Source organism: Glaciecola nitratireducens FR1064, from assembly GCF_000226565.1.
GTDB classification, from domain to species: domain Bacteria; phylum Pseudomonadota; class Gammaproteobacteria; order Enterobacterales; family Alteromonadaceae; genus Glaciecola; species Glaciecola nitratireducens.
In genome coordinates this window covers 2,537,548-2,652,890 of sequence record NC_016041.1, presented here as the reverse complement: position 1 = coordinate 2,652,890, position 115,343 = coordinate 2,537,548, and the positions used below count along the sequence as shown (strand labels likewise).

Annotated in this window: 100 protein-coding genes, 3 tRNA genes, 1 other RNA gene and 1 riboswitch (2 of these 105 only partly in view); of the genes, 93 read left to right on the top strand and 11 right to left on the bottom strand. The window is 42.6% G+C overall.

The genetic code is table 11. The annotated features are described in order from the left end of the window. The 65 genes from GNIT_RS11445 to GNIT_RS11120 all read left to right on the top strand — a co-directional run. Positions 1-676, top strand: the 3' portion of a protein-coding gene (locus GNIT_RS11445; protein ID WP_014109371.1) for a flagellin N-terminal helical domain-containing protein. 155 nt of this gene lie to the left of the window's left edge; 676 of the gene's 831 nt are visible here — the last part of the coding sequence; its start codon lies beyond the left edge, outside the window; it ends in the stop codon at positions 674-676. Positions 677-2,023: 1,347 nt separating this feature from the next. Then, positions 2,024-2,863, top strand: coding sequence for a flagellin N-terminal helical domain-containing protein (locus GNIT_RS11435; RefSeq protein WP_014109369.1), 840 nt, complete (start codon positions 2,024-2,026; stop codon positions 2,861-2,863). A gap of 99 nt (positions 2,864-2,962) precedes the next feature. After that, positions 2,963-3,433, top strand: coding sequence for a flagellar protein FlaG (locus GNIT_RS11430; RefSeq protein ID WP_014109368.1), 471 nt, complete (start codon positions 2,963-2,965; stop codon positions 3,431-3,433). Between the two features lie 15 nt (positions 3,434-3,448). After that, complete coding sequence (fliD, locus tag GNIT_RS11425) at positions 3,449-4,894, top strand: flagellar filament capping protein FliD (RefSeq protein WP_014109367.1); 1,446 nt, start codon at positions 3,449-3,451, stop codon at positions 4,892-4,894. A 95-nt stretch (positions 4,895-4,989) separates the two neighbouring features. After that, complete coding sequence (gene fliS / locus GNIT_RS11420; protein ID WP_014109366.1) at positions 4,990-5,418, top strand: flagellar export chaperone FliS; 429 nt, start codon at positions 4,990-4,992, stop codon at positions 5,416-5,418. Then, positions 5,415-5,726, top strand: a complete 312-nt coding sequence (locus GNIT_RS11415; protein ID WP_014109365.1) for a hypothetical protein — start codon at positions 5,415-5,417, stop codon at positions 5,724-5,726. Before fliS ends, GNIT_RS11415 begins: the two co-directional genes overlap by 4 nt. Positions 5,727-5,738: 12 nt before the next feature. Next, the gene (locus tag GNIT_RS11410; RefSeq protein WP_014109364.1) at positions 5,739-9,476 is read left to right on the top strand and encodes a 6-hydroxymethylpterin diphosphokinase MptE-like protein; all 3,738 of its coding nucleotides are present in this window, start codon (positions 5,739-5,741) and stop codon (positions 9,474-9,476) included. 2 nt (positions 9,477-9,478) lie between these two features. After that, complete coding sequence (gene pseB / locus GNIT_RS11405; protein WP_014109363.1) at positions 9,479-10,477, top strand: UDP-N-acetylglucosamine 4,6-dehydratase (inverting); 999 nt, start codon at positions 9,479-9,481, stop codon at positions 10,475-10,477. Continuing rightward, positions 10,474-11,673: a UDP-4-amino-4,6-dideoxy-N-acetyl-beta-L-altrosamine transaminase gene (pseC, locus tag GNIT_RS11400; RefSeq protein ID WP_014109362.1), complete on the top strand. Its 1,200-nt coding sequence runs from the start codon at positions 10,474-10,476 to the stop codon at positions 11,671-11,673. The genes pseB and pseC overlap by 4 nt, the downstream gene beginning before the upstream one ends. Further along, positions 11,670-12,374: a pseudaminic acid cytidylyltransferase gene (gene pseF / locus GNIT_RS11395; RefSeq protein ID WP_014109361.1), complete on the top strand. Its 705-nt coding sequence runs from the start codon at positions 11,670-11,672 to the stop codon at positions 12,372-12,374. Before pseC ends, pseF begins: the two co-directional genes overlap by 4 nt. Next, positions 12,371-13,402 carry a glycosyltransferase family 9 protein gene (locus tag GNIT_RS11390; protein WP_238526890.1) on the top strand — a complete coding sequence of 344 codons (1,032 nt, stop codon included), beginning with the start codon at positions 12,371-12,373 and terminating at the stop codon, positions 13,400-13,402. The genes pseF and GNIT_RS11390 overlap by 4 nt, the downstream gene beginning before the upstream one ends. Before the next feature lie 56 nt (positions 13,403-13,458). Continuing rightward, positions 13,459-14,538: a pseudaminic acid synthase gene (pseI, locus tag GNIT_RS11385; protein ID WP_014109359.1), complete on the top strand. Its 1,080-nt coding sequence runs from the start codon at positions 13,459-13,461 to the stop codon at positions 14,536-14,538. A gap of 71 nt (positions 14,539-14,609) precedes the next feature. After that, complete coding sequence (pseG, locus tag GNIT_RS11380) at positions 14,610-15,680, top strand: UDP-2,4-diacetamido-2,4,6-trideoxy-beta-L-altropyranose hydrolase (protein WP_014109358.1); 1,071 nt, start codon at positions 14,610-14,612, stop codon at positions 15,678-15,680. Positions 15,681-15,730: 50 nt separating this feature from the next. Next, positions 15,731-16,351, top strand: coding sequence for a GNAT family N-acetyltransferase (locus tag GNIT_RS11375; protein WP_014109357.1), 621 nt, complete (start codon positions 15,731-15,733; stop codon positions 16,349-16,351). Positions 16,352-16,412: 61 nt separating this feature from the next. After that, on the top strand, positions 16,413-16,658 hold the full coding sequence (locus GNIT_RS11370) for an acyl carrier protein (protein WP_014109356.1): 246 nt from the start codon (positions 16,413-16,415) through the stop codon (positions 16,656-16,658). Continuing rightward, positions 16,642-17,415: an SDR family NAD(P)-dependent oxidoreductase gene (locus GNIT_RS11365; protein ID WP_014109355.1), complete on the top strand. Its 774-nt coding sequence runs from the start codon at positions 16,642-16,644 to the stop codon at positions 17,413-17,415. The genes GNIT_RS11370 and GNIT_RS11365 overlap by 17 nt, the downstream gene beginning before the upstream one ends. A 5-nt stretch (positions 17,416-17,420) precedes the next feature. After that, positions 17,421-20,054 (top strand): LuxE/PaaK family acyltransferase, encoded by a 2,634-nt coding sequence (locus GNIT_RS17920; RefSeq protein ID WP_014109354.1) that lies wholly within the window; start codon positions 17,421-17,423, stop codon positions 20,052-20,054. Then, complete coding sequence (locus GNIT_RS11355; RefSeq protein ID WP_014109353.1) at positions 20,047-21,372, top strand: acyl-CoA reductase; 1,326 nt, start codon at positions 20,047-20,049, stop codon at positions 21,370-21,372. Before GNIT_RS17920 ends, GNIT_RS11355 begins: the two co-directional genes overlap by 8 nt. A gap of 24 nt (positions 21,373-21,396) precedes the next feature. Beyond that, positions 21,397-22,278 carry a glycosyltransferase family 2 protein gene (locus GNIT_RS11350; RefSeq protein ID WP_014109352.1) on the top strand — a complete coding sequence of 294 codons (882 nt, stop codon included), beginning with the start codon at positions 21,397-21,399 and terminating at the stop codon, positions 22,276-22,278. Further along, positions 22,268-23,173 (top strand): nucleoside-diphosphate sugar epimerase/dehydratase, encoded by a 906-nt coding sequence (locus GNIT_RS11345; protein WP_014109351.1) that lies wholly within the window; start codon positions 22,268-22,270, stop codon positions 23,171-23,173. The genes GNIT_RS11350 and GNIT_RS11345 overlap by 11 nt, the downstream gene beginning before the upstream one ends. 215 nt (positions 23,174-23,388) lie before the next feature. Further along, positions 23,389-25,305 (top strand): methyltransferase domain-containing protein, encoded by a 1,917-nt coding sequence (locus GNIT_RS11340; protein WP_014109350.1) that lies wholly within the window; start codon positions 23,389-23,391, stop codon positions 25,303-25,305. A 162-nt stretch (positions 25,306-25,467) separates the two neighbouring features. After that, positions 25,468-26,058, top strand: a complete 591-nt coding sequence (locus tag GNIT_RS11335) for an SIS domain-containing protein (RefSeq protein WP_014109349.1) — start codon at positions 25,468-25,470, stop codon at positions 26,056-26,058. 3 nt (positions 26,059-26,061) lie between these two features. After that, positions 26,062-27,078 carry a Gfo/Idh/MocA family protein gene (locus tag GNIT_RS11330; RefSeq protein WP_014109348.1) on the top strand — a complete coding sequence of 339 codons (1,017 nt, stop codon included), beginning with the start codon at positions 26,062-26,064 and terminating at the stop codon, positions 27,076-27,078. Between the two features lie 3 nt (positions 27,079-27,081). Next, on the top strand, positions 27,082-27,732 hold the full coding sequence (locus GNIT_RS11325; protein WP_014109347.1) for an SDR family NAD(P)-dependent oxidoreductase: 651 nt from the start codon (positions 27,082-27,084) through the stop codon (positions 27,730-27,732). Continuing rightward, entirely contained in the window at positions 27,732-28,799 is a 1,068-nt protein-coding gene (locus GNIT_RS11320; protein WP_014109346.1) for an AroB-related putative sugar phosphate phospholyase (cyclizing), read from the top strand. Before GNIT_RS11325 ends, GNIT_RS11320 begins: the two co-directional genes overlap by 1 nt. Next, positions 28,796-29,731, top strand: coding sequence for a phosphoglycerate dehydrogenase (locus GNIT_RS11315; protein ID WP_014109345.1), 936 nt, complete (start codon positions 28,796-28,798; stop codon positions 29,729-29,731). Before GNIT_RS11320 ends, GNIT_RS11315 begins: the two co-directional genes overlap by 4 nt. Then, positions 29,721-30,443 (top strand): SDR family NAD(P)-dependent oxidoreductase, encoded by a 723-nt coding sequence (locus GNIT_RS11310; RefSeq protein ID WP_014109344.1) that lies wholly within the window; start codon positions 29,721-29,723, stop codon positions 30,441-30,443. The genes GNIT_RS11315 and GNIT_RS11310 overlap by 11 nt, the downstream gene beginning before the upstream one ends. A gap of 11 nt (positions 30,444-30,454) precedes the next feature. Next, positions 30,455-31,606: a cytidylyltransferase domain-containing protein gene (locus GNIT_RS11305; RefSeq protein ID WP_014109343.1), complete on the top strand. Its 1,152-nt coding sequence runs from the start codon at positions 30,455-30,457 to the stop codon at positions 31,604-31,606. Positions 31,607-32,177: 571 nt separating this feature from the next. Next, the gene (locus GNIT_RS11300) at positions 32,178-33,350 is read left to right on the top strand and encodes a tetratricopeptide repeat protein (protein WP_014109341.1); all 1,173 of its coding nucleotides are present in this window, start codon (positions 32,178-32,180) and stop codon (positions 33,348-33,350) included. Between the two features lie 236 nt (positions 33,351-33,586). Further along, the gene (locus tag GNIT_RS11295; protein ID WP_014109340.1) at positions 33,587-34,387 is read left to right on the top strand and encodes a flagellin; all 801 of its coding nucleotides are present in this window, start codon (positions 33,587-33,589) and stop codon (positions 34,385-34,387) included. 206 nt (positions 34,388-34,593) lie between these two features. After that, positions 34,594-36,030 carry a sigma-54 dependent transcriptional regulator gene (locus tag GNIT_RS11290; RefSeq protein WP_014109339.1) on the top strand — a complete coding sequence of 479 codons (1,437 nt, stop codon included), beginning with the start codon at positions 34,594-34,596 and terminating at the stop codon, positions 36,028-36,030. Positions 36,031-36,178: 148 nt separating this feature from the next. Further along, positions 36,179-37,411, top strand: coding sequence for a sensor histidine kinase (locus GNIT_RS11285; protein ID WP_014109338.1), 1,233 nt, complete (start codon positions 36,179-36,181; stop codon positions 37,409-37,411). After that, positions 37,408-38,799, top strand: coding sequence for a sigma-54-dependent transcriptional regulator (locus tag GNIT_RS11280; RefSeq protein WP_014109337.1), 1,392 nt, complete (start codon positions 37,408-37,410; stop codon positions 38,797-38,799). The genes GNIT_RS11285 and GNIT_RS11280 overlap by 4 nt, the downstream gene beginning before the upstream one ends. A 219-nt stretch (positions 38,800-39,018) precedes the next feature. Then, positions 39,019-39,345, top strand: coding sequence for a flagellar hook-basal body complex protein FliE (gene fliE, locus GNIT_RS11275; RefSeq protein ID WP_014109336.1), 327 nt, complete (start codon positions 39,019-39,021; stop codon positions 39,343-39,345). A gap of 11 nt (positions 39,346-39,356) precedes the next feature. Further along, complete coding sequence (gene fliF, locus GNIT_RS11270; protein ID WP_014109335.1) at positions 39,357-41,051, top strand: flagellar basal-body MS-ring/collar protein FliF; 1,695 nt, start codon at positions 39,357-39,359, stop codon at positions 41,049-41,051. A gap of 12 nt (positions 41,052-41,063) precedes the next feature. Beyond that, the gene (fliG, locus tag GNIT_RS11265; protein WP_014109334.1) at positions 41,064-42,107 is read left to right on the top strand and encodes a flagellar motor switch protein FliG; all 1,044 of its coding nucleotides are present in this window, start codon (positions 41,064-41,066) and stop codon (positions 42,105-42,107) included. After that, positions 42,107-42,919, top strand: a complete 813-nt coding sequence (fliH, locus tag GNIT_RS11260; protein WP_014109333.1) for a flagellar assembly protein FliH — start codon at positions 42,107-42,109, stop codon at positions 42,917-42,919. Before fliG ends, fliH begins: the two co-directional genes overlap by 1 nt. Next, complete coding sequence (gene fliI / locus GNIT_RS11255; protein ID WP_014109332.1) at positions 42,900-44,267, top strand: flagellar protein export ATPase FliI; 1,368 nt, start codon at positions 42,900-42,902, stop codon at positions 44,265-44,267. Before fliH ends, fliI begins: the two co-directional genes overlap by 20 nt. Positions 44,268-44,330: 63 nt before the next feature. Further along, complete coding sequence (fliJ, locus tag GNIT_RS11250) at positions 44,331-44,783, top strand: flagellar export protein FliJ (RefSeq protein ID WP_014109331.1); 453 nt, start codon at positions 44,331-44,333, stop codon at positions 44,781-44,783. Between the two features lie 117 nt (positions 44,784-44,900). Continuing rightward, positions 44,901-47,183 (top strand): flagellar hook-length control protein FliK, encoded by a 2,283-nt coding sequence (locus GNIT_RS11245; RefSeq protein ID WP_014109330.1) that lies wholly within the window; start codon positions 44,901-44,903, stop codon positions 47,181-47,183. A 185-nt stretch (positions 47,184-47,368) separates the two neighbouring features. Further along, entirely contained in the window at positions 47,369-47,887 is a 519-nt protein-coding gene (gene fliL / locus GNIT_RS11240; RefSeq protein WP_014109329.1) for a flagellar basal body-associated protein FliL, read from the top strand. A gap of 87 nt (positions 47,888-47,974) precedes the next feature. Then, positions 47,975-49,033, top strand: a complete 1,059-nt coding sequence (gene fliM, locus GNIT_RS11235) for a flagellar motor switch protein FliM (protein ID WP_014109328.1) — start codon at positions 47,975-47,977, stop codon at positions 49,031-49,033. 71 nt (positions 49,034-49,104) lie between these two features. Next, positions 49,105-49,563: a flagellar motor switch protein FliN gene (fliN, locus tag GNIT_RS11230; protein ID WP_014109327.1), complete on the top strand. Its 459-nt coding sequence runs from the start codon at positions 49,105-49,107 to the stop codon at positions 49,561-49,563. Then, positions 49,523-50,026: a flagellar biosynthetic protein FliO gene (fliO, locus tag GNIT_RS11225; protein WP_083822442.1), complete on the top strand. Its 504-nt coding sequence runs from the start codon at positions 49,523-49,525 to the stop codon at positions 50,024-50,026. The genes fliN and fliO overlap by 41 nt, the downstream gene beginning before the upstream one ends. Next, positions 50,019-50,798, top strand: coding sequence for a flagellar type III secretion system pore protein FliP (fliP, locus tag GNIT_RS11220; protein WP_014109325.1), 780 nt, complete (start codon positions 50,019-50,021; stop codon positions 50,796-50,798). Before fliO ends, fliP begins: the two co-directional genes overlap by 8 nt. A 4-nt stretch (positions 50,799-50,802) precedes the next feature. After that, positions 50,803-51,072: a flagellar biosynthesis protein FliQ gene (gene fliQ / locus GNIT_RS11215; RefSeq protein ID WP_014109324.1), complete on the top strand. Its 270-nt coding sequence runs from the start codon at positions 50,803-50,805 to the stop codon at positions 51,070-51,072. A 4-nt stretch (positions 51,073-51,076) separates the two neighbouring features. Continuing rightward, complete coding sequence (gene fliR, locus GNIT_RS11210; RefSeq protein ID WP_014109323.1) at positions 51,077-51,853, top strand: flagellar biosynthetic protein FliR; 777 nt, start codon at positions 51,077-51,079, stop codon at positions 51,851-51,853. Positions 51,854-51,874: 21 nt separating this feature from the next. Then, entirely contained in the window at positions 51,875-53,002 is a 1,128-nt protein-coding gene (flhB, locus tag GNIT_RS11205; RefSeq protein WP_014109322.1) for a flagellar biosynthesis protein FlhB, read from the top strand. 266 nt (positions 53,003-53,268) lie between these two features. Next, positions 53,269-56,262 carry a ligand-binding sensor domain-containing protein gene (locus GNIT_RS11200; protein WP_238526889.1) on the top strand — a complete coding sequence of 998 codons (2,994 nt, stop codon included), beginning with the start codon at positions 53,269-53,271 and terminating at the stop codon, positions 56,260-56,262. An 81-nt stretch (positions 56,263-56,343) separates the two neighbouring features. After that, positions 56,344-58,443, top strand: a complete 2,100-nt coding sequence (flhA, locus tag GNIT_RS11195) for a flagellar biosynthesis protein FlhA (protein ID WP_014109320.1) — start codon at positions 56,344-56,346, stop codon at positions 58,441-58,443. Positions 58,444-58,475: 32 nt separating this feature from the next. Beyond that, a complete protein-coding gene (gene flhF / locus GNIT_RS11190) occupies positions 58,476-60,023 on the top strand; it encodes a flagellar biosynthesis GTPase FlhF (RefSeq protein WP_014109319.1) in 1,548 nt (515 codons plus the stop codon). Beyond that, positions 60,020-60,871, top strand: a complete 852-nt coding sequence (locus GNIT_RS11185) for a MinD/ParA family ATP-binding protein (RefSeq protein ID WP_014109318.1) — start codon at positions 60,020-60,022, stop codon at positions 60,869-60,871. The genes flhF and GNIT_RS11185 overlap by 4 nt, the downstream gene beginning before the upstream one ends. A gap of 11 nt (positions 60,872-60,882) precedes the next feature. Continuing rightward, on the top strand, positions 60,883-61,611 hold the full coding sequence (locus GNIT_RS11180) for an RNA polymerase sigma factor FliA (RefSeq protein WP_014109317.1): 729 nt from the start codon (positions 60,883-60,885) through the stop codon (positions 61,609-61,611). Positions 61,612-61,662: 51 nt separating this feature from the next. After that, positions 61,663-62,046 carry a chemotaxis response regulator CheY gene (gene cheY / locus GNIT_RS11175; RefSeq protein WP_014109316.1) on the top strand — a complete coding sequence of 128 codons (384 nt, stop codon included), beginning with the start codon at positions 61,663-61,665 and terminating at the stop codon, positions 62,044-62,046. Positions 62,047-62,076: 30 nt separating this feature from the next. Further along, complete coding sequence (locus GNIT_RS11170) at positions 62,077-62,835, top strand: protein phosphatase CheZ (protein ID WP_014109315.1); 759 nt, start codon at positions 62,077-62,079, stop codon at positions 62,833-62,835. A 12-nt stretch (positions 62,836-62,847) separates the two neighbouring features. Further along, positions 62,848-65,052, top strand: a complete 2,205-nt coding sequence (locus GNIT_RS11165) for a chemotaxis protein CheA (protein ID WP_014109314.1) — start codon at positions 62,848-62,850, stop codon at positions 65,050-65,052. A 60-nt stretch (positions 65,053-65,112) separates the two neighbouring features. Beyond that, entirely contained in the window at positions 65,113-66,237 is a 1,125-nt protein-coding gene (locus tag GNIT_RS11160) for a protein-glutamate methylesterase/protein-glutamine glutaminase (RefSeq protein ID WP_014109313.1), read from the top strand. A gap of 31 nt (positions 66,238-66,268) precedes the next feature. Then, entirely contained in the window at positions 66,269-67,039 is a 771-nt protein-coding gene (locus tag GNIT_RS11155; protein WP_014109312.1) for a ParA family protein, read from the top strand. Next, complete coding sequence (locus GNIT_RS11150) at positions 67,029-67,823, top strand: chemotaxis protein CheW (RefSeq protein ID WP_014109311.1); 795 nt, start codon at positions 67,029-67,031, stop codon at positions 67,821-67,823. Before GNIT_RS11155 ends, GNIT_RS11150 begins: the two co-directional genes overlap by 11 nt. A gap of 44 nt (positions 67,824-67,867) precedes the next feature. Beyond that, a complete protein-coding gene (locus tag GNIT_RS11145) occupies positions 67,868-68,359 on the top strand; it encodes a chemotaxis protein CheW (protein ID WP_014109310.1) in 492 nt (163 codons plus the stop codon). Between the two features lie 147 nt (positions 68,360-68,506). Continuing rightward, the gene (locus GNIT_RS11140) at positions 68,507-69,001 is read left to right on the top strand and encodes a DUF2802 domain-containing protein (RefSeq protein WP_014109309.1); all 495 of its coding nucleotides are present in this window, start codon (positions 68,507-68,509) and stop codon (positions 68,999-69,001) included. 233 nt (positions 69,002-69,234) lie between these two features. Beyond that, complete coding sequence (locus GNIT_RS11135) at positions 69,235-70,164, top strand: homoserine O-succinyltransferase (protein WP_014109308.1); 930 nt, start codon at positions 69,235-69,237, stop codon at positions 70,162-70,164. A gap of 118 nt (positions 70,165-70,282) precedes the next feature. Then, entirely contained in the window at positions 70,283-71,344 is a 1,062-nt protein-coding gene (locus GNIT_RS11130; RefSeq protein ID WP_014109306.1) for a homocysteine S-methyltransferase family protein, read from the top strand. Positions 71,345-71,352: 8 nt separating this feature from the next. After that, positions 71,353-74,034, top strand: coding sequence for a methionine synthase (gene metH / locus GNIT_RS11125; protein WP_014109305.1), 2,682 nt, complete (start codon positions 71,353-71,355; stop codon positions 74,032-74,034). A gap of 42 nt (positions 74,035-74,076) precedes the next feature. Further along, a complete protein-coding gene (locus GNIT_RS11120) occupies positions 74,077-74,682 on the top strand; it encodes a DUF938 domain-containing protein (RefSeq protein WP_014109304.1) in 606 nt (201 codons plus the stop codon). A 137-nt stretch (positions 74,683-74,819) separates the two neighbouring features. Here GNIT_RS11120 and GNIT_RS11115 read toward each other — a convergent pair whose 3' ends face one another. Both GNIT_RS11115 and GNIT_RS11110 read right to left on the bottom strand, forming a co-directional pair. Next, a complete protein-coding gene (locus tag GNIT_RS11115) occupies positions 74,820-76,904 on the bottom strand; it encodes a M13 family metallopeptidase (protein WP_014109303.1) in 2,085 nt (694 codons plus the stop codon). Positions 76,905-77,124: 220 nt separating this feature from the next. After that, positions 77,125-78,321 (bottom strand): GNAT family N-acetyltransferase, encoded by a 1,197-nt coding sequence (locus tag GNIT_RS11110; protein ID WP_014109302.1) that lies wholly within the window; start codon positions 78,319-78,321, stop codon positions 77,125-77,127. Between the two features lie 37 nt (positions 78,322-78,358). On the opposite strand from GNIT_RS11110, the gene GNIT_RS11105 reads away from it, so the two are divergent. The 9 genes from GNIT_RS11105 to GNIT_RS11065 all read left to right on the top strand — a co-directional run bounded on the left by GNIT_RS11105 (position 78,359) and on the right by GNIT_RS11065 (position 86,037). Next, positions 78,359-78,802: a regulatory protein RecX gene (locus GNIT_RS11105; RefSeq protein ID WP_041246404.1), complete on the top strand. Its 444-nt coding sequence runs from the start codon at positions 78,359-78,361 to the stop codon at positions 78,800-78,802. Positions 78,803-78,920: 118 nt separating this feature from the next. Continuing rightward, positions 78,921-81,512: an alanine--tRNA ligase gene (gene alaS / locus GNIT_RS11100; RefSeq protein WP_014109300.1), complete on the top strand. Its 2,592-nt coding sequence runs from the start codon at positions 78,921-78,923 to the stop codon at positions 81,510-81,512. A 214-nt stretch (positions 81,513-81,726) separates the two neighbouring features. Continuing rightward, positions 81,727-81,924: a carbon storage regulator CsrA gene (csrA, locus tag GNIT_RS11095; RefSeq protein ID WP_041246403.1), complete on the top strand. Its 198-nt coding sequence runs from the start codon at positions 81,727-81,729 to the stop codon at positions 81,922-81,924. Between the two features lie 193 nt (positions 81,925-82,117). Further along, a tRNA-Ser gene (locus tag GNIT_RS11090) sits at positions 82,118-82,210 on the top strand. 34 nt (positions 82,211-82,244) lie between these two features. After that, positions 82,245-82,321, top strand: a tRNA-Arg gene (locus tag GNIT_RS11085). 23 nt (positions 82,322-82,344) lie between these two features. After that, a tRNA-Arg gene (locus tag GNIT_RS11080) sits at positions 82,345-82,421 on the top strand. 404 nt (positions 82,422-82,825) lie between these two features. Further along, a complete protein-coding gene (locus GNIT_RS11075; protein ID WP_014109298.1) occupies positions 82,826-83,110 on the top strand; it encodes an OadG family protein in 285 nt (94 codons plus the stop codon). 10 nt (positions 83,111-83,120) lie between these two features. Then, positions 83,121-84,902 (top strand): sodium-extruding oxaloacetate decarboxylase subunit alpha, encoded by a 1,782-nt coding sequence (gene oadA, locus GNIT_RS11070; protein WP_014109297.1) that lies wholly within the window; start codon positions 83,121-83,123, stop codon positions 84,900-84,902. Positions 84,903-84,906: 4 nt separating this feature from the next. Continuing rightward, positions 84,907-86,037 (top strand): sodium ion-translocating decarboxylase subunit beta, encoded by a 1,131-nt coding sequence (locus GNIT_RS11065; RefSeq protein WP_014109296.1) that lies wholly within the window; start codon positions 84,907-84,909, stop codon positions 86,035-86,037. A gap of 234 nt (positions 86,038-86,271) precedes the next feature. On the opposite strand, the gene GNIT_RS11060 is transcribed toward GNIT_RS11065, so the two are convergent. From GNIT_RS11060 to pspF, 6 genes are read right to left on the bottom strand one after another with little or no spacing between them, the layout of a single operon-like run. Further along, positions 86,272-87,066 carry an ATP-binding cassette domain-containing protein gene (locus GNIT_RS11060; protein ID WP_014109295.1) on the bottom strand — a complete coding sequence of 265 codons (795 nt, stop codon included), beginning with the start codon at positions 87,064-87,066 and terminating at the stop codon, positions 86,272-86,274. After that, complete coding sequence (locus tag GNIT_RS11055; protein WP_014109294.1) at positions 87,063-88,079, bottom strand: oligopeptide/dipeptide ABC transporter ATP-binding protein; 1,017 nt, start codon at positions 88,077-88,079, stop codon at positions 87,063-87,065. The genes GNIT_RS11060 and GNIT_RS11055 overlap by 4 nt, the downstream gene beginning before the upstream one ends. Then, a complete protein-coding gene (locus GNIT_RS11050; protein WP_014109293.1) occupies positions 88,079-88,972 on the bottom strand; it encodes an ABC transporter permease subunit in 894 nt (297 codons plus the stop codon). The genes GNIT_RS11055 and GNIT_RS11050 overlap by 1 nt, the downstream gene beginning before the upstream one ends. Then, a complete protein-coding gene (locus GNIT_RS11045) occupies positions 88,959-89,990 on the bottom strand; it encodes an ABC transporter permease (protein ID WP_014109292.1) in 1,032 nt (343 codons plus the stop codon). Before GNIT_RS11045 ends, GNIT_RS11050 begins: the two co-directional genes overlap by 14 nt. After that, entirely contained in the window at positions 89,987-91,618 is a 1,632-nt protein-coding gene (locus tag GNIT_RS11040; protein ID WP_014109291.1) for an ABC transporter substrate-binding protein, read from the bottom strand. The genes GNIT_RS11045 and GNIT_RS11040 overlap by 4 nt, the downstream gene beginning before the upstream one ends. Further along, the gene (gene pspF, locus GNIT_RS11035) at positions 91,618-92,736 is read right to left on the bottom strand and encodes a phage shock protein operon transcriptional activator (RefSeq protein WP_014109290.1); all 1,119 of its coding nucleotides are present in this window, start codon (positions 92,734-92,736) and stop codon (positions 91,618-91,620) included. Before pspF ends, GNIT_RS11040 begins: the two co-directional genes overlap by 1 nt. A gap of 204 nt (positions 92,737-92,940) precedes the next feature. Here pspF and pspA point away from each other — a divergent pair, with 204 nt between their 5' ends. The 7 genes from pspA (at position 92,941) to maiA (ending at position 99,173) form a co-directional block, all read left to right on the top strand. After that, positions 92,941-93,633: a phage shock protein PspA gene (pspA, locus tag GNIT_RS11030; RefSeq protein ID WP_014109289.1), complete on the top strand. Its 693-nt coding sequence runs from the start codon at positions 92,941-92,943 to the stop codon at positions 93,631-93,633. Positions 93,634-93,767: 134 nt separating this feature from the next. Further along, the gene (pspB, locus tag GNIT_RS11025; RefSeq protein ID WP_014109288.1) at positions 93,768-94,007 is read left to right on the top strand and encodes an envelope stress response membrane protein PspB; all 240 of its coding nucleotides are present in this window, start codon (positions 93,768-93,770) and stop codon (positions 94,005-94,007) included. After that, positions 94,004-94,495 carry an envelope stress response membrane protein PspC gene (pspC, locus tag GNIT_RS11020; RefSeq protein WP_014109287.1) on the top strand — a complete coding sequence of 164 codons (492 nt, stop codon included), beginning with the start codon at positions 94,004-94,006 and terminating at the stop codon, positions 94,493-94,495. Before pspB ends, pspC begins: the two co-directional genes overlap by 4 nt. 230 nt (positions 94,496-94,725) lie before the next feature. Further along, on the top strand, positions 94,726-95,538 hold the full coding sequence (gene phhA, locus GNIT_RS11015) for a phenylalanine 4-monooxygenase (protein WP_014109286.1): 813 nt from the start codon (positions 94,726-94,728) through the stop codon (positions 95,536-95,538). 158 nt (positions 95,539-95,696) lie between these two features. Continuing rightward, on the top strand, positions 95,697-97,250 hold the full coding sequence (gene tyrR / locus GNIT_RS11010) for a transcriptional regulator TyrR (protein WP_014109285.1): 1,554 nt from the start codon (positions 95,697-95,699) through the stop codon (positions 97,248-97,250). Between the two features lie 217 nt (positions 97,251-97,467). Further along, complete coding sequence (locus tag GNIT_RS11005) at positions 97,468-98,481, top strand: fumarylacetoacetate hydrolase family protein (protein ID WP_014109284.1); 1,014 nt, start codon at positions 97,468-97,470, stop codon at positions 98,479-98,481. A gap of 38 nt (positions 98,482-98,519) precedes the next feature. Next, positions 98,520-99,173, top strand: coding sequence for a maleylacetoacetate isomerase (gene maiA / locus GNIT_RS11000; protein ID WP_014109283.1), 654 nt, complete (start codon positions 98,520-98,522; stop codon positions 99,171-99,173). Positions 99,174-99,190: 17 nt separating this feature from the next. Here the strand turns inward: maiA and GNIT_RS10995 are convergent, their stop codons facing one another. After that, positions 99,191-99,658, bottom strand: a complete 468-nt coding sequence (locus GNIT_RS10995; protein WP_014109282.1) for an Lrp/AsnC family transcriptional regulator — start codon at positions 99,656-99,658, stop codon at positions 99,191-99,193. A gap of 250 nt (positions 99,659-99,908) precedes the next feature. Here GNIT_RS10995 and GNIT_RS10990 point away from each other — a divergent pair, with 250 nt between their 5' ends. Together GNIT_RS10990 and ffs are read left to right on the top strand one after the other, a co-directional pair. Then, positions 99,909-100,955: a Glu/Leu/Phe/Val family dehydrogenase gene (locus GNIT_RS10990; protein WP_041246402.1), complete on the top strand. Its 1,047-nt coding sequence runs from the start codon at positions 99,909-99,911 to the stop codon at positions 100,953-100,955. Positions 100,956-101,037: 82 nt separating this feature from the next. Further along, positions 101,038-101,134, top strand: an RNA gene (gene ffs / locus GNIT_RS17915) — signal recognition particle sRNA small type. Between the two features lie 29 nt (positions 101,135-101,163). Here ffs and GNIT_RS10985 read toward each other — a convergent pair. Further along, the gene (locus tag GNIT_RS10985) at positions 101,164-101,442 is read right to left on the bottom strand and encodes a late competence development ComFB family protein (protein ID WP_014109280.1); all 279 of its coding nucleotides are present in this window, start codon (positions 101,440-101,442) and stop codon (positions 101,164-101,166) included. 457 nt (positions 101,443-101,899) lie between these two features. Between GNIT_RS10985 and GNIT_RS10980 the strand changes: the two genes are divergently transcribed. From GNIT_RS10980 to GNIT_RS10945, 8 genes are all read left to right on the top strand, one after another. Then, positions 101,900-104,746 carry a TonB-dependent receptor domain-containing protein gene (locus tag GNIT_RS10980; protein WP_014109279.1) on the top strand — a complete coding sequence of 949 codons (2,847 nt, stop codon included), beginning with the start codon at positions 101,900-101,902 and terminating at the stop codon, positions 104,744-104,746. 106 nt (positions 104,747-104,852) lie between these two features. Beyond that, complete coding sequence (locus GNIT_RS10975) at positions 104,853-106,472, top strand: tetratricopeptide repeat-containing sulfotransferase family protein (protein ID WP_014109278.1); 1,620 nt, start codon at positions 104,853-104,855, stop codon at positions 106,470-106,472. Between the two features lie 360 nt (positions 106,473-106,832). Beyond that, a complete protein-coding gene (locus GNIT_RS10970) occupies positions 106,833-107,597 on the top strand; it encodes a DUF3450 domain-containing protein (RefSeq protein WP_014109276.1) in 765 nt (254 codons plus the stop codon). Positions 107,598-107,602: 5 nt separating this feature from the next. Beyond that, positions 107,603-108,967 (top strand): MotA/TolQ/ExbB proton channel family protein, encoded by a 1,365-nt coding sequence (locus tag GNIT_RS10965; RefSeq protein WP_014109275.1) that lies wholly within the window; start codon positions 107,603-107,605, stop codon positions 108,965-108,967. Position 108,968: 1 nt separating this feature from the next. After that, complete coding sequence (locus GNIT_RS10960; RefSeq protein WP_014109274.1) at positions 108,969-109,493, top strand: MotA/TolQ/ExbB proton channel family protein; 525 nt, start codon at positions 108,969-108,971, stop codon at positions 109,491-109,493. 11 nt (positions 109,494-109,504) lie between these two features. Further along, positions 109,505-109,903, top strand: coding sequence for an ExbD/TolR family protein (locus GNIT_RS10955; RefSeq protein WP_014109273.1), 399 nt, complete (start codon positions 109,505-109,507; stop codon positions 109,901-109,903). A 1-nt stretch (position 109,904) separates the two neighbouring features. Beyond that, the gene (locus GNIT_RS10950) at positions 109,905-110,501 is read left to right on the top strand and encodes an energy transducer TonB (protein WP_014109272.1); all 597 of its coding nucleotides are present in this window, start codon (positions 109,905-109,907) and stop codon (positions 110,499-110,501) included. A gap of 3 nt (positions 110,502-110,504) precedes the next feature. Continuing rightward, on the top strand, positions 110,505-111,770 hold the full coding sequence (locus tag GNIT_RS10945; protein ID WP_014109271.1) for a tetratricopeptide repeat protein: 1,266 nt from the start codon (positions 110,505-110,507) through the stop codon (positions 111,768-111,770). Between the two features lie 147 nt (positions 111,771-111,917). Here the strand turns inward: GNIT_RS10945 and GNIT_RS10940 are convergent, their stop codons facing one another. Then, on the bottom strand, positions 111,918-114,179 hold the full coding sequence (locus GNIT_RS10940; protein WP_014109270.1) for a tRNA(Met) cytidine acetyltransferase TmcA domain-containing protein: 2,262 nt from the start codon (positions 114,177-114,179) through the stop codon (positions 111,918-111,920). Positions 114,180-114,244: 65 nt separating this feature from the next. Between GNIT_RS10940 and GNIT_RS10935 the strand changes: the two genes are divergently transcribed. Further along, positions 114,245-114,673: an acyl-CoA thioesterase gene (locus GNIT_RS10935; RefSeq protein WP_014109269.1), complete on the top strand. Its 429-nt coding sequence runs from the start codon at positions 114,245-114,247 to the stop codon at positions 114,671-114,673. 136 nt (positions 114,674-114,809) lie between these two features. Further along, positions 114,810-114,912, top strand: a riboswitch (TPP riboswitch). 50 nt (positions 114,913-114,962) lie between these two features. Further along, positions 114,963-115,343, top strand: partial view of a TonB-dependent receptor gene (locus tag GNIT_RS10930; protein WP_014109268.1) — the 5' portion only. The gene runs 1,788 nt beyond the window's last position; 381 of the gene's 2,169 nt are visible here — the first part of the coding sequence; it begins with the start codon at positions 114,963-114,965; its stop codon lies beyond the right edge, outside the window.

Below are 115,343 nucleotides of genomic sequence, written 5' to 3'. Positions count from 1 at the left end.
TCGAATGACATCGCAAATTCAAGGTCTCGACCAGGCTGTTAGAAATGCCAATGACGGTATTTCATTAGCGCAAACCGTTGAGGGCGCGCTGCAAGAAACAACGAACGCATTGCAACGTATTCGAGTGCTGGCTATCCAGTCTCAAAATGGTATTAACGATACATCTGACCGTCTAGCGCTGCAAAAAGAAGTTTCTGCGTTGAAATTAGAAATGAGTCGAGTTACAACTACAACGCAGTTTGCTGGTGTTAACGTGCTATCAGGGAATTTTTCATCTGCTTTCCTTGTGGGTGCAAACGCCGGTCAGACGATCAACGTTAATATATCTCGTGCTGGCGGATTCGGTACTTTGGGGTTATTTGGCAGTTCTACTCTCAGTGTAGCTACACCGGCCGACGCATCCAGAGCGCTAGCGCAAATAGACTTAGCGATAGAAGTTATTGATGACAAGCGAGCAGACTTGGGTGCGATTCAAAACCGCTTTCAGTCAACAATTCGAAACTTAGCTAATATTTCTGAAAACGTATCAGCAGCTAGATCGCAAATACGAGATACAGATTTTGCTAAAGAAACATCCGAATTGACTCGTGCACAGATTATTCAGCAGGCAAGCACAACGATATTATCTCAGGCTAACCAGCGCCCACAAGCGGCATTGAGCCTTCTTCAGGGCTAATTAGCAGCGAAGACTAAGAGGTGATATTGATGTTTGAATTACTTTGTTTACTGATGGTAAGTCGATTCTTAGTCAGATTCGCAGTGCGAGCAGCGGTAATATAATGCACGGCGGCAATGATTTTCCGAAACGGCAATTTATTGTCACTGAAAAGTAACTAATATAGTAATACCGTCAAATTAAATTGCTCGCTGCGCCCTTAACGTAAAGCACAACGTTGAGGCTATCGAACAAAAAAATTGAATAGCGGATAAACATTGATAAGCCAATATATTAAAAAGATTTAGTTAATTGGAAAGCGTTGAGAGGCTTATATTGCCAAGGATGGCAGCCGAAAGGCAAGCTAGGAATAAAATAATATAACGCACGTGTACGCCAAAAGGGCTATACTACACGACTGAATCGGACTCAAAATTGCGACATGTACCAAGTAAAATGTCGACTTACAAGACTGAGAGTATAGAAGTTTAGGTTGAGAGGCCAGTAACTTGTTCTACAATCCTGCAAGCCGACGAAACTGCTTTGCTCCAACTCCTAACGTGAGCAAGTTGGTCGGGCCGCCCTATGGCTCGACCTTTTTTCCTTCCCAATACGTTGTCTTAACAACATATTAGTTTTCACTTCGACACCCGTTACTAAGCATGGACCGTGCCAACTAAATGATAGATGATTTTTTCATTTGCATTAATGACTACGTTGTTATGCACTCTCTTTGTATCGTTTCTTATATTTTTTGAATATATAAAATGAGATATAAGTACCTAGAAATACGGGAATTTTTGTCAGCAAAAAGCCGCTATCCCATTCCTTCGTAATCATGCTAAATAAAGCCACCATTATAAATATAGCGCTGAATATTCCGAACAGCGTTAATACTACTCCCCAAGTAACAGCCATGCGAAAGTGCTTTTGGTGTGTGGCCGTCTCACTTTTCAGCACGTAATAAGAATACAAACACAGACAAAAATAACCAAAGATACTGAGTGAAATGAGGTATTCCAAAGAATTTTTATTCCTTAATGCAGCGGTTTATGTCAATAAATCCAGGGTTTTTTTATTCAAAAAAAACTTATTTTTCAACAACTAATCATTTAATTTAATTTTTTTAAAATAATGACTAAAGGTTCTATAGTTTTCGCCGATACAGTTAGTCGAGGGGTAATTTAACGTTTTTTTGGTTTGATGTCGAACCAGCTAGACGATGAGGTTGCTAACTTGGCCTAGTGAACCAAGTTAGCATAAAAATAGATTTAAAAAATGAGTTTGATTAAGCGCTTTGAAGATGAATTTTGAATAGAAATTTTAATAAAGAGCTTTGCACATACGATTTTTTTGATTGGAGGTAGTATGTCATTATTTGTAAACACCAATTCATCTGCGTTAAATGCGCAAAGACAACTTTCGGAATCAAGCCAGGCACTGAATAAGTCATTTGAGCGCTTGTCTTCGGGTTTCAGAATTAACAGTGCGTCGGACGATGCCGCTGGCCTGCAAATTTCAGATCGCCTTACGAGTCAACTGCAAGGGTTGAATCAAGCTGTACGAAACTCTAATGATGCAATTTCGATAACCCAAACTGCAGAGGGCGCATTGGCAGAAACGACTAACTCTCTGCAGCGTATCCGCCAACTGGCGGTGCAATCACAAAACGGTATAAATTCATCAGCCGATCGTGTTGCCCTGCAAAAAGAAGTGGCTGCGTTAAAAACTGAGATTTCTCGAATTGCAACGGACACTAAATTCAACAACCTGAATATCTTAGACGCATCGTATTCTGCAGCGTTCTTGGTTGGTGCAAACAGTGGTCAAACGATCAGTGTGAATTTATCAGCATCGAAAATAGTTGGGGGTACAGGATTTAGTGCCACTGGATTGGGGATTGGTTCGCTATCTGTTGAAACTTTTGGCGAGGCATCTGCAGCCTTGGCAAGTATCGACACCGCTATTTCTGCTGTAGGTAACGTAAGAGCTGACTTGGGCGCTTTGCAAAACCGCTTTCAGTCGACTATTCGAAACTTAACTAATATTGCTGAGAATTTAGCCGGTGCAAGAAGCCAAATTCGTGACACTGATTTTGCAGCTGAAACCGCAGACCTAACGCGAAATCAGATTATTCAGCAGGCTTCAATTTCGGTATTGAGTCAGGCCAATCAAAGACCGCAAGCTGCACTGTCGTTATTGGCTTAACGCTGAAACCGATAATGTTTTTATAGTATAACGCTGGACGGCGGATTTGCCCCCAATACGGGCGCAACCGCTACACTTTTTTGGTAGGAGGAATTGAAAATGGACACAATAATCCCGCAAGCTGGCAACAATGTTGCAAGTGAGTTCTTAAAACCGTCAAGATTGCCGGTATTTGAACGGATTGATAAGGTCGAATCGTCTGACAGCGCAAAGGCTCAGAATGCGTTTGCTAATACCAATACTGCTGAGCAAAACTCTGCTGTAAAAAATACGCAAAGTCCTCAAGCAATTGCAACTGAGGCCGATACTCTTAAACGAGAGGAGAGCGCGGCTGAACTTACGTCAGCGCTTGTAGACATTAGCGAGTTTTTGCAAAATAGAAATACCAAACTTGCATTCTCAGTGGATGAAGCAACGGATAGATCAGTAGTGACGGTCAAAGATGCGGCATCCGGAGATGTAATACGGCAAATTCCTTCCGAGGAAGTGCTTAAATTTGCAGAGCGAATAAACGAATTACAGTCTGAATTTGGCAGTAGCGCAGGTATTCTACTGAGAGGGCAGGCTTAATTAATGAGGTAATATATGGGCATTTCATCGTTAGGGGTCGGATCAGGTTTAGACCTTGAAGGGCTAGTATCGCAATTACTAGAGGCAGAGCGCGCACCAAAAGCGGCTCGTCTAGATGCTCAAGACGAAAGAATTGAATCCGAGATATCAAGTCTCGGACAACTCAAATCAAAACTCTCCGAATTTAAAGACTCCGTTGACGAGCTTCGCAAAGATCAATCATTAACCGGTCGCGAACCGACGATACGCAATCCATCTGAAGAATCCGAACCATTCACTGCTGAGGCATCGAACAGCGCCTTAACCGGCGAGTACGCGATAACTGTTGAGCGTTTGGCAAGCGGAAGTCGCATTGAATCAGCGACAGCCGCCAACGGCGGTTTTACTTCATCTAGCGACCAAGTAACGGATACAGCGGGTTCACTCACATTTAAAATTGGTGGCACTGGCGACACGTTTTCAATCAACGTTGCTGCTGGAGCGACACTAGCTCAACTGCGTGAACAAATTAACAAAGCCGAGGGCAATTTTGGTATTACGGCCAACATTATTAATACTGGTACTGCTGATGGTGGTGCCAAGCTTGTAATTAGTTCCAAAGTCACCGGCGAAGGAAACGATCTTTCGATCGTAAATGATAATAACCTTGCTGGGCTAAATCGCATAGCTACCACAGATTCTGCGGAAACGGCCTCTTATCTAGTACCAACAAAAACAGCACAAAATGCTCAAGCTATTATTGACGGAATTACGGTACAAAGCGATACCAATGAATTCGAAAATACAATTCAAAACGTCACGTTTACAGCAAAAGCCGTGTCTGAGAAAAATTCTCTTGATGAATTTCAATCCTCTACGTTGGTTATCGGTTTCGATCAGGAAGCTCTCGATGAGAAAATTAAAGGCTTTGTAGAGAGCTATAATGCGCTCAATGAAGAAATTAGATCCTTAACCAAGTACGGAGAGTCGGACTTAGAAGAGGATGGGGCACTGGCCGGTGACTTCACCATTCGAGGCATTCAAGCTGGGCTTGGCAATATTCTAAGCGGCACAGTATCAGCATCGGCGTTAGGTGGTTTATTCCAAATTGGTATCGAGCTGACTAGCGAAGGTAAACTCGAAATTGGCAGCAGTGACTTTGGTCTCGGAACAGGTGCAAGTAGATTAAGCGATGCCTTAGAAGATAATTTTGACGAAGTGTCAAAGTTGTTTACGGCCGATGATGGTATTGCTACAAAATTGTATGACTTTATCGACCAATATACTAAATCTAGTGGGATCTTAGCCGATAGAGAGACAGCAGCGAAAGACCAACGAGACCGCCTATTAGACGATCGTGCCGCCTTTGAATTACGTTTGGTTAGCTTTGAACAGACATTGCGTGGACGTTATCTAAACCTGGACCAGACGGTAGCCAGACTACAACAATCAAGCTCGGCGCTGCTAGCAAGCTTATTTTAGCGTTAACATTAACGCTTATAGCGAAATAAACATATTTTTCTTAGCTGAGTTATCACAAAAAGCAGCTATTCTATTTTCTTCGGAGGCAACACCATATGGCGCTTAAAGGTATAAACGCATATAAAAAGGGTAATCTAAAACAAGATATTGCAACTGCCGATCCTCACCGTTTAACATTGATGTTAATGCAGGGTGCTCTCGACCGTATGGCTTACGCTAAGGGCTGTATGGAACGAAAAGATTTTGCCGGGAAGTCTGAACATTTGTCTAGGGTGAGCGCTATTTTACTTAATCTTCGAGACACACTGGATTTAGATATTGGCGGCGAAGTTGCACAAAATCTTTATGCACTATATGAGTTTATGGTTCAGCGCTTATTGGATGCTAACATGCAAAACAGCTTGCAGATAATGGACGAAGTGATTAATCTGCTATTACCAATAAAGACGGCTTGGGCAAGTATTCCTGAAGATGCAAAACAAGAGGCATACGAAATTCAACGTCAAAAACGCCAATCTGTGTGAGTAAAGAAGACTATTTATCCCATGCGCTGACTCCTGACGAGCTTGGCGCAATCAATCAATCAATTTACGCAGTGCTTGAGGCCAGTACGGTCGACGACGAGGCACTCCGTAGGCTTGTGACTCAGCGAGATGAATTTATTCAATCTCATCTCGCTACCTTATCTGCAAATGATCGAAAGCTATTCGCAGAATCTGAAATACCTATAAATAATCGACTTCAAAGTGCTGTAAAAGCGCTTTTCACTGAATCGCTCTCTGAATTAAGTGGGCTGGTACGTGGACTTAAAGCAGTAAAAAAATATAAGTGATTACGCCCAATTATGTTGAATGATATCCGTGTTCATATTCACTCAAACGAAGCTGTGCAGGAAGCAATTGAAGCCCGCTCTGCTCCACATATAGAAAAAACCTATAAGCAAAATAGAGCAATCTTTGCCTCTCAAATTCCTAATTTAGTCGACGAGCTAAATAATATTAAAAGCAGCAATATTTCAATATTTTTGAATAAAGATGAACATTACAATATTGTTGATTTTGGCCTAGGTCGGACCTTATACGGAGAGCAGCCGCTACAGGAAGTTGCTGAGCAATGTGAGCAAATGCACCAGTTTTCGGCGTGTATTAACTTTGAGGCTAGCGAACAAGCTGCTCCATGTAAGATGCATTCAGAAATGAAAGAAGCCGATAAACTTCTGTCTGAGTTTCAACAAAGCGCGATGCAAGTCAAACAAGATATGAGTAAATCAGATGTTCTGGTGGTATTAGGACTTGGTTTAGGTAACCATATTGACTGGTTGCTGGACAACAGCTCAGCAAAACACATTATTATTTATGAGCCAGAAAAACAGTATTTCAAAAGTGCTTGTATGGTTAAAGACTGGAGTAATGTATTAGCAAAAGTTGGCCAGCGTGGTATTGGTTTATATTTTCAAATAGGTAAAGATGCATCTAGTTTAGTAAAAGACTTAGCGGAACTCGCAACGCACTTTGAAATAAACCAAGCGACTTTATTTCAACACTACTATCATCCATCATTCGATGCTGTCATGCATGCGGTGCGCACTTCCACTTGGGAGCAATTACTAGCAACCAACACTTCGTTTTCGATACAAAACAAATTTACAGAATATACACCGCCTTGGCTTGGCTGTCAGAAAGTTGAGCAACTCGAGGCTGTTAATGCTGAATACCCGATGTTTCAATCTAACCTGCAGGCGTTTAAAAAGTATTATCCAAATATATACGCGGAATTTGTCGACTATCAGCCTCAAACTTGGTTTATAGTCAAAAATAAAAATGATGAGATTAACTTATTTAATCGTAACAATGGGGCCTGCTGGTATGGGGCAAATCCTTCACAGGATGGTCACGATAGCTACAAAAATTTTGAGCAATATCCGAATAAAGATGGCTTGATATTGGGCTACAATGGCGAAAAACTAAAACACTATTTGCATTACCGATTGGTTAAGAAAACTGAGTTTTTATTGAAGCAAGCAGAGGAAGAAATTGGTTTTCTGCCGGATACCGTGAAGTCATTAATCATGTTTGGTTTAGGTGCTGGATATCAGTTAGAAAGCTTGTTAGCTAATCGTAACGTTGAAAAATTATTTGTTTGTGAGCCCAATAGAGACTTTTTCTATGCATCACTGTTCGCGATTGATTGGTCTGCAATCTTAACTAAAATTGATGAAGAAGGCGCTAATTTATACATTAACATTGGCGATGATGGTACACACTTATTTCGCGATTTGCTCGGGCAGTTTTATAACATTGGGCCTTATGTACTCAGCCAAACCTTCTTCTATCAAGGCTACTACAACAGTGCATTGAACGCTGCCACGGTGCAACTTCGTGAGCAATTGCAAATTGTTGTTTCGATGGGTGAATACTTCGACCATGCTTGTTACGCGATAGAGCATACAAAAGAAGCCTTGCGAAGAGGTATCCCGTTTTTACGCGCGGATCCCAGTCAATTTTTAAATCAAGAACAAAAAGAACTTCCTATTTTATTTATTGGTAATGGCCCATCGCTTGATTATAGTTTAGATACCATTCGCGAACTGCAGTCTCAAGCGATACTGATATCTTGTGGCACCTCACTTCAAGTATTACAGCGCAATAATATTGTGCCTGATTTTCATGCAGAAATAGAACTTAACAGAGCGACCTATGATTGGGCTTGCCGCGTAAATGATCCCGATTATTTAAAGCAAATAACATTATTGAGTTGTAATGGGATCCACCCTGATACATGTGATTTGTACAAAAACGTGATGTTTGCGTTCAAGGAAGGAGAATCAGCGACTGTCTCTGCGCTAAATGTCATCGGAACAAACAAAGCCGAAGCCCTTTCGTTTTCGTTTCCTACCGTCAGTAATTTCGCTATCAACTTATTCTTGAAATTAGGCTTTCATCAATTCTACTTGTTTGGCATTGATATGGGCTTTGTTGACAGTTCACAGCATCATTCATCGCAATCTGGCTATTATGATGCACAAGGTAAAGAACTTTATAAGTACAGTGAGGCAAACAATACAGGTTTAGTCGTGCCTGGAAACTTTCGCTCGTTAGTGAACACCAAACACGAATTTAAATTGGCAAAGACCATTATTGAGGATGCATTAGCTGCGACTAAAGTGGATTGTTATAATACCAGTGATGGTGCCAAAATTGAGGGAACAACAGCCTTACCAATAGATCACATCTTGCTAATGAGTTCTCCAGAGCAAAAGAAAGATACGATAGATGCCATGAAAACTTGTTTTCAATATTTACCCGAAAATCAATTTATTCATGATTTTTCTGAAAAATATGACCAAAAAATATTGCTGGGTGAAATCACTAAGCTGCAAAAAATACTGAAAACCGAAATTACGGATCAAGACGATGTATTTGCTATTATTGAGAAACAAAAGCAGTTTTTGTTCTTGTCGTACAAACGAGGTAACTCTCTGTTTTTCTATTATTTATACGGTTCAATGAACTATATAAACTCAGTGCTCAGCAAGGCTGCAATGCATCAACAAATTAGTGTTTCTGTTGAAATTGCAAATAAGGCAATTGAGCTATGGTCGGCTACGTTAACTGATATTAAGTTGCTGCTAGGGACCTCAGAACAACTATTTGATACATCAAGCAGCTTCACTGGTTCTCGTGAAAGATTAATATTGGCTAGGAAGGGTGAACACCGCTTTAACCTTATTAGTTTTGACTCAAACCTGTCGATGTTAGCTGAGAAAGTTGTAACGTCATTGTCTGAATATCATGAAATCCAAGCGACTAATATAACAATTCAGGGAAGCAGCCCTTCCTTTTTACTGGAATGTCAGAGCCACGCTGCACTGGTGTTAATTCAGAACGGAGATGAATGGCGACAATTATTAGTCCAATTAGATAAGTGCAATCAAGAGGCTGTTGCAAACAATGTTAAGGGGAGAGTATTAATTTGTATTATGGGTGTTTACGAAGCAACTTGGTTTACTATTAGTTCACACTATTCGAATCTGTGCATTGCCTTCCAAATTTTGCCGCAACTTTTAGAAACAAGTGAAATAGCAGATTATAAACAAGGATTGATTCCATATTCTCCATTAGCTATTCATATCGAGTGGGCGCTTAAGCACTTGAGAGACATTCACAAATATCATATTTTTATAGAAAAGTTGCTTTTTTCGGATATTGGCTTAAAAAATGCATCTTCCGTTTTGATTGGTCAAAGTTTGCAAAAGAATCGTCAAAATAAAGGCGTTGAAATGAATACTGATATCGACGAGAGCTCAGACGCATTTGTATCTGAAACTGATTCATGTTCGTTCAATTATATTGAAAAAAATATCGTTTCTAAAATAAAAGCGTCGAATTTCGTCGATTACAAAACTTACATTGCAATACCGCGAAATCCATTGCTAGCTGATGTTTCAGCAACCAGCCTCGACTCTGCAGGTTCTCGAGGTTTGCGAGTTAATAGACAGTTTACTGCTGTTGAGTTACTTCTGCGTTGGCAAGGTCAACGTGATGTAGAGAAAATTATGAATGTCTATATGAAGGCAAGATAACTATGTTTGATAATAAAACCATTTTAATCACCGGCGGCACAGGCTCTTTCGGCAAGCGCTATGTAGCTCATATATTGGCGAACTACAAACCGAAAAAAGTGATTATTTACAGCCGCGATGAGCTCAAACAGTTTGAAATGCAACAGCAATTCTCAGACCCTTGCATGCGTTACTTTATCGGCGACGTGCGCGATGGAAGTCGCCTTATTACGGCAATGCGGGGCGTTGACTATGTCATCCATGCAGCCGCACTTAAACAAGTTCCAGCAGCAGAATACAATCCGAACGAATGCATAAAGACCAACATCTATGGTGCACAAAACGTCATTGAAGCCTGTATTGAAGCCAAAGTGCATCGCGTAATCGCATTGTCGACAGACAAAGCGGCGAACCCAGTTAATCTATATGGTGCGACAAAGCTTGCCTCCGATAAACTGTTTGTAGCCGCAAACAATATTGCTGGTGCGGATGGTCCTCGATTTGCTGTCGTTCGATATGGCAATGTTGTTGGTTCACGCGGTTCTGTTGTGCCATTTTATCGACAACTATTAGCGCAGGGTAAAACTGTTTTACCAGTAACTCATGCTGAAATGACACGTTTTTGGATTACGCTAGATGAGGGCGTTCACTTTGTGTTGACCAATTTCGAGCGGATGCAAGGCGGTGAAATATTTATTCCTAAAATCCCCTCAATCAGGATTTTGGACCTCGTTGAAGCAATGAGTGGACATCGAGAGCATGAATTGGTTGGTATACGTCCAGGTGAGAAATTACACGAAATAATGGTGCCTGAAGAAATGGCCCATCACTCGCTAGAGTTTGACGATCACTTTGTGATCACCCCAGCCATTAAGTTTTTCGATAAAACAATTGATTATTCGAAAAATAAACTGGGTGAAGTCGGCAAAAATGTAGATGAAAAATTTGAGTATCATTCAGGGACTAACCATCATTTTCTTAGCGTTGAGGAACTAAAAGAGTTGGACAAAAATACGCTATGATTCCATATGGGAAACATCATATAGACAGTCAGGATATTGAAGCTGTTGTAGACGTTCTGGAAAATCACTTTCTCACACAAGGGAGCAAGGTTCCAGAGTTTGAACAAGCGCTTTGCGACTACACTGGAGCACAATATTGCACGGCGGTTAACAGCGCAACCTCTGGCTTGCATGTGGCATGCTTAGCTGCAGGTGTCGGTCAGGGCGATATCGTTTGGACTACCCCAAATTCATTTGTAGCCTCAGCAAATTGTGCATTATATTGTAATGCGACGGTCGATTTTGTTGACATGGATCCGCAGACGCGAAATCTTGATGTTTCACTGTTAGCGCAAAAACTAGCGCATGCACAAAAGCGAGATAGTTTGCCAAAGGCGATCGTTGTTGTTCATTTTGCCGGTTTCAGCTGCGATATGCGCAAAATAGCTAAATTGATTGAAGGGCTCGATATTGTCCTAATCGAAGATGCTGCACATGCCTTAGGCGGCAGTTATGACGGGCACAAAGTAGGTTCTTGTCAATTTTCTGATATGGCTGTTCTGAGCTTTCATCCAGTCAAGTCAATCACCACCGCCGAAGGTGGCGCAGTGATGACGAATTCAGCCCTTCTAAACGAAAAAATCATGCAGTTTGCCAAGCATGGCATTACCCGAGACAGCAGATTATTTGACTCAAACGCCGTTGATTTATCTCAACAAGGGCCTTGGTATTACCAACAATTATCGTTGGGATATAATTATCGCCTGAGTGATCTTCAAGCTGCTCTAGGCATATCTCAATTGAAAAAATTAGATGGTTTTATTGCCGCTCGCCAAACAAAGGCGGATTTTTATCTGACTGCTCTTGCATCCTTGCCGCTGGTTCTGCCGCAGCAGTCCGAGAGTAACAATCAAAGCGGCTGGCATTTATTCATGATTGAGCTAAATCCGCAGGTGCTGACTGCTCAGGTAAAGCATCCTCAGTCAAAGAATAGAAAAAAGGTGTTCGAAGCGCTTCAGGAAAAAGGCATCGGAGTTAATGTGCACTACATACCAATCCATTTGCAGCCATACTACCAGCAAATTGGATTTAAACAGGGTGACTTTCCGCACGCGGAACATTTCTATGAAAACGCCATTACATTGCCTATATACCCAGGACTGACAGAGGACGACCAACAAGCTGTTGTTGATGCTTTATTCGAGGTGCTCAATTGAACATCGCAATAATACCCGCTAGAGGCGGCAGTAAACGCATACCAAAAAAAAATATTCGACGCTTTTTTGGTAAGCCATTGATAGGCTATTCTATTGATGTAGCCAAACAATCGGGTGTTTTTGATGAAATCATAGTCTCAACCGATGATGCCGAAATTGCTGCTTATGCAAAAGAATGCGGGGCACTTGTGCCGTTTGTGCGCCCAGAGTCGCTGTCAGATGATATGACAGGTACCAGACCAGTAACAAATCATGCTATCGAATGGGCGCAACTGAATTTGGGCTCACTTGATTTTGCCTGCTGTATATACGCGACAGCACCGTTTTTACAAACTCAATATCTGCAACAGGGTTTACAAGCCTTGAAAGACAGCCCAGATAAAGGATTTGCTTATTCGGTCACTAGTTTTGCATTTCCAATTCAACGAGCTTTGCTTCTAAAAGAAAATTACGCTTATCCTGCATTTGAGAAAGATATTTACAAGCGCTCGCAGGATCTACCCGAGGCATTCCATGATGCGGGCCAATTTTATTGGGGAACAGTTGATGCTTACTTATCATCAAAGCCCATATTTTCAGAGCATGGGATACCAGTTATATTACCTAGGCACCTAGTTCAAGATATCGACACTCAAGAGGACTGGGATAGGGCTGAGTTGATGTATAAAGCATATTCACTGCAGCAGAGAGGCTCACATTGAGCAAGTTGGCCAAAACCAACAAGTCGCCTGAGTCCTCGGATAAGATATTAGTCATTCGAATGTTAGGTTTGGGAGACGTCACTTGCATTGGCGTTCCCGCTGTGCGCCATATAAAGAAAAAATATCCACACGCAGAAGTCCACATGTTGACCTACGCAGCAGGATTAGAGGTCATGGCACTTGCCCAGCCTGATGTGAAAACATATGGTTTACGACAGGGAGAATGGCCGCAGGATATCCTTCAAGCCATGGAGACTTTTATTGGTCTGGCGGAAACTATTATTGGTGAGGCTTACACAAAAATCATTAATTTAGATACTTGGTTTATGCCATGTTTTTTGACACGATTTTTGCGCGATGCAGGCGAACCTGTGGAAGGCAATTATATCGGAATGTCAATTGCAGATCTTATCGACCAGTTTCAAAATCAAACATTGCAGCCCAGTTTTGTGAATGACGCTAGTCACTACATGCAAAGCACTTGGTTTTCCATGATGCGCTGGCACACCACTTGGTGGGAGTCTGAATATCTGCCTGAAAAAGGCTATCCCGAGTTTTACTTACGAACTTGTTGTGGCTGGCAAAATATTGAATTCGACATGCATATTGACGTAAAACAAAATACGAAATTGGCAAAAATAAGAAAGCATAAAAAAGTGATTGCGCTGGCGACAGAAGCAAGAACGGTAGAGCGTAATTATCCTTATGCTGATGAGCTCAAGGAGGCTTTACAAAAAGCGGGCTTTGAAGTGTGGTCAAAATTTGATGGCAGTCAGTCGCTGCGTGAAACCTTGAGTATGCTGAAAACGAGCGACTTGCTTATTTCGGTGCCCTCGGCACCGCAATGGATGGCGACAGCAGTAGCTTGTCCCACACTCATTATTAGTGGGATGGTAGACCCAAGAACATTGATGCCAGATTATGCGACGGATATGTCTGCTCAACCGGCTACTGTAGAGTCTTTACTTGAAGGTGTTGTAGGAATATTTGACGGCAGTGCGGATCAACTTGAAGACAATGTTTACTAAGTATGTTTCAGGAACGTATATACATTATTTTAATAAACACCTAATTCGGAATAACAATGAGTAATAAAACAATTAGGATCGGATGTGATAATCTTTTCTTCGATATTGGTGAAGCATCGCCTCCATTTATTATTGCCGAGTTAAGTGGTAATCACAGCCAAGATTATGCGTTAGCGGAACAAATGGTGCGTGAAGCGGCTAAAGCGGGTGCGCATGCCATCAAACTGCAAACCTATACGGCTGAAAGTATGACACTCGATGTTGATTCGGGTGATTTCGTTATTAACGAAGCTGACAGTTTGTGGGCAGGAGAGCAATTATTTACGCTGTATAAGAAAGCGGCAACGCCCTATGAATGGCACGCAAAGCTTTTTTCACTGGCCAATAGTCTAGGAATGCTCGCGTTTAGTTCGCCATTTGATGAGGATGCGGTAGATTTTTTAGCAAATTTAGATGTGCCTTGCTACAAAATTGCCTCGTTTGAACTCACCGATTTGCCGCTCATTAAAAAAGTCGCTGAACAAAATAAACCGATGATTATGTCAACGGGCATGGCGACTATTTCTGAAATAGAAGAGGCCGTTAATACAGCCAAGAACGCGGGCTGTGAGGATATTATTTTACTTAAGTGCACGAGTACTTATCCGGCACAGCCGATTAACACAAATTTGCTGACCATTAATCACATGCGCGAGGCCTTTAATTGTCAGGTTGGTTTGTCAGATCATACATCTGGTATTGGGGTGTCGGTGGCTAGTGTCGCGTTTAAGGCTAGCGTGATTGAAAAACATTTTGTATTGTCTCGTGCTGCTGGCGGCGTCGATGCGGCATTTTCATTAGAACCGCATGAATTGTCTAGTTTGGTCGTAGAAACTGAACGCGCCTGGCAATCGCTGGGATGCGTAACCTATGGTGGCAGCGCGGCGGAAGAAAAATCTAAGCAATATCGTCGTTCAATTTATATTTGCCAAGATATTAAAGCAGGCGAGATAGTGTCTCGCTCTCATGTCAAAGTGGTGCGGCCAGCCTTTGGCTTGGCGCCTAAACATCTTGAGACCGTCCTTGGCTCAACCGCTAAAGTTGATATGCCTAAAGGTACCGCTCTAAATTGGTCTAAACTGGTTCTTAAGGATTAGCTTCCAACAAGCACACAGTGGATAAACACTGAGTATTGAACGCGTTTTGCAAGGTAACTATATTCGTCATTATGCAATTATTTATACGAGCTGAAGGTAATCCAAGTATTGGACTTGGGCATGTTATGCGTTGCTATGCCTTAGCCGAAGCGTGTCAGCTCTTAAATATTCCAGTCAGCTTTTTGTGTTCACAACAAACGAGTGATTTCCTGAAGTCGCGAAGGGGCTTCAATAGTGGCATTATTATGCTTGAAAATACTCTGCAAACTGATAGTGATAAGACGACGAATTCAGAGTTAAATGAACTTATTTCAGTGCTAACGTATGATGCTGTGCTGATATTAGACGGCTATCAATTTGACCATATTTATCAGCAAGCGATTAAGCATGCCGGCATTAAGTTTGCCTATTTCGATGATATCAACTCGTTCTACCAAAGTGGTTTAAAACATTGTGCAAATATTATTATCAATGGCGCTGACTCAGCGCTGAGCTTGAAATATGAGCTTAACGCTACACATTCTAAACTGTGTTTAGGAAGCGAATATTTATTGCTTCGCCAAGAATTTCATAATCTTCATCCTACTGCGATAAGCGAACGTGACTCTTTACTTATCAATTTTGGTGGCGCTGATATTCATAACTATTCAACGCAATTGTTAATTGAGCTTGAGAAACAGGGTTTCACAGCACCAGTGAAAGTGGTGACAGGCGCCGCGTTTCAGCATCAGGAAACTTTAAACAGGCGTTTGCAGGATAATTTGAGCACATCGCCTATGCAGATTGAGCACATCCACGATGCGCAACAAATGGCGATACTCATGCAAAATGCCCGTCTTGCTATTTGCGCCGCAGGTGGCACTCAGTTTGAGTTGTTGGCTTGTGCCACGCCCAGTATATTAGTGGTTGTTGCTGATAATCAGCTGCCCGCTAGTCAGCATGCTGCACAGCAAGGTTGGTGTGACATTATCGAATGGCAAAAACAGGTCGATATTAGCGCGCTGGCTGCCAAAATTGTTGCTGATTGGCAAAATCAGCCAGAAATTCAGTTGAAATTTAATAAAGCGCGGCAGCAACACAGAAAACTGACATTCAATGGTGGCAAAAATATCCTTAATGCACTCAATGAGTTGGCGCAATAGGAAGAATATGTTTAAGCTTACCAATAAGTTAAACGTGATTGGGTTTTTCTATGCAATATAAACTTTCAGGATATGGTGTTGAATTGCGTTCGGTTGTTGAAAGCGACATCGAAACGCTCAGGCAATGGCGTAACAAAGATGATATTCGCAGTATGATGAAATCAACGAGTTATATTACTAAGGAACAACAGAAAGCCTGGTTTGACAGTCTAGAAGATGCAACCCATGTGCGTCATTTTCTTGTTAGTTATAAGGGACAAGCGGTGGGCAGCGCTACGTTAACAGGGACTAGCTTTGTATCCGGTTTTACCGACGATTTAGAAAATGCGAAGGAAATCGAAACCGGTTTATACATAGGACATGAAAGCTATCGCAATAATATCTTGGCTTTTGCGCCAAGTTTACTAACTTGCGATTACTGTTTTGACGAATTACAAGTTGAGCAACTTGTTGCCACGGTCAATAGCAGCAACAAACAAGCGTTATCGTATAACGAAAAACTAGGTTATAAAGAAGTATCCCGATTTTTTACCGAAGTTGCTGAACAAACATCAAGTAGCGACATCAAGACGAGAAGACAAGAGTGGATAAGTTTTACTTTGCAGCGCAAAGACTACATTGAAGCGACAAAACAAGTTCGGAATCTATTGTCCCGTCGCAAAAGTAGATAAACAAAATGGCATTGTGTTAACAATAAAGTGAATGTAATTAGTTAAGCCAAGAAGGTTGGAAGTGACATTGAATAATACAGAAAAGCTAGTGCAGTCCTTCGTTACTGCACTGAATATCGAAGCGGATCAAGTAACTGATTCGTTAACTTATAACGAAATCTCTGAATGGGATTCAACGGCACATATGATCCTTATTGCAGAACTTGAAGACCAGTTTGACCTTATGTTAGACACTGACGATATCATTGATATGAGTTCTGTCGCGCAAGCGAAAAAAATCATGAGCAAATATGACCTCTCATTCTAATTTGAATGCAAGAAGCAAAGCTGTCCTTATCACCGGTGCAGCCGGTGGAATAGGGCTCGCTTTGGTTTCGGCGTGTTTGCAACATGGATGGTATGTGTTCGCCAACGTTCGTAATCAAGCGAGCTGGAGAAGCTTACAATCGACATTAGAAAAACAATGCTCTGACAGTAGTCAATATTGTCAGCCACTTGTTTACGATGTAACCGAACCAGAAAAAGTCAAAGGCGCGTTCAATGAAATCCGAAAATCAGGAAAGCAACTGCAGGGATTAGTCAACAATGCGGGCGTGATGCAAGACTCAGCCCTTGGGATGACATCATTGAGCGACTTTACCCAGCAAATGACGGTGAATGTCACCGCCTCTTTTCAGCACATGCAGCTTGCAGCGCGTTTAATGACTCGCCAAAAAAGCGGCAGCATTGTTAATGTTAGTTCAATTGTGGCGCTCGATGGTTCGGCAGGGCAAGTTGCCTACGCTACAAGTAAAGCAGCACTTCTTGGGATGACGAAATCGGCAGCAAAAGAGTTAGCCCCCTCAGGTATTAGCGTAAATGCAGTTGCGCCAGGTTTTATTGACACCAAGATGACAGCCACTTATCAAGATCAAAAACGTGAAAAGGTGTTAGCCCAAATTGCACTTGGTCATGAAGGTAAGCCGAGTGATGTTTCGGCATTAGTTTTGCATTTGTTAAGCACTGAAGCGGCCTATATTACGGGGCAAACAATTAAAGTTGACGGTATGATGAAGCTTAACTAACAATAATGACTATTTTCTTCGAACAGCTTGAACGATTTAAAGATAATGTTGCTTGTATTGAAGGCGACACGGTTCTCACTTACGCGCAGCTCGGTTCGAAGGTCGAAGAAAAGAAAATTCAGTTAAGGAATATTCTTGTTGCGGCCAAAGATGGTGAAAATACAGGTAAAAATTTGCTTGCTATTGTAGCCAAAAATAACATCAGCACGATGATTAACTATCTCGCTGCGCTGCAACTAAAGCAAGCTATTATCTTTCTTACAAATACCGATGATAAAGCTACTGAAAAAAGCGATTTGTTAACTCAGTTTAAGCCTGAATTAATTCTACAAAATGAACAGATAATACCGTCTTTTGTTAACAGCGAACTTGAGCAGCCAAGTATTCGAGATGATGTCGCCGTATTGTTAAGCACATCCGGCTCAACCGGCGAAAGCAAACAAGTGGTTTTGTCATATGATAATTTAATCGCCAACTGCCAGTCTATTTGTGCCTATTTGCCGGTACAAGCCTCAGATGTCACCATCACCACATTGCCTTTCCTGTACTCCTATGGACTGTCGGTTATCAATACCCACCTAGCCTGTGGTGCATCCATTGTGCTGACCGAGCTTAGTATCATGCAACGAGAGTTTTGGGATTGTTTTGAACGGCATCAGGTAACCAGTTTTGCGGGTGTTCCGCATAGTTATGACATGCTCATTAGGCTAAAGTTTACACACAAGAATATGCCTCATTTGCGCTATTTTACGCAGGCTGGAGGCAAGCTTAGTGAGAGCAATATAGTTACATTGGCCGAGTTTGCTAAACGCAACAATATCGAATTTTATGTGATGTATGGGCAAACGGAGGCGACAGCAAGAATGAGCTTTGTGAGCCCTAATAAGTTGCTGCAAAAGCCAAATACGATCGGTCAAGCTATTCCTGACTGTCATTTGATGCTCATAGATGAGTTGGGCAATGAAATTACGCATAGTCAGCAACAAGGTCAACTCGTTTTCCAAGGTCGAAACGTGATGTTAGCTTACGCTGAGCAGCGCTCGGAACTTGTCAATTTTGAGCCAATCGTTGCGCTTGCAACGGGAGATATCGGTTATAAAGACGATGACGGTGACTTTTTTATCACCGGCAGAATAAAGCGCATAGTTAAACTATTTGGTGAACGCGTTAGTCTTGATCAACTTGAGGAGCTAGTGCAACGAAGTATACAAAAAGTCACCTCGGTAACACAAACCACCTTGCTTGAAAATATTTCGTCAGATCAGGAAAAACCAGTTAACAACGATGGCAAACTTTATCCTGCAGTGAGTAAGGTTGCAGTAATCGGGAATGATAAGAAAATCATCATCGTCCTTGAACTTGATGCTATTGCGGATAGCAGCGAAAACCTCAATGTTCAGAGCGCGATTACTAAATTACAGCAGGATTTAAAGAAATCGTTACAAAGTACTACGGGTATCCATCCAAGTGCGTTAAAGGTGATAAGTATTGGGTCGATACCTTTATCAATTAATGGTAAAACCGACTATCGGAGCTTGAAAGCAAAGTTTATGGGCGTAACTTTAGATGAGTACAAGCAAAACTTTGAATTGCTGATGCAAGCGGATGCTTTTGCTCTTGATAAAAAACAGAAACAAAATCTGCTCGTTCCCGTGCTTAATAGCCTGCATGAGTTGCATGTAGCAAACTGCCCTGAATACAAGCGCATTACCGCGCAGGCCGGTTATTCGTTTTCCACGATAGAAGCCCTTCCTTTTATCGCGGTTCGATTATTTAAGCAGCATGAGTTGTCGAGTATCTCAGCGCAGGAAATATTCAAAGTGTTAAGTTCTTCGGGTACGACAGGGCAAGCGCCAGCGCGAATTTTATTGGACAAAGAGACCAGTGCTCGACAGTCCAAAACCTTGGTGACTATATTGCAGTCAGTCATCGGGAAACAGCGCTTGCCGATGCTAATTATTGACTCTGAAGCTGTTGCAAAAGGGCGAAGTGGTTTTAGTGCGCGCACAGCCGGTATTCAAGGGTTATCATTCTTTGGGCGTAAACATGTGTATGCATTGCGGGATGATATGTCACCTAATTGGGAAGCAATAGACGCGTTCTTTGATGAGCATGGCAGCGGTCCTATATTGATTTTCGGTTTTACCTTTATGCTATGGGAGTATTTAATCAGCCCTGCTCGAGATTCGGCGAAAAGCTTTAAAGCACAAAAAGCGTTTGTTATTCATAGCGGTGGCTGGAAAAAGCTAGAATCAAAACGAGTAGACAATGCCACTTTTAAGATGGCCTGCGATGAAGTTGTTCAAGGCAGTCAGGTACATAACTTTTATGGCATGGCTGAGCAGGTTGGCAGTATTTTTATTGAATGCGAACATGGGCATTTGCACGCACCTAATATGGCCGATGTCATTATTCGACGCCCACACGATTTGGCAGTGGCAAGCATAGGCGATATTGGCTTAATTCAAGTATTATCAGCATTGCCTACCAGCTATCCGGGGCACACTATTTTAACTGAAGACTTAGGTCGTATTTTAGGTGAAGATAATTGCCCGTGCTTGCGTAAAGGAAAGTATTTTGAGGTTATCGGTCGGCTCCCAAAAGTTGAAGTTAGGGGGTGCAGCGATACTCATGGATAACACTACTTTTTTAACGTATTTTGACAAGTCCTCGATTACTAGTTTGGCTAATGGCAAACATGAAAATGTGGCACCATTGCTCTGGTTAGAGGAGTTTGCTGCACAAACTAATGAAGAATTATTCGCCCCCATAACGCTGAGCTTCATCCAAGCCTTGTCTTCACGATTATTAAAGGGCACAGAGTTTAGAAATTCATCTGAACTCGTTGCTTTAGGGTTTTGGCTGCGGCGCTCCAATTTGCAACAAAAAATCGCAAGTAGTGCGCCTATTTTCGAATCATTTCACACTGTTCAAAGTGCTCAACAATATCACGATGATTACCAGCCTTTGGGCTGCGTTGTGCATTTTACTCCAGCGAATGTCGACACCATGTTTGTGTATAGTTGGGTGGCGTCATTATTAATGGGTAACAAAAATATTGTGAGAGTTGCTAGTCAAGACTCTGATAGCAAAATAGTATTGTTGCGCTTACTTGATGAGCTCTTTCAACAAGCTGAATTTGCGGAAATTGCGCGGCGGAATATTTTCATAAGCTACGACAAAACGTCAGCGATGACCGCACATCTTTGCCAGATAGCGGATGCCAGAATGATGTGGGGCGGTGACGCTAGCGTTGAGCAAATTAAGGCTTACCCTAGTAAACCACAATGTCGAGATTTTGCATTTGCCGATAAATATTCTGTGGCAATGTTAGCAGCATCCGAACTGTGCTCTGAACCCTTACTGGTCGCTCAAAAGTTATGGCGGGACACTGAAGCGTTTCAACAGCAAGCATGTTCGTCACCACGTGTACTGTTCGTTATTGATGAGAACAAGACCGAGAGGACACTGATTCAGGCAAAGTTAAAAATATTGTTTGCTCATATCAATGAGCTTGCACAACAATCATCCGAGCCTTGGGATCAAATCAGCAGAGTGAATGAACACCTCGTGGCACTTCAGAACTTGGCGATAGCGCAAGAATGCGAGGCTGAAAATGCACTTATACAACTGAGAAGTATCAGTGCAGTCAATTTACCTAAGTTAACAGCAAGCTCCATTGAACGGCATGCAGGTAACGGTTTTTTTTACGTTCGGCACTGCGACTCAGTGCAGCAGGTGCTAATGGAATTAGCTAATTGTGTGCCTGAGAAATTGCAAACAATCGCCATTCAAGGGCTCGCTGCCGACGATGTAGCGAAGTGTGCATCTGATTCACTATACCATCAAAATTATCGAATCCAGCCACTAGGGCAAGCGCTTGACTTCAGCTTTACATGGGATGGCTATCAACTTTTACTCGAGCTTTGCCAAATGAGGCAAATGACGGTCAATTGATATCAAATACGTTGGGAGTTTTTAATGTCCATTCAAGCCATACAGATACTAATGCCTGTATATAACGCAGAAAAATATATTGATGAAGCTATCGCATCACTGCAGGCTCAAACTTATGCTGATTGGGAGCTATTGGCTATTGATGATGGCTCTACTGATCAATCGTTGGATAAACTAAGAGAATGGCAAGTTAAAGACAATAGAATATGCATTAGAACTCGGCAAAACCAAGGTTTGGTAGCAACATTGAACGAACTAACCGAGTGGTCTACATCACCCATTATTGCGAGAATGGATGCGGATGACATAAGCCACCCTGAAAGGTTAGAGAAGCAACTAGCGGCATTAGAGCGCTTGGATAGGCCGGGTGTGGTCGCCAGCTGGGTATCACTTTTTGGTGCAAAGCAAGCAAATTGGCATTATCGAGAGTTGGACTCTGACATCCGAATGCTAATGCTTTTTGGTAGAGCGCCCCAAGCAATTGCTTCTTTGTTAGCAGATCGTCTTGTTTTTGAAAAACATTCTTTTATTCCGAGTCACACACATCTGGAGGAATTAGATTTCTTTCTGCGCTTAACACAAGACCCAACCTTCTCTCTTTACAGTGTGCAGCAATTTCTATACTGCTATCGTCAGCATGCTAATTCAATCTGTTATCAACATGCTAATTATCGTATTGCTCATTATAAAAAACGATTTGCAGTATTCTTAAGGCAGCATGCCAAAGAATTGACAGAAGCTCAAATTCAAGCATATATGGCTTTTGTTTACGATGAACCCATGCAATCAGCATCAGATAAAACAATTTTGGAAGAAGCGTTTAAGGTGATGTTGCAACGATACTCAGAGCAATATCCAAACTTTGAAACAGAGTTAATGCGCCGATGGGAACGCTATGAAAAATAACGTCAACACACAGCAAGAAGATGCATTTATATTTGGAGCAGGCACTGCGGGTCAAAATGCGTACGAAAACCTCAAATTGAATTACCGCATACTGGGTTTTATTGACAATGACAAAGCAAAATATCAATCCAATATAGACGGTATCTCGATATTCCCTGCATCGATATTAAGTCAACATTCCCATGCTACCTTATTTATTGCCAGTGAGTTTTTCGAACAAATTAGGGATCAGTTGTTATCACTTCGATTCTTATCAGCGGGCAAAATAAAACCTTTACCTTCTCGTCTATTGGCTGCAAATCGATTCGAACATGAACACAAGTCTACGGCTAGAGCCCTTGACGTTCTTGCTTGTTGTTGTGAATTTTTAAAAGCACTTTCGGTCAAGCATCATATTGATGCGGGCACACTGCTGGGCTTATATCGGGATAAACAATTAATCCCTTGGGACGATGATTTAGACATCGCCATTGACGCAAGTTTCGCTCCAGTTGTGCAAAAAGCACTGCCACAACTGGAGCAACAGCTTTGGTTAAAAACGCACGCTAAGTGGCATGCTCAAACGTTATTTACTGTCGGTTCTTTCGGTAATGTGCCTGAGAATGCTATTCGTGCGTTTAAAATTGTGTGCGAGAATGCATCCGAATTACCTGCCGTTGATTTCTTCGTTAAGTATGTTGATGATAAATATAGTGACTACAGCCTTGCTTCTCGAGGCATTCGAATGCCGGCCGAATTAAACGCAACAATCCAATCTTATCTATGCTGCAACTACAGTTGGCCTATTCCTGCAAGGACAGCTGATTACCTGCAACAGCACTACGGGGATTGGGAAACACCGAATCCCGATTGGAGTTTACAAGATCTTACTAATACGCAGGTGTTTGATGAATGAATATAAAGAGTAAATAAAAATATTGGTTTACATATTGCATTGAAATCTACTAGTGAACCGCTGACGGCTTCCTCATTTTGTTTTGTACAAGCTAATGCGAGGCTAACATATTGTAATAAACTGAAGTTATTAAAAAAAATCGTCATTATCAATGGCTTTGTCAGCAAAATTTTATTAAAGCAGATGTTGAAGAATAGTTAAGTTAGGGGAAAAAGATGAGTGATCAGTTCAAAGCAATTGACGCCTTTGTTGGAAAGTCAATTGTGTTGGCGCCAGATAATGACCTTACAAGGCGGATGCAAAAAGAACTAAGCGCAATCGGTGCAAATGTTGTCGGATTTTACGACAGCTATAAAAAGCCCTCCGATTTTGTGAAGGCTGCTGAAGCATCAAAGTATGACTGCATCATTATAAATAGCCCCAATTATTGGAGAGAAATTGGTGCAAATTTGAGCGGCTTAAAATATGTTTTTGATACTGCGTCATTAAGTTTTATTGAGCTTGAAAATTTTGAATCGTTGCTTAGAAACTCTGATGAATTTGATGTTCTTCTGCTACCGTTCAATCGTTCGAACGTTTCCGATATGTCCTTGATCAGTCGGTCCTTAAACAAATTTGGCATAAGCTCTGCGATTATAGATATTGGCGGAGGACCGGATTCAGATATCACTAAAGGATACACTGAGAATGCAGACATACCGCGAATTAGACGAGATGGACTGCATAATATAAAGCGTCAGTGTATTGTCGCATCAATTGATTGGGAACCAAGCTTTGGTCGCTCATTTATCCAGGCGGAAAAGGATAAGGGCATGTTAACAATTGGAGTGGTTGATGGCATCGAAGATTTCAACGATACCGATTATTCCTATGATCGCAAGGCTTATGAGACCGTTGAATATGTGTTAACAATGGGCACGGATGATTTAACTGCGTTATCGCATAAATCAGAGAAATGTACGGTAGTGGGTCTTCCTAAATTACACTCATTGTATAATGAAACGGTGCAATATCCCGCCAAGACGACGGTAATGATTAACGTAAACTTTACCTATGGTTCGTTTGAAGAGGTTCGCGAAGAGTGGGTTGAACAAGTCTTGAACGCTTGTCAGAAAGCAGAGGTGGATTATATTATTTCTCAGCATCCGGCTGATAATGGTGATTTCAGTAATAAGGTCGTCAGTTCAAAAACTGTCTATCAGACCATTCGTGAGTCATCGCTTGTTATTACTCGTTACAGTACGGTCTTACTTGAAGCCTTAGTGTTGGGTAAACCCGTCATTTACTTTAATCCCCATGGCGAAAAAGTACCTTTATATAATGAACCTGAAGGTGCTTTTGAAACTGTTACAAACGTAACAGAATTAGCGTCAGCAATATCAAAAATCACGCAAACATATAGTGATGTTAGATCTGGCGCACAAGAGTTTTTACTTCGAAAATGTAATTTGCCGTCTACCGTGCCGCCCTCAGATTTAGCTGCCTACAGAATCAAAAACTTATTGGAAGAGAGGGAGCATATTGCATTTTCACCGGATAAGCATTTCTCTCTTCCTGCACAATATATTTCAAGAAATAAGTACCATCACTACGACGATAGTGACTGCGAAGATGAATGGCAATTGGAAGTTTACCTGCATGCGCTTGGATTAATGACCACCAATAGTTTCTCAAATATCGTGGATGTAGGCACCGGTTCGGGCTACAAATTCATGAAATATTTTAGTCAATACAACACGCTTGGCTTGGAGTTGCCTGTTAACGTTGATTTGTTGATGCAAAAGTACCCAGATAAACGCTGGAAAGTCTCGGATTTTACTTCAGAACGAGTATTCAGTGCAGATGTAGTGATTTGTTCTGATATTATCGAGCATCTGGTTGACCCTGATGATTTATTGATATTTTTGAATGCCCAAGACTTTAAATATTTAGTGTTATCTACTCCAGACCGAGACTTGGTATACCCGAAAACATCAGTATTCCAAGCTGGGCCGCCGCGTAATTTTGCGCATCAAAGGGAATGGTCATTTTCTGAATTTGCTGACTACGTCAGTACTTTCTTTAAGGTCATTGATCATCGCGTGACAAATTACCATCAAGCAACTCAAATGATGATTTGCGTGAAAAAGTAACTTATTTAGTATCAATTTGGTGGCAGGTACTTACAGTAGTATGTGATTAAAAGCAGGAGGTTTGTGTTTTAAAACGCACTGACTTTTTATAGAAAAATTGGGCATGAACAACGATAAGGTAATATTCGTTTTCTGTGTCGTAGGGTAATTGAGGAACTAGTTATGTTGAGCTTTGTGCAAAGTTACATTGAAAACATTAAGCAGGTATTGTCACGCATTAATCCGCAGGAAATTGTAGACATTATTGGCGCATTAGAAAAGTGCCATGAGAGAGGAGGTCGTATCTTTGTTATGGGTAACGGCGGCAGTGCAGCAACGGCTTCGCATATGGCAAACGACTTGGCTGTTGGTCTTAAATTAAGAGGAATTCGGCAGTTTGATGTTGAGAGTTTAGGCGATAACGTCGCGGTTTGCACTGCCATCGCAAATGACACCGGCTACGAAAATATTTTCAGTCTCCAACTAGAAGGACGCTTAAAAAAGAAAGACCTACTGATTGGCATATCTTGCAGCGGCAACTCGCCTAACATAGTTAAGGCGGTAGATTATGCAAATTCATTGGGTGTCACGGTTGTCGGTCTGACTGGTTTTGATGGTGGTCAATTAAAACAAAAAGCAGATCACACGTTCCACGTCGCGACGGAAAAGGGTGATTATGGCGTCGTCGAAGATTTACATATGATGGTCGATCACGTGATCTTTTCATACTATCAACAATTAAAGTCAAGTTCTGAACTTGCGGATGCAGGCTAGGGCATGAAGGTAATACGTTGTGGGATTGCCGGTTTTGGTAAGATGGGACAAATTCGTGCTCGCGAAATATTGCGAAATCCACATACTCAATTGTGTTCAGTGTTTGAGACTAACTCAGATTTAACTGCTGAAATACCGAGTGGAATGACACTCAGCAAATCTATTGACGAACTGCTGAGCTCAGGCATTGATGCAGTATTTATATGTGCCTTTAATAATGTTGCCGCGGAATACGCCATAAAAGCATTATCGCAAGGGATGCATGTTTTCTGTGAGAAACCGCCTGCGAAAACCTGCGCTGAACTGTCTTTCGTTATCGCAGCCGAAAAAGCCTCAACAGGCGTCTTGAAATATGGTTTTAACCATCGCTTACATTACAGTGTAATCAAAGCGAGAGAACTCATTCAAAGCAAAGAGCTTGGTAATTTACTCTGGATGCGGGGAGTATATGGAAAGGCAGGCAGCATCGACTACCATACTAATTGGCGTAACTTTCGAAATTATTCTGGTGGTGGAATATTGATGGATCAAGGCATTCACATGTTAGATCTTTTTCATCATCTTAGTGGTCTTTCATTCAACGTCGTTGCAAGCCAGTTATCGAATAGCTTTTGGGATATTGAAGTTGAAGACAATGCATTTGTGACTTTACAATCAGGTGGCGTCATTGCTTCACTGCATTCGAGTGCGACTCAATGGAAGCATAAATTTCTACTTGAAATGTGTTTTGAAAACGGTTTTATAAATTTAGACGGTATTTTGTCTGAATCACGCAGTTACGCACCTGAAAAACTCGTTACAGGCAAAAGGGAGTTCGAAGACATCACTTTTGCAATGGGAAAACCTGCCGAGCAGACTATTTGGTTTGAAAATGATGACAGCTGGAAACTCGAGCTAGAGGAATTTGTTAAGGCGATCACAGAAAAGCAAAAAGTGTCAAACGGAAGCAGTGACGATGCGATGGAAGTCCTCTCCTTAATTGAAGAAATATATTCGGTGAGTGGCTTCTATGGAAAATAATTTATGATTGTTTTATTAACTGGCGCTAGCCGTGGTATTGGCGCTGCTATTAAAACAAAACTCGAGACAGAGCACACGGTGCTCTCGCCATCTCGTTCTGAACTCGATTTGAGCTCACCGGAGAGTATCGTTGAGTACTGTTCGAAGCTGGGGAGAGTTGATGCCTTAATAAACAATGCTGGTATCAATATTATTAAGCCACTAGCAGAAGTCTCAGTCGACGATATGAATCTCATCAATCAAGTAAACTATGCCGCGCCTCTTCAATTAATGCAGTTATTACTGCCTAAAATGGCGCAGCGCAAATTTGGTAGAGTAGTGAATATAAGCTCAATTTGGGGAGTTCGCTCAAAAGCAAAGAGAGCACTTTATAGTGGGACTAAGTTCGGCTTGATAGGTCTTACCAAGGGCTTTGCAAGAGAATTCGCTGCGGATAATGTGATGATAAATACGGTTTGTCCTGGATTTACCGAAACTGAATTAACTAAACAATCGCTATCAAGCGAAGAACTTGCCGCTATTCTTATGGATATTCCCTGTCAGCGTTTAGCTAAGCCCGAAGAAATAGCACGCACGGTGGCTTTCCTTATCGACCCATCAAATTCTTATCTTACAGGTCAATCTATAGTAATAGATGGAGGGTTCACAAGTTAATGATTATCAAATCAAACATACACGACTATCAGGTTAAATTTGTTGAAAGTCTGGATTTTTTTCAGGAACTCAAAAGCAAAAGTAACGCCGTATTTGTCTGCGATAGCAACATCAACAGACTCTATCCGGACATATTGCGTGATGTCGATAAACAACGGGTCTTTCTAATTGATGCGCTTGAAAGTAATAAAACCTTGGACTATGTTCAAGACGTTTACCGATTTTTGACGCCTATTCCAGAAAAGAAAAAAATGCAGCTAATTTCAATCGGTGGTGGCATTGTTCAAGACGTCACCGGGTTTGTTGCCCAGACTCTATATAGAGGCATTCCTTGGACCTTTGTCCCAACCACATTTTTGGCGCAAGCAGATAGCTGTGTTGGCAGTAAAACCTCGTTAAATTTTGAGTCATTCAAGAATATATTGGGTGGCTTTTATCCACCCAATATCATTTATCTTTGTCCCGACTTTCTGGATACCTTAAACGACCGCGACTATTACAGCGGGATTGGCGAAGTCATCAAATTTCTATTGTTAGATGATAGGAGGGAACCCGATTTTGAGCAAATAGCGGCATTGGTCGCTGACTTATATAAACGGGAAAGCCGAATGCAGGCAATTAGAGCCTCACTTTCGGTAAAACAAAGTTTTATCGCAGAAGACGAATTCGACCAAGGTAAACGAAATCTGTTCAATTACGGGCATTGCTTTGGGCATGCGCTGGAAGCGACGAGTCAATATGAAGTCCCTCATGGTCTTGCGGTGATAGTTGGTATGATGGTCGCGAATGCGGTAGCACTTGGTCGAGGCTTAATGTCCAGAGCATGTTATTCGCGATTAAATGCCTTGTTATTTGTGCCGACCTTGCCTATTGAATTTAAACCCGCCTATTTTGACGAAAGTGAAATAATCAAAGGCTTGATGAACGATAAAAAGCGAGTTGGTAAAGACTTAACGATGATCATACCCAGTAGCGACAAGATTGAAGCGATAAAAGCCGACGATATCAAGCCGCAGGAAGTGTCAGTTGCTATGTTGTTAATTATTGATGAGTTAAGGTTTGTATGAAAATAGCTGTTACGTCAAAGGCATTTGCTAAAAATGAAACACTCAAATCCGAATTACAATCGTTCTTCCCAGATTGTCGATTTAATACCAGTGGTCGTCTATTAAACGAATCGGAGCTGATTGAATTTTTGGGCGATTGCGATGGTGCTATAGTCGCGATGGAACAGATTCAAGCTCCTGTGCTGGACGATGTAAACTTGCTAAAAGTGATCGCAAAATTTGGCGTTGGCTTGAATAATATAGATCTAAGCTACTGCCAGAAAAATGGCATTCCGGTAAAATGGACTGCCGGCATAAACAGACAATCGGTTGCTGAAATGGCCTTAGGATTTATGCTAATGCTGATTAGGAATTTATATACGACGTCTAATCAACTAAAAAAAGGTGAGTGGAATAAGTCAGGCGGGCAGAGTCTTTACGGGAAAACAATTGGTATCATTGGTATGGGCCATATAGGGCAGGAGCTTACTCACTTACTAAAGCCCTTTGCTTGTAGAGTACTGGCAAATGATGTTGTTGATATAAATGAGTTTTGTGAAAAAAATGGTGTCGTTTCAGTAGGCAAGGAAACGATTTATGCAGAAGCTGATATTATCAGTCTGCACACTCCGTTGAATACCTCTACGGTTCAGTTTATCGATGCTACTGCCTTTCATAAAATGACAAAAAAACCGATATTTATTAACACTGCACGTGGCGAGCTAGTCAATTTGCAAGACCTGCATGACGCTTTACTCAACGGCCAGCTATATGGCGCAGCAATAGATGTCTATGATGTGGAACCACCAACGCACAAAGAACTAATAAGCATGCCTAACTTAGTTTGTACGCCGCACATTGGCGGTAACTCAGCGGAAGCAACATTAGCGATGGGCCGCTCTGCAATATCTCATTTAGTCGATAGCCTACTGGGTGCTGCAAATGAGCGCTGATATTCGCTTGGATTTTTCAAATAAACGCGCTTTGGTTATTGGCAGTGAGAAAGGTATTGGTGCCGCTGTAAAACATCAACTATTGAATGCAGGCTGCGATGTAGTTGGCACGTCGAGAACGACCACAGATGACCCATCGGTTTTGCCTCTGGATTTGAGCAATGCAGAGAGCGTTGACGCTTTCATCCAGTGCATTGAGCAAGACTTTACTTTTGATTACCTTATTCACAATGCGGGAATAATCTTACCTGAACCCGCAGACATGCTCAGCGCTGATGCGATAAAAACTGTCTGCGACGTCAATTTAGTTTCACCGCTAAAGATTCTTTCAGCGGTAGCCGGTCAGATGAAAAGTCGAAAACACGGAAAAATTGTCGGCATAGCTTCTATAGCTTCTGTTGTATCAAAACCTAATTCCGTGGTCTACAGTTCAAGCAAAAGCGGATTTGTTGGGGCTTTGCGATCACTTGCTGTAGAACTTGCAGAGTATGGCATCTTGGTTAACTCTGTTTCTCCAGGGCCAACGAGCACCGAGATGATTGAAAGATGGGTAAGTGATGAGAAACAAAAAGAAATAGCGCGCACTATTCCATTAAAGCGATTAGCTTGTGTTGACGATATAGCCAATGTAGTGCTTTTTTTATGTTCAGATCTCAATACGTATATTACCGCTCAAAACATTATTGTTGATGGCGGATTCACGAGTACATAGGTAATTAATTGATGAAAGTTGTAGCAATGATCCCCGCGAGAATGGGCAGTAAGCGTATTCCAAAAAAGAATTTACGTTTACTAGGTGAAAGACCTTTGATTTCATACGTGGTTGAAACTGCCGTTAATTCTGGTGTGTTTGACGCTGTTTATATTAACTCAGAAGATGACATATTTTCTGAGATTGCGAGTGAATACGGCGCGAGTTTTTATCAGCGTCCAGTTGAATTTGCAACAGATGAAACTAATAACGATGCTTTTTTACTCGATTTTTGTAAAAACGTTAGCGCCGACATTGTTATACAAATTTTACCAACTTCGCCCTTTATTACTGAGAATGAAATTGTAAGTTTTGTAAGCACCATGATAGAGCAAAAGTATAATACCCTTGTCTCAACGGTTGACCATCAGATAGCCTGCATGTTCGGCGGGAAAGGAGTGAATTTCAGTCCAAAAGAGCCGCATATTTCTTCCCAAGATATGCAGCCAGTCTCTTCCTATGCAACAGTGCTGATGGGGTGGAATAAAGATAGCTTTTTGCAAAATATGCAAAGCAATGGTTTCGGTTATCATGGTCCTGATGGCAACACAGGCTATTTCACCTTGAAGGGCTTTTCCACCATTGATATTGATAATGAAGAAGACTTTAAATTAGCTGAGATTGCGTTACAGTACATCAAATCTCAGGCATCAACACAGCAACCAAAATATTATCAGCGACAATCGGGAGCAAAAAATCACCATAGTGAAGCCGATGTACCCTCGATTCTGAAAATAGACGGTATCGAACAATCGGATTTTGCTCATGAAAACTTGTCTCTAGTCCACATTCCCGATCTGATAGCGAACAAAAATAGTGAATTGTCATGGTGTCACCGTTTGGTGAATACCGAAAGTAATAGTGCAACCCTAATATCTCAACTTCCTGGGCAAGGCAATCGTAAACATTATCATCCTGATTGGAATGAGTGGTGGTATATCATATCTGGCGAATGGATATGGGAAATTGAAGGTAAAGAAACTGTGGTTAAACAAGGGGATTTTGTATTTATGCCCAAGAACAAAGTACATAGGATAACGGCGACAGGCACTAAGCCTGCGATAAGATTAGCGGTAAGTCGTGCTGACGTAGCGCATGTTTATCCTGAAATCTTTGAGCACTAAGTAAAATGTAAAGTGATTAAAAACCAAAGCGTGATTTGCTTTTTCATTAAGGGCGTCGACAATGTTGACAGCCATTAATGCTGCATAACCTCTACCAACCTACACCTAAAAAAGTTGTGATTTGAATTTAGTTTACGTTTCAAATAATTTTAGTGAGGGTAGACAGCGATGTTAATCCTGGTGAGTACTAGTTGTTTGATGCCGATACTAAAAAAGCGCAGTTTTTATGGGCGAACCGTGCTTGGTCAGATCCGCGCCAGATGGCTCAACACTGCGCCCTTTTTATTTACAATAAAGGACGCCATAGAGCGTAATAGTTATGTGACGCTTCCCAATATAGCCTTGATAAAGATGAAGAAGCCTATAGCCGCATAATAGCAATAGGCATTTACTTGAATCGTTGCTTATACGGCAGGCGTTGATTTCCAAACGACCTGCCTTTTTTATCTTAGAAATTATCTACTTTTTCTTAATTTGTGAGTGATTATCTTTGAGTAAACGGCGTGAATGACTTTACTCTTTCAGCACATTTGACTACTCTTTCATTAGCAGCTCGCTTGGAGAGTATTTCATGAAAATTTTTCGCATCATTTTCCTTATATCACTAATGAGCGCTTTAACGAGTGCCTGTGTGAGCAATGACTATCACAAGCTCAGTGAGAGAGAACAAGCGCCAGATTCAGCGGAGTTGCCAAGTCCACCCGAAATTCAACACGCTTTATTTAAAGAAGAAGTCATCAATACCGATGATATTTTTGTCTTGACGCCGTCGCAACGCACACGTTTCTTAAGCTACTTCAACGCTCATCAAAATCAATCAGTTAGGCCTCATGTGAGAGTGGCTAACTACATACAAGAATTCAGCACAGGGTTCAATTTTCAGGGTGACACACTGACTGCGAAAGAGGCATTTGAACAACGGACTGGTAACTGTTTGTCATTGGCTATTTTATCAACGGCATTTGTAAAAGAAGCCGGTTTACGGTTCCAATACAATAGAATCAATAGCGCGCCTACGTATCAAGAGTATGAGAACGTTCAACTGGTGTCTACACATGTCAATTTAACGATAATAGACGTTCAGCAAACAAGCGGCGACATTTGGTTAAGCAATGCTATTACTATTGACTACTTTAGAACCAAAGACTCCTATATTTCGAAAGTTGTCTCGCCAGAAGAGTTGATGGTCATGTATTGGAATAACCTAGCAAGTGAGGCTATTATTAGCGGTAAGCTAGATATTGCCTTTGCATATGCTTTGCAGGCAAATGCGATTGATCCACTTTATCCTGAAACCCTAAATTTGCTGGCCATTTTATACAATCGAAAAGGGCATGCAGAATACGCCTATACCGTTTACGATTTCATGGATAAAAATAACCTAGTGTCATTTTCCGCCATTGATAATTTTGCCACAATGTTAGTCAATTCAGGAGACACAAAACGGGCCGCGTTACTAAGAAGTAAAATTCAGCACATTATTGATGACAACCCATACACTTGGCTATCTCGTGGCATCGCCCAGTTTGAAATAGGTGAGTACAAACTGGCCGAAAGCTATCTATTAAAAAGCAGTAGCTATGGCCCATATTTACATGAGCCTCTTTATAATTTAGCTAAAATCTATGTAAAACAAAATCGCTTTAGAGCCGCTAGAAACGCATTGGAAAAAGCAAAAGAACTTGCATATGTAGCCGATGATGAAAGACGCTATCAAGCTAAGATTTACAGCCTCAATGAGTGAAATCAGCTTCCATTAATCTTTGAGTGTTTGCCGTTAATTAATAATTAATGCAATTAAATTGAAAAAAAATTAAAGATCCTTAATTTACTGCCGATACCATGATACGGAGTGCTGTATTTTGGATATACATTGTAGTCTTCGATAAAGTTGATGGCCATATGTCGTTTTTGTCTCTCAATGAGAGGAAGAGCTAAAAACGATCCAAATGCTCTTAATAAGCAGCAATGGAGGTAGTGATGATAAAGTTTGATAACAACAATGCGGGTAGCTTGTTACAGCAAGTTCAACAAAAACAATCCAGTTTGATGGAAAAGCTAGCCTCGGGTAAACAAGTGAACAGCGCAGCAGATGGTCCAGCCGCGCAGCTTATAATTGATCGTTTAACGTCGCAAACAGAAGGTAGTCGTCAAGCCATCTCTAACGCTTATGATGGTATATCGCTTGCTCAAGTTGCAGAATCGGGCTTAGCGAATATTACTGATGACGCCAATCGCATACGAGAACTCACAGTGCAGGCTGGTAACGGCGCGCTAAACGATTCGGATCGGCAAGCGCTTCAGAGTGAAATAAGTGCGCTACAAGAAAACATCAGCTTAACGGTGGAGCAAACCAACTTTGCCGGCAAGCCACTGCTGTCGGGTGGACAAGACATTAGTTTTCTCGTTGGCAGTTCTTCAGGTAATAACATCGACGTTGAAACGAATAATGTTACCGACTCTATCAGTGATTTACTCAGTATTGATGTTACAAATGCAGAATCACGCCAACAAGCACTTGATATCGCTGACGCGTCTTTAGCGTCTATTGGTGGCTTTCGTGGCGACCTCGGCGCGACGCAAAATCAGTTTGCGAGTGCAGCACGAGTATTAACGGAATCGAGCATTAATTCTGAATCGGCTAGAAGTCGTATTCAGGACTTAGACTATGCGCAAGCAACCAGCGACATGGCTGCCGCTCAAGTGCAAGGGCAAGCGTCCTTAAGCGTTCAGGCTCAAGCCAATCAGCAGCAGGGGCAAGTTTTGGCGTTGTTGAGTTAACTATCTTGAAAGTTGATCGGTAGCTTCACATTTGATTAGGTCTAAGATTTAGTTTTCAGCGATATATCACCATAAAAAAGCGGCTTAGCCGCTTTTTTTGATGGCATTCCTTTAGTTATCAGATAACATGTACAAAAAAGAGTAGAAGTTCAAAATTAATCTACTGCCCGTACACCGACTAAGAAAGAAACTCAACTGAGGTAGCAATGAAGGAAATTCTGATTATCAGCGACAATGAAGTTCGTAAAAATAATCTGAATGTAATACTGACTTTTATGGGTGAGGCTTGTAGCCATAGCGATTATAGTCACTGCATTAAGACTATTGAGAGTAAAAACGACTTGGTTGCTATTCTCATCGATGGTGAAGTCCCTGAGTTGACAGAAGACGTCATTGAAAAATTTCCAGCAATCCCTTTTGTGAATATTGGCTTTCAATTAAGCGCTGAAGTTAATTATAAAAATATGATGGGGTCGCTTTTTGAGCCTATAACACAGCCTATCATGGTCGAGTTGCTAAACAAGTGCCAAGACTTTCATCGTCTGAATACGCCATCTCTTGGCACAACTACCGGCAAAACACGATTATTTAGAAGCTTAGTCGGCAATAGTAACGGTATTAAAGAGGTACGCTCTCTCATAGAACAAGTTGCGCCATCTGAAGCAAACGTGCTTATTCTTGGTGAATCAGGCACGGGTAAAGAAGTTATTGCACGTAATATTCACTATATGTCGAATCGCCAAAAAGGCCCGTTTATCCCGGTTAACTGTGGCGCTATTCCGGGTGAGCTATTGGAAAGTGAGTTGTTTGGTCATGAGAAAGGCGCGTTTACTGGCGCTATCGGCTCCCGTAAAGGGCGTTTCGAATTAGCAGAAGGCGGCACACTCTTTTTGGACGAAATTGGTGATATGCCGCTGCAAATGCAAGTAAAACTGCTTCGCGTGCTGCAAGAGCGTATTTTTGAAAGAGTGGGTGGTACTAAAACCATTAACTGCGATGTGCGCATTGTTGCAGCAACGCATCGTAATTTAGAAGAGATGATCAGCGAAAATACGTTTAGAGAAGATCTTTACTATCGCATCAATGTTTTTCCTATTGAAAGTCCTGCACTGCGTGAACGAGCTGCAGACATTCCTCTGTTATTGCAAGAACTTGCCCATCGCTTGGAAAACAACAATGAAAATATCGTTAAGTTTAACGATGACGCAATGCGTTCTTTAATGTCGCACCCTTGGCCAGGTAATGTGAGAGAACTATCAAATTTAGTTGAGCGTTTAGCTATCCTTTACCCCAAAAAATTAGTTGGTATCACCGAGCTTCCGATAAAGTATCAATACGGCGATACACCTCTTGCTCCTTTAAGCACCTTATCTGAAGAACAGCAAGAGCGAGAAGCGCTGAATGAGCTTTTCTTGAGCGACGCTGAGGATACATCAGAAACTAGTCAGGTGGGGGTGCTAAATACTGCGCTACCATCTGATGGCGTAAATTTAAAAGAATACTTGTCTGATCTCGAAATTAATTTGATTTCACAAGCATTGGAACAGCAGGATTGGATTGTCGCAAGAGCAGCCGATCAGCTGGGTATGCGCAGAACCACCTTGGTTGAAAAAATGCGTAAATATGAAATAAGTCGTCAATAACACTTCAGTATTTATCACCTTAGTCATTTTATTGACAGTGACTAAGGTGCTATAAATCGTTAAAACTCCATATAAATCATACAGATATTTTTTGGCATGTCTCATGCATTATCTCAGCACATCCAGTCGTTGAGGTAGTAATAGGATTATGTCGCAGTTAACCAATAATTTTTTCGTCATTGATTCAAAAGATCAATTTTCATTCGGCGCTCGCCAAAGTACGGTTTTTAAACCTGTCAGTTTAGAAAAGCCGGTATCGATTGTTAGCGTCAGTGCTGAAGCGATTGCAAAACCTCAAATGGCGCAAAGCGACGATACGGTCGAAGAACTTAACAACAAAGCGAAGCGACTTAATCATTTGTTAGAGGTTATGCCAGCCGGAGTTATCGTTTTAGATCAAAAAGGCCGCATAAAACAAGCAAATCAGCAAGCGGCTGAATTACTGGGCGAGCCTTTGGAAAAAGAGCTTTGGCGAGAGATTATCTTACGCTCATTCAAGCCTCAAGCAGACGATGGACATGAAGTTTCTTTACGCGATGGCCGCAAAGTAAAAATATCGATCACGCCTTTAGTTGAAGAAAAGGGTCAGCTTATTGTATTAACCGACCTTACTGAAACTCGCGAACTGCAGAGTCGTATAAGCCATTTACAGCGTTTATCTTCTTTAGGAAAAATGGTTGCATCTTTGGCGCACCAAGTCAGAACACCACTATCCTCTGCAATGCTTTATGCCGCCAATCTGCGTTCACTGAATTTAAAAAACCCGATGGCTGACCGCTTTACAACTAATCTGCAGAATCGCTTGAAAGATCTGGAGAGCCAAGTGAATGACATGCTGCTGTTTGCTAAAAGTGGTGAGCAGCAAATTGTGGCACCACTGACCGTATCGCAAGTGATGGCTAACGGTGCTGAGGCGGTTGACGCTTTATTGGCGACCAAGTCTATTCAATTAAAACTAGACAAAAAGCCAATACTGCACCAGTTAATGGGCAATGAAACGGCGTTGACGGGTGCCATTAGTAATTTACTTCACAACGCAATTGAAGTGTCGCAAGAAGGCGATGTTATTGAAATAATTACCGACATCGTAGAAGAAAATGGTGCGCCCTTTATTAGTATCCAAATAAAAGATCAAGGCTGTGGCTTATCAGAGCATCAAATTGACAGTATTTTTGAACCCTTTTTTACAACAAAAACACAGGGTACAGGCTTAGGATTGGCTGTTGTTAAGTCGGTAGCAAAATCACATCACGGCTTAGTAAAAGCCGCTAATAATATTGAAGGTAAAGGCGCTTGCTTTACCTTACTGCTGCCCTGCATTCAGCCAAAAAATGAATTCCAAACATACTCAAAAGACGTACACCAAGGAGTCGCAATATGAGTAAAACCAAAATATTAATAGTCGAAGACGATCACGGCCTTAGAGAAGCTTTAGTCGACACACTGCTATTGGGTGGCTATCAAGTCACTCCGGTTGATTGCGCTGAGAACGCGATGCTCAAACTTGCAGACAACAATCAGTTTGATTTGGTCGTCAGCGACATTCAAATGGGCGCAATGAGCGGATTATCACTTCTTAAAAGTGTGAAAGCTAAATATCCAAAGCTCCCTGTATTGTTGATGACAGCATTTGCTAATATCGATGATGCCATTCAAGCAATGCGCGACGGTGCAACCGACTATTTATCTAAACCCTTTGCTCCAGAGGTGTTGCTCAACTTAGTCGGACGCTATGCGCCGGCGCAAAAAGTGGAGTCAAAAACACCGATTGTTGCTGATCCTTCTAGTATTCGGATGCTTGAGCTAGCCAGAAAAGTGGCGAAATCAGAAGCAACCGTCATGGTCTTGGGGCCCAGTGGTTCTGGTAAAGAAGTCTTGTCTCGTTATATTCACGACCAGAGTCCTCGTAGTCAGTCTACCTTTGTTGCGATTAACTGTGCTGCCATTCCTGAAAACATGTTGGAAGCCACCTTATTTGGTTATGAAAAAGGTGCGTTCACAGGCGCAGTTCAAGCGTGTCCTGGTAAATTTGAACAAGCGCAGGGCGGCACTTTATTACTTGATGAAATTACTGAAATGGATCTGGCGCTACAAGCTAAAATTTTGCGTGTATTGCAAGAAAGAGAAGTTGAGCGATTGGGTGGTCGCAAAACCATTTCCTTGAACGTACGGGTAATTGCGACAAGCAACCGTGATTTAAAGTTAGCCGTGGATGATGGCAAATTTAGAGAAGATTTATACTATAGACTCAACGTGTTTCCAATTACCTGGCAACCACTGGCGCATCGCATTGGCGATATTATCCCGTTGGCCAAGCACATGGTTCAACGTCATGCGATTGCTCAAGGTATTCCGGTTCCAGATATCACAATGTCTGCGCAGCATAAGCTGATGCAACACACGTGGCCTGGCAACGTCAGAGAGTTAGAGAATGTGATCCAGCGGGCACTGATTTTAACCGACAATGGCAAAATTGATAATGAAGACTTAATGATAGAGGCTGCGCATAATGTTGAAAGAACGACATCCACTATGTTTACTTCTGCATCCCCAGATATAGCAAATAATACTTTAGACTCCGACGATGCAGTCGATAAAAATTTATTAGGATCGGAACTTCGATTTCAGGAACATCAGATTATTTTGGACGCGCTGCAGGCCTATAATGGCAAACGCAAAGATGTAGCTGAAAAACTTGGAATAAGCCCAAGAACGCTGCGTTACAAACTTGCTCGTATGCGTGATTCAGGTATTGAAGTTCCTAACTAAGCCCTTTCCCAACATGCTTTTTTGTGAGCACTACAGACAGGATGTCAATCCCTATTTGCCGCTAACCTTTAGCGGCATTTTTTTGTCACCTAAAAATCCTTCTTAAAAATAAAAACCCAACTCATTGAATTAATTGAATTAAATAAATTGGCACTGTAATTGCAAAATCGACCTTAGACGAAGTGATTTCTTCAAAATTATGACACTAGGGGTTGTGTGATGGACATTAAAGCAAATGCTATCTACCAAGAAATGCAAGCGATGGTTGGCGATATCAAGCCGCTTAAGATGGATGTGCCAGCAATTCAAGGCAATGGGTCTGCAAGCGAATTTTCTGACATGCTCAGCCAAGCGCTAAACAACGTTAACGGTCTGCAAAAAGAGTCGCGAGATATGCAAAAATCTTTCGATATGGGCGACCCAAATTTAAGCCTAGCTGACGTGATGATTGCTAAAGAGAAGTCAGGCATTGCTTTTGAAGCAACGATGCAAGTGCGCAATAAAGTACTTGAAGCCTACAAAACTATAATGAACATGCCAGTTTAAGGAAGTAACTCGTGGCTGAAGCAACAAGCACAGAATTAACACTCTCCAACAGTCTTGACGGCATGGATGATTCGGTTGAAAGCAAACCGACTCTTATGGACCAGTTAGGTACGACTGAAATGGTGCGTCAAATTACCTTAGTAGTCACCTTGGTTATTTGTATCGTTATTGCCATTTTTGTCTTTCTTTGGTCAAAGGAGCCGACGTATCGTCCATTGGCACAAATGCCTACTCAAGAGCTCATTGAAACTTTAGACTTTCTTGATCAAAGCGAAATCCAATACAAGCTTGAAGGAAATACGGTTTACGTCGTTGAAGAACAATTTAATGACGCAAAATTTGGCATGGCGCGCCAAGGGATTAGCAATGAAGCCTCGCAAGGCACCGATATTATTATGCAAGATATGGGTTTTGGAGTCAGCCAACGGGTTGAGATGGAGCGATTGAAACATGCTCGAGAACAACAAATTGCGCGCACAATAGAAGATATGAACGGTATTGGGAAAGCACGCGTTTTGCTAGCTTTACCTAAAGAGAATGTGTTTGCTCGCAGAGAGAAAAAAGGCAGTGCAACTGTAGTAGTAACGGCGAGTCGTGGTAATGTTGTTAGCGCTCAAGAAGTAGATTCTATTGTAGATATCGTCGCTTCAGCGGTGCAGGGCATGGAACCGAGCAAAGTAACGGTAACAGACAACAATGGTCGCTTACTTAATTCAGGATCTCAAGATGCCGGCGCATCAGCTGCTCGCAAAGAATACGAGTTAGAAAAAAGACGTGAAGCGGAATATATGGAAAAAATTGATTCCATCTTAATTCCTGTTTTAGGGCTAGGAAACTACACAGCACAAGCTGATGTAACCATGGATTTTACAGCAACGGAGCAGACCCAGCGTCGCTACAACCCAGATTTGCCTGCTGTTCGAAGCGAAATGATTTCCGAACAAAGTAATGTAGGTAACGTTATTGCTGGTATTCCTGGCGCCTTATCAAATCAACCGCCAATGGACGCTACTATCCCTGAAAATGCAGTCGGGGCCGGCAATGGAGCGCCACTACCAGGCAGTAATAGCAAAGAACAAACTCGCAATTACGAATTAGATACAACAATTAGTCACACTAAACAGCAAACCGGTGTTATTCGACGCTTGAGTGTATCCGTAGCAGTTGACCATTCATCTGTCACAGCAGCTGATGGCACCGTTACAAGTGCGCCAATGAGTCAAGAGCAAGTACTCAACATTCGTCGCTTGCTGCAGGGAGGCATTGGTTTTGATGTGACTCGAGGAGATTCACTTGAAGTGGTGAGCATTCCGTTTAACAGAATTGATATGGGCGAAATAAAAGAAACACCTTTCTGGGAACAAGACCGTTTTATGCCTATACTCAAGTTAGTGTTGGGCGCACTGGTCATTATTATTCTGATTTTCTTTGTGGTTAGACCAATGCTCATGAAACTTATCTTCCCTGAGAACAACATTGCAGATAATGAGTTCGATGAATCTGATCTAGATTTAGGTGAAGATCCGTTAGCCATCCTAAACGATGAATTTGATGAGTCACAGGTAGGTTTTGCCGCTGATGGTTCATTAATGTTACCTAATTTACGCAAAGACGAAGATGTGTTAAAAGCCGTACGTGCTCTCGTTGCCAATGAGCCTGAATTATCAGCACAAGTGGTTCGTGGCTGGCTATTACAGGACGAATAAGGAGTAAAATTTATGGCTGAAGCAGTTGTTGAAAAAGAAAAAACACCAAAGTATGACGTCAATAAACTAGAGGGCGTAGAAAAAGCCTCCATTTTATTATTGAGCCTAACAGAAGATGATGCAGCACAAATTTTAAAATTCTTGGAGCCTAAACAAGTGCAAGCTTTAGGCTCTGCGATGGCGGCTATGGATGACATGACGCAGGACAAAATTACGGCTGTGCATACGCATTTTATAGACGAAATTCAAAATTACTCGACCATTGGCTTCAAGAGTCAAGACTTTGTGCGCAGAGCATTGACTTCCGCGCTAGGCGAAGACAAGGCTGCCCATCTACTTGACCAAATACTCACTGGCAGCGGTGCTAAAGGTCTGGAGTCACTGAAATGGATGGATTCCAAGCAAGTAGCCACCATTATTCGTAACGAACACCCGCAAATACAAACGATTGTTATGTCTTATCTTGAGCCAGAGCAATCTGCCGAAATTTTGGCGCAGTTTCCTGAAAAAGTACGCTTAGACTTATTGATGCGTGTTGCCAATCTTGAAGAAGTGCAGCCAGCAGCATTGCAGGAGCTCAACGAAATCATGGAGAAACAGTTTGCTGGTCAAGCCGGCGCGCAAGCTGCGAAGATGGGCGGACTGAAATCTGCCGCGAACATAATGAATTACCTTGATACAAATATCGAAGGCCAGTTAATGGATGCAATCCGTGAAACTGATGAAGAGATGAGCCAGCAGATTCAGGATCTAATGTTTGTATTCGATAATTTGATTGACGTTGACGACAGAGGTATTCAAGCGATACTGCGTGAAACTCAACAAGAAAGCTTAATGAAAGCCATTAAAGGCGCTGATGAAGAGCTGCGTAACAAAATTACTGGCAATATGTCCAAACGGGCCGCTGAAATGTTGCTCGATGATTTGGAGGCCATGGGGCCTGTACGCTTGAGTGAAGTTGAAGCGGCACAAAAAGAAATTCTGTCTATTGCTCGACGATTAGCTGATGCCGGTGAAGTCATGCTAGGCGGTGGCGGCGGTGAAGAATTCGTCTAATGAGTACTTCAAGCAGCAAGCCACAAGCACAATCAATTAAAGTGAGCTCAAATGAGTCTTTTAATGACGCCAAAACGTGGGATTTGCCAAGCGTAAATTCTGATGTGCAAAGTAATACAACAAATGCCTTGAACAAAGCGCGCACGTGGAAGTACGAACCGCCAGAAGTGGAAGAAGAAATTAAGCCGCTTACAGCCAAAGACATTGAAGCAATCAGAGCTGCCGCTTATGACGAGGGTTTTGCTTTGGGTAAGCAGCAAGGCTTCGACACCGGTTTTGCAGAAGGCAATCAAGAAGGACTTGAAAAAGGCAGCATTGAGGGTAAGGAGCAAGGTCTAGCCGACGGCATGTTGGCGGGTCAAGAGCAAATGGACGAGTTAGCAAGAAGTTGGCAATCTATTATAGAACAAGCTGCTAATCCATTGGCGCAAGTGAACCAAGAGCTGGAAAAAGAACTCGTTATCCTTGCTGTAAAATTAGCAAAAGCGGTTATTAATGTTGAAGTTACCACGCAAAATGACGTGCTATTAAGCGCCATAAGCGAAGGCATTAAAGTGCTTCCGATCCAAGAAAGTCAGTATCAATTTCAAATGCACCCCGTTGATGTCGCCATGGTCAAGGGACATTTTGGCGACGAAGCAATTGCCGAAAACAATTGGAAGCTGATTGAGAATCCAATTATTGAGCGCGGTGGTTGTGAGCTTAGTACGCAAAACAACGCCGTTGACATGTCAATTGAACGCAGAACAACCGATGTATTTACCCAATTTCTAAACGCCCAAGGATTGCATCATGACCCTCGCAATAGCTGATAAAATAAAGCAATTGCAAGAACAGGTTCCGAAAGCTGTGGCTATTTCTTCTGGTAAGTTGATTAGAGGCGTAGGGTTGACCCTAGAAGCCGTAGGTTGCCAAGTGCCCGTGGGTGGACGTTGTTTAGTGCAAACAAGTCGAGGCCAAATTGAAGCTGAAGTTGTTGGCTTTTCTGGCGATGTTACCTATTTAATGCCAACAGAATCAGTTAAGGGTATTGTTCCTGGTTCACGTGTTCAGCCTTTATCGCATGATAACGGACTCGCTGTAGGTGATGAGCTATTAGGTCGGGTGATTGATGCCAATGGTGAACCCCTCGATGGCAAAGGGCCGATAAAATGCAAACAAACAGCTTCATTAACGCCTCCTCCGATTAATCCTTTAACTCGTAAACCTGTTAATCAACCGCTTGATGTTGGTGTGCGTGCTATTAATACCGTGTTAACCGTGGGCAAAGGCCAGCGAATGGGATTATTTGCAGGCAGTGGTGTAGGTAAAAGTGTATTGATGGGCATGATGACGCGCGGAACTACCGCTGATGTTGTTGTGGTTGGCCTCATTGGCGAACGCGGCCGAGAAGTAAAAGAATTTATCCAAGATATTTTGACTGCCGAAGAGCGAGAAAAGGCTGTTGTTGTTGCGGCTCCTGCAGATACCTCGCCATTGATGCGCTTAAAAGGCTGTGAAGCTGCTGTGACCATTGCTGAGTACTTCAGAGATCAAGGTAAAGATGTATTGTTGCTAGTTGATTCTTTAACAAGATACGCAATGGCGCAGAGAGAAATAGCCCTAGCCATTGGGGAACCGCCTGCTACCAAAGGATATCCACCGTCAGTATTTGCAAAACTACCTGCCTTGGTCGAACGAGCAGGTAACGGTACAGAGCTGCAGGGGTCTATTACCGCTTTTTATACGGTATTGACCGAGGGTGATGATTTACAAGATCCTATCGCTGATTCAGCACGCGCAATTTTAGATGGTCATATTGTTCTTTCGCGCCGTTTAGCCGAGTCGGGACACTATCCGGCCATTGATATCGAATCATCAATCAGCCGCGTTATGCCGCAGGTAGTGAATGAAGAGCACGTGCTTCAAGCGCGCAATATTAAACAAGTCTATTCAACCTACCAGCAAAATAAAGATCTCATTAGCATTGGTGCCTATGCACGCGGCACTGACAATAGAATTGATTTATCGATTGCAGCTGAGCCCGCGATCAATGCATTTTTACAACAAACGATGGGACAAGTGATTTCGTTTGAGAAATGTGTTGAGTCAATGGGCACATTAAACGGTGGACTCAATGCAGCGTCAGCACATGGGCAGAAAGCCCAACAGCCTAGGTAGTAAAGCAAATGAATACTTTAGTGGATAGCACCAGCCAATGAAAAATCAACATAAGCAATCACAATGAGTAATTTAAAACAGTTACAAATGGTTGCTGAACTTGAAATCAAAAAAGAACAGAAGCTGGCGCAAAATTACCAATTTGCTGCAAAGAACCTGCAGGATAACCAGCAGAAACTAAGCGGCCTTGAGCAATATCGTCTCGATTACCTTAAGCTCATTCAACAAAAAGGCAAACTTGGCGTTGAAGCAAAGCAGCTGCATCAGCACCTATCATTTGTCGCAAAACTCGACCGAGCCTGTGAACAACAAATTCAGTTTGTCAGTCAAGCCGTTTTAGTTGCTGATCAGCGCAAACGTCAGTGGCTCGACCAGCAAAAGCGCCGTAAAGCCATTGAAATGTTGATTGCATCCAAAACAAAAGACGCGATTGCCGTCGAATCTCGCGCAGAACAACAGATGTTTGACGAAATTGCCATTCAAAAATTCGTTCGCAGAGGTCCGGTTCTGCGCTAGTTGGTACAGCCCTTGCAAAACATCCTATAAGCATTTGTTTAAAATATTTCAAGTTGTTGTAATTATTGATTAAATTTAAACAAACCCGAATTAAACGGTCAGGATGAAATTAGTATTATGCAACAATTTGCCACTACTCAAACAAGTATTGCCGCTAACAAACTACCATTTGAAGACGTTAAGTTGTCTTCAGCGGTATCTCGCGACGCAAGCAGTTCATCATTCGAAAACAGCGCTCAGAAAAGTGCCTTTGAAGAAGCGCTCGCTAAACAAGAGCAATCCAGTCGATCTTCAGGTAATAATGCGCGACAGGATGCAGACCGAGCATCCGCGAAATCTGATCGCAGCAAGCAAAGCGACGCGCAGGATAACGCCAACGAAGTTCGCCAAAACAGCATAGATGAAGCGAATGAAGAACAACGTACTATTCAGCGTAACAAAGAAATGGCAGAAACGAAGGCTGAAGATAAAGCGCGTCAGCAAACCGACATTACTGAGAAAAACCAATATATTGCGACTGCAAAAACTGAACTGAATACCGCGGACGCAGAAGAGCATGGCGAAGCTGCCCTCATTAATCATAATGAGCTTAGCGCCAACGCAAAGAAAGAATCAACAGACCCAAGCCTAAAAGCTGAGAATATTACAGATGACTTTGATTGGGTTTCCTATGTGAATCAAGTTAAAGATTTATCAGAATCCAAAGATGTCATTCCTAATGATTTGTATGTTGAGGATAAAGAATCAAAGCTTGATATCTTTGCACAAACAATCGCATCGTTAACGTCGGAAAATAAAACGCAAGATAGCGGAAATACAGCTGCAGTTGACGCAATAAATACCGGAGCCGATCCTGAGTTTTTAGAGATAAGGCTAACAGAAGAAGAGTTAGCCACTTTAATTAACGCGGCAGGCGGCAATGCAGACGAATCGTTAGGCTTAAACAGCGAAGCCATGGCAGAACTCGATACCGCAATTGCAAAACTTTTGAACCAGTTAATGGTGAAAGAAGAGAAAGATACTAGCCCTATGGTCCAGGATGAATCCGCAGCGTCGCTCAAAGACGCCGATTTACTCAAGGATTTCTTGCAAGCATCAACAAAGATACCAAACGATGAATATGTTGTTCCAATACCTCATGAAACAGCGAGCGACGAGTTAAGTATTGAGAGTGAGAGTGAGAGTGAGAGTGTGCTTGGTCAATCTATCGAACTGACAGATGCTCTTGTTGATGCACAAATGAGTACGCAGGAAACGTCCGCTCTTGATTTAAGCAACATAAAAACGGATGAAAATTTAGTCCCCAAGCCACTAGGATCAGCAGAGACTAAAGCTGCTGATTTGACCGATCTCGAAACTGAGCAGCTTAACGCCACTTTGTCTCAACAGGCAAAGGTAATACCAGAGAAAACTGAAAAAACCAATGAATCTCCTCTGTTTGTGCCAGTCGATAAAGCATCAACTAAAAAGCAAACTGAACTGCTAGCAAAATTACCGCCTGAAGCTGAAAGCAGCGCGATTGATAATATCGCGAAGCGCGTAGAATCAGTCATATCTGAATTAAAAACAGAAGGTAAATCGACTGAATTCATTGCCGCACTGCAGGCTGGTGTTAAAGAAATGAAAGAGCAATTAAAACTAGGCAGAGAGCCTGGTATCGATTTAAAAAGTTTAGTTACTGATGCGCTCGCTGCCGCTGATGTGAAAGTAACGGGTAATACTGACACTGCTCTGGAAAAGCAGCTGAATCAAGTCAGCAATATTTTGGCGGCTGCAACGTCATTAAATCAGAGCAATCAACAACAGAATTACTTAAATACGGGCCTGAATGAAGTTCAGGGGATAAAAGAAGTCGCACAACAGCAAATTGAAAGTACGAGATTAGCTCAGCAAACGACGGCGAGTGATAAAGGAGTCAATATTTTTAAGCCTGAAGGCCAGCAACAGCTAACTGAAAAAGTTCGCTGGATGGTGAATAGTCGAAATATCAGTGCTGAAATTAGGTTAGATCCACCTGATCTTGGCGGTATGAACATTAAAGTTAACTTGTCGGGTGATTCCGCCTCAGTAAGTTTTGTTGTGCAGTCGCAGCAAGCTCGTGAAGCGCTTGATCAAGCGACTCCAAGATTGCGTGAAATGCTTGAAGAGCAAGGCATTGAACTAGGCCAATCCTCCGTTGAGCAAGAGAGTCGCGGACGTGATGGACAAGCCGAACAAGGCAGTCTTGCAAATAATTCAAACGCTTCGAGCAATTTGGCACAACAATCGCAAGATGGTTTACAAAACGATGGGCAACATGCAGATCAACAGATAGGCGATGACGGCTTAAATGATAATGGTGCGGTTATTGAGCAACGTATCAACGGTGGCAGAATAGGCGGGATTGATTACTACGCTTGATGACGAATGTGAAAATGACGTAAAAACGGCGCAAAAAAGACAAAAACACTGTCAAAGAAAAGGCGTATAATTAGCCGTAAGTTTATTGACGGCGCGTTGACACAATTCTGACAGCAGCGCTTACCAAGTTGTAGAAGCGCCTTCTATGTATAGGCACCCAAATACCAATATGAGAGAAAAGTCACATGGCAGATGAAGAGTTAAAAATTGAAGAAGGCGGTAAAAAGAAAAGCAAGTTAATGCTTATTATTATTGTTGTCGTCTTATTAGCCGGTGGTGCTGGTGCATATTTCTTCTTGTTCATGGGTGACGAAGTTACGGTAGTGGAAGGCGAAGCGGGTGCAGTGCAAAATGACGCTGTTGAAAGTGCTGCGCCAGCAGAGGGGCAAGCTTTGTATGTTGCTATGCCCAGACCCTTCACGTTTAATGCGCCCGGCGTGGCTCGTGAACGGATTGTCCAAATTGAAGTGCAGTTGATGGTGCGTGGTATAGCCAATGAAGAGTTGGCAAAGCGGCATATTCCTATGATCGAAGGTACTCTGCTGCAAGTGTTTAGTGCGTCGAATGCTGATGATCTAGTGACCGACGTTGGCAAAGTTGAATTAAAAGAACGAGCGACCTCTCAGGTGCGTCAAGTAATGAGAGAGCTCGAAAAATCGACGGTTGTTGAGCAAGTGCTGTTTACAGGTTTTGTTATTCAGTAAGAATAGACCAATCTGCGAAAGCCGCTATATTTACGGTTAGTTAATTAAGTTACTCATAATATTGAGTAAGCAAAAACGAGAATTAATGTGAGCGATTTATTATCACAAGACGAAATTGACGCGCTACTCCACGGCGTTGACGATGTTGAAGAAGAAGAAATCGAGGAGGTCGAGAATGACGGCTCGGCTATGGAGTACGATTTTTCTTCTCAAGATCGGATTGTTCGCGGACGTATGCCAACGCTGGAAATCGTGAATGAACGGTTTGCTCGGCATATGCGAGTGAGTCTCTTTAATATGATGCGCCGTTCGGCGGAAGTATCTATTAATGGCATTCAAATGATTAAGTTCGGTGAATATATCCACACATTATTTGTCCCTACCAGCTTAAACATGGTGCGTTTCCGTCCACTGAAAGGAACGGGACTGATTACTATGGAAGCCAGACTGGTCTTCATCATGGTAGATAACTTCTTTGGCGGTGACGGCCGTTACCATGCAAAAATTGAAGGGCGTGAGTTCACGCCAACCGAGCGCCGAATCATACAGATGTTGCTAAAGCTCATCTTTGAGGATTATAAAGAAGCTTGGGGACCTGTCATGGACGTGTCTTTTGAGTATTTAGATTCTGAAGTAAACCCTGCAATGGCGAATATTGTCAGCCCTACAGAGGTTGTCGTGATCAGTTCTTTTCATATTGAGCTTGACGGCGGCGGCGGTGACTTCCATATTTCGTTACCTTATTCGATGTTGGAGCCAATTCGCGAGTTACTTGACGCCGGTGTGCAAAACGACAAAGAAGATACTGATTTCAGGTGGAGCAAAGCACTGCGTGATGAAATTATGGATGTGAAGGTGGGTTTGACCACTCACTTGCTCGATATTACCGTGACGCTAGAACGGCTCATGAATTTTGAAAAAGGTGACATTATTCCGATTGATATGCCCGATACAGTGACGGTGTTGATTGAGGACTTACCCACGTTCAGAGCTAAGTTAGGTAAATCGCGTGAGAATATAGCACTGAAAATTACAGAAAAAATTCCTAGGCCAACATCGGTGAAATCCGAACTGCAGTTATTAACCCGAAATGGCAAAGTAATAGATAACGACGCTGAACTACAGGTTCTAGAAGAAGATTTATAAAGTACTGATGACGCATTGACACAGTATTTATATCATACAAAGTAAAACGGTTTATAAGACAGGAAAAAATTATGAGTGAAGATGGCGAAGGCTTAGATGATTGGGAAGCAGCAATGGCTGAGCAAGCAGAGGCAGAAGCGGGCGAAGGTAAGGGCGGTGATCCACAGGATGACATTGATGCCATTATGAATGAGCAAGCGGCTGGTGGCGGCGCAAAGCCTGCAGAATTTGACGAACTGCAAGAAGATGCACCTATCACGGTAGCGGAAAAGAAGAAGCTCGACACTATATTAGACATCCCTGTGACGATCTCGATGGAAGTCGGTCGAAGTGAAATAAGTATCCGAAATTTACTGCAATTGAACCAAGGTTCAGTGGTCGAATTAGACAGAGTTGCAGGCGAACCTCTAGATGTTTTAGTAAATGGCACGTTGATTGCTCATGGAGAGGTAGTAGTCATCAACGATAAATTTGGGATTCGGTTAACCGATGTTATTAGTCAAGTCGAGAGAATCAAAAAACTCAGGTAAAAGCCTTTATAAAATAGGGGCTTACCTTCTATTCTTATTTCTATTTTGTAGCGTGGTCAGCGCGGAGGCTTCGGCCTCCACCCCCCAGACCCTACAGAACCCCTCATCAATACTGTCAATTTTTCTTAGCCTTTTACTCGTAGTCGCCATTATTTTTGCGCTCGCTTTCATTGCGCGCCGGTTTAATGTCACTCAAGCAGGAAACGGTCAATTAAAAGTGGTTGCATCGATGGCTGCGGGCGCCAAAGAAAAAATCATGGTTATCGATGTTGGCGGTGAACAATTTCTAATCGGTATTACAGCGCACAACATCAACCAGTTGGGCAAGCTTGAGAATCCGATAGAAACTAGCATTACTAATAAAAGTGGCGCACAACCCGCTAATCTTGCATTCAAGGATAAGTTGGTAAAAGCGATGGCTGAAACGATGATTGGCGCGAAAAAGGGGAAAGCCCATGAATAGTCACATGTTGACCCGTGGCTTTATTGCCAAACTTGCGTTGTTAATCGCACTGACCATTCTGTTTAGTGGAAGCGCCATCGCAGAGCAGGGAATTCAAGCGATTACGGTCACAACAACCGATGACGGTAATCAAGAATATTCGATGACGCTGCAAGCGCTCTTCATTATGACGGCGCTCAGTTTAATTCCTGCGTTTATCATGATGATGACGTCATTCACGCGAATTATTGTTGTATTGTCAATTTTACGTCAGGCGATTGGCCTACAACAATCGCCATCAAATCAAATTCTCATTGGCGTCAGTTTATTTTTATCCATGTTTATTATGGCGCCTGTGTTTGAAGAGATTAATGAAAAAGCATTGCAGCCTTATTTAAGCGAAGAGATGACGTCAATAGAAGCGTTCAATATCGCAAAGGAGCCGATGCGTGCCTTTATGCTGTCGCAAACTCGAGTCAAAGATTTAGAAACGTTTGTGCAAATTGGTGGATATGAGGATTTATATGACGATCCTGCTGATGTGCCTTTGACCGTATTGATTCCAGCATTTGTTACCAGTGAACTAAAAACCGCTTTCCAAATTGGCTTTATGTTGTTTATTCCGTTTTTGATATTGGACTTAGTGGTGGCATCGATACTGATGGCGATGGGGATGATGATGCTATCGCCCATGATTGTGTCATTGCCTTTTAAGCTCATGTTGTTTGTTCTGGTTGATGGTTGGAACCTTATATTTGGTACCTTAGCCACTAGTTTCGGTATGGGAGTCTGACCCTATGAGTCCTGAGGTATTCGTCGAAATATTGCGCGAAGCGATGTTGGTGGTCATTGTGCTAGTGTCTGCGGTGATTGTACCCAGCTTAATTATTGGTTTGATAGTGGCAGTTTTCCAAGCCGCGACTTCAATTAACGAACAAACCATGAGTTTTCTTCCACGCTTAATTGTTACTTTATTGGCATTGAGTTGGGGGGGCAGTTGGTTGGTGCAAAAGATGATGGATTTCACTTTTGAAATGGTTTACCGCATTCCGTCGGTGGTTGGTTAAATAGATGGAAATACTAGAATCAACAATTATTAATTTTCTCTCAGACTACCTGTTGCCGTTTATGCGCATTTCGGGTTTGTTTGCGGCAATGGTCGGTATTAGCGCCAAAACTATACCAACGCCGATTAGGACATTATTAGCCGTATTGTTGACCTTTATGATCGTACCTAATGTTCCCCCCGTCCCCGTTGATGACTTGGTGAATCTAGGAACCTTTTTACTGGGTATTAAGCAATTAATTATCGGTATTGTCATTGGTTTTATTTCGATGATGGTATTGAACACCTTTGTGCTCGCTGGCCAAATTATTGCAATGCAAACAGGTTTAGGCTTCGCTTCTATTGTTGACCCTGTGAATGGCATTAGCGTGCCTGCTGTAGGCCAGTTTTATCTTATTTTGGCAACACTGTTGTTTTGGACTTTTGACGGCCACCTAGCCATGATCCAGATGATAGTGATGAGTTTTAAAGCTTTTCCCATCGACTCACCATGGTGGACTGGCGAACAGTTTCGCTTAGTTGCACATTGGGGGGGGTGGATGTTTATTTCAGCCGTCACTATGTCTCTAGCGCCAATTGTTTCTCTATTAATCGTAAACCTAGCATTTGGTGTTATGACTAAAGCAGCACCGCAGTTGAATATTTTTAGTTTGGGCTTTTCAATCGCGCAAATCACCGGGTTGGTTATTATCTATATTACTTTAAGTAACCAGGTCTATCACTTTGAGCAACAATGGCAGCGAGCACAAGAATTTATGTGCAAGCTATTGTTGACCTGTTAACGCTATTTAGGACGATAAAAAATGGCTGATGACTCGTACGAAAAGACCGAGGAACCCACACCCAAAAAACTCGAAGACGCCCGAAAAAAAGGGCAGATTGCGCGATCTCGCGAATTGTCCACCGCGTTGGTACTGGTTTTCAGCGCAATCGCGTTCTTTTTCGTCGGTAGTATCATAGCGAAAGCAATGTTTGAAGTTATGAAGCGCTCCTTTACGCTGTCGCGTGATGAAACCTATGACAAAATCCACATGTTTCAAATATTGGAAATGGCAGTTACTGAATCTAGCTTACCGGTGATGATGTTTATGATTATTTCATTAATTGGAGGTGTTTACGGCAGCATTGCTCTTGGTGGTTATAATTTCACATGGAAATCAGCAGCACCCAAAGGCAATCGTTTGAGTCCGCTTGAAGGCTTCAAAAGAATGTTTGGTATGAATGCCTTAGTTGAGTTAATCAAAGGCATTGCTAAAGTTTTGGTGATTGGCTTCATGGCTTATTTAGCGTTGTATATTTTTAGAGATGAAGCGTTGCATTTAGACATGGAGCTTTATCCATTGAACCTATTTCATGCCTTAAATATGGTTGAATGGGCATTTTTACTCTTATGCTGTGGGATGATACCAATTGCTTTGATTGACGTGCCTTATCAGAGCTTCAAGCACAATAAAGAAATGAAAATGACGCTACAAGAGGTAAAAGACGAACGTAAAAATGCCGAGGGTGATCCACAAGTCAAAGGCAGGATCCGAAGGTTACAATATCAAGCCTCCGCTAATCGTATGATGCAAGCCGTGCCAGAGGCTGACGTTATTGTTACCAACCCGACACATTATTCGGTCGCTATTAAGTATGAACAAGACGGCGACCGAGCACCGATAATGGTTGCGAAAGGTGCAGATGAACTAGCAATGCATATTCGTAAAATAGCTAACGCACATGACGTACCTATAATTCAATCTCCAATGCTAGCGCGTGCTATCTACTATAGTACAGAGCCCGACCAGGAAATTCCTTCCAAACTATTTATGGCTGTGGCGCAAGTTCTGGCTTACGTCTATCAATTGAAAGCCTATAAAAAAGGCAAAGCAAGCCGTCCGAAAGCACTCAAAAAGAATCTACCGATACCGCCAGAGCTGAGACGTTAACCTTGATATATAGTGTCTCTTTTTGCTAAACGTAACAGGCTGCCAGCTTATTTAGTGGCTCCCAAAAGCGCAAGCATGTTAATTTGCAACTAGATGCTTTCAGTAGACTAAATCGACAACTTGCTTAAAAAGTGAAAGACAATATAATCAAGATAATAAAAGCATAGTTTAACTAAGTAATCACGTTTAGGACTGCTATCTCAAACGACTTTTGATATGAGCTTACTATCGACATATTAAATTTATTACGTGAAACAGGTAAGCATTTGAAGCCACTAATAGATAAGTTCTTGTATTGTTGCCTGCTGGGCTTGGCTGCCTTATCGCTGGGTTATAGCTCTCTTGTTATGTGCTCGGACGCATCTCAATACCAAACTTCCCGCATTAAAAATTACGGTGTCAGTGACGGACTCAAGCAAACGTCTGTGTATGATATTGCTTTAGACAAAAACGGTTATATATGGCTTGCTACCCAATCGGGAATCGACAAGTTTGACGGCTACAACTTCACTAATTACGGTCAAAGCGATGTCCCAGGAAAAGGACCTTCAGGTTCATTGATATACAATTTAGAAATTCATCCTATCTCAGGGGATATTTGGATTGCGACGGTGAACGGTTTGAACGTTTTGCGTTCAGAATCCCAGTTGTTTGAATCGTTTGAGCTCTATGATCATCAAGGTAAGTCTGACAAATCGATTAAGATAATTTTTATCGATTCAGACCAGAACATCTATGTCGGCACAGACAAAGGCTTATATAGACAAAGAGCGGATGAAGACGGATTTAAAATCGTTTCAATGCCAAATCAGGCGACCGTTATTATTGATGTTATCTCGTTAAACAAAGATAAATTGTTGGTTGCTACCAGCAATGGTGTAATGAGCTATAACAAAAAAACAGAGGTCTGGCGTGATGAAATTCTGCCAATGCTCGAAGTTACTGCACTGGAAATAGATAACCAAGGCTACTTGTGGGCTGGCACCAAAGCTCAAGGTCTATTTAGAGCGAAAATTGGCGAGGACACTTTTTCTGCTGTAACAAGCGTTGTCTCTACAGTGGGTTTCTCCGACAGCATCATAAACGATATTCAACAAATGAATGATGATTCTATTTGGGTTGCAACGACCAGAGGAATTTTCATCTTTCCCGATCCAACTGATACTTCGTTTGTTAACTTAGTTAACCGCGCGAATGGCGGTGAAACGAAAGTAGAGGAGCACGTCAGTAAGCTCTTTAAAACTGATAGTGGGTTAATATTCTTTGGCACCTACAGTTCTGGCTTCAACGTATTGGATTTGAATTCAACTATGTTCAGTCGCTTTTTCTTATACCCAAATCAAGTCAGCTATTTCGTTGCTAAGGAAGCTGACGATAGCTTGTGGGTGGCTACCAAAGAAGGCGTTTACAAAGTTAACGCTGACAATAGCGTTGAGGGCCCTTGGATAGGAAAGTCTGAAAAAGAGTCGATTAATCAAGTGAAAACCTTAGCCTTTCAAGACAAGACAAATACGCTTTGGATTGGTTCGCGCTTAGGCTTAGGTAAACTTGTCTCAGGTGACACATATATACGAGACATGGGCATTAAAAATGCCTCTGTCTATTCGATAACGGTTGGCTTGGACGAAAACATATGGGTCGGCACATGGACAGAAGGTTTATATGTTTTTGATCCCGTTGCTAACCGCATTGTAAAAAACTTTGATTTGCCGATGGCAACAAGAATATTGCCAATATCGGATGACTTAGTTTTAGTTTCGACAGCCAACGGGCTGATACTAATTAATCCTCAAACGGATGAAATTAGAAAGTTAAATAATGATCCAGAAGATAAAAATAGCTTAGTTCATGATGTAGTAACTTGGGTTTCAGCGCGTGATGAAACTAGTTACTATGTTGGCACTCAAGGACATGGACTATTGTTGTTAGAGCTAAGCGACTTTAACGGTGAAGCAAAATTTAGTCGATTATTTTTGAATACGATATTGTCTGCTTCTTCAATTGCCGCAGTAGTTGGTGATGACAATGGAAATCTGTGGATCGCAACAGAAAGTAAAATTTTTCGTGCCAGTTTAGAATCGGGGAGAGTCGATGCATTTGATGATAATGATGGCGTAAATACGACAGGATATTACATTGGTTCTTACGCTAAAAAGAATGACGGAACTATCGTTTTTGTTGGTGATCAGGGCGTTACTTACTTTTCCCCAGAGCTCGTTGAAAAGCCCGATGACTTGCTAGGTCTTCATTTTACGCGAATTGCTATTTTAAATGGAAACGACAGCCGCGGTATTAATGAGAAATTCAATATTGTGCCAAATGAAGAAGCCGCGGTTACGAGGATATTATTATCACCAGACGACATTTTGGTTAGCATCGAGTTTGCCGCAATTGAGTTCGGTAGCCCTGAAAGCATTGAGTATGCATATCGCTTAATTGGCTTCGACGATCGCTGGCAGTATGTCGATAGTAAAAACCGTACGGCTACTTACACAAATTTGAGTCCTAGCACTTATATTCTCGAGGTCAAATCAACCAATCGATACGGCGTTTGGAATGACAAGCCACAGAGAATGACTATTCAGGTATTGCCTCCATGGTGGCAGACCGTTTGGGCTACTATCACTTTTGGTATCCTAGCAATCGTTTTAGTATTTGTTATATTCAGATGGCGCACTTACGCATTGCACAAGCGCTCAGTGACGCTCTATCAAAACGTGCAAGAAAAAACCATTGAGCTGCAAATGGCCAATGAAAAACTGACCTTGCTAACGACCCTAGACCCTCTTACTCAAGTCTATAATCGACGAGGCTTTACCGACGCTGTTGGAAAAGCGTTCTCAAAGTATAAAAGAAGTAATGAGTTGTTCTCTATTATTCTGATAGATATTGATTTTTTTAAACGTATTAACGATGAATATGGTCATGAAGCAGGCGACCAAGTGTTGATCAAATTTGCTAACGTTCTTGCGCAATGTATGCGCGATTACGATATTTTGGCGCGCTGGGGCGGAGAGGAGTTTATCGTCTTATTGCCTAACACAGAACTCAAAGACGCCATTAATATCGCGAATAAATATCGCGAAAGGATCCGCAATGAAGTCTTTACTGTGGCTGACACCTCACTTCAAATATCATTAACTGCAGGAGCCGCGGACATTGAAGGATATACCTCTGTTGATCAATGCATCAAGCGCGCAGACGACCTCTTATATGAAGGTAAAAACTTAGGTAGAGACCAAGTATTACCCATGCTCTAATTTTTTTCATAAACTCCAGCGTGTTGGCACGGTAGTTGTAATACAAGCAGTATTATTACTTAGATGTCAAAATTCTGTTGTATGCAATTAACTTCCGCTTTTCAACGTGTAGATAGAACGCAATTAAAAGGTATCGCTGCTGGTATGGGCGCGCCAATTGTCGTTTTAGCCATTATGGGCATGGTCATTTTGCCGATGCCAGCTATTCTTTTAGATGTGCTTTTTAGCTTCAATATTGCTCTATCGCTCGTCATTATTTTGGTTTCTGTATTAACTAAACGTCCTGTCGATTTTGGCATATTCCCCCTTGTTCTATTGGTTGCTACCGTTTTGCGTTTGGCCCTAAACGTTGCCTCTACGCGAATTGTGTTATTGGAAGGGCATGAGGGTGGAGACGCGGCTGGGAAGGTCATACAAGCGTTTGGTGAAGTAGTTATCGGCGGCAATTATGTGGTGGGTGTCGTCGTCTTTGCAATCTTGTTGATTATCAATTTTAAAGTAGTAACGGCGGGTGCTGGACGTATTTCTGAAGTTAGCGCTCGATTTACCTTGGACGCTATGCCGGGCAAACAAATGGCGATTGATGCCGACTTGAACGCTGGTTACATCGATCAAGATCAAGCGAGAAAGAGACGAGAAGAAATCACCTCTGAAGCTGACTTTTATGGTTCGATGGACGGTGCGTCTAAATTTGTAAAAGGGGACGCAATCGCTGGCCTCTTCATTATGTTAATCAATATTGTCGGCGGTTTATTCGTGGGCATGTTTCAACATGATCTAAATTTTTCCACGGCGATGGAAGTTTATACCATCCTGACGATTGGTGACGGACTCGTCGCACAAATCCCGTCTTTGCTACTTTCTGTTGCAACCGCAATTATCGTTACCCGAGAAAATGACTCGCAGGAAATGGGGCATGAAATTAGAGAGCAGTTAGCCAACCGCAAAGCTCTTTACATTACCTCGGGCATTCTATTTGTTATGGGCATCGTTCCGGGCATGCCGCATGTTGCTTTCCTTGGCTTCTCTGCTGCCGTGTTTGCTTATGCTTTCTTTAGAGACAAGATGAAAGCGAAGGAAGCAAAAGATAGAGCGCTAGTAGAAACAATGCCGGATTCAAACAAAGGCCCTAGTGAAATCAAAGAACTTGGTTGGGACGATGTTCAACACGTCGATACTATTGGACTCGAGGTGGGATACCGTCTTATTCCGCTTGTAGATAAATCTCAAGGCGGTGAATTATTGACGCGAATCAAAGGCGTACGTAAAAAACTGTCGCAAGAGCTGGGTTTCCTTATTCCGCCTGTGCACATTCGTGATAATTTGGACTTTTCACCTAATGCTTACTCCATTTCGATGATGGGAGTGTCAATAGGTGATGCGGAAATCAGTCATGACAACGAGCTAGCGATTAATCCTGGTCAGGTATTCGGTGAGCTATCGGGAACCAAAACCAAGGATCCTGCATTTGGCTTAGATGCTGTCTGGATCAAAGCTAACCAACGTGAACATGCACAAACCCTCGGTTATACAGTTGTTGATTCTGCCACAGTGGTCGCCACACACCTAAGTCAGTTGCTAACAACGAATGCATATCAATTATTGGGACACGAAGAAGTTCAGCAGTTACTTGATATGCTTGAGAAAACCAATCCGAAACTAGTGGAAGGACTAGTACCTGATATTTTGTCGCTGAGCACCATTGTTAAAGTACTGCAAACGCTGTTGTATGAAGGCGTGCCAATTAGAGATATGCGTACAATTTGTCAAACACTGTGTGAGTACGGCCCTAAAAGTCAAGATCCAGACGTATTGGTGTCTGCCCTGCGAATTGCACTGAAGCGTTTGATTGTGCAAGACATTACGGCAGGGGGTAATGAAATACCGGTTATCACTTTAGCGCCAGACTTGGAACAGATGTTGCATCAGTCATTACAAGCAGGTGGTGAAGATGGTGCTGGTATTGAGCCAGGCCTTGCAGAGAAAATTCAGCAATCGTTAACTGAGGCCAGTCAGCAACAAGAACTCGCTGGCGAGCCTTCGGTACTATTGACATCAGGCATGCTACGTCCGGTGCTATCAAGGTTTTTGAAACACGCTGTTGTAGGATTACATGTGTTGTCGTATCAAGAGATACCCGACGACAAACAAATAAAAATAGTGTCATCAGTCGGTCAATAAACTGACGCATTACAAACACTAACGAGGACATCATGAAAATTAGACGTTTTTTTGGCAAAGATATGCGTGAAGCGCTCAAGCAAGTGAAAGACGAACTTGGCGGCGACGCAGTTATTATGTCTAATAAAAAGGTAGCAGATGGCGTAGAGCTTGTTGCTGCAGTGGATAAAGAGACTGAAATGACAAAACCGGCTCCCACAATAAGCTTAGGCAGAAGGTCAAAAAATACGCCAACCCTGAGCGAAATAATTGGTGATGATGGACCTGATAGCCTCAAAGCACTACTGGAAAAACAGCATGCAGGTAAGTTAGTTGACGAAAATAGCGATGGATTTGAAAGTGTAGCGCTTTCCAATGCGGCTTATGGTCGCAAAAATGAGCAATACACTGATAAAGAAAACAGCAAACAGTATTCACAACAGCGTAGCGCTCAATCACCGCAGCCGACACAAGCTGTGAATCAAAATCAACCTCGCGTTAGTCAAGCCTATGCCGATTCACAGCAGGCAGAAAAGCGTCGTCGCGAGGCAGAACTAACCCATGAATACGCAAGAACTCCAGTAACCAAACCGATGGATGATTTTTCAATGGAACATGACTTTGCCGACAGCCAAGCGTCAGATTTATTCAGCCAAGACAAAAGTTTCTCTTCAAATGATGGGCTTGATTTTATCAAATCAGAACTGGCTTCTATTCGTAATGTTTTACAATATCAAGTGAATGGCTTGAGTGATGAAAAGAGCAAACGTAAAAACCCAACACACTATTTTCTCGGTAATAAGTTATTAGGCATGGGGATCAGTGAAAGACTCGTCGAGCAATTAGTGAGTTTTCTGCCACCCCAAGCGACTGAAACAGAAGGCTGGGATTACTTATTGAATCTAATTTCCAATCGTCTACACATAGGCGGCAACGACATTTTGCAACAGTCAGGTATTGTTGCTTTGGTCGGACCAACAGGCACAGGTAAAACGACAACAGTTGCAAAATTAGCCGCAAAATTTGCACAGAAGTATGGTGCTAATGAAGTCGCCATGATTACTGTAGATACATATCGAATTGCGGCTTTTGAGCAATTAGCGACATACGGTAAAATTATTGGCTGTACCGTGAAAAAAGCACAGACATCTGAAGAGTTAGCCCATATACTTTATCAATTAAGGCACAAAAAATTAGTCCTTATTGATACCGCCGGTTTTAGTCAACGTGACGCTCGTTTAGTGACACAGTTAAATGATTATGAAAAAGAAACGACGGCAAACATTAAAAAATACTTAGTATTGCCTGCAGGCGCGCAGTATCAGGTGTTACATCAAACCATACAAGCGTATAAGAACATAAACCTTACAGGCTGCATTTTCAGTAAATTAGACGAGTGCTATAGTCTTGGAGAGGCCCTAAGTGTGGTCATCGAAAACGACCTTAGACTAAGCTACGTAACGGATGGACAGAGAGTGCCAGAAGATATAAAACTTGCCGATGCAAAAAATTTAATAATGGTAGCGTCAAAACTTTATAAAAAGTATGCTTTGGCGCATACTAGCCCATTGAATTCTGATGAGGGTGTCAGAGCAGGATGATAGAAGATCAAGCGAGTAGCTTAAGAAAAATGAATAAGTCCAAATTAATTAAAGTCATGGCGGTCACAGGTGGAAAAGGTGGTGTGGGTAAAACCAACGTGTCTTTGAATTTAGCCATCTCTTTAGCCAAGCAAGGCAAGCGTGTTCTTGTGCTTGATGCCGATTTAGGTCTGGCTAACGTTGACGTTTTACTTGGACTGCGTGTAGATAAAAATTTATCACATGTACTCAGAGGCGAATGCACCTTAGATGACATTTTAGTAACGGGTCCTCACGGCGTTAAAATCGCGCCTGCCACTTCAGGCTCAAAGTCAATGGCTGAGTTGGGTCCTACAGAGCACGCTGGTCTTATTAGAGCCTTCAGCGAGTTGCGCACCGAAATAGATGTGTTGATAATCGATACTGCAGCCGGCATTTCTGACATGGTCATGAGCTTTTCTCGGGCGGCACAAGATGTTCTTGTCGTTGTGTGTGACGAGCCTACCTCACTGACCGATGCCTATGCATTGATAAAAATACTGAACCGTGAGCACGGCGTTTTTAAATTTAAAATCGTTGCGAACATGGTTCGAAGTGAAAGGGAAGGGAAAGAACTGTTTAGTAAGCTTTCCAAGGTGACAGGGCGATTTTTGGATGTTGCATTAGAGTTGGTGGGAGTGATTCCATTCGACGAGAATATTCGTAAATCAGTACGTAAACAAGCTGCTATTGTTGATGCATATCCATCATCGCCTGCGGCATTGGCGATAACTAACCTAGCTCAAAAGTCCATGACTTGGCCCATACCGGCGCAACCCGGCGGGCATTTGGAATTTTTTATTGAGCAGTTAGTATCGAGAAACGAGTAGGTAACTAATCAGTGAGTAACAAAGTGGCAGTCTATCAACAACAAATTGATAAAAACCAACTGGTCGAGCGGCATGCGCCTTTGGTGAAAAGAATTGCTCATCATCTAATGGCAAGGTTGCCAGCAAGTGTTCTCGTGGACGACTTGATTCAAGCAGGGATGATTGGCTTGCTGGAAGCAGCAAGAAACTTTGATGGCTCCAAGGGTGCAAGTTTTGAGACCTTTGCCGGTATTCGCATTCGCGGTTCGATGCTTGACGAAATTCGAAAAGGTGACTGGACTCCGCGTTCGGTTCATAAGAATAGTCGAGCAATAACGCAAGCTATTTCTGATGTGGAAAAAGCGACCGGCCGCGACGCACGCGACATTGACGTAGCTGAAAGGCTGCAAGTGTCGGTGCAGGAATATCATCAAATGTTGAATGAAGTTAACGCGGGTAAACTTGTTGGAATCGAAGATCTGGGCGTAAGTGAAGACGTTCTTACCACCGACGCAACGAAAGGAGCAGACAGTCCTTTTGAAGATATGGTGCAAGGATCATTTCAGAAAGCGCTGGCTCGGGCGATAACAACATTACCAGAGCGAGAAGCGATCGTGCTCTCACTTTATTACGACGAAGAGTTAAACTTGCGTGAAATTGGCGAAGTGCTCGAGGTGAGTGAATCACGAGTGAGTCAAATTCATAGTCAAGCAATGTTAAAGTTAAAGTCGAAAATGCAGTCATGGCGTACAGCCGACTAAGTTTTCTCCGTTTTATTTTTGTAGTTAATTTGTACCTCAGCGGAGGCAGTTTTGAATAAGAATATGAAAATCTTAGTTGTTGATGATTTCTCAACGATGAGGCGTATCATTAAAAATTTGTTAAAAGATCTTGGCTTTACTAGCATTCAAGAAGCAGATGACGGAAATACGGCATTGCCTATGCTTGTGCAAGGTGATTTCGATTTCGTTGTAACGGATTGGAATATGCCAGGTATGCAAGGGATCGATCTTCTTCGCGCAATCCGCGCTGACGATAATTTAAAGCATTTACCTGTTTTAATGGTCACTGCAGAAGCGAAGAAAGAACAGATAGTTGCCGCGGCGCAAGCGGGGGTAAATGGTTACGTTGTAAAACCGTTCACAGCTGCAACGCTAAAAGAAAAGCTAGAAAAGATTTTTGAACGTCTAGGTTAACAGCGATATTTCTTAATGGGGTAACGTTGAATGACAACGACCGAAAGAGACTTAGTTTCGCTAGAAGAAGCGAAACTACTAGTTGAGTATCTTGAAAAAGGCGATCGCGATAAGGCGAACGCACTGGTAGATGTAATCACCATGCGAGAGTCAACCGAGCTTTTTTCTGAAGTAGGAAAATTGACTCGCCAACTGCATGACTCACTGAATAACTTCCAAATAGATGAACGCATCGCTAATTTGATGCAGGACGAAATTCCCGACGCACGCTCTCGTTTAATTTATGTTATTGAAGAGACGGAAAAAGCGGCAAACACCACGATGGATGCTGTTGAAAAGTGCATGCCACTTGCGGAAGGTTTGAACCAGCGTTTAAATAACATCATGCCTGAATGGCAAAAACTAATGAGTCGCCAAATTGAGTTAGGCGAATTTAAGCACCTGTGCTTAGAACTTGATACGTTAATAACAGATGCAAGCCGAGACTCTGCAACGTTAAATTCATTGCTTACCGAAGTATTGATGGCTCAAGGCTATCAAGATCTCACTGGGCAAGTTATTCGTCGCGTTATAGAACTGGTTAAAGAAGTCGAAGATAGCCTTGTTTCAATGCTCACGGCATTTGGTGATGTCGGAGAATTGCAGCTAGAGGAAGATAATCCTCAAACTTCTAAGAAACAGACCGATACAGTAAAAGCCGAAGGGCCAATTATCGATGCAGATACACGAGACGACGTAGTAAGTGGACAAGACGACGTTGACGATTTGCTGTCAAGTTTAGGGTTTTAGGGGAGCCGACGAATGTCGTTTGAAGTTGACGAGGAAATAATGCAAGATTTCTTGGTGGAAGCCGGAGAAATACTTGAACAACTCCAAGAACAGCTTGTTGATCTTGAGAATAAGCCAGAAGATGCAGATTTACTTAATGCAATTTTCCGGGGTTATCACACGGTCAAAGGCGGTGCTGGGTTTTTAGCGTTAACAGAACTCGTTAATATCTGCCATGGCGCAGAAAACGTGTTTGACGTTATGCGCAATGGTCAACGAACACTGACCCCAGAGTTAATGGATGTCATTCTTCAAGCAACTGACGTTGTTGTTGAAATGTTCGAAAAAGTTAAGCAGCGGGAAGCTCTCGAAGCGGCTCCTGACGAACTTATCGCCGTTTTACACAAACTAAGTAAGCCAGAAACTGCCGATGAAAATATCTTTGCCACTGACGTTGCTGAACTCGCGGCTGATGACACTGAAGATGAAATCAATGAAATCAATGAAATAAATAATGAGTCAATTGATAATAGCGAAGCGCCTGCTGACGCTAATATTGATGAGATTACTGACGACGAGTTTGAAGCTTTATTAGACGAGCTCCACGGTAGCTCAGGGCCTTCCAAATCTGACAGTGTTGAAACCCCAATACCAGCTCCGGCAGCAACGAACTCAGGCGCTGACGACATCACAGACGACGAATTTGAAGCCCTATTGGACGATTTACATGGTAAGGGACAATTCAAGGCTGAAGAGAAGAATGAAGCCCAGAGCGTCGCCAGTAGCACTGACAAAAACGCGAACGAAAGCGCTAGTAGTAACCCTGATGAAATAACGGACGATGAGTTCGAGGCCTTACTTGACCAGCTGCATGGCGAAGGTAAGTCGCCGATTGCATCTGTGGCTAATGAGACGGCAGCGAAAGCACCTGAAGCGCCAAAAACTGAAGCGCCGAGCGCGCCAAAAGATGATGCAAAGCCTGTTGCTAAAGCTCCTGCTAAGGCGCAGCCAGCGCCAGCAGCAAAAGCGCCAACTCCGCCAGCGAAAAAAGAAGATAAGAAAGCGAGTGCTGCACCTCAAGCCGAAACCACAGTTCGAGTTGATACTAAGAGACTCGACCAAATAATGAATATGGTAGGTGAGCTTGTATTAGTGCGCAATCGCTTATTAAGCTTGAGCATTAATAATGCTGATGAGAGCATGGCGAAGGCCATCGCTAACCTTGACGTAGTTACGGGTGATTTGCAGGGTGCTGTGATGAAAACCCGCATGCAGCCTATTAAGAAAGTGTTTGGTCGTTTTCCTCGCGTCGTTCGTGACTTGGCGAGAACATTGAAGAAAGAAATTACGCTTGAACTCGTTGGTGAAGAAACCGATTTAGATAAAAACTTAGTTGAAGCACTTGCTGATCCCTTAGTGCATTTGGTGAGAAACTCGGTTGACCATGGTATTGAAATGCCAGATGAGCGAGAGGCTCAAGGCAAACCAAGAATGGGCACGGTGAAACTGTCTGCCTCCCAAGAAGGTGATCATATCCTCCTTACGATCGACGATGATGGTAAGGGAATGGATCCAGAAAAGTTGAAAGAGATTGCGATTAATCGTGGCGTATTAGATGCTGATGCAGCAGCTAGAATGTCAGACGTTGAGGCATTTAATCTTATTTTTGCTCCAGGTTTTTCTACTAAAGTGGAAATTAGTGATATTTCTGGCCGTGGTGTTGGTATGGATGTGGTGAAAACTAAAATCAACCAACTTAACGGTTCAGTTAACATTGATTCGGAGCTTGGAAAGGGCACCAGACTTGCAATCAAAGTTCCGCTTACCCTAGCAATACTGCCAACCCTAATGATTGTGGTGGGCGCGCAAACGTTTGCCTTACCGCTAGGTGCTGTTAGTGAGATTATCAATATGGATATTGGTAAGACACACAAAGTAGATGGCCAATTAACGATGATTGTTAGGTCGAAAGCCATCCCTTTATTTTACCTTGGTGACTGGTTGAATCGCATACCACAGAACGTTGATCGTTCGAAAGGTCATGTGGTTGTAATGCAAATAGGTACTAAGCAAGTCGGTTTCGTAGTTGATTCACTGATTGGTCAAGAAGAAGTTGTTATTAAGCCACTAGATGCTTTATTGCAAGGTACTCCTGGCATGGCAGGCGCAACGATTACCTCGGACGGTGGCATTGCCCTAATTTTAGACATTGCAAATTTATTGAAGAGATACGCTTAGTTGCGCCATTTGGCAAACTAGGCCTCCATTTCGAATTAGGGAAAAGGGCCTCAAAAAACGATGCCATATCGAGTGTTGATAGTTGATGATTCTGCGTTTTATCGAAGTCGCTTAACATCAGTTTTAGAGCAAGACCCCAGTATTCAAGTTGTCGGGCATGCCGTTAATGGTGCAGAAGCAGTTCAAAAAGCCATAGAACTCAAGCCTGACGTGATTACAATGGACGTCGAAATGCCGGTGATGAATGGTATCACCGCTGTTGCCAAAATAATGCAGGCGGCGCCTACCGCAATTTTAATGTTTTCTTCACTCACACACGCAGGTGCACAGGTCACTCTTGATGCTTTGCAAGCCGGTGCCGCTGACTTTATTCCTAAAAAATTTGACGACATCAGCAGTGAAAGGCCAGAAGCTATTCTAGTTATTCAACGACGGGTAAAAGCGTTAGCACGCAGTCGTCGGCTTGGCCCCAATAGTGATATAAAAGCTAGGATTACACCCGATCCAGCTCAAACAAACAAACCAGATTATAGCAACTTTCCAGCAAGGCAACCTGCATTCACTAAACTTCAGCCGTCGGTGTCCCCGTTACCTGCATCGGGTAAACGCTATAAACTGTTGTTCATTGGTGCTAGCACGGGTGGCCCTGTCGCATTGCAAAAAGTGATCAGCGACTTGCCGAATCATTTTCCTTGTCCAGTGATACTCGTTCAACACATGCCAGGCACGTTCACAGCTGCTTTTGCAGAGCGTCTCGACAAGTATACTGAATTGAAAGTGAAGCTGGCAGAAGATAACGATAGGCTTGAAAAAGGCACCATTTATCTCGCTCAGGGTGGCAAGCAAATTCAAGTCACAGGCGTTGGCGCTTTTGCTAAAATAAGCATAACTGACGCGCCGAAGGAGAGAGCCTTCATTTATCATCCCTGTATCGATTTTGCGATGGAGTCTCTAGTTTCGGCATTCTCTGGTGATGTACTAAGCATCATATTGACCGGAATGGGAGCTGATGGAGCCGAGGGTTCTAAATTGTTAAAAGCGAAAGGGGCAACAATTTGGGCCCAAGATGAAAATTCGAGTGTTGTTTACGGCATGCCGAAAGCCGTCGCAGAATCAGGAAGTTGTGATAGAGTTATTCCATTGGAAAACATTGCCCGACACATCATCACAGAAATGAACCTGTGAACCAACCCAGCAATAATGAGTTAGTAAGCAATTGAATATTTGGACAGTCGCGAATCAAAAAGGCGGCGTTGGTAAAACAACGACGGCCGTTACGCTTGGTGGGCTTTTAGCGCAGCAGGGCGAGCGAGTTTTGCTTGTTGATACAGATCCTCACGCTAGCCTAAGTTATTATTTTGGAATTGATTCAGAGACCCTCGATAACAGTATTTATGATGTTTTCGCTCAGCCAGAAAAATACCAAGGCCAAGCATTGCTAGACTGCCTCTGCTTAACCAAGGTACCTGGTTTGATGGTCCTGCCTGCGACCATGGCGCTAGCCACATTGGATCGTAAAATGGGCATGGAAAGTGGCAAAGGTTTGATACTGAAAAAGGCACTTGCGTCTATTAAACGTCAATTTGACTATGTAGTGATCGATTGCCCTCCCATATTAGGTGTGTCTATGGTAAATGCGCTTGCTTGCAGCAACCGTATCATCGTGCCAGTGCAAACAGAGCACTTGGCTCTTAAAGGATTGGATAGAATGATGCGTACCCTCAAGATTATGCGCAAAACAATGCCAGAAAACATTCCTATAAGTATCATCGCTACTATGTTTGATAGGCGCGTAAACGCAACAATTCAGGCTTATACAACGCTGACTGAGGATTATCCTGAGCAACTGTGGAGAGGATTCATCCCAGTTGACACTAAGTTCCGAGACGCCAGTCAAGCGCAGGTGCCAGCCTCTCTTTTCGCGCCAAAATGCAGAGGGGTTTTTGCCTACCAGAAGTTTTTGAAGGACATTGCAAATGAAGGATAAGAATGAATTTGCCAAAGAAAACGTGGTAGAGGATTATCTCGCTGATTTGCTAACTGAATCAGTTCCTGAATCTATTTTTGATAAAGCTGCTGCGCAAAAATTGTTAGATCAAGCCAGTGAAAAGCGACAAGAGGAACTGAATAGGCTTCTTGAAAAAAATACGGAAATAAAATCTGAGCAGTCACCTGAGCCGTTTTTAAAGGCGATAGTTGAACCAGAAACAACAAATTTAGGTTTTCAGCAGCAGATAATTGAACAAGATGATAAAGAAATTCAAATTCAGGTCGAAACAGAGACAAGTAGGTTGGAAGTTTCGGCACCAACAAGTTTGCAAGATTCGCTCGATGAGCGTTTTCAAGCGCTGTTTTTTGAAGTAGCCGGCTTAACGTTAGCCGTTCCGTTGATTGAGTTAGGCGGAATACATGAAATCACGAAAATCGCGCCTCTAATCGGAAAACCGAACTGGTTTATGGGGGTCATGTTGAAAAATGAAGATAAGTTTAATGTCGTAGACTCTGCTCGATGGGTGATGCCAGAGAAATACGACGAAAAGATGGCAGAAGATTTGAATTATCGATTCTTGATTAACTTGGGTAAAACGCCTTGGGGCCTTGCTTGCGAAAAGTTGGTTAATACCGTTGAACTGAATAAGTCTGACGTGAAGTGGCGAAATAATTCAGGTAAACGGCCGTGGTTGGCAGGCATGGTAAAAGAAAGAATGTGTGCTTTAATTAATGTTGAGGAACTTGTTGAAATGCTTAAAGCAGGTTTAGGCAGCAAGTGACGTTTAACAAACAGAAAAATACCTTGTGTGACGGAGTAAATTAAATGAACCAAGATAGAACAAAGATTGCCGCTAGCGACCCAAATGATGAGGTGTTGCAATGGGTAACTTATCGCCTAGATGAGGAAACTTATGGGATCAATGTTATGCAAGTTCAGGAAGTCTTGCGTTACACAGAAATAGCGCCAGTTCCTGGTGCCCCCGATTATGTGCTTGGGATTATCAACTTACGCGGTAATGTCGTTACTGTCATTGATACTAGGTCGCGCTTCGGTTTGCCACCAACAGACATAACTGACAATACACGTATTGTCATAATTGAGTCGGATGAGCAAGTGGTTGGGATTCTCGTTGATAGTGTCGCTGAAGTTGTCTATTTACGCTCATCTGAAATTGATAGCACGCCAAATGTAGGGACCGAAGAAAGCGCTAAGTTTATACAAGGCGTAAGCAATAGAAACGGAAGTCTTCTTATCTTGGTTGACCTCAATAAGTTATTGAGTGACGAAGAATGGGACGAAATGAGCAGTTTATAACACTTTGTGCAAACTGCAGGGCGCTTCTTTTCAGCAGCGCAGCCCAATCAATGTAAAAAATACCGTGCCTCGTCACGGTATTTTTGTATTTATTTGCGGGAATGCGTTACATTTGCATGTACTAACAACAAATAAGAAAGTGTCTCAATGCAAGAAATTTCAATGATCAACATGGTGCTCCTTTGTATATCTTTTGTTGGCTTAGGGATTGCGATAATTGCTATTCAGTCGAATAGAAAGCTTAGCCTGCGGTTGAACAAAGCGCTCGAACTTATCAATAGCCTCTATAAAACCAATGAAGCTCATCAATCCAAGCTATACGCTTTAGAGCAAATCCAAAAAGATTCATATGAGCAAAACAAACAAAGACTTACCATTGAGTTGGATAGTGCGGTTTCTGCTTTTACAGCGAATATTACGCAAACCCATGCGGCCGAAATAGAAGCGCTTAAATTTGATATTGATAAGTTGATGGCACAAATTGATGAGCTTTCTCAACAAGACCCTGCAGCAAAAATGTATGCGAAGGCGCACAGTCTCGTTGCATCTGGTGCTAGTATCAATGAAATCATCGACGCCTGCGACCTACCGAAAGCCGAAGTAGAGGTGTTAATGGGATTTCAGGAAAAAGCGCGCAAATAAACCTCTAAAGGGGTTTACCACAACGCTGATCTGCATGCTGAGCAATCCTTAAATAAGTGTGCACAGATTTTCATTTAGCAAATAGAGTCCAAATTCTTGTACTCACGTTAATTTTAATTAGACGTCTAGACGTAAAGATGTTGACTTTTCGTTTGATATCGCCACAATGATAACCACGTTGATAATAAAACATGCCTTTGAAACGAGCATGGATTTAAAGACAGGTGGTATTAATGCCCATTAAAATTCCGTCCGATCTGCCAGCTTTAGATGTGCTACTGCAAGAAAACATCTTTGCCATGGACAGTAACCGCGCTGCTAGCCAAAACATTCGTCCGCTAGAAGTTGGGATATTGAATTTAATGCCGAATAAAATTGAAACTGAAATTCAGATTCTACGATTATTATCAAATACGCCGATTCAAATTAACGTTGACTTAATCCGGATTGATGAGACAACGCCGAAAAATACCCCGAAGTCGCATATGGACGCTTTCTATCATGAGTTTAGCGAAGTATCGGATAAAAACTATGATGGTTGGATTGTAACCGGTGCGCCTCTTGGACTACTCGAATATGAGGACGTTAAGTACTGGGATAAGATGACCGAGCTGCTAGATTGGGCGCAAGAAAATGTGCAGTCGACAATCTTTTTATGCTGGGCTGCTCATGCTGCAATGTATCATTTTTACGGTGTGCAGCGTCAATTGCGAGCCAATAAGTTATCGGGAGTGTTCGAACATGATGTAGTACAAGCAAACGATGAGTTAATGCGTGGTTTTGATCCGCACTTTTGGGCACCGCATAGTCGAGTTGGTGAAATCCTGCTCGAAGATTATGAAAAAGTACCTGGCTTAAAGGTATTGGCGCAATCAGACGTTGCAGGCACCTACATTAGCGCTACTGATGATCGTCGTTTGGTTTTCGTGACCGGTCATCCGGAATACGATCCAAATACACTAGCGCTCGAATATGAACGTGATGTAGAGGCAGGCCTAGAACCTGTTGTTCCAAGTAACTATTTTACTAACAACGATCCGAGTCAGGAACCAATAGTGCGCTGGAAGTCACATGGCAGCTTACTATTAACGAATTGGCTTAATTACTATGTTTATCAAAATACACCTTACGATTTAAGCACACTTAGACGACGTGAATGCTAGACTCAAATACAAGCGTTAACGAGAGCAATAAAATGCTATTTGCAAAGTCGATAAGCAAACACTTGATAAATACAAAAGAAACGTGCGGTGAAACATTGCAACAGAAAAGAGAGAGATTGTGAGCAAAACCACAAATAACCTAGACCTCTTAACTAGCATAGCTAGAGAGCGCATATTAATACTGGATGGCGCCATGGGTACCATGATACAGAAGTGTCAACTTGATGAGGCTGAATATCGCGGCGAACAATATAAAAATTGGCATTGTGATGTGAAAGGGAATAATGACCTATTGTCTATAACGCAGCCAGACATTATCAGAAACATTCACCGAGAATACCTTGCTGCAGGTGCTGATATCATTGAAACCAACACCTTTAATGCTACGAGCATTTCAATGTCAGATTACGATATGCAGGATGAATCTCGTCAAATTAATTTAAGCGCAGCTAAATTAGCGCGAGAAGCGGCTGATGAATATAGTGCGAAAACGCCGGATAAGCCTCGTTTTGTTGCTGGGGTTATTGGTCCAACTAGCCGCACCGCGTCTATTTCACCCGACGTTAACGACCCTGGTAAGCGCAATGTACACTTTGATGAGCTTGTTGAAGCCTACAAAGAATCAACACATGCTCTCATCGAGGGAAAAGTAGATATCATACTTGTTGAAACTATTTTCGACACCTTAAATGCAAAAGCTGCAGTGTATGCAGTAGAAGAAGTATTTGAAGAGTTGGGTATCATCCTACCCGTGATGATTTCAGGAACAATTACAGACGCTTCCGGACGCACTTTATCGGGACAAACTTCTGAGGCGTTTTATTATTCAATGCGCCACGTTAATCCATTTTCTGTTGGTTTGAATTGCGCGTTGGGACCTGACCTGCTGCGTCAGTATGTGGCTGAAATTGCGCGTATTGCGCAGTGCAATGTGTCTGCTCATCCGAATGCGGGTTTACCCAATGAGTTCGGCGAATACGACATGGAAGCAGAAGAGCTTTCCGAGCACTTAAAAGAATGGGGACAATCAGGCCTTGTGAATATTTTAGGTGGTTGCTGCGGCAGCACGCCGGAGCATATTCGACAAGTTGCCCAGGCGGTATCTGGTTTGCCGCCGCGTCAAATACCTGACATCGAAGTTAAAATGCGTTTATCCGGCTTAGAGCCCTTTGTTCATTAGGATGTGTTGTGACTGCTGATTTTTCAAGTTTTATTAATGTAGGTGAGCGAACCAACGTAACCGGTTCGGCAATGTTCAAACGTCTGATTATGGAAGACGACTTTGAAGCTGCTTTGGACGTTGCGCGCCAGCAAGTGGCCAACGGCGCTCAAATTATCGATATCAACATGGATGAAGCCATGTTGGATTCAGAAGCGGCGATGGTGCGCTTCTTGAACTTAATTGCATCCGAGCCTGACATTTCGCGTGTACCGATCATGATTGATTCCTCTAAATGGTCAATTATCGAAGCGGGATTAAAGTGTGTTCAAGGCAAAGCAATTGTTAACTCCATTAGCTTAAAAGAGGGCGAAGAGCTGTTTTTGGCACAGGCGAAAAAGATTAAACGCTACGGTGCAGCAACGGTGGTAATGGCGTTTGATGAAAAAGGCCAAGCAGACACGCAAAAGCGCAAGTTCGAAATTTGTAAACGCAGCTATAAATTGTTAGTGGATAAGCTTAACTTTCCGCCCGAAGACATTATTTTCGACCCCAATATATTTGCGGTGGCTACCGGTATTGAAGAACACAATAATTATGCCGTGGACTTTATAGAAGCAACCCGCGAAATTCGAGAAAACTTGCCGCATTGTCATGTATCTGGAGGCTTGTCTAATATCTCATTCTCGTTTCGTGGCAACAACCCCGTGCGTGAAGCGATGCACAGCGTATTTTTGTTTTACGCAATTCGTGCAGGCATGGACATGGGGATTGTGAATGCGGGTCAGCTAGAAGTGTACGATCAGATCCCTACAGAGCTTCGTGATGCCGTTGAAGATGTCATTCTCAACCGTCATCCCGATGCTACTGATAAATTACTTGAATTAGCGCCTAAGTACCAAGGCGACGGAAAAGCCGCCGCGAAAGAAGATTTAGCTTGGCGCGAGTATCCCGTCAGTAAACGCTTGGAACATGCTCTAGTCAAAGGCATTACTGACTATATTATTGATGATACCGAAGAGGCTCGTCTTGCTGCTGAGCGTCCACTGCACGTTATTGAAGGTCCTTTGATGGATGGCATGAACGTTGTTGGTGATTTGTTCGGCGAAGGCAAAATGTTTTTGCCGCAGGTGGTGAAGTCGGCACGCGTCATGAAAAAAGCCGTGGCGCATTTGCAGCCTTACATTGAAGCTGAAAAATCAGGCGTGCGCAGTTCCAACGGTAAAATTATCATGGCGACCGTTAAAGGCGATGTGCACGATATCGGTAAAAATATTGTTGGCGTTGTGCTGCAGTGTAACAATTTTGAAGTTATCGATTTAGGCGTCATGGTGCCTGCAGCAAAAATTTTGCAGGTAGCTAAAGACGAAAATGCCGACATGATTGGATTGTCCGGTCTTATAACACCTTCATTAGATGAGATGGTGCAAGTAGCAAAAGAAATGCAGCGCTTGAAAATGGATTTACCGCTACTCATTGGCGGTGCGACAACATCAAAAGCGCATACTGCTGTGAAGATAGAACAAAATTACGATCATCCGGTGGTGTATGTTCCCAATGCGAGTCGTGCTGTTGGCGTATGCCAGAAGCTTATTTCAAAAGAGCATCGCGGTGCTTATGCTGAGCAAATTTCAGCCGAGTATGAAAAGGTGCGTATTGCCCACGCAAAGAAAACACCGCGTACAAAAGCGATTAACTTTAGTGATGCAAAAACCAATAAATTTAGCTGTGACTGGGCTAGCTATAAACCAGCAAAACCAAACTTTTTGGGTGTTAAGACCGTTGAAGCGGACTTAAATACGCTGAGAGAGTACATTGATTGGACTCCGTTTTTCTTAACGTGGTCACTTGCAGGCAAATACCCTCGCATTCTCAATGACGAGATTGTCGGGGAAGAAGCAAAAAGCGTATTCAAAGACGCGAATGACATGCTCGATAGTTTGTGTGCGAATAAAAAGCTTAAAGCGAAAGGGCGAGTCGGGATATTTCCTGCTAATTCCCAAGGCGAAGATGTTTTGGTGTTTAGTGCGGATTCTCATGTTGGGGCTGATGACGCTCAATCATCAGAAAATACTGATGTTCAGAATATAACAGGCACAGAGATAGGCGTTGCACATCATCTGCGCCAACAAACACATAAGCCAAAAGGTCCAAATTACTGTTTGAGTGATTTTGTCATGCCGTTGTCCCAGCGTCGCACTGATTATATGGGCGCGTTTGCGGTGACTGCTGGTATCGGTGAAGATGAATTAGCCAAAGCTTATGAAGACGACGGTGATGACTATAACTCAATTATGAGTAAAGCGATTGCCGACAGGCTCGCCGAAGCATTTGCGGAATACCTGCATCAGCAAGTGCGTAAAGAGCTATGGGGATATGCCAAAGATGAGAGCTTAGATAACGAAGCGCTAATTGGTGAAAAGTACCAAGGGATACGTCCTGCACCTGGCTATGCCGCTTGCCCAGAACACACAGAAAAACAGCTAATTTGGGATTTGCTCGATGTTGAGGCAAGCATTGGCATGCAGTTAACCTCAAGTTACGCTATGTGGCCAGGCGCATCGGTTTCAGGTTGGTATTTTGCGCATCCGGAAGCGCGTTATTTTGCGGTTGCAAAAATTCAACAGGACCAGCTTAAAGACTATGCGCAGCGCAAGTCTTGGACGCAGGCCGAGGCTGAAAAGTGGTTACTACCGAATTTGAATGCTTAACTGTGAATTACCTAACTAGGAATTGTATAACTAGGATAAGAAATGGAACCGAAGCCGTTTAGCCAAGCGTGTGAAAATAACAAAGAACCGATATTACAGGTGCTTAAAAAAGCGTTTGCAAACGTTCACAACGTGCTAGAAGTGGGTTCGGGTACGGGCCAACATGCTGTGTACTTTGCCCCTAATTTGGCGCATTTACAGTGGCATTGTTCTGATGTTGAAGATTATCACGAGGGTATTAATCAGTGGCTTGATGAAATTCCAAGTGAAAACCTGCATCGCCCGTTCACTTTAAAACTCGCCCGTGATGAGTGGATAAGTAAAGCACCAAATACTTTACAGCCTTTCGATGGCATATATACCGCAAATACAGCGCATATAATGCTTGAACACGAGATTAAGGTGTTAATGCAGCTAGTTGCTCAACATTTACCAAATAACGGCGTATTTTGCCAATACGGGCCATTTATTGTGGATGGCAAGTTTACGAGTGAAAGCAATCAAGAATTTCATGAAAAACTGATTGCAAACGGGCGAGGAGGCTATCGAGATATAGAGCAGCTTGCTTCTTGGGCGCCGCAGTTAGCGCTGAGCGAGAAACTTGATATGCCGGCGAATAATATGATGTTGGTCTGGCGCACTAAATAAGATGCATGAGAGCAATAAAAAAGCCCCATTGTTTCATTAAAACGATGGGGCTTTTGTTTTTCGAATGCGTACTCTCACTAAATACGCATTCTTACCAAACAAGAGTCGCTAATACCAGCACTGCTGTTTTAGTATAACTACCAGATACGCACTCTGTCCTCTGGCGCAAGATAAAGCGCATCACCCGGCTGCACGTTAAAGGCTTTGTACCATGCATCGTGGTTTCGTGGAGCTTGCGCTCTGTATCGACCTGGTGCATGAGTGCCTGCGCGAAGCTGATTTAACATACTTTGCTCAGTGCGTTTTTCACGCCACACTTGTGCCCACGCTAAAAAGAAACGCTGGTCGCCGGTCAAGCCGTTAATAACAGGTGCTTCTTTGCCATTCAGTGATAGCTGGTATGCATGATAAGCCATTGCCAAACCACCTACATCGCCAATGTTTTCGCCTAAGCTGTTGCGACCATTTACAAAGTTACCTGGAATCGGCTCGTATTCGCTGTATTGGGCAGCAAGCTTGTCGGCTTTCTCATCAAAAGCGGCACGATCTTCCTCTGTCCACCAGTTGCGTTGAATACCGTTCGCATCTGACTTTGAACCTTGGTCATCAAAACCGTGACCCATTTCGTGTCCAATTACAGCTCCAATTGCACCATAGTTTACGGCATCGTCAGCATTTGGATCAAAAAACGGCGCTTGTAAAATAGCCGCAGGGAATACTATTTCATTGAATGAACTATTATAGTAGGCATTTACCTGCTGAGGAGCCATTCCCCAACGTTCTCTATCTGTTTTAAGCAATTCACGCTCAACACTTTGCGCTTGGAAGAATTTGCGCAAGTTTTGTACATTGCTTAATACATCTTCATCGCTGATAGAAATGCCTTCAAAACCCTGCCATTCGTCTGGGTAGCCAATTTTGGGACGGAAAGCCATTAGCTTGTCTTTCGCATTAACTTTAGTTTCTGCACCCATCCAATCAAGACTGTCTATGCGTTCACCAAGTGCTTTGCGCAAGTTTTCTACTAAGGTAGCCATCTTTTCTTTAGAACTTTCAGGGAAATATTTGTCTACGTAAACTTTACCAATAGCGAAGCCGAGTGACTGTGTCCCCGACATCTGAGATATAGCGCGCTTCCAACGTGGTCTAGGTTCTTTCTGGCCATTCAACACTGTTCCGTAAAACTCAAAATTACTGAGGTAAATTTCCTCAGAAAGCATATCTGAGTTGTTGCTAACAGCATGATAGGTTAAATAGTCTTTCCAAACCGACAAAGGTTGCTCATTGACTAATTTGATCATGTCTTTAACGGGGTCTGGCTGAGTAATGTTCAGCGCTGGGATTTTATAACCTGAAGACGCAAAATAAGTGTCCCAATCAAAGCCTGGATAGTCTTTCAAAAGGTCGGCACGGCTTACTTGGTTGAGCGTTAGGTCACGGTTTCTGCGTTGTTCACGAGGCCATTGTGCTTCAGCTATTTTTGTTTCTAATGCAATGATTTGATCTGCTTTATTTGCTGCATCTTCAACGCCAGCAAGTGTCAGTACCTTAGTGATGTTTTCTTTATATGCAGCAAGAATGGTCGTAAAGCGTTCGGTATCGGTTAAGTAGTAGCTGCGGTCTGGCAAACCAAGACCACCTGTGCCTACAGACAATTGATATTCATTTGGATCTAAACGGTTAAAACCAAGTCCAGCATTGATCGGGCTAGAAACGCCTGTGAGCCAAGAATTGCCGAACATAGAGGTCAAATCAATCACTGAATCTATTTCATTGATTTGGTCTAAAACAGGCTTTATCGGTTGTAACCCTTTTGCGTTGATTGTTTCAACATCCATATATGCGTTGTAAAAGTTAGCAATAAGTTGCTCTTCAAAGGACAAATCTTTTGCTTGGCTGATATCGTCGATAATTTGTTTCACACGGTCTTCGCTGCGGTCGGCGAGTACAGAGAACGCGCCATAACGTGTTTTATCAGAAGGCATTTCAAAATTGTCATACCAAGTGCCACTTGCGTACATGAAAAAATCATCGCCGGGCTTAATTGCTTCATTACGAGCAGCTAATTCAACACCAAATGAACCTAACTCTGGTTGGGTGTTTAATTGCTCTTTACTATCTTTTGCTGCTTGTTTAGCAACCGCCTCGTCTGTTTTCGTTGAATCACAAGCGCCAAGCACAAAGCTGCTGACGATAGCCAAGGCTAAAATTGACTTTTTCATGGTTTACCTTTTTGTCGTTTAAATTATTTTTATTATTTGGGATTTAATTTGATGTTACACGGGTAACAACAGTAAAATATCAGTCGATAAAACTACCTTATCGCTACTGTTGCGCCAACATCTTAATGATCATGAACGCTTAAGTCCGTAACTAAATCGTTACTTTTTGTTTCAGAAACGTAAAAGTTGTTTACTTGTAGTGATAACTTCGCAAATAGGTTCACTTTTCTACTTGCTTGAAGGGCAGAACACTCTCGCCCTGCAGCTTATATTGTTGGACACCAATTTTTTCGCGTTGCAGAAAATCATCTACTGCAGCCTGAAAGTCGGGGTGCTGTAAATAATGGTTTGAATAGCAAAATGTAGGTTCAAAGCCCCTGAGTATTTTATGTTCGCCTTGCGTACCGGGATTAAATTGGCGAAGTTGCTTTTCTATCGCAAACTCTATGCCTTGATAGTAACAACATTCAAAGTGCAGGCCTGACACGTCTTGAAGCGCGCCCCAATAGCGTCCGAATAATTGCTCATCGTTATAAAAAAACAACGCTGCCGCAATGCACGTTCCTGAGTTATAAGCCATGACAATCAGCATATTGTCTCGCATGTGCGTTTGCAGGTAATCAAAAAAAGCTTTGGTTAGATACCCAGCGTGGCCGCTGCGTTTTAAGTAGGTTTGCTGGTAACACAAATAGAAGTCGGCCAATACCTCTTTTGTCAATAAGTCTCCGGTTAACCTTTTTATGATGACGGTTTCTAATTCAGATATTGCGAGAGCACCTGCTCTTTCTTTGCGGATTGAACGGCGTTTCCTAGAGGTCATTTGCTGCATAAAGGCATCGAAATCTTGATAGCCTTTATTTTGCCAAACAAACTGCACACTTAAGCGCTGCAACAACTTGTCTTCAGCCAGCCGATCACTTTGGTATTTGGGTAAAAACAGATAATGTAAGGATGAGGCGCGCGCTTGTTCTAGTATGTTGTCAGCGCTTGCGAGCACAAATAGCGTTATTTCCTCGAACGAGTGCGAGCTGCTGGCATCGACTAACATGCGACTTCCGGTGACTGGCGTGAACGGAATGCAGGCTACCAGTTTGGGATAATAAGGAACTTGATGATGCTGGTATGCATTGGCCCAAGCGTGATCGAAAACGTACTCGCCGTAGGAGTGAGTTTTTAAGTAGCAAGGAATGAAGCCGATGAGTCTTTCTATTTGATTTTCATCGACGCTGTCAAAAATACCAATATGGTAACTGTGCCATCCAGTCTTGCCATCCACAGACCCTGACATTTCCAAGCCTTTGAGAAATACATAGCTTAAGAAAGGGCTTGAATAGTCAGGATTATCATCGGACAGTTGTCGCCACTGTTGTTGAGTTATATCATCTACACTGAGAATGGGTTGCCAGCTTAACGCCATATTTGAAATTTAATTATTGGGAAGAATGTTAGTCACTATGTCAGATAACGATGCAAAGATCATTAGGCACAAACTAACCCGTTTGCTGTCGCGCCGAGAACATAGCCAAACTGAGCTGCGTAAAAAACTGTCAGATTTAGAAATAAGCGCGGACATCATAGACGAAACAATTAAAAAGTTTGCTGAAAAAGATATTCAGAGCGACCTTCGTTTCGCAGAGGCGGTAGTGCGAGGCGCATATTATCGTGGCAAAGGCCCGGTTTTTATAGAGCGTGAATTGAATAATCACAATATTGATTTTGCATTGGTAAGAGAGCTTGTTAATGATGATGATTTTGATTGGTTTGAGTCGTCTAAAGCCGTGAGAGTGAAACGATTTGGTGAGGATTTGCCCGATGACTGGACTGCAAAACAAAAGCAAATGCGATTTTTGCAGTACCGTGGTTTTGCGCAAGAGCAAATTAAATATGCATTTGAGTGACGCTTTACGTAAATTGCAGCCTCAAGAGGCTTAACAAACTCACTGTTTACATGCTATCTTCTGGTTTTCGCATATATTTTCGCATTTATCCCTCATTCAGAACGATTTAGGAACATTAATGGTACGCTCTACAGCCGATTTACGACGCACTTTCTTTGAATATTTTCAACAACATCAACATCAACTTGTTCCCAGTTCATCGCTGGTTCCGCATGATGATCCAACGTTGCTGTTTACCAATGCTGGTATGAATCAGTTTAAAGACGTATTTCTAGGTGCTGAGCAGCGCAGCTATACTCGCGCGGTTTCGTCACAGCGATGTGTTCGAGCAGGCGGTAAGCACAATGATTTGGAAAATGTCGGCTACACGGCTAGACACCATACGTTTTTTGAAATGTTGGGGAATTTTAGTTTCGGTGACTATTTCAAAGAAGAGGCGATTAAATTTGCATGGCAATTTTTAACCGGTGAGCTTGGTCTGGAGAAAGATAAGCTGCTGGTTACTGTTTACCATGAGGACGACGAGGCCTTTGATATTTGGGAACAGAAGATAGGTATTCCAGCCGAGAGAATCATCCGTATTGCCACTTCAGATAATTTCTGGTCAATGGGCGATACGGGCCCATGTGGCCCGTGTTCTGAAATATTCTATGACCATGGCGAACATATCTGGGGCGGGCCTCCAGGCTCTGCCGAGGAAGATGGCGACCGCTTTATTGAAATTTGGAACTTGGTTTTCATGCAGTTCAATCGTCAGCAAAATGGTGACATGCTGCCGTTGCCAAAACCTTCTATCGATACTGGGATGGGCTTGGAGCGTATTTCTGCGATCCTGCAAAATGTGCACAGTAACTATGAAATTGATTTATTCCAGAGCTTAATTGCCTCAGCAGCAAAAATTGTCGGTACAGAGGATTTAGAGGATAAATCACTTCGCGTTATTGCCGATCACATTCGCTCTTGCAGTTTCTTAATTTGTGATGGCGTGATGCCATCTAACGAAGGGCGCGGTTATGTGCTGCGTCGCATTATTCGTCGGGCAGTGCGTCACGGTTACAAATTGGGCGCGAATGATATTTTCTTTTACAAGCTGGTAAACACGCTAGTAGACGAAATGGGTGAGGCATACCCTGAACTGAAACAGCAGCAAGCCGTTGTTGAAAAAGTACTCAAAACTGAAGAAGAGCAATTTTCGAAAACCCTAGCGCGCGGCATGCTTATATTAAATGATGCTTTAAGCGAATTATCAGGCAAGCAGGTGCCCGGTGAGCTCGTCTTCAAGTTATACGATACCTATGGTTTTCCCGCCGACTTAACCAATGACGTTGCGCGTGAACAAGGCCTAACGATTGATGAAGAGGGGTTTGAAGCGGCCATGGCGCAGCAAAAATCACAGTCGCAGTCGGCGAGTAAATTTGGTGCCGACTATGCCAATGTCTTAAGCGTTGAACATAAAACTGAATTTACCGGGTATAGCGAAGTCAGCGGCATGTCGACGGTTGTCGACATCATTGTTGACAATAAAGCGGTGGGTGAAGCCAGCGATGAGGCATTGTTACTGCTTGAAAAAACGCCGTTTTATGCTGAATCAGGCGGCCAGACAGGCGATACTGGCCTCATTTCATCAAGTACGGGTAAAGCGACCGTTGTTGATACTGTGAAACTGGGTTCGGCGTTTGCGCACAGAGTGAAAATTGAGGGTCTTATTAAGGTCGGAGACAAGGTCGAATTACTGATCGACGGTGAGCGTCGCGACCGCATTAAAGCAAATCACAGTGCTACACACTTATTGCATGCAGCTTTGCGTAAGCTGCTCGGTGATCACGTCACGCAAAAAGGCTCGTTAGTTGATGCAGAAAAACTGCGTTTCGACTTTTCTCATTTTGAATCTATTTCTGCAAAGCAACTAATTGAAATTGAAAATCTGGTCAATGCTGAAATTCGCTCGAACAATGCGTTAAGCACGCAGTTAATGGATCTGGACGAAGCGAAAGCGTCGGGCGCGATGGCTTTGTTCGGTGAAAAGTACGACGAGAAAGTGCGTGTTGTGAAAATGGGCGAGTTTTCAACTGAACTATGTGGTGGAACTCACGTTGCTCGCACTGGCGATATTGGTTTGTTAAAAATTACTTCTGAGGGCGGCATTGCTTCAGGCGTAAGACGTATCGAAGCGACGACAGGGCAAATTGCGCAAGACTTTGTCAATGACGAGTCAAACAAACTGCACGCTGTTGCTAGCCTTCTAAAATCAGACAAGAGCTCTGTTGTAGACAAAGTATCGTCTGCATTACAACACGTGAAGCAATTGGAAAAAGAGCTGGCTCAGTTGAAGCAATCAATGGCTGGACAAAAAAGCAAGGACATTATGTCCAATGTAATCGATGTACAGGGTGTTAAGCTGCTAGTAGCAAATATGCAAGGTGTCGAGGCGAAAGCACTGCGAGGCATTATGGATGACCTCAAAAACCAACTGCAGTCTGGTGTGATTGCTTTGGGACTTGCTAGTGATGGCAAGGTTAACTTAATTGCAGGCGTTACAAAAGACCTGGTCGGCAAATTTAAAGCTGGCGAACTTGTCAATCACATGGCAGGTCAAGTAGGTGGAAAAGGCGGCGGCAGACCTGATATGGCTCAAGCGGGTGGCACTCAACCAGAAAATCTTGAACAAGCTTTAGACTCCGTGAAAAGTTGGCTTGAAAGCAGCATGTAAGATTTTGTGAGAAATATTGTGGGTAAAAAAGTAGGATTAAAGTAAATAATAACTAGCTTGGTTATAAATCAAACAAATTTAATTAGATTTTTCTTAGCTAAAATCAAACAATTGAAGTATATTTAAATCTATTAATGGTCAATGTCGTACAAATTAATATCTGAACTCAGATTGACGGCTATTAATTGGATTTAAACTTAAAAGGAGCGACAACATGCTTATCTTGACACGACGCGTAGGGGAAACTTTAATGGTAGGTGATAACGTCACCGTGACCGTTTTAGGCGTCAAAGGAAATCAAGTGCGAATCGGTGTTAACGCACCCAAGGAAGTTTCAGTTCATAGGGAAGAGATTTATATGAGAATACAAGCAGAAAAAGGCAACCAAGCCGCTGTCGGAAACGACGACTAATGTTGGTATTTTCATAATTGCCATTTTATCAATGGTGAAAAAAAACTCAGGTCATTCTGAGTTTTTTGCATTTAATCGTACGAAAAGAAGGCGTGTTGGTTAAAAAACTGGCTATCGGTTAAGAATAGCGAAGAAGTTTCTAAAAAAGCATTGACTTATACTGTCGATTCATTAAACTTCCGCCCCACATTTAGGAGAGGTGTCCGAGTGGCTGAAGGAGCTCCCCTGCTAAGGGAGTATAGGGTTTATAGCCCTATCGAGGGTTCGAATCCCTCTCTCTCCGCCATTTTTTTAATGGTCTAAATGTGAAACAAAACTACGCGCATGTAGCTCAGCTGGATAGAGTACCTGGCTACGAACCAGGCGGTCGGAGGTTCGAATCCTTCCATGCGCGCCACACATCGATGATAATGAGTTTTTGCGCATGTAGCTCAGCTGGATAGAGTACCTGGCTACGAACCAGGCGGTCGGAGGTTCGAATCCTTCCATGCGCGCCATATCAGGCCCTCGGGCTTACAAAAAACCTTAGTGTTGCTAACTAAGGTTTTTTTTTGCTTTAAAAAAGTAACTAAAAGAGATGGGCTGCCCCTGTGTTCTCGCAAACCTTCACAGCACAGGATGTGCTGTGTGAGCGATCAGGATGACGAACAGCGCGTTTGCGAGAACACAGGGGCAGCCCATCTCTTTTAGTTACATATCGCGCTCTATTGATGCAACGCCAACGCGCCGTTTATGAAAATGTTAGAAATTCGTGAATAATGAATAAAAATCAACAATTTATGAACTAAAGTGCATAATGTTGTTGATAGTATGCATATGAAGGCTGTTTCGATTGTAATTCGTTTCGCAGCGTGCTATTTATCCTATCCAGATTTTTGGGTGCATTTTTTAAGGGGACATTATGTCATCACAAATGACCGGCCAATTGATAGAAGCAGCAGTTTTACTGGCTGTTGGTATGTCTGTCGTGTTTGCCTTTTTGGTGTTACTTATCGGCGGCATCCATGCGATTGCTTGGTTTTGTCGTAAATATCCATCGGAAGAAGCTTCTCCTAGCACTCCAAAAAAACGCGCTGTATCGAATCAAGCGGCAAAGAACACATTACCTGCGTCAGTGAGCCCTCAAGTCGCGGCAGCGATTACTGCAGCCGTGCACACGCACAGACACACAACTTTAAAATCATAGGGAACACATTATGTCTAATCCATTAAAGCTTACTGAACTGGTCTTGCGTGACGCGCATCAGTCGATACTTGCCACTCGTATGCGCTTGGAAGATATGCTCCCTATAGCGGCTAAACTGGATGATGTTGGCTACTGGTCAATTGAGTCTTGGGGCGGCGCTACTTTTGACTCATGCATTCGTTATTTGGGTGAAGATCCTTGGGAACGCATTCGAGCATTGAAAGCTGCCATGCCGAAAACTAAGCAGCAAATGTTGTTGCGCGGTCAGAATTTGCTGGGTTACCGCCACTACGCAGATGACGTTGTAGAAAAGTTTGTTGAACGAGCGCACGCTAATGGCGTTGACGTATTCCGCATTTTCGATGCAATGAATGATGTACGTAATCTTGAAACGGCGGTTAAGTCAGCCATTAAGGTTGGTGCGCACGCTCAAGGCACAATTTCTTATACGGTTAGCCCTGTGCATAATTTGCCGCTTTGGTTGGATATGGCAAAACGCTTGGAAGACATGGGCGTTCATTCTATTTGTATTAAAGATATGGCTGGCCTATTGAAGCCATACGATTGTGAAGCGCTTATTTCGGGCTTAAAAGAAACGGTCAGTGTGCCGATTGCGATGCAGTGTCACGCAACCACAGGTTTAAGCACGGCCACTTATCAAAAGGCGGTTGATGCTGGCATTGATATGCTAGACACCGCAGTGTCTTCTATGAGCATGACTTATGGCCATACAGCGACAGAGACCATGGTCTCAATTGTTGAGGGTACCGATCGTGATACTGGCTTAGACATACAAAAACTTGCTGAGATTGCCGCTTACTTCCGTGATGTACGCAAAAAATACGCGCAGTTTGAAGGTTCTTTGAAAGGCGTTGATGCGCGGATCCTTATTGCACAAGTTCCAGGCGGTATGTTAACCAACATGGAAGGTCAGTTAAAAGAGCAGGGTGCTGAGGATAAGTTTGATGAAGTATTGCTTGAGATACCCAGAGTACGTGAGGATCTTGGTTTTATTCCGCTAGTAACGCCAACATCTCAAATTGTCGGCACTCAGGCGGTATTAAACGTCCTTACAGGTGAGCGCTATAAAAGTATTACCAAGGAAACAGCTGGCGTACTTAAAGGCGAATATGGCGCAACAGCGGCTCCTGTGAATAAAGAATTACAAGAGCGCGTACTTGATGGCGGTGAGGCGATTACATGTCGTCCTGCCGACGTTATTGCTCCCGAATTAGAAAAGCTGGAAGAAGAGCTTGACGCATTAACTGAGCAAAAATCATTACGTATTGCGAAAGATAAAATTGATGACGTGCTTACCTACGCATTGTTTCCGCAGATTGGCTTAAAGTTTATTGAAAATCGCGACAACCCCAATGCATTTGAACCTGCGCCAAGTGATGAATTACCTGTTATTGACGCAACCAGTGCTGAGCCTTTAGCGGGTGACGCTGCTGCCTACAAAGTGCGAGTTGAAGGTCAGGTTTATCATGTTGAAGTGTCTGAGGACGGTGAAGTAAGCCATATATCGTCTGCGTCAAAAAGTTCATCGTCAGAAGCGCCGGTTGCGCCAGTGGGGGAAGGTACCGATATTGACTCACCTCTATCGGGCAACATCTTTAAAATAATGGTCAGCCAAGGCGAACAAGTGGAAGAAGGCGACGTTATTCTAATTCTTGAAGCGATGAAAATGGAAACAGAAGTACGCAGTGCTGTTTCAGGTGTTGTACAGCAGATTATCGCGAAAGAAGGCGACGCTGTGCAGGCAGGCCAAACAATGATGGTTATCGGGTAGGCTCATGGAAAAGTTATTAATTCTCTGGGATAGCACTTCAATACCGCATTTTGAAGTTGGTCAAATAGTGATGATGCTTGTAGGTTTTGGCTTGCTATATCTGGCCATTGTACGCAAGTTTGAGCCGCTTTTATTACTACCTATAGGCTTTGGCGCACTACTTACTAATATCCCCTTGGCGGGCTTTAGTGAAGCAGGTGGCTTATTGCATTATATCTATTACATCGGCGTTGATACTGGCGTGTTTCCACTGCTCATTTTTATGGGTGTTGGCGCAATGACAGACTTCAGCGCATTAATTGCTAACCCGCGGATGTTACTGCTCGGCGCTGCAGCGCAGTTTGGCATTTTCGCTACGTTGTTCGGTGCAATTTTATTGAATGGTTTACCATGGTTTGAGTTTACTATGCAGGATGCATCCGCTATCGCAATTATTGGCGGTGCTGATGGACCAACCGCGATATTTTTGGCATCTAAGCTCGCTCCTGAGTTATTAGGTGCTATTGCCGTAGCTGCATATTCATACATGGCCTTAGTCCCTATTATTCAACCTCCTATTATGAAAGCTTTGACGACGCCGGAAGAGCGCAAACTGCCGATGGCTCAGTTAAGAGTGGTGTCAAAGAAAGAAAAAATCTTATTTCCTCTCGCTGTATTGGTACTCACTTTAATATTTCTTCCTGCTGCGACGCCGCTTGTGGGCATGTTTTGCTTTGGTAACCTGCTCAAAGAGTGCGGTGTAGTGGACCGCCTAAGTTATACGGCTCAAAACGAGCTGATCAATATAGTGACTATATTTCTTGGTTTAGGCGTTGGCTCAAAACTCAGTGCCGATAAATTTTTGACGGCGGAAACTTTGGGTATTTTGGCATTAGGCGCTGTGGCGTTCTCAATCGGAACAGCAACGGGTGTGTTAATGGCGAAGTTAATGAACAAGTTTAGTAAGGACAATATCAACCCCTTGATTGGTGCTGCTGGAGTTTCTGCTGTGCCAATGGCAGCGCGTGTGGTGAATAAAGTTGGGCTTGAATCGAATCCGCATAACTTTCTGCTTATGCATGCGATGGGGCCAAATGTTGCCGGCGTATTGGGCTCGGCGGTTGCTGCGGGGATATTGTTGGCGCTGGTGGGGTAGTGATTCTTTATGTCGCCACTTTGTATACTGAACAAAAATTTAGCACTGAAGACTATGTGGATACATAACTTGTTTTACCGCCACTTAAAATTGTGTTGATGCAGTTAAGCTAACAGCTAGATATTCAATATCTTTATTTTGGGGATTTCAATTGTCACAACACTAAGAATTGACTCAGAAAAATACATTTAATGTAATCTTTTGAAGTTCCTTCTAGTAGCGATAATACCAATGTTAAAACTGCTCAAAATGCTTATCCACCAAACTAAAGTGCGAATCAATCAGTTTTTTAGTCAGCTCATGCTGCGGCTCTTTAAACACTTCCTGAGTCGCCCCAGCTTCAATCACTTTCCCTTTATCCATGATCATCACCTTGTCACTAATATGACGAACAATGCCCAGGTTCTGTGAAATAAACACGAAGGCCATGCCTAGATCTTGTTGTATATCGAGTATGAGGTTAACCGTTTGTGAGCGTACAGAGGGATCTAAAGCGGCAAACGGTTCATCTGCCACAATCACTTTGGGGTCAAGTATCATGGCTCTGGCGAGAGATACGCGTTGTTGCTGGCCGTCTGACAACATGTGGCGGTAAAAGTAATAGTGCTCACGCAGTAACCCGACTTTTACGAGCGTCTGCGCTATCTTAGTTCTGCGATCTTGCTCATTCAGCTCAGTGTTTAACAGTAAGGTTTGATTCAGAATAGCGCCTACGGTTACCGCTGGATTCAAACTGTATTTACTGTGCTGCAATATCAGTCGAATATCATGGTTTCTGGTTTTCTTATCGCTCTGTTCTGCTTCTTTTCCTTCCAGCAGTATGTTGCCTTGCTGCGGTGTTATTGCACCTACTAATGATTTCGCTAGTAGGGTTTTTCCAGAACCGTTGTGGCCTGTTATTGCGAGCGTTTCGCCAGCATTCAACACAAAGTCGATGGGCCCCAATATAAACTCGTCGATAGGTTTAAAAATAGAGCGCTTAACACGATGGGTATAAACTAAGTTTTTGACTTCCAATACGGGGTTCATTCGTTGTTCTCCGCTTGATCATCAATTGGCAAATGAAGAGGGAAGTGACAGCTATATGAATGATTATGCACAACTCGTTGCTCTGGCACTTTTACGCATTCTCTTCGCGCATTCGGACAACGTGGGCCTAATCGGCAGCCGATAGGCAAGTGCTTTAACGTGGGGATAGTGCCCTCGAGTGCTACTAAGTGGGACTTCGGTGGTAAATTAATTTGAAAGCTAGGTGCGCTGTCGAGCAATGCTTTTGTATACGGATGCAGTGGTCGGCGGTGCAAGTGCTTAACTTTGCCAGATTCAACCGTTTGCCCACAATACAGCACGGTCATGCTGTGCGCCATGCCTGAAATAGCCAGAAGGTCGTGACTCACAAATAAAATGGCGAGCTTTTTGGTCTCATTCAACCCAGTTAACAGGCGCAAAATTTGATTTTTTGTGGTGCTCTCCATGCTTCGGGTAGGGTCATCAGCAATAAGCAGTTCAGGCTCTGACACTAGTGCCATCGCAATCATAAACTTCTGTGCGATATCGGCTGCTATTTCATGCGGATATCGCTGCATGCAGGCCTCATGGTTTTTAATACCGACTTTATGCATCAAGCCAATCGCAATTTCTCTGCGTTGTTTATTACGTTGCCAAAACGTCCCTTTATCGAGAAATTCTTCTGGAATACTTTCTTCTAACTGCGCTCGCAGTGTGGCTGAGGGATCGAGTGATGATGTGGGGTCCTGAAATACAACGGCAATTTCTCGTCGCATAATAATGCGCCGCTGTTCGTTGGTCATCGTCAATAGGTTTTGCCCTTTCCACGTTAAGCGGTCGGCGGTGATAATCCAATGATCAGGCACAGCGCCAATTATGGCGCGTACTATTAAGCTTTTACCGGAGCCAGACTCACCCACAAGCGCTCTAATTTCTCCGGTTTCAACGGTCAAGCTCACTTTATCTAAAGCTTTCACAAACTCAGAGCCCATGTCTATTTCAACCGTTAGGTTTCGAACTTCAAGAAGCGGCATCAGTGAATCAACCTGTTGCGCAATGCAGTTCGAAGGCCTTCCCCGACAACGTTGATAGAAAGTACCATTAGGAAAATACAAAAGCCCGGTAACGCGACCAACCACGGAGCGGAATAGGCAACTTCAAGACTTAACGATAAGCTCGCCCCTAATTCCACAACAGGACTTTGTGCGCCAAGGTTTAAGAACCCCAGCGCCGAAATATCAATGATTGCTACCGACAACGCGAGTGTGCTTTGCACGGCCAATAGTTCAAACATGCCGGGTAATATTGAAGCCCAAAAGATACGAGGAGAGCTAGCGCCATCGAGTTTGTCTAACAAAATGTAGTCTTTTTTCATTTCTTCACGCACAAAAGTACGCGTTTGATGCACAAATTGTGGGATAAGCGCCAAGACGATTGCCCACATACTGTTCCATAACCCAGTGCCTAAAATTGCCACGATAATAATTGCGATCAGCAAGGTAGGCACTGCCATTAAGGAATCTAGCAGATGATTGAGCACGCTCGACTTTATTCCTTTGTTCATGCCAGCTAAGGTGCCTAACGCGACGCCAATCGTAGCGGCAATAAGGACTAAGAAAACGCTTGAACCAAAAGTCACTCTGCTGCCATAAAGAGTGCGAGAAAACACGTCACGGCCTAAGGCATCAGTACCGAATATATGAGAAATGCTGCCGTTTCCTTCCCAAGCGGGTGGCAGCAGTATTGCGTTAGTATTCTGTACGTTTGGGTCATAGGGCGAAAGAAAGGGGGCTAAAATAGCAATAGCGCAAAATAAAAGCAGAATAGCGAAACCGATCAGCGCGAAATGGCTGCGCTTAAACTCCAGCCAAATATGCATGATTGGAGAGGGATGAAATTCTTCTTGGTAGAGATTATATTGAGGCACGTTGATATTTATCCCTAGCTGGGTCGAAAGCTCGACTGATGAATTCAATGGAGATAGTAAGCGTCACAACAAATACGGACACAACTAACATGCCGATGCGTATAGCAGGGTAATCTCTTTGATAGATAGCTTGAATTAGCCAGTTGCCGATGCCAGGCCAAGAAAAAATAGTTTCAACGACCATGGCATTCGTTATCAGCGTTGATATTTGCATGGCCATGAGCGGCAAAATGGGCAACAGCGAATTGCGCAAGCCGTGTTTAAAGAAAATTTGTTTAGTGGTAAACCCACGGGATTTTGCTGCATCAACATAGCCTTTGTTCATTTCATCCATAATTGAGCGACGAGTGAAACGAATGAAGATAGCGGTTGTGACTAGGGCTATAGATGCTGTAGGCAGTATCAGATGCCGAAGTGCATCGATGAATGCGTCTTTTTTGTCTGGAAGATCGGATGTGATTATATCCAAAAGAATGAAGCCGCTGCTATGCGGAACGTCATATAAAAAGTTGACGCGGCCGGAGAGTGGCAGGTAACCGAGCTGTAAACAGAATATAGTGATAAAAATTACCGCTAACCAAAATACGGGAAACGAATAACTCACCACACTGAAGGTGACAACGCCGAAGTCGAAGGGTTTATGATGCCAAATACCACCGATAAAGCCTAAGGGAATACCCACGAAAATAGATACAAATAACGCGTAGCTTATTAGCTCAATGGTGGCGGGGAAGGCAATGCTGATTTCGTCAAATAGGCTTAGCTGTGACGAGGAGCTTACTCCCCAATCACCGTTGAGAAGGTTTTGTAGGTAGTACCAAAATTGCACGAAAATAGAGCGGTCTAGTTTGAATGCGGCCTCCAGTGCAACTCGTTGTTCATCTGATTGCGGCACAATCCCCGATATGTTTGTTAGCGTATCACCCGGAAACATATAGGCCAAAGAAAACGAGATAATAACCAATACCGCAATGGTCAACACCATTAGGTTAAAATAACGCAGCAATAAGCTAATCATTCTTTGCGCACCACATTATCAAAACGTATTCCACCAAAGGGGTTGATTGTCATCCCTTCAATTTGACTATTGACTGCTTGATATTGGAATGCATGAGCGATAGGCACCAATGGCACTTCATTAAATATAATTTGGTTAGCGCGATGGTAAAAAATACGGCGTTCGTTCGAATCTTCTGTTTTTAAGGCGTTTTCAATTAGCACGTCATACTCTGCATTGCACCAACGCGCTCTATTTGTGCCCGAGGGTATTGCCGCGCAGGTTAATAAGGGGCGATAAAAGTTATCAGGATCGCCGTTATCAGCTGCCCAACCGATAAGCACTGAATCGTGCATACCAGCCGTCAGGTTTTCTCTAAACCGAGTCCAGTCATAGCTAACAATGTTAACCGTAACGCCAACTTCCGCTAAATACGTACTCATTAGCTGTGCCATTTTCATTGCGTTCGGGTTGTATGCGCGCTGCACGGGCATTGCCCAAATGTTCATGGTGAAGTTATACGGAATGCCTGCTTCATCTAATAGCTTTCTAGCCGTGACGGGATTATAGCCAATATCCTGCATATTGGATTGATGTGCCCACGACGCCGAGGGAACTAAACTTTTTGCTCTGGTTGCTTGACCTAAATAGACTGTTTCAAGCAGGGACGTTTTGTCGATGGCAAGAGCCAAGGCTCTGCGCACTTTGGGGTTGTCGAATGGGGGCTTGCTGGTATTAAATGCCCAAAACCCAATATTCAGCCCTGGTTTCTCCAATAATGTTAAATCTTCTCGTTCTCTGATGACTTCAAGATCATTTTGCGAGGGGAAGGCGACCGCATCGCATTCGCCGGTGATCAGCTTTGCTACACGTAACGAGCTTTTAGGCGTAATATCGAAAACTAGGTTTTCAGGCCCTGTGGTGTCTAAGAAATAATCGCTGTGACGCTGATAGCGGATAAATTGATCTTTACGATAACCGACGAATTTATAAGGACCCGTGCCGATCGGCAAAGTATCAAGCTCGCTTGGTGAGCCATCAGCAAGCAAATTCATAGCATATTCGGCGGATAAAATGACTGAAAAGTCAGTCGCTAGATTTGCCAAAAATGAACTGTCGGGTTTGTATAAAGAAATTTCTACTCTATATCCGTTCACTCTCGTGACGTCTTTGATCGTGCTCTTTAAACCCAAGCTTTGAAAATACGGATAATTTCCACCCGATACATCATGGTAAGGTTGTGAGTTTACTCGCCAGCGGTCGATGCTGAATATAACGTCGTCGGCGTTAAAATTACGGGTAGGCGTGAAGTAGGCTGTATCGTGAAATTTGACGCCTTTGCGCAATTGGAACGTGTAGTTGAGACCATCGTTACTCACTAACCAACTGCTAGCTAAGCCGGGTTCTATTTCACCGTTTTCGGTGTTGAACTCAAGAAGTCGGTCGTATACCTGGTGCGAAGATGCGTCTGCAGTCGTGCTTGAGGTATCTAACTGTGGATTAAAGGAGGCAGGACTGCTTTCAGAGCAAAAGGTAATGCCCGCTTTTGTTATTTGTGTTTTTTTCTGCGAACAGCCCAACATCAACATCAAACTGAAACTCAGTAATAACGTCTTTATGATAAGTGTTGGCTGCTGATTCAGATTCATCATTCGTCGGTTTTATCTAACAGGTTGTATTTCTTTAAATATCCTCTTAATTGATGATACGTCAATGAAAGCTTTTCTGCAGTTTTTTTCTGATTAAATTGTGCATCTTTCAACGCACTATTTAGCATGTGTATTTCAAAATCTTGTGATTGTTCTTTTAAATCAATAGGGAAGTTAAACACTTGCTCTTTTGACGACGCTAAACCCGTTGTTATTGCTTCATCGCCATTCTGTCCAATAGCATCAAGCAAATTATTATTATCTATTGGAGCCGAACGTTGCGCTGCTGCATTTATTGTTTCTGAAGAGGCTGGGGCTCTTGTGCGTGTTTGCGGGCGAAACTCTGACAGGAATGGATTCACCACAATATCATGGACAGGTAGGTTGGGGTTGTTTCGGTAAACTGCGCGTTCGATAACGTTTTTTAATTCACGAACGTTACCAGGCCATTCATATTCCATTAGCGTTTTTTTGGCTTTGGCCGTAAAGCCACTGAATAATTCCATCTCTAGCTCGCGCGCCATATTGATTGCAAAATGTTCAGCGAGCATCATGATATCTTCTTGGCGATGTCTCAGTGGTGGGATTGTTATGACGTCAAAAGCGAGGCGATCAAGCAAATCGGCACGAAACTCGCCTTGTTCTGCAAGCGTGGGTAAGTCTTCATTTGTTGCCGCAACTAAGCGAACGTCAACTTTCACCGTTCGCGTGCCGCCGACGCGTTCAAATTCGCCATATTCTATAACGCGCAGCAGTTTCTCTTGCACCAACGCTGAAGTATTAGCCAACTCATCTAAAAACATCGTGCCATTGTCGGCATATTCAAATCGACCTTCTCGGCGTTTTGCTGCGCCTGTGAAGGCGCCTGCCTCATAACCGAAGAGCTCACTCTCAAGCAAACTATCATTCAATGCTGCACAATTTAGTTTGACGTAGTTTTGTTCCCAACGATGAGAGAGAAAATGGAGTCTTGCTGCAATTAATTCTTTACCTGTTCCGCGCTCACCTATTACTAAGACAGGCTTATTGAGTGGCGCAATTTGAGAAACTTGCTCCAATACTTCCATAAAGCTATTGGCTTGTCCGAGTAAATTATCCTGCGGCTTAAAGCGACTCATTGTGATTCCCTTGAAAATTAGTCAATTTCACTAAAATGTAGTCTACTTTAAAAATAATAAAAAACCTCAATTTCTTTAAAAAATTTTATTATTCATATAAATCATTGGCTTATAGGTTTTTGATAAGTTGGCAAGCATATTGAATAGTGTATACCAAGTTCAATAGGAAATTTTTTTAGTTTAAACACACAGAGGTAAATGATTATGGGTATCTTTTCACGTTTCACAGATATTATAAACTCAAACATTAATGCGTTGCTAGACAAGGCTGAAGACCCTGAAAAAATGGTTCGCTTAATTATTCAGGAAATGGAAGACACCTTGGTCGAAGTGCGTTCAGCTTCAGCGAAGACCATTGCTAACAAGAAAGATGTAAGCAATCAAGTAAATCGCTTAAGTAACGAAGTTGCCGAATGGCAGGATAAAGCGGAACTTGCTTTAAGCAAAGATCGTGAAGACCTAGCAAGAGCAGCGTTGCACGAAAAACAAAAGACTTTAGAAACTGCTAACTCATTAAAGCATGAGCTTAGTTTGATTGAGAGCGAGTTGGCCAAACTACAAAGCGAAACAGGGCAATTACAAGAGAAGCTAGCTGATGCTAAAACTCGTCAAAAAACGATTTTGATGCGCCAGAAAACAGTTAGTTCAAGACTTGAAGTAAAGAGACGTCTTGATAGCAACACTGTTGATAACGCAATGGGCAGGTTCGAACAGTTCGAGCGTAAAATTGACGACCTAGAATCTCAAGTGGAAGCTTATGATGTTGGTAAGAAAACGCTTAAAGATGAATTCGCTGAATTAGAAGCGGGTGGTAAAATTGATAATGAGTTGGCAGCATTGAAGAAAAGAATGCAGGCCGATACTGAGAAACCAGCAGCCAAGGCAAAGAAAGCTTAATTCTGGTATAACCTTAGTATTATTAGTAGAGAGCGCTGTTTTGGTCAATAATAGAAGTTAATCAAAAAGCAGAGTCGCGGTACACGGAGTGCCGCAACGTTCTCACCAGCAAAGCCGTCACCAGGAGAACTATCGTGGACGAGTTATTAGTTATATTTACAGGCGTTCCGTTAATTTTATTCACATTATTTGTCGCACCTATCTGGCTAATTCTGCATTACCGCAGTAAAAAACAAGTTAGTCAGGGGCTGTCAGAGGAAGAATTTGCAACTTTAAAGAAATTAGCCGAAACCGCTGAAGTAATGTCAGATCGCATTCAAACCTTAGAAAGTATTTTGGATGAAGAAGCACCGAAATGGAGGGAAAGAGCATGAAAACTGGAACCTCATTATATCGCGACCCAAAAAATGGCAAGATCGCAGGTGTTTGCGCCGGTGTTGCCGACTATTTCAATTTAGAAACTTGGTTTGTCAGAATATTGACCGTTACCGCTTTTTTCTTGCTAGCCGGCCCATTCATTTTAGTTACGTACGTTGCAGCTTGGTTTATTTTGGATAAAAAGCCAGCAGGTGAACATTATGCTTCAGGTGCAGATAGATTTGGCGATGACGTTAACGCAGTTAAGGCCGGATTTGCCAACAAAGTTTGGCGTAAATCAAATCACGCGGAAAGTTCTGCTGATACAAACGAGGAGCGCAAAATAGAAGTAAAATCGCGTGTTTGGCAAGCAGGAGAGCCGCCTAGAGAAGCATTTTTTGATATTCAAGAAAGATTTAGAGTTGCAGAACTTAAACTGCGTAGATTAGAAGGTTACGTTACTTCAAAAGAGTTCGAATTGAATCGTGAGATTAGTCGACTTTAACTCTCTAATCTAAGAATAACTAAAGTAAAAACACTAGATTGTTCACCCCCCTCTTTTTTGCCACACATTGTGTGGCATTTTTTGTTTTTAAAGGGATTGAAAGCTACTTTCGTAAACTTATAATTACAAAATGATGTTTTTATCATATCGAAGTAAAAGCTGAGATCATTATTATTTGTCAAAAATTAGTTAACATCAGCGCATTGAAATTAACTAAATGATGAATTGTTATGTTAAGTGCACCGCCAAAGAAAACGCAGTATGTTTCTCGTCAATCTGACGAAAATGGTATCATTCACTGGTCGCCTGAAGAAAACCAGATTTGGCAAGAGCTATATGAACGACAGGCTGCTTTGTTACCCGGCAGAGCCTGCGAACAATATATGCAGGGACTTGAGCTTCTTAAACTAACGCAAGACCGCATTCCGCAGCTAAAAGATATTGACGAAGTGCTCATGCGTGAAACTGGGTGGAAAACTGCCGAAGTACCTGCGCTCATCAATTTTACCGACTTTTTTACCTTATTAGCTAATAAACAGTTTCCCGTTGCAACCTTTATTCGAAGCAAAGAAGAGTTTGATTACCTGCAAGAGCCTGATGTTTTTCACGAAATATTTGGTCACTGTCCACTACTAACCAACCCAGCGTTTGCCCACTTTACGCATACCTACGGGAAGTTAGGCTTGGCTGCAAGTAAAGAGGACAGAGGCTATCTGGCCAGATTATACTGGTTTACTGTCGAGTTTGGCCTGCTCAAAACCAGCGAAGGGTTGCGTATTTATGGCGGTGGAATATTATCGTCTCCTGGTGAAACTCACTATGCATTGGACAGTGAAACTCCAGAGCGCTACGATCTCAAACCTATAGACGTGTTGAGAACGCCATATCGAATCGATATTATGCAGCCGCTTTATTATGTGCTTGAAGACTTTGACAATTTGTTCGATATCGCTCAAATGGATATTATGGCGCTGGTAGAAGAAGCCAAAAAACTGGGTTTATACGAACCTAAATTCCCACCAAAGAATAAGCTAGCCAGCTAATCTGAAATTAATTGCACGCTAGACCTGTCTGTTATTTTATGTAACAGAACTGCCCAGCGTGCAGTCTCGATAATGATCTAGGTCGAGAGAAAGACGTATATTCTATTAACCATATGACTTTAATCACCTTGTGGTGACTTTTCGGATACGACAAACTCATGCGATTGGAAATAAACTGTCAAGATAGACTTGGAATTACGCAAGATGTTCTGGATATTCTCACGGAATATGACATCGACCTGCGCGGAATTGAAATAGACGAGACGGGAAAAATATTTCTCGACTTTCCGACGATCGAGTTCGAAAATTTTCAGCACCTAATGCCGAAGATCAGAAGAATAGAAGGTATAACGGACGTTAAAACCACACCTTTTATGCCAATTCAGCGAGAGCGGAATCAGCTGCGAGCGTTACTTCAAACGCTTCCAGATCCTTGTTTCTCTACCGATACATCAGGAAAAATAATTCTGTTCAATGAATCTGTCGCGAGTGGCTTAGAATTGCAAGCAGAGCAGATATTGCAGTTGAATATTGATGAAGTTCTCTCCGGCTTTAACATTACTAAATGGTTAGAAGGTAAAGAAATTTACGCCCAAACTCATCGCGTCAAATTTATTGAGCAGGACTATATAGCGGATATTCTGCCGGTAGATGTGCCTGACAATGATAAAACGGTTTTGGCTGGCGCTGTTGTGATCCTCAAGTCTGAATCTCGACTTGGCCAACAGCTCAACGTTTTTAACAAAACAACATCTAACTGTTTTGACAGCTTTCAAGCGACAAGTGCAGCAATGAAAAAAGTCGTACGTGACGCTAAACGTATGTCGGAATTAGACGGGCACATGTTGATATACGGTGAATCGGGTACTGGTAAGCAAAGTATCGCGAGAGCGTGCCACGACAGCAGCCCCAGAGCCGAAGGTGCATATCAGATCCTGAATTGTGCCTCTTTACCTGATGACGTAGCAGAAACAGAATTGTTTGGTATTGAACATGGGCAATTTAACGGTTCGGACAGTAAGCCCGGCCTAATTGAATTGTCATCGGGTGGCACACTGGTATTAGATGAAATTTCTGAAATGTCACAGCAGCTGCAGTCTAAGTTGTTGCGGGTTATTGAAGACGGTCATTACCGAAAAGCTGGCCAAACTGAAACTGTAAAAGTAGACCTTAGAATCATTTGTACGACCTGCAAAGATCTTTCTGAATCAGTTGAAATTGGTACCTTTAGAGAAGATTTATATTATCGCTTGAACGTGCTTGCACTGGTGCTGCCCCCTTTACGTGAGCGCAAGGCCGACGTAATTCCTTTAGCGGAAAATATTGTTCGCCAACACAGTAACAAATTGGGCATTCGTTCACCGAAACTCAGTAAGTCCTGTGTTGATTACCTGCAAGCTTATCCTTGGCCGGGCAATGTGCGTCAACTTAAAAATGCACTGTATAGAGCGATAGCGTTGATGGACGGGAATGAAATTACTAAAGAGGCAATTCAACTTCCAAGCTGCAGTACGACAGTAAATTATATCGACGAAAATTTTGAAGGTACCTTAGAACATGAAGTGAAGAAATTTGAGAAGGATTTGCTTAAACGCCTTTATCCATCTTATCCAAGCACCCGACAGTTAGCGCGCAAACTTGGTTTGAGTCATACAGCGATTGCGAATAAACTTCGTGAATATGGCATCAGTAAAGCAACTGTAAAGTATTAGTTACGTTATATGCTCTCTAGCCCCTTATTACGGGGCTTTTTTTTGTCCTCATTTTGACAGGCAATCCCAATCTTCGAGGTGTCTCATTTTCCTTTCAGCGTTATAATACGCCAAACCAGTAAGCAATGTGAAAACGAAGCTCGGACACGCAGTGCTTTTAGCGTATCTTCGTATCATGCTTTTCAATAAATGATGAAATAAACTTAAGGTTGAATGAATGAAATTAGCGACTTATAAAAACAATACGCGTGATGGCAAGTTGATGCTCGTGAACCGCGACTTAACAAAAGCAATTGAAGTTGCTGATGTGGCTGCAACAATGCAGCAGGCGTTGGATAATTGGCGGGAAATTGAGCCTGTATTGAAAGCGCGTTACGATTCACTTAATAACGATAGCGCGAACGCTGAAAATTTTGATGAAGCCCTTTGTGAAAGTCCATTACCACGAGCTTATCAGTGGGCCGATGGCAGTGCCTACGTCAATCACGTTGAGCTTGTTCGAAAAGCACGTGGTGCCGAAATTCCAGCGTCGTTCTGGACAGATCCCTTAATGTATCAAGGTGGTTCTGATGACTTCATCGGGCCGCGTGACGATGTAAAGCTTCCCTCAGACGAGTGGGGAATAGATTTTGAGGGTGAAGTAGCAGTCATTACTGACGACGTGCCAATGGGTGTTGCTCCTGAAAGTGCCGGGCAGCATATTAAATTACTTATGCTAGTTAACGATGTTTCATTACGTGGATTAATTCCAGGTGAACTAGCTAAGGGCTTTGGGTTCTTTCAATCAAAACCTTCATCAGTATTTTCGCCTGTTGCGGTAACGCCTGATGAGCTCACTACTGCTTGGTCTGGAAACAAAGTCCATCTTCCACTGGTTTCGCATTATAACGGTGCATTATTTGGTAAACCTGAAGCGGGTGAGGATATGACATTTGATTTTGCTCAGCTGGTTGCGCATGCAGCTAAGTCTCGCAATTTAGGCGCTGGTGCGATTATTGGGTCCGGTACGGTCTCAAATAAACAGGGTACCGATCACGGTTCTTCTATTGCTGAAGGGGGCGTCGGCTATTCATGTATTGCCGAAGTTCGAATGATAGAAACAATCCGTGATGGCAAGCCGTCTACTCCGTTTATGGCCTTTGAGGACTCTATTCGTATTGAAATGTTTGACCGTGAGGGTCAGAGTATTTTTGGTGCTATCGACCAAGTCATCAAAAAGTCTGCGGTATAATAAATACGCCGTAACATAGAAGCGGAAAAGGATGAATAATGAGTCTTAAATTATATGGTTATTGGCGATCGTCAGCCTCTTATCGCGTTAGAATAGCGATGCATCTGAAACAGATTGATTTTGATTATGTGCCTGTGCATTTAGTCAAAGATGGCGGTGAACAGAGAAGTGCAGCTTACAGCAGTATGAACCCATCTATGCTAGTGCCTACTTTCGTTGATGAAGATGAAGATATTGTTCTCAATCAATCATTAGCAATTATGGAATATTTGGATGATAAATATCCGAATACGCCTGCATTGTTGCCGTCTCATACCTTAGATAAGGCAAGAGTACGAGCATTAGCTCAGGACATTGCCTGTGATATTCAACCGGTTACCAATTTGCGTATTTTGGAAGGTCTCAAGTCTGACTTTTCAGCAAGCAGCGAGCAAACCCAAGCTTGGTGTAGCAAGTGGATAACACAGGGATTCACCGCTTTAGAGAAGAGGCTAGCAACGCGTTCAGGTAAATACTGCTATGGTTATGACGTAACTTTAGCGGATGTTTGTCTTGTTTCGCAGGTGTATAATGCGCTGCGGTTTAAAGTTGATATGCAGCGCTTTCCGCTTATTCAGAAAATTTATGACAACTGCAATGAGTTAGAGGCTTTTCAAAAAGCAAAGCCTGAAGCTCAAACTGACGCTGGCTAACTTTATTACGACAGAGTCTATATATTTTTAATAGGTAGCTCTGTCGTATTCTTAACCTGCTTGAGCGCAAAAGTAGAGCTTAAGTGATCGACTAGAGGCAAGTGAGTTAGCTTGTTCTTGAGTAGCTGCTCGTATTCTTCAATACTTTCAACAATGACTTTCAGCAAATAGTCTTTTTCTCCACTAGTGGTGTGGCATTCGACTATTTCTACAATTTCTTGCACGGCTTTTTCAAAATCAACCAGCGAATCACCATCGTGGTTTTTGAGCGTCACGTAAATAAAAACTGAAACACCGAGGTTGAGTTTTTTACTATCTAATAGTGTAACCTTTTGACGAATAACGCCGTCGGCCTCCATTCTTTTTACTCTGCGCCAACAAGGTGTGTGCGACAAACCAACATACTGACTAAGCTCAGCCATGGAAACTGTCGCGTCTCTTTGCATTACTCTTAGAATTTCACGATCAAACTTGTCTAACTTCATTTTTATTCCGTTGTGTGAGATGTATCACTTAAGTCTCGCCCATTATAGGATAGATATCCTAGAAAAAGAAAATAATAAATACATTTAGTTAACAACTTTTTTCTACTTTCCTGTAAATCGCAAGATACGTCCTCTAATTCATCGGCTACAATCGTGCCACCGTAAATGCGATTAAAATAATGCATTGTCAGTAAAATTCAGATTGAAAATAGCAGCAATTAATAATAACAATTTCAACAATAAGGTACTTATGTCAGTTTTCGACCACCGAGAGTTTGCCGACCACGAACAAGTTTCGTTCTACCATGACAAAGCAACAGGTTTAAAGGCCATTATAGCCGTGCATAATACTAATCTAGGTCCCGGATTGGGAGGATGCAGAATGTACAATTACGCTAACTCAGAAGAAGCATTAACTGACGTACTGCGTTTGTCGAGGGGAATGACTTACAAAGCGGCGATGGCTGGTTTGGCTCAAGGCGGCGGTAAAGCCGTAATTTTTGGTGATCCTCGAAGAGATAAAACGCCGGAGATGATGCGTGAAATGGGCCGCTTTGTTGACACTTTAAAAGGTAAGTACATCACCGCCGAAGACTCCGGCATTGCTGTGTCGGACATAGTGTTGATGTCTGAAAATACAAAATATGTGAGCGGTATATCCTCTAAATACAGTTTTGATGGGAGTATTGCAGATGGTAATCCTGCTCCAGCGACAGCTTATGGCGTGTTTGTAGGTATTAAAGCCGCAGTTAAACATGCTTTTCAGTCTGACTTACGGGGTAAAAAAGTTGCGATAAAAGGGGTGGGTCATGTTGGCATTAGATTGGCTGAACATTTATACAAAGAAGGCGCAAAGCTGTACGTTGCAGACATATTCCCTGATGGCGTCAATAAAGCTGTAGCTGAGTTTGGCGCCACAGAGGTGAATGTCGCTGATATTGATGGCCTAGATGTGGATGTGTTTTCGCCATGTGCCTTGGGTAATGCAATTAATTATCAGAATATTGATCAAATAAAAGCGCGAGTCATAGCGGGCGCTGCTAATAACCAGCTTGCATCAAATGAAATTGGCGAAAAATTAGCAAAACAAGGTATCTTGTATGCGCCAGATTACGTTATCAATGCGGGGGGTATCATTGATATTTACCATCAAAATTCTGACAGCAGTGCCGAAAAGGTACGCGATCATCTAAACCAGATCGGTGAAACCTTGCGCACGATTTTCGTTGAAGCGGACGAGAGTGGACTAGCAACAGCTAACGTTGCGAATACACTAGCGGAATTAAAATTTACATAAATTAGTTTGAAGCGGTTGCAAGTAAACGCAGAAATCGGCATACTCCACGCCGTCTTGTATTCAAGACGGTTTCTATGGTGAGCCTTGGTTCTCTCGCAATGATATTTTGGAAATCCGGTCAGGCCTGGAAGGGAGCAGCCGTACCAAAGGACTCATGTGCCGAGATGTGGCTGGGGCTTGCCACCCAATTCCACTTTATATATTCACTTTACTCTAAAGATTCTTCCTTCGGATGAGCATCTAAGTACTTGCAGGCGTTGTTAACCGAATGCGATACGTTCATTTCCATTTGTCTGCGCTCTGATTGCGGCAAATAAAACGCCATATCCACTTCAAAGCGAATGTATCTTGGAGGCAGCTGATTCAATACCAAACACGTAAGGTCTGCCAGATAATCAGCTGTTTTGTTCTGATTAAGGCCAAGCGCTTCAATTTTTTCTAAAACCAAGTGTTCGTAATAATTATGAATATCGTCATCTAATTTCATCTTCTCACCGTCATTGTTTATCAATGCTTTGTATATTAATCCATATCGGCAAATATTGCGAAAACCGTATAATGCTCGTTTATTTTCTAATTATTTATATTTTTGTATATTTTATGAACCGTGGCTAAATGTTATTTTTTGTATAAATTTAAATCAAAAAATTTGCTAATCGGTTCTTTAAGCTTTATTTTTTCTTTTTTTTGGTTTAAGCATCCTTTAAATTTGATTTTATTAGGATCTATAATCCAAATTGTTTAATTGAAGTTAACAATTTACATGCTTGCAACATTCCCGAAGCACCTATTATTACTGACAATCTCACTACAGGTGTTGACCGCGCTGATAGGCTGTGTATATTATTGCGGATATGGGAATGTAATCCCATACAATATAAAAAAATCGTCCAAACGATTATCTCACTCGAACCTACGGGTTCACGGTGTCTAGGGAGACATAAATGTTTACAAATTCAAAGTTAGCAAAGTCAGTAAAATTGGCTTGTCTATTCAGTGCAGCTTCTTTAGTTGGTGTAGCAGGTAATGCTGCGGCTCAGGAAGAAAGCGCTGAAGTAGTCGAAAAAATTCAGGTAACGGGTTCAAGATTCCAAAGAACCGATATGGAAACTGCAAGCCCAGTTCAAATCACTTCTGACGTAGAAATCAAACTTTCTGGTTTCACACGTATTGAAGATTTGTTGAACAGCTTGCCACAAATTGAAGCGGGTCAAACGAGCTTTCTATCAAACGGCGCTTCTGGTACAGCCAGCCTTGATTTGCGCGGTTTAGGTGCTTCGAGAACACTAGTGCTAGTTAACGGTCGTCGTTTACAGCCAGGTGGTGTTTATTCACAATCGCCTGATATTAACCAAATTCCAGCGGCACTAGTTAAACGCGTTGAAGTGTTAACTGGTGGTGGTTCAACTGTCTACGGCGCTGATGCAGTAGCGGGTGTTGTTAACTTCGTTATGGATACCGAGTTTGAAGGTCTTCAGATGACGGTTGGTACTGGTGCTTACCAGCATAACAATGACAACGATTACATCCAAGGCTTGATGGATGCAAGAGGCTTTGAATATCCTGAAGGTAACAGCGGTCTTGACGGTTCTTCATTCAACTTTGACGTAACTATCGGCGGTGCATTCGACGGCGGTAAAGGTCATGCGGTTGCCTATGCAACGTATAGAAAAGATAATGAATTAAGACAAGAAGCGCGCGACTATTCTTCTTGTGCACTTAGCACTGCGGGTAATAGCTGTGGTGGTTCTGGTAACGCAATCATACCTAACTTCTATATGGGTACAATTGCTGATGACGGTTCTTATGACTTCAATAACTTCAATGATTATTGGACATTGAACTCAACTGGTTTCGAAATTCCTTCATCAGGTAACATCTATAACTTTGCTCCAGTTAACCATTTCTTGCGTCCAGATGAGCGTTTCAGCGTTGGTGCTTTCGTAAACTACGAAATCAACGAGCACTTTAACCCTTACCTAGAAACATCGGTAATGCGTGACGTAACTAAAGCGCAAATCGCTGAGTCAGGTACGTTCTTTAACGAAGCTTACGAAATCGCTTACGATAGCCCATTACTTAGCGACACTCAGAGAAGCCAGCTTACTAGCGAGCTAGGTGTAGTATCTGGTGAAAATTTCGTAACCTACATCGGTAAACGTAACGTTGAAGGTGGCCCGCGTGCTTCGAACTTAGAGCATAACCAAATAAGAATCGTTTTAGGTACTAAAGGTGAGATTAACGATAACTGGTATTACGATACGTCGTTCCAGTTCGGTACATCTGCATCTTCTGCTGCGTACATCAATGACTTCTTTGGCCCGCGTATTACTACTGCTGTAGATTCAGAAGCCTGTGCTGCTGATAGTGCTTGTATCCCATATGAAGTGTTTACACTTAACGGTGTAACACCAGAGTCTGCTGGCGCACTAACAGGTGTTGGTATTCTTAATGGTGAAACAAGACAGACTGTGTTGACTGGTTATGTAACGGGTGATCTAGACTTCACTTTGCCTTCAGCTGATGCTCCTCTTGCGATTGTATTAGGTGCAGAGTACAGAAAAGAAGAATTTGAAAGATTGTCTGATGAAGTATTCGAAAAAGGTTTGTTGTTAGGTCAAGGTGGTCCAACAGCTTCAATCGCTGGTTCGTACAGCGTAAAAGAAATCTTCTCTGAATTAAGTGTTCCTATTTTGGAAAACTTAACAGTTGAAGCTGGCCTAAGATATTCTGATTACAGTACTTCAGGCGGCGAAACTACGTATAAAATTGCTGCTGATTACGATGTTGTTGAAAACTACAAGCTTCGTGCATCATACAACCGCGCTGTAAGAGCGCCAAATGTTGCTGAATTGTTTTCTCCACAATCATTAGGCTTATGGTCTGGTGTAGATCCATGTTCAGGTTCTAGCCCACAGCTATCTGCTGCTCAGTGTGCTAACACTGGTGTAACTGCTGCACAGTACGGCAATATCGCTGCTAGCCCTGCTGCACAATATAATGCTGTTTTTGGTGGTAACCCAGACCTACAAGTAGAAGTAGCTGATACTTATACTTTAGGTTTAGTTGGTCAACCTACTGACGATCTTAACTTCTCAATCGACTACTGGAACATTGAGATGGAAGACGTAATCGGTGCAGTTGGTGCTGAACTAACTGTTAATCAGTGTGCTACAACTGGTGCTGCTTCATACTGTGACAACGTAAACCGTAATGCTCAAGGTAGCTTATGGGTTGGTCAATCTGGTTTCGTTCAAGCAACGTCTATCAACCTTGCGGGTCGTCAATGGGAAGGTATTGACTTAAGTGTTAACCATAGCTACGAAATTGGCGATGGTAAAATTACTACGAAGTTAATCGGTTCTTACATGATGACTAAAGAGTATGATGCAATCCCAGGTGATGAAACTGCTAAGTATGATTGTGCTGGCAACGTAAGCACTGACTGTTTTGCACAGCCAGATTGGAGACATACAGCGACAGTTACTTACTCGTCTGACAGCTTCTGGTCAGTATCGGCTAAATGGCGTTACTTTGGTGGCGTAGATTATGTTGGTTCTGCTGACAGAATCTTGCTTAAAGATGACGGTATTGGTTCACAGAGCTACTTGGATCTTAAAGGTAGCTTCGAAATCAATGACTACACTGGTGTATTAGTTGGTGTTAACAACGTACTAGACAAAGAGCCACCACTAGTTGGCGGTGCATTGTCTTCAAATGCTAACACTGTTGCTGGTTTCTACGACACATTAGGTCGTTACCTGCATGCAAGCGTAACATTCAAGTTCTAAGCTAACTTAGTTAGACTAATAAATAAGCAGCAGGGTTAACCTGCTGCTTTTTTTTTGATTTATTGTAAGGGATTTATTGTCCCCAAAATTAAAAACAGGACGCTCTTTGGCAAACATATTTGAAAGCGCGCTACAGCAAGCTAAAGCGGGTCATTTACACAAAGCATGGAATATTTTAGTATTAAATACAGCTTCTCTCGATTCAAGAGAGCTGCATTTAATGCTTGATATAGCATTGCTTTCAAAGCAAAAATCATGGCAAGAAGAGAGCCTACAGCTTCTTATCGATAAACAGCCGCTCAACTATCAGTGGACCAATCAACTTGCTCTTCTCTATTTCCAGGCTCAACAGTTCACTCTGGCTGTTGGAGTCATTAAATCCTATCTTGGGAAAGCCCCTAAAAACGCGTCTGCTTGGTTTAATTTAGCTTACATGTCCAAATTCACAGGCGATCATAACGCATCAATAAAGGCCTATGAGAAGGCTTTGATGCTCAACATAGAAGGCCCAGAAGAAGTACATTGCAATATTGGTAATATTTACTCACAAGAGTTATTGGATGCAGAAAAAGCCAAATACCATTATACAAAAGCTCTTGAGCTCAATACCTCTTACGTGCAGGCTAAATTTAATTTAGCAGGACTATTAGAAAGAGAAGGAAAGTTGGCTGAGGCAGGGGAGGCTTTTGTAGCTTGTGCAGCCTATCACGATTACAAGTTAAAGGGCTTAACGAGAGCGCTTGAATTGATCGAAAAAGATCAGGGTAAACGTCAAATCGCTAAGGAACTAGAATGTTTCTTGTCGGTACAGTCTTCAGCTGATATTTCCATCGACACTGTTGATGCTCTTTTCAGTTTAGGCCGGTTTTATGAGTCAGCGGGCTTATACAATGACTCTTGGAGTTGCTATGAGAAAGCCAATAAGCTTGACGCTGAATGGCGTACATCAGCGTCTGTGAAAGAGAGTCTTGACCAGTGTGAACTGATTAAAGATAGTTTTGATTTCAGTGCTGAGGTGCCAAGCAATGATACAGAACTTGTGTTTATATGCGGTTTATTTCGGTCGGGGAGCACCTTGCTGGAGAGTATGCTTGCGACTCATCCAAACTTAATTTCTGGTGGCGAGATTGATGTTTTTCGTAAGCAGCTACTTGCTGATTCAAATACTTTTTCGGCACCGCTGTTGCTCAAAAACAAGTTAGCGCTAGACACTATTACGAAATACCTAACGCGGATTAGTGAGCAGACAAACTCAGCAGTAGATAACAGCAAGCTGAGGATTTTAGACAAACAGCCTGAAAACTTTTTGCTTCTGGGGTACATAAAGAAACTATTTCCTAAAGCAAAGTTCGTTTGGACTTGCCGAGAGAAAACCAATAGCGTTTTCTCTATTTACACTCAGCATTTTGGGCTTTACCAGCCATATTCGTGTAATTTATCTGATATTTGTACTTTTTATCAACAGCATCTTGACCTTCTTGCTTTTTGGCAACAATTTTATGCAGATGATATAAAGGTTGTGAAGTATGAAGATTTAGTTAGTCACCCCAGTGACGTTATGAGCGAAATTCAGCAGTTTTTGGGTGTTAGCGCCGATAGTAACTTCGATAAATTTTATAAATCTAAGCAACTTGTTAGCACTGCATCAATGGCACAAGTAAGAAAACCATTGCACAAAAATGCGATAAATAGAGTTCAACCATACCTGAAATGGATGAATCTTTAAGCTTTCGTCAATATTAACGCAGAATTTGCGCTTTTTTAATCCAACAAATAACATGCGTTCTATTTGTTGGTCTACTGAAAATAGAAGCATAAATCAAGTAATAAGGCTTGTTTTGCGTATTTTCATGACATTTGTTTATTTGCATTTCCCAACGTATTATTTTTTGCTTAAAGCAGACAATAAATCCTACAAAAAATTGGCACTTAGCCTCTGCGTTTTCTTGACATTTACATAACATCCTGTGACTATCTAAGGCGAGTGCATCGATTTTTTGAATGCACGACTATTATAATTATAATTTCGACGCCAGTTACTGTTAACGGCGTGAACATCAAAACTATGGTTGGGAATATGTCCAAAATGAGCAAGAGAACTCAAATAGCGTCATGCGTTCTGGGTGCATTAGCACTAGGGAATGCTTCGATCGTCTCTGCAGATCAGCTTCAGGATTTACAAAACGAAGAAGCTAAGATCCATAAAGCAGCAGCGCAATCTCAAGAGAAAATTAATAACCTTTTCGAGCAATCACAAGAAATGCTGGCGGAATACAGAAACGTCATTGATTCAACTGAAAGCTTGAAGGTATATAATGATTACTTGGCCAATCTAGTCGCAGATCAGCAGCGTGGCATCGACTCACTGCAACGACAGATTGATTCAATTGATGAAACGAGACAAAACATCGTTCCGTTAATGTTTAACATGATCGATAGTCTTGAAGAGTTTATCAAACTAGATATTCCAATTAATATCGAAGAGCGTACTGCTCGTGTACAAAGACTGCGCGACGTTATGTCTAATTCCAGCGTTACGGTTGCAGAACGTTTCCGCGTAGTGCTTGAAGCGTACCAGACAGAAAACGAATACGGTTCTAAAATTGAGACTTACGCTGGTACTATCGAAGATAGCGGACAGCAGGTATCTGTTGATTTCTTCAACTTAGGTCGTACTGCTTTGTTAGCATTGTCAAAAGATCAGAAGAGTGCTTGGGCTTGGGATAACGATTCCCGCAGTTACCAGAAGCTAGGTGATGAGTATCTTAATTCTATCATTCAGGCTGTGCGAATGGCACAGGGCCTAGTTCCTGAAGATCTTATCAAATTACCAATTAAAGCTGCGGAGTAAGTATAATGAAACCAACAATTAAAACACTTGTTGCTGCAGCGGCAATGGTTTGTGTAGCGTCATTTGCACAAGCTCAGTCGTCAACAACACTGCAAGATTTGCTACAGAAAGTGAAGCAAGAAGGTTCAGCGCAATCACGCGTAAACGATCAACGTGAAGCTGAATTTCGCAAAGAGCGTGCTGATAAGCAGGCACTTTTGCGTAAAGCTCAGGCTGATTTAAAAGCTGAAGAAGGCCGTGGCGATCGCCTAGCTAACCAGTTTGCAGCAAACGAGCAAGCGTTAGTCGACAAAGAAGTTGAGTTAGATGTAGCGAAGGGCGACCTTGGTGAAATGTTTGGCGTTGTTCGTCAAGCTTCTGCTGACGCATACGGTCGAATTTCTACTTCAATTGTTAGCGCACAATATCCGGGTCGCGACGTATTTTTAGGTGAAATGTCTAAAGATTCGAAAGGACTTCCAAATATTAAAGAATTAAGAGAGCTGTGGGTTTCTCTTCAAACAGAAATGACAGCGTCTGGTCAAGTTGAAAAGTTTGAAACAGAAGTACTTAATTTGGATGGTGGTAAAGAGAAGCAAACGGTTCTTCGTATCGGTACTTTCAACTTAGTCGGTAACCAAGGTTACTTAGTATATGATGATGCGGATAACACAGTGCAGCCGCTTGGCCGTCAACCAGATGGTTACCAAGTAGCAACAACGCAAGATATTCTACAAGCAAGCGCTTCAGATGGTTTCATCCCGGTATATGTGGATCCTTCACGTGGTGCAATCTTGAACTTGTTCAAGCAGAAAGCGACGATGATGGAAAGATATCACGCAGGTGGTCCAGTAGGTTATACGATCACTGTTATGCTAGCGATTGGTTTGCTTGTTGGCTTATACAAGTTCCTAACACTTTCTGCTACTGGCGCAAAAATGCGTTCACAGCTTAAAAATATTGATGCTCCGAATACGAAGAACCCACTGGGTCGTATCTTAACAGTTTATCAAGAAAATAAAGCAGCTGATGTAGAGACATTAGAACTTAAATTAGATGAAGCCATCTTACGTGAATTGCCAAGCATTGATAAAGGCATCAATATCATTAAGATATTCGCTGCAATCGCTCCACTACTTGGTCTATTAGGTACGGTACTTGGTATGATTGAAACCTTCCAACAAATCACATTGTTCGGTACTGGTGACCCAAGAATCATGGCTGGTTCAATATCTATGGCACTTGTAACAACAGCTCAAGGTATCATTGCAGCGCTTCCACTTATTCTAGTGCACAGCATCGTAGCTGCAAAAGCGAAGTCAATTGTTCATGTATTAGATGAGCAAACTGCTGGCTTCATTGCAACTAGCGCAGAGTCGGAGAAAGCTTAATATGTTGTACCTGATCGGATTATGGGAATCTGTCAGGGACTTTATCGCTACCGGCGGTGACGTGTTGTATTTCGTTGCTGCCGCGCTCTTCCTAATGTGGGTTTTGATGGTAGAGCGTTATTGGTATTTGAGTTCAGTATTTCCAGGGGTGAAGAAGCAAATCATCGCTGATTGGGATGCTAGAAAAGATACTACGTCATGGTATGCGCATAGAATTCGTGACACGTGGATTTCACAGGCGTCAGATTCATTGAATGCAAGAATGCTAATCATCCGCACATTGGTGGCAATGTGTCCACTAATTGGATTGTTAGGCACAGTAACCGGTATGATCGGTGTATTCGAGAGTATGGCAACGCAAGGCACTGGTAACCCAAGAATAATGGCTGCTGGTATTTCGATGGCAACAATTCCGACAATGGCTGGAATGGTTGCAGCTCTTTCTGGACTGTTTTTCAGTTCTCGCCTTGAAGCAAAAGCTAAGATGGCAAGAGAGACATTGGTCGATAGCCTGCCACATCATTAAGAGAGATTATCATGGGTCGTAAAGTAAGAGTTGAAGAAGAAGACGCTCAGATCGACATGACGCCGATGCTGGACGTTGTCTTCATAATGCTAATATTCTTCATTGTAACGACTGTTTTTGTTAAGCAAGCAGGTATTGATGTTAATAAACCTGAAGGCGAAACAGCAGTCTTGCTGAAGAAAGCAAACATATTTATTGCGATTACCGAAAATGGTGATGTTTGGATGGATCGACGCGAAATGTCAGTGGAAGCTGTCGCGGCAAATCTTGAAAAATTATTATCAGAGCAACCTTCTGAAGTTGTCTTCATCCAAGCAGACTCCAAAGCCAAGCACGGCATTGTGGTCAAAGTGATGGATCAAGTGAAGGAAGCAGGTATCGACCGCGTTGCAATAGCGGTGAGGAGTTAACATGGTTAGATTTATAGTTTCCATTTTGCTTGGTGCATCAATTGCCTTTGGTCTATTCATTGTTATGGCTAAGTTGGTCGAGAACGATGGAAAAGCAATGGAAGCACTACCTCCACCGCCTGTTATTGATATCGTCATGCAAAAGCCTGACGACGAAGTGCAGACGCGTGTGAGAAAGCCACCACCACCTCAAGAACCACCAAAAGTTGAGTTGGTTGAACCCGATGCAGCTGATCCAGACGCTTCTGGCTTTAGCTTATCAATACCCGCTGTTGATACTGGTGGCATCAGTACTTCAGTTGGCGGTGTAGGTGCAATGCGTGACGGTGACGCAGCGCCAATCGTGCGTATCCCACCAGACTATCCACCTCAAGCATCTCGCGATGGTAAAGAAGGTTGGGTTCGTCTGTCGTTCACTATCAATGAAGTGGGCGGTGTGGAAGACGTAGAAGTTATTGACGCTGATCCTAAGCGCATCTTCGACCGCAACGCGAAACGCGCACTTCGAAAGTGGAAGTATCGTCCGAAAATCGTTGATGGCGTTGCTCAAAAGCAATTTGGACTTGAAGTTCAATTAGACTTTAAGCTAGGAGAATAAGTTATGAAATTTAAAACTCTCAAAGCTTCATTGTTGATCGGTTCAGCACTCGTGATGGGGTCTTACTCGACCTTGTCTATGGCGCAAGCCAACTTAGCAATTCAATGTCCTGGTTATAAACCAGCTAAAACGCAGCTGCTAGGTCAGAAAGTAGGTAAAAAGCTGAACAAAGCCTTTGAAGCTTACAATCAAGATTTGGTCAAAGAAGCTATCGAGTTGCTGTATGAGATAGAAACAGACGACCCTTTTGACAGAGCATCTGTCGACAGATTTTTGGGACAATTATTAGTTTCAGAACCTGGTAAAAGAGCAGAAGCTGCAGACTATCTTGAACGTGCCGTTAAAGTTAAAATATTAAACGATAACGATCATGCGCCGATTATAAAGTTAGTCGGCGATTTGAAGTACGAAGCTGGTGACTACGAAGAAGCTATAGCTTGGTTTGAAAAGTGGATGGAGTTTACGTGTAAAGAAGACGGTATGACTTATCTTAAAATTGCTAACGCTTATAAAGAGATGAAGCAATTGGATAAGGTTATCGCTCCGGCAGACAAAGCTATCCAGTTTTTAGATCCTGCGAAAGAAACGCCATATGCAATTAAAATGAGCGTTTACTATGAGCAGAAGAAATATAAAGAAGCTATCGAAGTCATTGAGACGGCACTTCCAATATTTCCTGATTCAAATGCTTGGTACAAGAACGCAGGCTTGTTCTATCAGATTTCTGAGAACTATGCTAAAGCGCTTACGATGTTTGAGTTAGCATACATGCAGGGTCATCTAACTACGGCGACTCAACATAGACAGCTTGCTCAGTTATTTAGCGTGAATGGTATTCCACATCGTGCAACTGCGTTGATGGAAAAGCACATGAAATCAGGTTTAATACCCAAAGATAAAGACACTTTATCTGCCGTAGCAAACTCTGCTTTCCAAGCTCGTGAATTTAAGAAAGCCGCATCGTATTTTGGTCAAGCTGCAAAGGTTGCTTCTGACCCTGAACTCTATCGCAGACAAGGTTCAATGTTGTTAACGGCTGGTGATTACAAAGGCGCTGTAGAAGCGTTGAAGATGTCGCTGGTTAATAACGAAGAAAATGCAGGTAAAGTTCATTATGCGCTTATCGAAGCTTATTTCTATTTAGGTGATTACAAAGCGGCCATGGCTGCTGCGCAAGAAGCTAAAAAAGATTCAGGTATTCGTAAAAATGCATTGGCGTGGGAACCGTATATAAAGACTAAAGCATCGAACAGAGGCATTAGTATTTAATCAGGCTCGCACTGCAAAAAAGCTCCTTTTTAGGAGCTTTTTTTTGTTTAAAATAAAGGTCGGGCTGGAGACCTTATTGCTCATTTGTGTAAAGCATGAGACTCATAAGAAAATGTCGGTTAAGTTCTAATAAAGCGCATGGTGAAGCTATTTATTTTGAAGTTTGTGCCTGAGTTCAGAAAGGACTTTTTGCTTTTCTTCCTTTGATAAATTCTTGTGATGAGCTCTTTCAAATAGGGTTTGCAGGTGTTCCGATGCCTCGTCATTTTTGTTTTGTAAGCGGGCGTAAATGCTTGCTGCAGTATTGCTAAAGCTGCGTTTTTGGGCATTAAATTGCTCTATTCGAAGTTCATGAAGAGAGTTTGCTAAAGAGCTGCTGTGAGTCAGCTGGGCACTTTTATCGCGCTGCTTCTGAATAAAGTCTGGCATTAATAGAAATGAATCTGAGCTTCCGTGCAGTTTTAGAATATGTTGTAAAAAATAGTCTATATCGTTTACCGCTACAGAGTGATAAGAAGCAAACTTATTATCTGCGCTTGTGGTTAACGAGGCGATCATGATGCCACTGTGTTCTCCGCTAGATGTGTCTCTTCTTGCCCCAATCTTCACCAGATTATAATTTTGTGAATACCAAAATGACAGTAGTTCAGTAGTTAATCCAAATGAGGTTGAGAGGTATTCTACTTCGGCTTGTTCAGCAGAGTGCCTCACATATTGCAGTAAACAGCTGCCTAAGCCCAATCTACGGAATTCCGGAACGACAGCGATACGGCTAATACGCCAACTTTTCGCTGTCATGAACCAATCCTCGCAATAAGTTGTTGTTAAGTTTTGCGCAACAAGATGTCCATTAACCCTACGTTGAGCACTTAATATTCCTTCCAGTAGCGGGTCGTTAGGTGGAAAACTGACGTTCCCTTCGTGCGCAACAACGGCAAGCGAAGTTATGAGAACGTCTGGGAGGGTCAAGTCATCACTATTTGCTAAGACCGCAACATGCTGGTCTGATGCGTCAAGGATCCGCATCAAGTCATCTGGTGTTGTTTGATAGTGACTTTGCGTTAACAAACCAACAACTTGAGTCAGTATATTGTCATGCGTAATTAGCCATTTTTTATCGAGGTGATGGTAGTGTGAATCAATCGCTTTGTTTTCAGCGTAAGGAAGATGAAATTGCGAAAGGGGCTGCTGTGATTGATTAGCTGGCAACGTTAAATCAGTCACAAAGGGGGCAAAGATATTTGTGAATAATGCTTCTAAGGCGTCTTCTTCGAACCAGCGCAGGGGGTTATGTAATTCGGCATGATGAAATGACGAAGTTAATGAACAGCTCAACTCCTTTAGTTTTGGTAAAACTCGTAGATTAAAACCCAAACCGCTGCCTTCATAACCTGCAACTGTTGTAGCCATAACGACATGGGTGAATTTGTTACACGCGTATAATAAAATTGATGGCGCAATAGCAGCTGCTTCATCGACGATTAGGATGGATTGTTTAGGTAGGTGATATATTTGATCTGGCGCGATAAATTCAAGCTCTGACTTTATGTGTTTTCTGCAGCCTTTGTGAATTTGCGATGCAGTGTTTGATACCAGATGCTTAACGATTTTCTTATACTCAATTTGAGCTCGTTGCGCATTATTGATGTGAGGTGCTGCAATATATACCTCAGCGTCGCTGCTCCTCGTAACTATCTCGGCCGCAAGCTGGCCCAATAGGGTCGACTTTCCTCTTCCGCGTTTAGCTGTAAGCAAACTAATAGACTTGCTTGCTTTCATGTTGTTTAGTGAGTCGTTAAACGCAACTTGCTGGTTGGAACTCAATTCACTTTGCAAGTTGTTATATTTCAAGCGTTGAATATGGGAAGCTTTATTCTGCAAATGCTCACTAACACGAGCAAAGGGAAGGTGGATCTCGTGTTGATTGATATGCGCAACAGATTTATCTTTGAGCAAGATTTTCTGCATTCTTTCAATAAAAAGACTTGTTGGGTGTTGCGTATTAAAGCTAAATGCAATGCCCGCATGCGCTGCTTCATACTCTGCCCAGTTTTCAAAGTTAGGGCATAGTATGACAAGTAATCCAGACTTTCTTATTACTCCCTCTATTGCATAAAGTGCGCTCGGCTTTAGGCCATCAAAAGCATTGTAGATGACAATGTCATATTCAGTACCAAGTTGCTGTTTATATTGCGATATTTGACAGGCAGTTATAAAACTGTGGTTAGTGATGCTATCAAAGTTCAATGCTGTTTTACTCAACAGCAAAGTAGGCGAGCGAGCATCTTGTAGCAGTTGTTCAGTTTGTTGTTGACACCATTCAGCATCGCCACTAATAAGCAATAATTGCCTATGGCTTAACTTTGTTTGCCGCTTTGTAAACCAATCAATGAGCGATTTGCCTGTCAATCTGCGTACTCTCTTTTATAATGATGCCTCTCAAACCCGATTATTCTACATTGATAAGGAAAAAAATGCGTTTTTTATCCAGACGTTTAGTAATGCCAAATGATTTAAATTATGCGAATGCGCTGTTTGGAGGCAGGGCATTGGAATGGATTGATGAAGAAGCTGCTATTTACGCAATTTGTCAGTTAGAAACAAATTGTTTAGTAACGAAACATATTGGTGAAATAAGCTTTGAATCGCCAGCCACTCAAGGTGATATTGTCGAATTTGGACTGGTAACTAAAAAGGTTGGCAGAACGTCAATTACGGTAACGTGCTTAGTTCGCAATAAAGCGAGTAAAAAAACTATCTGTTTAGCTGATGATATTGTGTTTGTTAGAGTCGATCCTTTAACAAGACAGCCCGTTGAGCACGGTAAAACAATGGAAGGTTTGCAATCTCAAATAGAGCTAGAAATGAAATCGTTAAACGTAGAGTCGGGAGTTACCAATTAATTCAAGCAATATAGGTGGATACAGCCCACTCTTGTAACGATTTTGTAAATCGTAGATTAAAAAGTAAAATTTAGTCAATTCACTGATTTACTTTCAACTCTTTGTTGATATCATGCCTGCAGCGTTTTCAATAACGCATTAAGCCAAGGGGTGCAGCAATATGCTGCTGAGATTCATTTGAAAACCCTTATTTACCTGATCCGGTTAGTACCGGCGTAGGAATGGTTGTATAAACACTTCAATTACCTGCTCCAACACCGGCTCTTTTCTAAGACATGAAGAGAACCAAATGAAAAACAGTAAAACAGTAAAGAAACACACGTACTCGCAACCTGCAAACCAACAAAAAGGATCTTATAGCATCAATCGTATTGCATCGGCAGTAGCATTTGCGGTACTCGGTGCGAGTTTCAATCCAGCCGCTTTAGCGCAAGTCACTTCCAGTAATAATAGCGATGAGCAAGGTGATGCCGTTGAGCGTATCGTTGTTACCTCGGACTTTAGTCAGCGCAGCCTGGATAATTTAGCCACTAGTGTTACCGTCCTTGACCAACGCTCTTTAGATTTGCGCCAAGCGGAGCAACTTGAAGATATCCTCGGCATCGTTCCCAACCTGAATTTTAGCAGTGGCGCATCAAGAGGCAAATTCATTCAAATTAGAGGTATAGGT

Coding starts and splice junctions, on each gene's coding strand:
- GNIT_RS11245 (WP_014109330.1), top strand. CDS start 44,901: ATGCAACAATTTGCCACTACTCAAACAAGTATTGCCGCTAACAAACTA.
- GNIT_RS11040 (WP_014109291.1), bottom strand. CDS start 91,618: ATGAATCTGAATCAGCAGCCAACACTTATCATAAAGACGTTATTACTG.
- fliL (WP_014109329.1), top strand. CDS start 47,369: ATGGCAGATGAAGAGTTAAAAATTGAAGAAGGCGGTAAAAAGAAAAGC.
- alaS (WP_014109300.1), top strand. CDS start 78,921: ATGGTACGCTCTACAGCCGATTTACGACGCACTTTCTTTGAATATTTT.
- GNIT_RS11330 (WP_014109348.1), top strand. CDS start 26,062: ATGAAGGTAATACGTTGTGGGATTGCCGGTTTTGGTAAGATGGGACAA.
- GNIT_RS11005 (WP_014109284.1), top strand. CDS start 97,468: ATGAAATTAGCGACTTATAAAAACAATACGCGTGATGGCAAGTTGATG.
- GNIT_RS11110 (WP_014109302.1), bottom strand. CDS start 78,321: ATGGCGTTAAGCTGGCAACCCATTCTCAGTGTAGATGATATAACTCAA.
- GNIT_RS11350 (WP_014109352.1), top strand. CDS start 21,397: ATGTCCATTCAAGCCATACAGATACTAATGCCTGTATATAACGCAGAA.
- GNIT_RS10955 (WP_014109273.1), top strand. CDS start 109,505: ATGGGTCGTAAAGTAAGAGTTGAAGAAGAAGACGCTCAGATCGACATG.
- phhA (WP_014109286.1), top strand. CDS start 94,726: ATGTTAAGTGCACCGCCAAAGAAAACGCAGTATGTTTCTCGTCAATCT.
- GNIT_RS11345 (WP_014109351.1), top strand. CDS start 22,268: ATGAAAAATAACGTCAACACACAGCAAGAAGATGCATTTATATTTGGA.
- GNIT_RS11105 (WP_041246404.1), top strand. CDS start 78,359: ATGTCAGATAACGATGCAAAGATCATTAGGCACAAACTAACCCGTTTG.
- GNIT_RS10960 (WP_014109274.1), top strand. CDS start 108,969: ATGTTGTACCTGATCGGATTATGGGAATCTGTCAGGGACTTTATCGCT.
- GNIT_RS11430 (WP_014109368.1), top strand. CDS start 2,963: ATGGACACAATAATCCCGCAAGCTGGCAACAATGTTGCAAGTGAGTTC.
- GNIT_RS11325 (WP_014109347.1), top strand. CDS start 27,082: ATGATTGTTTTATTAACTGGCGCTAGCCGTGGTATTGGCGCTGCTATT.
- GNIT_RS11280 (WP_014109337.1), top strand. CDS start 37,408: ATGAGTAAAACCAAAATATTAATAGTCGAAGACGATCACGGCCTTAGA.
- pseC (WP_014109362.1), top strand. CDS start 10,474: ATGATTCCATATGGGAAACATCATATAGACAGTCAGGATATTGAAGCT.
- flhF (WP_014109319.1), top strand. CDS start 58,476: ATGAAAATTAGACGTTTTTTTGGCAAAGATATGCGTGAAGCGCTCAAG.
- GNIT_RS11320 (WP_014109346.1), top strand. CDS start 27,732: ATGATTATCAAATCAAACATACACGACTATCAGGTTAAATTTGTTGAA.
- GNIT_RS11365 (WP_014109355.1), top strand. CDS start 16,642: ATGACCTCTCATTCTAATTTGAATGCAAGAAGCAAAGCTGTCCTTATC.
- GNIT_RS11335 (WP_014109349.1), top strand. CDS start 25,468: ATGTTGAGCTTTGTGCAAAGTTACATTGAAAACATTAAGCAGGTATTG.
- flhA (WP_014109320.1), top strand. CDS start 56,344: ATGCAATTAACTTCCGCTTTTCAACGTGTAGATAGAACGCAATTAAAA.
- GNIT_RS11375 (WP_014109357.1), top strand. CDS start 15,731: ATGCAATATAAACTTTCAGGATATGGTGTTGAATTGCGTTCGGTTGTT.
- GNIT_RS10935 (WP_014109269.1), top strand. CDS start 114,245: ATGCGTTTTTTATCCAGACGTTTAGTAATGCCAAATGATTTAAATTAT.
- GNIT_RS11285 (WP_014109338.1), top strand. CDS start 36,179: ATGTCGCAGTTAACCAATAATTTTTTCGTCATTGATTCAAAAGATCAA.
- fliN (WP_014109327.1), top strand. CDS start 49,105: ATGAGTGAAGATGGCGAAGGCTTAGATGATTGGGAAGCAGCAATGGCT.
- GNIT_RS10945 (WP_014109271.1), top strand. CDS start 110,505: ATGAAATTTAAAACTCTCAAAGCTTCATTGTTGATCGGTTCAGCACTC.
- GNIT_RS11435 (WP_014109369.1), top strand. CDS start 2,024: ATGTCATTATTTGTAAACACCAATTCATCTGCGTTAAATGCGCAAAGA.
- GNIT_RS11410 (WP_014109364.1), top strand. CDS start 5,739: ATGTTGAATGATATCCGTGTTCATATTCACTCAAACGAAGCTGTGCAG.
- fliE (WP_014109336.1), top strand. CDS start 39,019: ATGGACATTAAAGCAAATGCTATCTACCAAGAAATGCAAGCGATGGTT.
- GNIT_RS10995 (WP_014109282.1), bottom strand. CDS start 99,658: ATGAAGTTAGACAAGTTTGATCGTGAAATTCTAAGAGTAATGCAAAGA.
- GNIT_RS11055 (WP_014109294.1), bottom strand. CDS start 88,079: ATGCCGCTTCTTGAAGTTCGAAACCTAACGGTTGAAATAGACATGGGC.
- GNIT_RS11045 (WP_014109292.1), bottom strand. CDS start 89,990: ATGATTAGCTTATTGCTGCGTTATTTTAACCTAATGGTGTTGACCATT.
- GNIT_RS11160 (WP_014109313.1), top strand. CDS start 65,113: ATGCCATATCGAGTGTTGATAGTTGATGATTCTGCGTTTTATCGAAGT.
- fliH (WP_014109333.1), top strand. CDS start 42,107: ATGAGTACTTCAAGCAGCAAGCCACAAGCACAATCAATTAAAGTGAGC.
- GNIT_RS11060 (WP_014109295.1), bottom strand. CDS start 87,066: ATGAACCCCGTATTGGAAGTCAAAAACTTAGTTTATACCCATCGTGTT.
- GNIT_RS10980 (WP_014109279.1), top strand. CDS start 101,900: ATGTTTACAAATTCAAAGTTAGCAAAGTCAGTAAAATTGGCTTGTCTA.
- fliJ (WP_014109331.1), top strand. CDS start 44,331: ATGAGTAATTTAAAACAGTTACAAATGGTTGCTGAACTTGAAATCAAA.
- GNIT_RS10990 (WP_041246402.1), top strand. CDS start 99,909: ATGTCAGTTTTCGACCACCGAGAGTTTGCCGACCACGAACAAGTTTCG.
- fliQ (WP_014109324.1), top strand. CDS start 50,803: ATGAGTCCTGAGGTATTCGTCGAAATATTGCGCGAAGCGATGTTGGTG.
- pspC (WP_014109287.1), top strand. CDS start 94,004: ATGAAAACTGGAACCTCATTATATCGCGACCCAAAAAATGGCAAGATC.
- pspA (WP_014109289.1), top strand. CDS start 92,941: ATGGGTATCTTTTCACGTTTCACAGATATTATAAACTCAAACATTAAT.
- pseB (WP_014109363.1), top strand. CDS start 9,479: ATGTTTGATAATAAAACCATTTTAATCACCGGCGGCACAGGCTCTTTC.
- fliD (WP_014109367.1), top strand. CDS start 3,449: ATGGGCATTTCATCGTTAGGGGTCGGATCAGGTTTAGACCTTGAAGGG.
- oadA (WP_014109297.1), top strand. CDS start 83,121: ATGTCTAATCCATTAAAGCTTACTGAACTGGTCTTGCGTGACGCGCAT.
- fliI (WP_014109332.1), top strand. CDS start 42,900: ATGACCCTCGCAATAGCTGATAAAATAAAGCAATTGCAAGAACAGGTT.
- GNIT_RS11355 (WP_014109353.1), top strand. CDS start 20,047: ATGGATAACACTACTTTTTTAACGTATTTTGACAAGTCCTCGATTACT.
- GNIT_RS11065 (WP_014109296.1), top strand. CDS start 84,907: ATGGAAAAGTTATTAATTCTCTGGGATAGCACTTCAATACCGCATTTT.
- flhB (WP_014109322.1), top strand. CDS start 51,875: ATGGCTGATGACTCGTACGAAAAGACCGAGGAACCCACACCCAAAAAA.
- GNIT_RS11340 (WP_014109350.1), top strand. CDS start 23,389: ATGAGTGATCAGTTCAAAGCAATTGACGCCTTTGTTGGAAAGTCAATT.
- GNIT_RS11165 (WP_014109314.1), top strand. CDS start 62,848: ATGTCGTTTGAAGTTGACGAGGAAATAATGCAAGATTTCTTGGTGGAA.
- GNIT_RS11145 (WP_014109310.1), top strand. CDS start 67,868: ATGAACCAAGATAGAACAAAGATTGCCGCTAGCGACCCAAATGATGAG.
- GNIT_RS11310 (WP_014109344.1), top strand. CDS start 29,721: ATGAGCGCTGATATTCGCTTGGATTTTTCAAATAAACGCGCTTTGGTT.
- fliP (WP_014109325.1), top strand. CDS start 50,019: ATGAATAGTCACATGTTGACCCGTGGCTTTATTGCCAAACTTGCGTTG.
- GNIT_RS11300 (WP_014109341.1), top strand. CDS start 32,178: ATGAAAATTTTTCGCATCATTTTCCTTATATCACTAATGAGCGCTTTA.
- GNIT_RS11150 (WP_014109311.1), top strand. CDS start 67,029: ATGAAGGATAAGAATGAATTTGCCAAAGAAAACGTGGTAGAGGATTAT.
- GNIT_RS11115 (WP_014109303.1), bottom strand. CDS start 76,904: ATGAAAAAGTCAATTTTAGCCTTGGCTATCGTCAGCAGCTTTGTGCTT.
- GNIT_RS11135 (WP_014109308.1), top strand. CDS start 69,235: ATGCCCATTAAAATTCCGTCCGATCTGCCAGCTTTAGATGTGCTACTG.
- GNIT_RS17920 (WP_014109354.1), top strand. CDS start 17,421: ATGACTATTTTCTTCGAACAGCTTGAACGATTTAAAGATAATGTTGCT.
- fliR (WP_014109323.1), top strand. CDS start 51,077: ATGGAAATACTAGAATCAACAATTATTAATTTTCTCTCAGACTACCTG.
- tyrR (WP_014109285.1), top strand. CDS start 95,697: ATGCGATTGGAAATAAACTGTCAAGATAGACTTGGAATTACGCAAGAT.
- GNIT_RS11305 (WP_014109343.1), top strand. CDS start 30,455: ATGAAAGTTGTAGCAATGATCCCCGCGAGAATGGGCAGTAAGCGTATT.
- pseI (WP_014109359.1), top strand. CDS start 13,459: ATGAGTAATAAAACAATTAGGATCGGATGTGATAATCTTTTCTTCGAT.
- GNIT_RS10970 (WP_014109276.1), top strand. CDS start 106,833: ATGAGCAAGAGAACTCAAATAGCGTCATGCGTTCTGGGTGCATTAGCA.
- GNIT_RS11075 (WP_014109298.1), top strand. CDS start 82,826: ATGTCATCACAAATGACCGGCCAATTGATAGAAGCAGCAGTTTTACTG.
- GNIT_RS10985 (WP_014109280.1), bottom strand. CDS start 101,442: ATGAAATTAGATGACGATATTCATAATTATTACGAACACTTGGTTTTA.
- pspF (WP_014109290.1), bottom strand. CDS start 92,736: ATGAGTCGCTTTAAGCCGCAGGATAATTTACTCGGACAAGCCAATAGC.
- GNIT_RS11185 (WP_014109318.1), top strand. CDS start 60,020: ATGATAGAAGATCAAGCGAGTAGCTTAAGAAAAATGAATAAGTCCAAA.
- maiA (WP_014109283.1), top strand. CDS start 98,520: ATGAGTCTTAAATTATATGGTTATTGGCGATCGTCAGCCTCTTATCGC.
- GNIT_RS11315 (WP_014109345.1), top strand. CDS start 28,796: ATGAAAATAGCTGTTACGTCAAAGGCATTTGCTAAAAATGAAACACTC.
- GNIT_RS10965 (WP_014109275.1), top strand. CDS start 107,603: ATGAAACCAACAATTAAAACACTTGTTGCTGCAGCGGCAATGGTTTGT.
- fliO (WP_083822442.1), top strand. CDS start 49,523: ATGTTATTAGTCAAGTCGAGAGAATCAAAAAACTCAGGTAAAAGCCTT.
- csrA (WP_041246403.1), top strand. CDS start 81,727: ATGCTTATCTTGACACGACGCGTAGGGGAAACTTTAATGGTAGGTGAT.
- fliS (WP_014109366.1), top strand. CDS start 4,990: ATGGCGCTTAAAGGTATAAACGCATATAAAAAGGGTAATCTAAAACAA.
- GNIT_RS11170 (WP_014109315.1), top strand. CDS start 62,077: ATGACAACGACCGAAAGAGACTTAGTTTCGCTAGAAGAAGCGAAACTA.
- GNIT_RS10950 (WP_014109272.1), top strand. CDS start 109,905: ATGGTTAGATTTATAGTTTCCATTTTGCTTGGTGCATCAATTGCCTTT.
- GNIT_RS11290 (WP_014109339.1), top strand. CDS start 34,594: ATGAAGGAAATTCTGATTATCAGCGACAATGAAGTTCGTAAAAATAAT.
- GNIT_RS11120 (WP_014109304.1), top strand. CDS start 74,077: ATGGAACCGAAGCCGTTTAGCCAAGCGTGTGAAAATAACAAAGAACCG.
- GNIT_RS11140 (WP_014109309.1), top strand. CDS start 68,507: ATGCAAGAAATTTCAATGATCAACATGGTGCTCCTTTGTATATCTTTT.
- pseG (WP_014109358.1), top strand. CDS start 14,610: ATGCAATTATTTATACGAGCTGAAGGTAATCCAAGTATTGGACTTGGG.
- fliG (WP_014109334.1), top strand. CDS start 41,064: ATGGCTGAAGCAGTTGTTGAAAAAGAAAAAACACCAAAGTATGACGTC.
- GNIT_RS11295 (WP_014109340.1), top strand. CDS start 33,587: ATGATAAAGTTTGATAACAACAATGCGGGTAGCTTGTTACAGCAAGTT.